111 protein-coding genes and 2 tRNA genes (1 of these 113 cut by a window edge) are annotated in these 109,789 nt (G+C 69.8%); 45 read left to right on the forward strand and 68 right to left on the reverse strand.

Annotated elements, in window-relative coordinates:
* Window positions 1–225: 225 nt before the first annotated feature.
* On the reverse strand, window positions 226–1,305 hold the full coding sequence (locus ACWC1K_RS30240) for an ROK family transcriptional regulator (protein WP_450836239.1): 1,080 nt from the start codon (window positions 1,303–1,305) through the stop codon (window positions 226–228).
* A gap of 108 nt (window positions 1,306–1,413) precedes the next feature.
* On the opposite strand from ACWC1K_RS30240, the gene ACWC1K_RS30245 reads away from it, so the two are divergent.
* Together ACWC1K_RS30245 and ACWC1K_RS30250 are read left to right on the forward strand one after the other, a co-directional pair.
* Window positions 1,414–2,487 (forward strand): Gfo/Idh/MocA family protein, encoded by a 1,074-nt coding sequence (locus ACWC1K_RS30245; RefSeq protein ID WP_450836041.1) that lies wholly within the window; start codon window positions 1,414–1,416, stop codon window positions 2,485–2,487.
* Window positions 2,484–2,990 (forward strand): heme-degrading domain-containing protein, encoded by a 507-nt coding sequence (locus tag ACWC1K_RS30250; protein WP_450836043.1) that lies wholly within the window; start codon window positions 2,484–2,486, stop codon window positions 2,988–2,990. Before ACWC1K_RS30245 ends, ACWC1K_RS30250 begins: the two co-directional genes overlap by 4 nt.
* 128 nt (window positions 2,991–3,118) lie before the next feature.
* Here the strand turns inward: ACWC1K_RS30250 and ACWC1K_RS30255 are convergent, their stop codons facing one another.
* From ACWC1K_RS30255 to ACWC1K_RS30270, 4 genes are all read right to left on the reverse strand, one after another.
* A complete protein-coding gene (locus ACWC1K_RS30255; protein WP_450836045.1) occupies window positions 3,119–3,976 on the reverse strand; it encodes a fumarylacetoacetate hydrolase family protein in 858 nt (285 codons plus the stop codon).
* 128 nt (window positions 3,977–4,104) lie between these two features.
* On the reverse strand, window positions 4,105–4,827 hold the full coding sequence (locus ACWC1K_RS30260; RefSeq protein WP_450836047.1) for a YidC/Oxa1 family membrane protein insertase: 723 nt from the start codon (window positions 4,825–4,827) through the stop codon (window positions 4,105–4,107).
* A gap of 87 nt (window positions 4,828–4,914) precedes the next feature.
* Complete coding sequence (locus ACWC1K_RS30265; protein ID WP_450836049.1) at window positions 4,915–5,232, reverse strand: DUF6412 domain-containing protein; 318 nt, start codon at window positions 5,230–5,232, stop codon at window positions 4,915–4,917.
* A gap of 82 nt (window positions 5,233–5,314) precedes the next feature.
* Window positions 5,315–5,854: a winged helix-turn-helix transcriptional regulator gene (locus ACWC1K_RS30270; RefSeq protein WP_450836051.1), complete on the reverse strand. Its 540-nt coding sequence runs from the start codon at window positions 5,852–5,854 to the stop codon at window positions 5,315–5,317.
* A 69-nt stretch (window positions 5,855–5,923) separates the two neighbouring features.
* Between ACWC1K_RS30270 and ACWC1K_RS30275 the strand changes: the two genes are divergently transcribed.
* From ACWC1K_RS30275 to ACWC1K_RS30285, 3 genes are all read left to right on the forward strand, one after another.
* The gene (locus tag ACWC1K_RS30275; protein ID WP_450836053.1) at window positions 5,924–7,393 is read left to right on the forward strand and encodes an MFS transporter; all 1,470 of its coding nucleotides are present in this window, start codon (window positions 5,924–5,926) and stop codon (window positions 7,391–7,393) included.
* A gap of 176 nt (window positions 7,394–7,569) precedes the next feature.
* The gene (locus ACWC1K_RS30280; protein WP_450836055.1) at window positions 7,570–7,992 is read left to right on the forward strand and encodes a hypothetical protein; all 423 of its coding nucleotides are present in this window, start codon (window positions 7,570–7,572) and stop codon (window positions 7,990–7,992) included.
* A gap of 53 nt (window positions 7,993–8,045) precedes the next feature.
* The gene (locus tag ACWC1K_RS30285) at window positions 8,046–8,447 is read left to right on the forward strand and encodes a hypothetical protein (protein WP_450836057.1); all 402 of its coding nucleotides are present in this window, start codon (window positions 8,046–8,048) and stop codon (window positions 8,445–8,447) included.
* 97 nt (window positions 8,448–8,544) lie between these two features.
* On the opposite strand, the gene ACWC1K_RS30290 is transcribed toward ACWC1K_RS30285, so the two are convergent.
* Complete coding sequence (locus tag ACWC1K_RS30290; RefSeq protein WP_450836059.1) at window positions 8,545–9,327, reverse strand: class E sortase; 783 nt, start codon at window positions 9,325–9,327, stop codon at window positions 8,545–8,547.
* A 213-nt stretch (window positions 9,328–9,540) separates the two neighbouring features.
* Here ACWC1K_RS30290 and ACWC1K_RS30295 point away from each other — a divergent pair, with 213 nt between their 5' ends.
* The 5 genes from ACWC1K_RS30295 (at window position 9,541) to ACWC1K_RS30315 (ending at window position 16,897) form a co-directional block, all read left to right on the forward strand.
* On the forward strand, window positions 9,541–11,013 hold the full coding sequence (locus tag ACWC1K_RS30295) for a beta-1,6-galactanase (RefSeq protein WP_450836061.1): 1,473 nt from the start codon (window positions 9,541–9,543) through the stop codon (window positions 11,011–11,013).
* A gap of 29 nt (window positions 11,014–11,042) precedes the next feature.
* Complete coding sequence (locus ACWC1K_RS30300; protein WP_450836063.1) at window positions 11,043–12,200, forward strand: MFS transporter; 1,158 nt, start codon at window positions 11,043–11,045, stop codon at window positions 12,198–12,200.
* 62 nt (window positions 12,201–12,262) lie between these two features.
* Window positions 12,263–13,273 (forward strand): hypothetical protein, encoded by a 1,011-nt coding sequence (locus ACWC1K_RS30305; protein WP_450836065.1) that lies wholly within the window; start codon window positions 12,263–12,265, stop codon window positions 13,271–13,273.
* A gap of 83 nt (window positions 13,274–13,356) precedes the next feature.
* Window positions 13,357–13,632, forward strand: coding sequence for a hypothetical protein (locus ACWC1K_RS30310; protein ID WP_450836067.1), 276 nt, complete (start codon window positions 13,357–13,359; stop codon window positions 13,630–13,632).
* Between the two features lie 115 nt (window positions 13,633–13,747).
* Window positions 13,748–16,897, forward strand: a complete 3,150-nt coding sequence (locus ACWC1K_RS30315; protein WP_450836069.1) for a DUF3427 domain-containing protein — start codon at window positions 13,748–13,750, stop codon at window positions 16,895–16,897.
* Between the two features lie 15 nt (window positions 16,898–16,912).
* On the opposite strand, the gene ACWC1K_RS30320 is transcribed toward ACWC1K_RS30315, so the two are convergent.
* Window positions 16,913–17,584 carry an ATP-binding protein gene (locus ACWC1K_RS30320; RefSeq protein WP_450836071.1) on the reverse strand — a complete coding sequence of 224 codons (672 nt, stop codon included), beginning with the start codon at window positions 17,582–17,584 and terminating at the stop codon, window positions 16,913–16,915.
* Between the two features lie 180 nt (window positions 17,585–17,764).
* Here ACWC1K_RS30320 and ACWC1K_RS30325 point away from each other — a divergent pair, with 180 nt between their 5' ends.
* From ACWC1K_RS30325 to ACWC1K_RS30360, 8 genes are all read left to right on the forward strand, one after another.
* On the forward strand, window positions 17,765–18,613 hold the full coding sequence (locus ACWC1K_RS30325; protein ID WP_450836073.1) for a helix-turn-helix domain-containing protein: 849 nt from the start codon (window positions 17,765–17,767) through the stop codon (window positions 18,611–18,613).
* Window positions 18,613–18,813 (forward strand): DUF397 domain-containing protein, encoded by a 201-nt coding sequence (locus ACWC1K_RS30330; RefSeq protein ID WP_450750246.1) that lies wholly within the window; start codon window positions 18,613–18,615, stop codon window positions 18,811–18,813. The genes ACWC1K_RS30325 and ACWC1K_RS30330 overlap by 1 nt, the downstream gene beginning before the upstream one ends.
* A gap of 200 nt (window positions 18,814–19,013) precedes the next feature.
* On the forward strand, window positions 19,014–19,691 hold the full coding sequence (locus ACWC1K_RS30335; protein WP_450836075.1) for a class I SAM-dependent methyltransferase: 678 nt from the start codon (window positions 19,014–19,016) through the stop codon (window positions 19,689–19,691).
* Between the two features lie 154 nt (window positions 19,692–19,845).
* Entirely contained in the window at window positions 19,846–20,055 is a 210-nt protein-coding gene (locus ACWC1K_RS30340) for a hypothetical protein (RefSeq protein WP_450836077.1), read from the forward strand.
* Entirely contained in the window at window positions 20,039–20,572 is a 534-nt protein-coding gene (locus tag ACWC1K_RS30345) for a DUF6879 family protein (protein WP_450836079.1), read from the forward strand. The genes ACWC1K_RS30340 and ACWC1K_RS30345 overlap by 17 nt, the downstream gene beginning before the upstream one ends.
* Complete coding sequence (locus tag ACWC1K_RS30350; RefSeq protein WP_450836081.1) at window positions 20,556–21,386, forward strand: helix-turn-helix domain-containing protein; 831 nt, start codon at window positions 20,556–20,558, stop codon at window positions 21,384–21,386. Before ACWC1K_RS30345 ends, ACWC1K_RS30350 begins: the two co-directional genes overlap by 17 nt.
* 555 nt (window positions 21,387–21,941) lie before the next feature.
* The gene (locus ACWC1K_RS30355; protein ID WP_450836083.1) at window positions 21,942–22,166 is read left to right on the forward strand and encodes a DUF397 domain-containing protein; all 225 of its coding nucleotides are present in this window, start codon (window positions 21,942–21,944) and stop codon (window positions 22,164–22,166) included.
* 87 nt (window positions 22,167–22,253) lie between these two features.
* Window positions 22,254–22,721 (forward strand): hypothetical protein, encoded by a 468-nt coding sequence (locus ACWC1K_RS30360; RefSeq protein WP_450836085.1) that lies wholly within the window; start codon window positions 22,254–22,256, stop codon window positions 22,719–22,721.
* Between the two features lie 84 nt (window positions 22,722–22,805).
* Here ACWC1K_RS30360 and ACWC1K_RS30365 read toward each other — a convergent pair whose 3' ends face one another.
* Complete coding sequence (locus tag ACWC1K_RS30365) at window positions 22,806–23,444, reverse strand: dihydrofolate reductase family protein (protein WP_450836087.1); 639 nt, start codon at window positions 23,442–23,444, stop codon at window positions 22,806–22,808.
* A 163-nt stretch (window positions 23,445–23,607) separates the two neighbouring features.
* Window positions 23,608–24,387, reverse strand: coding sequence for an NAD(P)H-dependent oxidoreductase (locus tag ACWC1K_RS30370; protein WP_450836089.1), 780 nt, complete (start codon window positions 24,385–24,387; stop codon window positions 23,608–23,610).
* Window positions 24,388–24,525: 138 nt separating this feature from the next.
* Between ACWC1K_RS30370 and ACWC1K_RS30375 the strand changes: the two genes are divergently transcribed.
* Together ACWC1K_RS30375 and ACWC1K_RS30380 are read left to right on the forward strand one after the other, a co-directional pair.
* A complete protein-coding gene (locus tag ACWC1K_RS30375) occupies window positions 24,526–25,392 on the forward strand; it encodes a helix-turn-helix transcriptional regulator (protein ID WP_450836091.1) in 867 nt (288 codons plus the stop codon).
* Between the two features lie 284 nt (window positions 25,393–25,676).
* The gene (locus ACWC1K_RS30380) at window positions 25,677–27,176 is read left to right on the forward strand and encodes an amidohydrolase family protein (protein ID WP_450836093.1); all 1,500 of its coding nucleotides are present in this window, start codon (window positions 25,677–25,679) and stop codon (window positions 27,174–27,176) included.
* Window positions 27,177–27,286: 110 nt separating this feature from the next.
* Here ACWC1K_RS30380 and ACWC1K_RS30385 read toward each other — a convergent pair whose 3' ends face one another.
* Both ACWC1K_RS30385 and ACWC1K_RS30390 read right to left on the reverse strand, forming a co-directional pair.
* A complete protein-coding gene (locus tag ACWC1K_RS30385) occupies window positions 27,287–27,889 on the reverse strand; it encodes a nitroreductase family protein (protein ID WP_450836095.1) in 603 nt (200 codons plus the stop codon).
* A 95-nt stretch (window positions 27,890–27,984) separates the two neighbouring features.
* Window positions 27,985–28,743 carry an alpha/beta fold hydrolase gene (locus tag ACWC1K_RS30390; protein WP_450836097.1) on the reverse strand — a complete coding sequence of 253 codons (759 nt, stop codon included), beginning with the start codon at window positions 28,741–28,743 and terminating at the stop codon, window positions 27,985–27,987.
* A gap of 62 nt (window positions 28,744–28,805) precedes the next feature.
* On the opposite strand from ACWC1K_RS30390, the gene ACWC1K_RS30395 reads away from it, so the two are divergent.
* Both ACWC1K_RS30395 and ACWC1K_RS30400 read left to right on the forward strand, forming a co-directional pair.
* Window positions 28,806–29,228 (forward strand): MarR family winged helix-turn-helix transcriptional regulator, encoded by a 423-nt coding sequence (locus tag ACWC1K_RS30395; RefSeq protein ID WP_450836099.1) that lies wholly within the window; start codon window positions 28,806–28,808, stop codon window positions 29,226–29,228.
* 113 nt (window positions 29,229–29,341) lie between these two features.
* Window positions 29,342–30,865 (forward strand): serine/threonine-protein kinase, encoded by a 1,524-nt coding sequence (locus tag ACWC1K_RS30400; RefSeq protein ID WP_450836101.1) that lies wholly within the window; start codon window positions 29,342–29,344, stop codon window positions 30,863–30,865.
* A gap of 376 nt (window positions 30,866–31,241) precedes the next feature.
* On the opposite strand, the gene ACWC1K_RS30405 is transcribed toward ACWC1K_RS30400, so the two are convergent.
* Window positions 31,242–32,780: an MFS transporter gene (locus ACWC1K_RS30405; RefSeq protein WP_450836103.1), complete on the reverse strand. Its 1,539-nt coding sequence runs from the start codon at window positions 32,778–32,780 to the stop codon at window positions 31,242–31,244.
* Window positions 32,781–32,877: 97 nt separating this feature from the next.
* Window positions 32,878–34,185, reverse strand: a complete 1,308-nt coding sequence (locus tag ACWC1K_RS30410; protein WP_450836105.1) for a DUF445 domain-containing protein — start codon at window positions 34,183–34,185, stop codon at window positions 32,878–32,880.
* A gap of 219 nt (window positions 34,186–34,404) precedes the next feature.
* On the opposite strand from ACWC1K_RS30410, the gene ACWC1K_RS30415 reads away from it, so the two are divergent.
* Window positions 34,405–35,739 (forward strand): SGNH/GDSL hydrolase family protein, encoded by a 1,335-nt coding sequence (locus ACWC1K_RS30415; RefSeq protein WP_450836107.1) that lies wholly within the window; start codon window positions 34,405–34,407, stop codon window positions 35,737–35,739.
* A 118-nt stretch (window positions 35,740–35,857) separates the two neighbouring features.
* Here ACWC1K_RS30415 and ACWC1K_RS30420 read toward each other — a convergent pair whose 3' ends face one another.
* The 4 genes from ACWC1K_RS30420 to ACWC1K_RS30435 are packed head-to-tail and all read right to left on the reverse strand — an operon-like array spanning window position 35,858 to window position 39,336.
* Window positions 35,858–36,694, reverse strand: a complete 837-nt coding sequence (locus ACWC1K_RS30420; protein ID WP_450836109.1) for a DUF1707 SHOCT-like domain-containing protein — start codon at window positions 36,692–36,694, stop codon at window positions 35,858–35,860.
* Between the two features lie 33 nt (window positions 36,695–36,727).
* Window positions 36,728–37,711: an ABC transporter ATP-binding protein gene (locus tag ACWC1K_RS30425; RefSeq protein WP_450836241.1), complete on the reverse strand. Its 984-nt coding sequence runs from the start codon at window positions 37,709–37,711 to the stop codon at window positions 36,728–36,730.
* Window positions 37,712–37,721: 10 nt separating this feature from the next.
* On the reverse strand, window positions 37,722–38,486 hold the full coding sequence (locus tag ACWC1K_RS30430; RefSeq protein WP_450836243.1) for an ABC transporter permease: 765 nt from the start codon (window positions 38,484–38,486) through the stop codon (window positions 37,722–37,724).
* 49 nt (window positions 38,487–38,535) lie between these two features.
* Window positions 38,536–39,336 (reverse strand): ABC transporter permease, encoded by an 801-nt coding sequence (locus ACWC1K_RS30435; RefSeq protein ID WP_450836111.1) that lies wholly within the window; start codon window positions 39,334–39,336, stop codon window positions 38,536–38,538.
* A 203-nt stretch (window positions 39,337–39,539) separates the two neighbouring features.
* Here ACWC1K_RS30435 and ACWC1K_RS30440 point away from each other — a divergent pair, with 203 nt between their 5' ends.
* A complete protein-coding gene (locus tag ACWC1K_RS30440; RefSeq protein ID WP_450836113.1) occupies window positions 39,540–41,948 on the forward strand; it encodes a transglycosylase domain-containing protein in 2,409 nt (802 codons plus the stop codon).
* A 99-nt stretch (window positions 41,949–42,047) separates the two neighbouring features.
* Here ACWC1K_RS30440 and ACWC1K_RS30445 read toward each other — a convergent pair whose 3' ends face one another.
* Complete coding sequence (locus tag ACWC1K_RS30445) at window positions 42,048–42,404, reverse strand: GroES family chaperonin (protein ID WP_030943670.1); 357 nt, start codon at window positions 42,402–42,404, stop codon at window positions 42,048–42,050.
* A 54-nt stretch (window positions 42,405–42,458) separates the two neighbouring features.
* A complete protein-coding gene (locus tag ACWC1K_RS30450; RefSeq protein ID WP_450698251.1) occupies window positions 42,459–42,788 on the reverse strand; it encodes a DUF3618 domain-containing protein in 330 nt (109 codons plus the stop codon).
* A 108-nt stretch (window positions 42,789–42,896) separates the two neighbouring features.
* On the opposite strand from ACWC1K_RS30450, the gene bcp reads away from it, so the two are divergent.
* From bcp to ACWC1K_RS30470, 4 genes are all read left to right on the forward strand, one after another.
* Window positions 42,897–43,364, forward strand: a complete 468-nt coding sequence (gene bcp / locus ACWC1K_RS30455) for a thioredoxin-dependent thiol peroxidase (protein ID WP_115907926.1) — start codon at window positions 42,897–42,899, stop codon at window positions 43,362–43,364.
* Window positions 43,365–43,502: 138 nt separating this feature from the next.
* A complete protein-coding gene (locus tag ACWC1K_RS30460; RefSeq protein WP_450836115.1) occupies window positions 43,503–44,165 on the forward strand; it encodes an HNH endonuclease signature motif containing protein in 663 nt (220 codons plus the stop codon).
* On the forward strand, window positions 44,162–44,836 hold the full coding sequence (locus ACWC1K_RS30465; protein WP_450836117.1) for an HNH endonuclease signature motif containing protein: 675 nt from the start codon (window positions 44,162–44,164) through the stop codon (window positions 44,834–44,836). Before ACWC1K_RS30460 ends, ACWC1K_RS30465 begins: the two co-directional genes overlap by 4 nt.
* Window positions 44,836–44,919 (forward strand) — tRNA-Leu (locus ACWC1K_RS30470). Before ACWC1K_RS30465 ends, ACWC1K_RS30470 begins: the two co-directional genes overlap by 1 nt.
* A gap of 53 nt (window positions 44,920–44,972) precedes the next feature.
* Here the strand turns inward: ACWC1K_RS30470 and rdgB are convergent.
* The 4 genes from rdgB to ACWC1K_RS30490 all read right to left on the reverse strand — a co-directional run bounded on the left by rdgB (window position 44,973) and on the right by ACWC1K_RS30490 (window position 47,230).
* Window positions 44,973–45,578 carry an RdgB/HAM1 family non-canonical purine NTP pyrophosphatase gene (gene rdgB, locus ACWC1K_RS30475; protein WP_450836118.1) on the reverse strand — a complete coding sequence of 202 codons (606 nt, stop codon included), beginning with the start codon at window positions 45,576–45,578 and terminating at the stop codon, window positions 44,973–44,975.
* Between the two features lie 35 nt (window positions 45,579–45,613).
* Window positions 45,614–46,012: a hypothetical protein gene (locus ACWC1K_RS30480; protein WP_450836120.1), complete on the reverse strand. Its 399-nt coding sequence runs from the start codon at window positions 46,010–46,012 to the stop codon at window positions 45,614–45,616.
* 141 nt (window positions 46,013–46,153) lie between these two features.
* Complete coding sequence (gene rph, locus ACWC1K_RS30485) at window positions 46,154–46,891, reverse strand: ribonuclease PH (protein ID WP_351476001.1); 738 nt, start codon at window positions 46,889–46,891, stop codon at window positions 46,154–46,156.
* A gap of 105 nt (window positions 46,892–46,996) precedes the next feature.
* Window positions 46,997–47,230, reverse strand: coding sequence for a glucose PTS transporter subunit EIIB (locus ACWC1K_RS30490; RefSeq protein ID WP_450836122.1), 234 nt, complete (start codon window positions 47,228–47,230; stop codon window positions 46,997–46,999).
* A gap of 127 nt (window positions 47,231–47,357) precedes the next feature.
* On the opposite strand from ACWC1K_RS30490, the gene ACWC1K_RS30495 reads away from it, so the two are divergent.
* Window positions 47,358–48,647 carry a PTS transporter subunit EIIC gene (locus ACWC1K_RS30495; RefSeq protein ID WP_450836124.1) on the forward strand — a complete coding sequence of 430 codons (1,290 nt, stop codon included), beginning with the start codon at window positions 47,358–47,360 and terminating at the stop codon, window positions 48,645–48,647.
* 223 nt (window positions 48,648–48,870) lie between these two features.
* Window positions 48,871–50,178 carry a PTS transporter subunit EIIC gene (locus ACWC1K_RS30500; RefSeq protein WP_450836126.1) on the forward strand — a complete coding sequence of 436 codons (1,308 nt, stop codon included), beginning with the start codon at window positions 48,871–48,873 and terminating at the stop codon, window positions 50,176–50,178.
* A 71-nt stretch (window positions 50,179–50,249) separates the two neighbouring features.
* On the opposite strand, the gene ACWC1K_RS30505 is transcribed toward ACWC1K_RS30500, so the two are convergent.
* The gene (locus tag ACWC1K_RS30505; RefSeq protein WP_450836128.1) at window positions 50,250–51,002 is read right to left on the reverse strand and encodes an MBL fold metallo-hydrolase; all 753 of its coding nucleotides are present in this window, start codon (window positions 51,000–51,002) and stop codon (window positions 50,250–50,252) included.
* A 234-nt stretch (window positions 51,003–51,236) separates the two neighbouring features.
* Between ACWC1K_RS30505 and ACWC1K_RS30510 the strand changes: the two genes are divergently transcribed.
* On the forward strand, window positions 51,237–51,689 hold the full coding sequence (locus tag ACWC1K_RS30510; protein WP_266955760.1) for a type II toxin-antitoxin system PemK/MazF family toxin: 453 nt from the start codon (window positions 51,237–51,239) through the stop codon (window positions 51,687–51,689).
* 25 nt (window positions 51,690–51,714) lie between these two features.
* Here ACWC1K_RS30510 and ACWC1K_RS30515 read toward each other — a convergent pair whose 3' ends face one another.
* From ACWC1K_RS30515 to clpS, 7 genes are all read right to left on the reverse strand, one after another.
* Window positions 51,715–52,665, reverse strand: a complete 951-nt coding sequence (locus ACWC1K_RS30515; protein ID WP_351476009.1) for a PLP-dependent cysteine synthase family protein — start codon at window positions 52,663–52,665, stop codon at window positions 51,715–51,717.
* 5 nt (window positions 52,666–52,670) lie between these two features.
* Window positions 52,671–52,949, reverse strand: coding sequence for a MoaD/ThiS family protein (locus ACWC1K_RS30520; protein ID WP_115907918.1), 279 nt, complete (start codon window positions 52,947–52,949; stop codon window positions 52,671–52,673).
* A gap of 105 nt (window positions 52,950–53,054) precedes the next feature.
* A complete protein-coding gene (locus ACWC1K_RS30525) occupies window positions 53,055–53,156 on the reverse strand; it encodes a putative leader peptide (RefSeq protein WP_450750175.1) in 102 nt (33 codons plus the stop codon).
* Window positions 53,157–53,235: 79 nt separating this feature from the next.
* Window positions 53,236–53,658 (reverse strand): Mov34/MPN/PAD-1 family protein, encoded by a 423-nt coding sequence (locus ACWC1K_RS30530; RefSeq protein ID WP_450836130.1) that lies wholly within the window; start codon window positions 53,656–53,658, stop codon window positions 53,236–53,238.
* A gap of 103 nt (window positions 53,659–53,761) precedes the next feature.
* Window positions 53,762–55,195 carry an amino acid permease gene (locus tag ACWC1K_RS30535; RefSeq protein ID WP_351476019.1) on the reverse strand — a complete coding sequence of 478 codons (1,434 nt, stop codon included), beginning with the start codon at window positions 55,193–55,195 and terminating at the stop codon, window positions 53,762–53,764.
* Window positions 55,196–55,538: 343 nt separating this feature from the next.
* Window positions 55,539–56,141 (reverse strand): DUF2017 domain-containing protein, encoded by a 603-nt coding sequence (locus ACWC1K_RS30540; RefSeq protein WP_450836133.1) that lies wholly within the window; start codon window positions 56,139–56,141, stop codon window positions 55,539–55,541.
* A gap of 12 nt (window positions 56,142–56,153) precedes the next feature.
* The gene (gene clpS, locus ACWC1K_RS30545; RefSeq protein WP_450836135.1) at window positions 56,154–56,471 is read right to left on the reverse strand and encodes an ATP-dependent Clp protease adapter ClpS; all 318 of its coding nucleotides are present in this window, start codon (window positions 56,469–56,471) and stop codon (window positions 56,154–56,156) included.
* Window positions 56,472–56,529: 58 nt separating this feature from the next.
* On the opposite strand from clpS, the gene ACWC1K_RS30550 reads away from it, so the two are divergent.
* Both ACWC1K_RS30550 and ACWC1K_RS30555 read left to right on the forward strand, forming a co-directional pair.
* Window positions 56,530–57,876 (forward strand): nicotinate phosphoribosyltransferase, encoded by a 1,347-nt coding sequence (locus ACWC1K_RS30550; RefSeq protein ID WP_450836136.1) that lies wholly within the window; start codon window positions 56,530–56,532, stop codon window positions 57,874–57,876.
* Window positions 57,877–58,003: 127 nt separating this feature from the next.
* Complete coding sequence (locus tag ACWC1K_RS30555) at window positions 58,004–58,594, forward strand: isochorismatase family protein (RefSeq protein WP_450836138.1); 591 nt, start codon at window positions 58,004–58,006, stop codon at window positions 58,592–58,594.
* A gap of 40 nt (window positions 58,595–58,634) precedes the next feature.
* On the opposite strand, the gene ACWC1K_RS30560 is transcribed toward ACWC1K_RS30555, so the two are convergent.
* Window positions 58,635–59,012, reverse strand: a complete 378-nt coding sequence (locus tag ACWC1K_RS30560; protein ID WP_450836140.1) for a hypothetical protein — start codon at window positions 59,010–59,012, stop codon at window positions 58,635–58,637.
* 133 nt (window positions 59,013–59,145) lie between these two features.
* The gene (locus ACWC1K_RS30565) at window positions 59,146–61,497 is read right to left on the reverse strand and encodes an immune inhibitor A domain-containing protein (RefSeq protein ID WP_450836142.1); all 2,352 of its coding nucleotides are present in this window, start codon (window positions 61,495–61,497) and stop codon (window positions 59,146–59,148) included.
* Window positions 61,498–61,830: 333 nt separating this feature from the next.
* Here ACWC1K_RS30565 and ACWC1K_RS30570 point away from each other — a divergent pair, with 333 nt between their 5' ends.
* A complete protein-coding gene (locus ACWC1K_RS30570) occupies window positions 61,831–62,118 on the forward strand; it encodes a hypothetical protein (protein ID WP_450836144.1) in 288 nt (95 codons plus the stop codon).
* A gap of 9 nt (window positions 62,119–62,127) precedes the next feature.
* On the opposite strand, the gene ACWC1K_RS30575 is transcribed toward ACWC1K_RS30570, so the two are convergent.
* Both ACWC1K_RS30575 and ACWC1K_RS30580 read right to left on the reverse strand, forming a co-directional pair.
* On the reverse strand, window positions 62,128–62,757 hold the full coding sequence (locus ACWC1K_RS30575; RefSeq protein ID WP_450836146.1) for an RDD family protein: 630 nt from the start codon (window positions 62,755–62,757) through the stop codon (window positions 62,128–62,130).
* An 89-nt stretch (window positions 62,758–62,846) separates the two neighbouring features.
* Window positions 62,847–64,298 carry an RDD family protein gene (locus ACWC1K_RS30580; RefSeq protein WP_450836148.1) on the reverse strand — a complete coding sequence of 484 codons (1,452 nt, stop codon included), beginning with the start codon at window positions 64,296–64,298 and terminating at the stop codon, window positions 62,847–62,849.
* Window positions 64,299–64,686: 388 nt separating this feature from the next.
* Between ACWC1K_RS30580 and ACWC1K_RS30585 the strand changes: the two genes are divergently transcribed.
* On the forward strand, window positions 64,687–65,100 hold the full coding sequence (locus ACWC1K_RS30585; RefSeq protein WP_450836150.1) for an SsgA family sporulation/cell division regulator: 414 nt from the start codon (window positions 64,687–64,689) through the stop codon (window positions 65,098–65,100).
* Between the two features lie 19 nt (window positions 65,101–65,119).
* On the opposite strand, the gene ACWC1K_RS30590 is transcribed toward ACWC1K_RS30585, so the two are convergent.
* The gene (locus tag ACWC1K_RS30590) at window positions 65,120–66,526 is read right to left on the reverse strand and encodes an FAD-binding oxidoreductase (RefSeq protein WP_450698271.1); all 1,407 of its coding nucleotides are present in this window, start codon (window positions 66,524–66,526) and stop codon (window positions 65,120–65,122) included.
* Window positions 66,527–66,618: 92 nt separating this feature from the next.
* On the opposite strand from ACWC1K_RS30590, the gene ACWC1K_RS30595 reads away from it, so the two are divergent.
* Window positions 66,619–68,052 carry a tetratricopeptide repeat protein gene (locus ACWC1K_RS30595; protein ID WP_450836152.1) on the forward strand — a complete coding sequence of 478 codons (1,434 nt, stop codon included), beginning with the start codon at window positions 66,619–66,621 and terminating at the stop codon, window positions 68,050–68,052.
* Between the two features lie 168 nt (window positions 68,053–68,220).
* On the opposite strand, the gene nthA is transcribed toward ACWC1K_RS30595, so the two are convergent.
* From nthA to hppD, 5 genes are all read right to left on the reverse strand, one after another.
* Window positions 68,221–68,802, reverse strand: coding sequence for a nitrile hydratase subunit alpha (nthA, locus tag ACWC1K_RS30600; RefSeq protein WP_450836154.1), 582 nt, complete (start codon window positions 68,800–68,802; stop codon window positions 68,221–68,223).
* Window positions 68,799–69,095, reverse strand: a complete 297-nt coding sequence (locus ACWC1K_RS30605; RefSeq protein WP_450836156.1) for an SH3-like domain-containing protein — start codon at window positions 69,093–69,095, stop codon at window positions 68,799–68,801. The genes nthA and ACWC1K_RS30605 overlap by 4 nt, the downstream gene beginning before the upstream one ends.
* The gene (locus ACWC1K_RS30610; RefSeq protein ID WP_450836158.1) at window positions 69,088–69,378 is read right to left on the reverse strand and encodes a hypothetical protein; all 291 of its coding nucleotides are present in this window, start codon (window positions 69,376–69,378) and stop codon (window positions 69,088–69,090) included. The genes ACWC1K_RS30605 and ACWC1K_RS30610 overlap by 8 nt, the downstream gene beginning before the upstream one ends.
* A gap of 21 nt (window positions 69,379–69,399) precedes the next feature.
* The gene (locus ACWC1K_RS30615; RefSeq protein WP_450836160.1) at window positions 69,400–70,269 is read right to left on the reverse strand and encodes a phage baseplate protein; all 870 of its coding nucleotides are present in this window, start codon (window positions 70,267–70,269) and stop codon (window positions 69,400–69,402) included.
* 109 nt (window positions 70,270–70,378) lie between these two features.
* Window positions 70,379–71,524 (reverse strand): 4-hydroxyphenylpyruvate dioxygenase, encoded by a 1,146-nt coding sequence (gene hppD, locus ACWC1K_RS30620; RefSeq protein ID WP_450836162.1) that lies wholly within the window; start codon window positions 71,522–71,524, stop codon window positions 70,379–70,381.
* Between the two features lie 128 nt (window positions 71,525–71,652).
* On the opposite strand from hppD, the gene ACWC1K_RS30625 reads away from it, so the two are divergent.
* The gene (locus ACWC1K_RS30625; RefSeq protein ID WP_351476065.1) at window positions 71,653–72,132 is read left to right on the forward strand and encodes an Lrp/AsnC family transcriptional regulator; all 480 of its coding nucleotides are present in this window, start codon (window positions 71,653–71,655) and stop codon (window positions 72,130–72,132) included.
* 337 nt (window positions 72,133–72,469) lie between these two features.
* Here ACWC1K_RS30625 and ACWC1K_RS30630 read toward each other — a convergent pair whose 3' ends face one another.
* Genes ACWC1K_RS30630 through ACWC1K_RS30640 form a run of 3 tightly spaced genes read right to left on the reverse strand, consistent with a single transcriptional unit; the run spans window position 72,470 to window position 75,180 of the window.
* On the reverse strand, window positions 72,470–73,261 hold the full coding sequence (locus ACWC1K_RS30630; RefSeq protein ID WP_450836164.1) for a YlbL family protein: 792 nt from the start codon (window positions 73,259–73,261) through the stop codon (window positions 72,470–72,472).
* 9 nt (window positions 73,262–73,270) lie between these two features.
* Window positions 73,271–74,413 (reverse strand): o-succinylbenzoate synthase, encoded by a 1,143-nt coding sequence (gene menC / locus ACWC1K_RS30635; protein WP_450836166.1) that lies wholly within the window; start codon window positions 74,411–74,413, stop codon window positions 73,271–73,273.
* Window positions 74,410–75,180: a chorismate synthase gene (locus ACWC1K_RS30640; protein WP_450836168.1), complete on the reverse strand. Its 771-nt coding sequence runs from the start codon at window positions 75,178–75,180 to the stop codon at window positions 74,410–74,412. Before ACWC1K_RS30640 ends, menC begins: the two co-directional genes overlap by 4 nt.
* A 115-nt stretch (window positions 75,181–75,295) precedes the next feature.
* Between ACWC1K_RS30640 and ACWC1K_RS30645 the strand changes: the two genes are divergently transcribed.
* Complete coding sequence (locus tag ACWC1K_RS30645; RefSeq protein WP_450836170.1) at window positions 75,296–76,831, forward strand: PucR family transcriptional regulator; 1,536 nt, start codon at window positions 75,296–75,298, stop codon at window positions 76,829–76,831.
* Here the strand turns inward: ACWC1K_RS30645 and dapE are convergent.
* The 5 genes from dapE to ACWC1K_RS30670 all read right to left on the reverse strand — a co-directional run bounded on the left by dapE (window position 76,795) and on the right by ACWC1K_RS30670 (window position 81,479).
* Complete coding sequence (gene dapE / locus ACWC1K_RS30650) at window positions 76,795–77,919, reverse strand: succinyl-diaminopimelate desuccinylase (RefSeq protein WP_450836171.1); 1,125 nt, start codon at window positions 77,917–77,919, stop codon at window positions 76,795–76,797. The genes ACWC1K_RS30645 and dapE overlap by 37 nt on opposite strands.
* Window positions 77,920–78,044: 125 nt before the next feature.
* Window positions 78,045–78,686, reverse strand: a complete 642-nt coding sequence (locus tag ACWC1K_RS30655; protein WP_344402896.1) for an IclR family transcriptional regulator — start codon at window positions 78,684–78,686, stop codon at window positions 78,045–78,047.
* Window positions 78,687–78,985: 299 nt separating this feature from the next.
* Window positions 78,986–80,791, reverse strand: a complete 1,806-nt coding sequence (locus ACWC1K_RS30660; RefSeq protein WP_450836174.1) for a DEAD/DEAH box helicase — start codon at window positions 80,789–80,791, stop codon at window positions 78,986–78,988.
* Between the two features lie 122 nt (window positions 80,792–80,913).
* Window positions 80,914–81,282, reverse strand: coding sequence for a type II toxin-antitoxin system death-on-curing family toxin (locus ACWC1K_RS30665; protein ID WP_450836176.1), 369 nt, complete (start codon window positions 81,280–81,282; stop codon window positions 80,914–80,916).
* Window positions 81,282–81,479, reverse strand: coding sequence for a hypothetical protein (locus tag ACWC1K_RS30670; RefSeq protein WP_124441851.1), 198 nt, complete (start codon window positions 81,477–81,479; stop codon window positions 81,282–81,284). Before ACWC1K_RS30670 ends, ACWC1K_RS30665 begins: the two co-directional genes overlap by 1 nt.
* Window positions 81,480–81,717: 238 nt before the next feature.
* Here ACWC1K_RS30670 and ACWC1K_RS30675 point away from each other — a divergent pair.
* Window positions 81,718–81,789: transfer RNA gene (locus tag ACWC1K_RS30675), tRNA-Cys, on the forward strand.
* A 93-nt stretch (window positions 81,790–81,882) separates the two neighbouring features.
* Here ACWC1K_RS30675 and ACWC1K_RS30680 read toward each other — a convergent pair.
* The 8 genes from ACWC1K_RS30680 to ACWC1K_RS30715 all read right to left on the reverse strand — a co-directional run bounded on the left by ACWC1K_RS30680 (window position 81,883) and on the right by ACWC1K_RS30715 (window position 91,686).
* Window positions 81,883–83,058: an SUKH-4 family immunity protein gene (locus ACWC1K_RS30680; RefSeq protein WP_450836177.1), complete on the reverse strand. Its 1,176-nt coding sequence runs from the start codon at window positions 83,056–83,058 to the stop codon at window positions 81,883–81,885.
* Window positions 83,059–83,228: 170 nt separating this feature from the next.
* Window positions 83,229–83,756, reverse strand: coding sequence for an AAA family ATPase (locus ACWC1K_RS30685; RefSeq protein WP_450836179.1), 528 nt, complete (start codon window positions 83,754–83,756; stop codon window positions 83,229–83,231).
* Window positions 83,757–83,781: 25 nt separating this feature from the next.
* A complete protein-coding gene (locus ACWC1K_RS30690) occupies window positions 83,782–86,091 on the reverse strand; it encodes a xanthine dehydrogenase family protein molybdopterin-binding subunit (RefSeq protein ID WP_450836181.1) in 2,310 nt (769 codons plus the stop codon).
* Entirely contained in the window at window positions 86,088–87,827 is a 1,740-nt protein-coding gene (locus ACWC1K_RS30695; protein WP_450836183.1) for a 2Fe-2S iron-sulfur cluster-binding protein, read from the reverse strand. The genes ACWC1K_RS30690 and ACWC1K_RS30695 overlap by 4 nt, the downstream gene beginning before the upstream one ends.
* Window positions 87,824–88,717 (reverse strand): FAD binding domain-containing protein, encoded by an 894-nt coding sequence (locus ACWC1K_RS30700; protein ID WP_115907883.1) that lies wholly within the window; start codon window positions 88,715–88,717, stop codon window positions 87,824–87,826. The genes ACWC1K_RS30695 and ACWC1K_RS30700 overlap by 4 nt, the downstream gene beginning before the upstream one ends.
* Before the next feature lie 245 nt (window positions 88,718–88,962).
* Window positions 88,963–90,597 (reverse strand): beta-N-acetylhexosaminidase, encoded by a 1,635-nt coding sequence (locus ACWC1K_RS30705; RefSeq protein ID WP_450836185.1) that lies wholly within the window; start codon window positions 90,595–90,597, stop codon window positions 88,963–88,965.
* A 204-nt stretch (window positions 90,598–90,801) separates the two neighbouring features.
* Window positions 90,802–91,083 (reverse strand): DUF3039 domain-containing protein, encoded by a 282-nt coding sequence (locus ACWC1K_RS30710; protein WP_078912757.1) that lies wholly within the window; start codon window positions 91,081–91,083, stop codon window positions 90,802–90,804.
* Window positions 91,084–91,113: 30 nt separating this feature from the next.
* A complete protein-coding gene (locus tag ACWC1K_RS30715; protein WP_099929216.1) occupies window positions 91,114–91,686 on the reverse strand; it encodes a YqgE/AlgH family protein in 573 nt (190 codons plus the stop codon).
* Window positions 91,687–91,938: 252 nt separating this feature from the next.
* Here ACWC1K_RS30715 and murA point away from each other — a divergent pair, with 252 nt between their 5' ends.
* Window positions 91,939–93,279 (forward strand): UDP-N-acetylglucosamine 1-carboxyvinyltransferase, encoded by a 1,341-nt coding sequence (murA, locus tag ACWC1K_RS30720; protein ID WP_450836187.1) that lies wholly within the window; start codon window positions 91,939–91,941, stop codon window positions 93,277–93,279.
* A gap of 355 nt (window positions 93,280–93,634) precedes the next feature.
* Here the strand turns inward: murA and ACWC1K_RS30725 are convergent, their stop codons facing one another.
* The 6 genes from ACWC1K_RS30725 to ACWC1K_RS30750 all read right to left on the reverse strand — a co-directional run bounded on the left by ACWC1K_RS30725 (window position 93,635) and on the right by ACWC1K_RS30750 (window position 100,728).
* Window positions 93,635–93,916, reverse strand: a complete 282-nt coding sequence (locus tag ACWC1K_RS30725) for an HU family DNA-binding protein (RefSeq protein WP_007382399.1) — start codon at window positions 93,914–93,916, stop codon at window positions 93,635–93,637.
* A gap of 344 nt (window positions 93,917–94,260) precedes the next feature.
* The gene (locus ACWC1K_RS30730; protein WP_450836189.1) at window positions 94,261–95,673 is read right to left on the reverse strand and encodes a malic enzyme-like NAD(P)-binding protein; all 1,413 of its coding nucleotides are present in this window, start codon (window positions 95,671–95,673) and stop codon (window positions 94,261–94,263) included.
* A 324-nt stretch (window positions 95,674–95,997) separates the two neighbouring features.
* Window positions 95,998–98,376: a HelD family protein gene (locus ACWC1K_RS30735; protein WP_450836191.1), complete on the reverse strand. Its 2,379-nt coding sequence runs from the start codon at window positions 98,374–98,376 to the stop codon at window positions 95,998–96,000.
* Between the two features lie 92 nt (window positions 98,377–98,468).
* Window positions 98,469–99,290: an anti-sigma factor family protein gene (locus ACWC1K_RS30740; RefSeq protein ID WP_450836193.1), complete on the reverse strand. Its 822-nt coding sequence runs from the start codon at window positions 99,288–99,290 to the stop codon at window positions 98,469–98,471.
* Window positions 99,290–99,811, reverse strand: coding sequence for a sigma-70 family RNA polymerase sigma factor (locus tag ACWC1K_RS30745; RefSeq protein WP_010039908.1), 522 nt, complete (start codon window positions 99,809–99,811; stop codon window positions 99,290–99,292). Before ACWC1K_RS30745 ends, ACWC1K_RS30740 begins: the two co-directional genes overlap by 1 nt.
* A gap of 317 nt (window positions 99,812–100,128) precedes the next feature.
* Entirely contained in the window at window positions 100,129–100,728 is a 600-nt protein-coding gene (locus tag ACWC1K_RS30750; RefSeq protein WP_450836195.1) for a CGNR zinc finger domain-containing protein, read from the reverse strand.
* Window positions 100,729–100,915: 187 nt separating this feature from the next.
* Here ACWC1K_RS30750 and ACWC1K_RS30755 point away from each other — a divergent pair, with 187 nt between their 5' ends.
* The gene (locus tag ACWC1K_RS30755; RefSeq protein ID WP_450836197.1) at window positions 100,916–101,446 is read left to right on the forward strand and encodes an anthrone oxygenase family protein; all 531 of its coding nucleotides are present in this window, start codon (window positions 100,916–100,918) and stop codon (window positions 101,444–101,446) included.
* Window positions 101,447–101,507: 61 nt separating this feature from the next.
* Here ACWC1K_RS30755 and ACWC1K_RS30760 read toward each other — a convergent pair whose 3' ends face one another.
* The 4 genes from ACWC1K_RS30760 to ACWC1K_RS30775 all read right to left on the reverse strand — a co-directional run bounded on the left by ACWC1K_RS30760 (window position 101,508) and on the right by ACWC1K_RS30775 (window position 105,857).
* A complete protein-coding gene (locus tag ACWC1K_RS30760; protein WP_450836199.1) occupies window positions 101,508–102,668 on the reverse strand; it encodes a uroporphyrinogen-III synthase in 1,161 nt (386 codons plus the stop codon).
* A gap of 118 nt (window positions 102,669–102,786) precedes the next feature.
* The gene (locus tag ACWC1K_RS30765) at window positions 102,787–104,166 is read right to left on the reverse strand and encodes a nitrate/nitrite transporter (protein WP_450836201.1); all 1,380 of its coding nucleotides are present in this window, start codon (window positions 104,164–104,166) and stop codon (window positions 102,787–102,789) included.
* A gap of 229 nt (window positions 104,167–104,395) precedes the next feature.
* A complete protein-coding gene (locus tag ACWC1K_RS30770) occupies window positions 104,396–105,010 on the reverse strand; it encodes a Uma2 family endonuclease (RefSeq protein WP_450836203.1) in 615 nt (204 codons plus the stop codon).
* A 94-nt stretch (window positions 105,011–105,104) separates the two neighbouring features.
* Window positions 105,105–105,857 (reverse strand): helix-turn-helix domain-containing protein, encoded by a 753-nt coding sequence (locus ACWC1K_RS30775; RefSeq protein ID WP_450836205.1) that lies wholly within the window; start codon window positions 105,855–105,857, stop codon window positions 105,105–105,107.
* Window positions 105,858–106,103: 246 nt separating this feature from the next.
* Here ACWC1K_RS30775 and ACWC1K_RS30780 point away from each other — a divergent pair, with 246 nt between their 5' ends.
* From ACWC1K_RS30780 to ACWC1K_RS30790, 3 genes are read left to right on the forward strand one after another with little or no spacing between them, the layout of a single operon-like run.
* Window positions 106,104–106,769, forward strand: coding sequence for a DUF4097 family beta strand repeat-containing protein (locus tag ACWC1K_RS30780; RefSeq protein WP_450836207.1), 666 nt, complete (start codon window positions 106,104–106,106; stop codon window positions 106,767–106,769).
* Between the two features lie 38 nt (window positions 106,770–106,807).
* Entirely contained in the window at window positions 106,808–107,755 is a 948-nt protein-coding gene (locus tag ACWC1K_RS30785) for an ABC transporter ATP-binding protein (RefSeq protein ID WP_450836209.1), read from the forward strand.
* The gene (locus ACWC1K_RS30790; protein WP_351476143.1) at window positions 107,752–108,567 is read left to right on the forward strand and encodes an ABC transporter permease; all 816 of its coding nucleotides are present in this window, start codon (window positions 107,752–107,754) and stop codon (window positions 108,565–108,567) included. Before ACWC1K_RS30785 ends, ACWC1K_RS30790 begins: the two co-directional genes overlap by 4 nt.
* Before the next feature lie 101 nt (window positions 108,568–108,668).
* On the opposite strand, the gene ACWC1K_RS30795 is transcribed toward ACWC1K_RS30790, so the two are convergent.
* Entirely contained in the window at window positions 108,669–109,652 is a 984-nt protein-coding gene (locus ACWC1K_RS30795) for a LysR family transcriptional regulator (protein ID WP_450836211.1), read from the reverse strand.
* Between the two features lie 96 nt (window positions 109,653–109,748).
* On the opposite strand from ACWC1K_RS30795, the gene ACWC1K_RS30800 reads away from it, so the two are divergent.
* Window positions 109,749–109,789 carry the beginning of an MFS transporter gene (locus tag ACWC1K_RS30800; RefSeq protein WP_450836213.1) on the forward strand. 1,303 nt of this gene lie beyond the right edge of the window, so the window shows 41 of its 1,344 coding nt (coding positions 1–41); the start codon lies at window positions 109,749–109,751; its stop codon lies off the right edge, out of view.

Genomic DNA, 109,789 nt, shown 5'->3' on the forward strand with positions numbered 1-109,789 from the left:
AGATCATGCCGTTGGTGACGAGGTCGTTGACCAGCACCCGCTGCCCGCCGCCCCCAGACCCCCGCTTCGGCCTGAACGGCCTCGTCCTCAAACGCCGGACGGGCTGAGAGGCCAAGCCCGGGCGGGTGAAGGGTCAGGGCCCGGACGGGCTGAAGGATCAAGGCCCGGACGGACTGAAGGCAAGCCCAGGCGGATGAAGGATCCGGGCCCGGACGGGCTGAGAGGTCAAGCCCCGGCGGGGCTGAAAAGTCCTGCCAGTATCAGTTGTGCCGCTCCCTCGGCCACGCCGCCGGAGGCGAGTCGGACCGGTACGGGGGCCTCGCCCAGGCGGCCGGCGCGTTCGACGAGGACGGTGCGCACCCCTCGCAGGAAGGCGTCCGGGGCGGCGGTGACGGTGCGGCCGCCGAGGAGTACGAGGTCGATGTCGAGCAGTGCGACCAGGTTGCCGGCGCCGATGCCGAGGACGTGCGCCGCCTCGTCGACCGCGCCGCGTGCCATCGCGGCCAGGCACAGCGCCTCGATGCAGCCGCGGTTGCCGCAGCCGCATGGCGGTCCGTCCAGCTGGATGACCTGGTGCCCGAACTCCCCGGCCCCGGTACGGGCCCCCCGGTGCACGGCGCCGCCGATGACGAGCCCGGCGCCGAGCCCCGTAGCGAGATGCAGATAGGCGAAGGACCCTCTCTCGCCCCCGACGGCGAGTGCCAGCGCAGCCGCGTTGGTGTCCTTGTCGACGACGACCGGCCCCCCGAGCCGCCGCGCGAGAGCGTCCCGCAGGGGGAAGCCGTTCCACTCGGGGAATCCCGTCACGCGGTGCAGGACACCCCGGTGGTGGTCGAGCGGACCGGGGAGCGCGACACCGACGCCGAGGACGGAACCGGCGCCCGAGGCCCCCATCATCAGCGCGCCCGCCTCCTCCGCCACCGCGGCGACGACGGCCTCGGCCCCCGCCCCCAGGTCCAGCGAGGTGTGCCGCTCCCCCAGCACGGTCCCCGTGAGGTCGACCAGTACCGCCCGCAGTTCGTCGCGGTCCAGGTGCAGCCCGACGGCGTGGCCCGCCTCGGGCACCAGCCGCAGCACCGTAGGAGGCTTGCCTCCTGTCGACGCCCTGCGGCCCGCCTCCGTCGCCAGCCCCTCGTCCCGCAGCCGTCCGGTGATCTTGCTGACGGCCTGCGGGGTCAGCCCGGTCCGCTCCGCGAGCTCCAGCCGGCTGATGCCCTCCTCCCCCGCCGTGCGCAGCAGATCGAGCACGAGCGCCGTGTTGTGGCTGCGCAGCCCCGGCAGATTGACGCCGGCGGAGCCCGCCATGCCCGCCCGTCCGGCTCCTGCTCCTGCCGTCGTCCCTGCGTTCGTCCTGTCCACGCTTCCATTCTCCCCCGCTTGCACTTTGGCAACAGCGTTGCGAAAGTGGGATGCATGACTCGTACCTCTCTGCGCGTGGGCCTCGTCGGCTACGGCCTCGCGGGCTCCGTCTTCCACGCCCCGCTGATCACCGCCACCGAGGGCCTCGCCCTCGACACCGTGGTCACCTCGAACCCCGAGCGGCAGCAGCAGGCCCGCGCCGAGTTCCCGGACGTAGGGATCGCGGCGACCCCCGGCGAGCTGTTCGACCGCGCCGCCGAGCTGGACCTGATCGTCATCGCGTCCCCGAACAAGACGCATGTCCCGCTGGCGACCACCGCCCTGAAGGCCGGCCTCCCGGTGGTCGTGGACAAGCCCGTCGCGGGCACGGCGGCCGAGGCACGCGAGCTGGCCGCCCTCGCCGAGGACCGCGGCCTGCTGCTCTCCGTCTACCAGAACCGCCGCTGGGACAACGACTTCCTGACCCTCCGCAAGCTGCTGGACGAGGGGGAGTTGGGCGACGTATGGCGCTTCGAGTCCCGCTTCGAGCGCTGGCGTCCGCAGCCGAAGGGCGGCTGGCGCGAGTCGGGCGATCCCGCAGAGATCGGAGGTCTGCTCTACGACCTCGGCAGCCATGTCGTCGACCAGGCACTGGTGCTCTTCGGCCCGGCGGCACAGGTCTACGCCGAGTCGGACATCCGCCGCCCGGGCGCCGAGACGGACGACGACACGTTCATCGCCGTCACGCACACCAGCGGGGTCCGCTCCCACCTGTACGTCTCCGCGACGACCGCCCAACTCGGCCCGCGCTTCCGGGTGCTGGGTTCGAAGGCGGGTTACGTCAAGTACGGCCTCGATCCGCAGGAGGCGGCCCTGCGGGAGGGCGGGCGTCCGCACACGACCCCCGGCTGGGGCACGGAACCCGAGTCGCTGTGGGGCCGCGTCGGATCCGGCGAGTCCCCGCTGACCGGAGGCGGCCGCGTCGAACCCACCCTCCCCGGCGACTATCCGGCCTACTATGCGGCCGTGACCAGGGCCCTCAACGACGACGGTCCCAACCCGGTGACCGCTCTGGAGGCGGCCGCCGCCCTCGACGTGCTCGAGGCGGCCCGCCGTTCGGCCCGCGACGGAGTGGCGGTGGCGCTGTGACGCACAACCAGGAGATCACCCCGAAGTTCCATCCGGAGCTCACCCCGCCCCTGGAGGAACTGGAGGCGCAGGAACGGCACCTGGTCTTCAGCCAGTTCACCTACGAGGACGCCTGGGCGCTGGGCTGCCTGCTCGTGGAGATGGCCCGCGAGCGCCAGGCCCCGGTCGCGATCGACATCCACCGCGCGGGCCAGCAGCTCTTCCACGCGGCCCTGCCCGGCTCAACCCCGGACAACGACGCCTGGATCGCCCGCAAGCGCCGCGTGGTCGAACGCTACGGCTCCGCCTCCTACCTGGTGGGCGCCCGCTTCCGCGCCAAGGGCACCACCTTCGAGGACTCCTCCCGCCTGGACCCGGACGCGTACGCGGCCCATGGCGGCTCCTTCCCGATCAACGTCCTGGGCGTGGGCGTCGTCGGCGCGGTCACGGTGTCGGGCCTGCCCCAACTGGCGGACCACCGTTTCGTGGTGGAGGCGCTGGAGGAGTTCCTGCACAAGAGCTGACGCTTTCAGGGCCGCGGGTAACTGCACGTTTTCAGGGGCGCGGGGCTGTATCGATGTGCGGCTCCGCCGCGTGGGCGCGAGCAACCACAACGCACCGCAGTCGCCAACAAAGCGCAGCCCCCACCCCTCTAGGCGTCCTTGAACTCCTGCCTCTGCCGCCCGAGCCCCGAAATCTCCAGCTCCACCACATCTCCGCCCCGCAGGAACGGCTTCGGCTCAGGCGCCCCCATGGCAACCCCGGCCGGAGTCCCGGTATTGATCACATCCCCCGGGTACAAGGTCATGAACTGGCTGACGTACCGCACGACCTCGCCCACGGAAAAGATCTGCTCAGCGGTCGTCCCGTCCTGCTTCAACTCCCCGTTGACCCACAGCTTCAACGACAGATCCTGCGGATCACCCACCTCGTCCGCCGTCACCAGCCACGGCCCCAGCGGATTGAACGTCTCGCAGTTCTTCCCCTTGTCCCAGGTCCCGCCCCGCTCGATCTGGAACTCCCGCTCGGACACGTCGTGCGCCACCGCGTACCCGGCGACGTAGGCCAGCGGATCCTCGTCGTCCGACAGATACCGGGCCGTGCGCCCGATGACGACGGCCAGCTCGACCTCCCAGTCGGTCTTCACCGACCGCCGCGGCACGAGCACGGTGTCATAGGGCCCGACCACCGTGTCCGCGGCCTTGAAGAAGATCACCGGCTCGGCGGGCGGCTCGGCCCCGGTCTCGCGGGCGTGGTCGTGGTAGTTCAGCCCGATGCACACGATCTTGCCGATCCGCCCCACCGGCGGCCCGACCCGCAGCCCGGTGGCGTCCAGCGCGGGCAGCTCGCCGGCCTCGGCGGCGGCGCGGATCCGCCCGAGCGCCTCGTCGTCGGCGAGCAATGTCCCGTCGATGTCGGTCACGACACCGGACAGGTCCCGCAGGACCCCCTCGGCATCGAGCAGCGCAGGCGTCTCCGCTCCCGCCGTACCGACTCGCAGCAGCTTCATGATCACTTTCTCCCTCGATCGCGGGGCGCCCGACCGATGGGTGCAGCCATCGGAGGACTGGTCGATCCTCCAAGGTCATGGTCCAGTCCGCAATACCCGGTTCACGGACTGGACCGTAACCACCGGGGTCAGGAGTACAGGGCCGCCCGCTCCACAGCGCTCCACGCCGTACTGGTGACCACGTACAGCGCGGCGGCGAGCGGCACCACCGCCACCGTGAACAAGGTGAAGAAGGACATGAACGGCATCACCTTGTTGACGGCACCGAGCCCCGGCACGGCCTCGCCGTCCTGCACGGGGAGGGGATTGCCGGCGGCCATCATCCGCTTGGTACGCCGGTAGTTGAAGACAGCGACAACAGTGACCACGGCGAACAGTCCCAGATAGACCAGCCCCGCGCCCCCGAGCACCCCTCCGCCCCCGAGGGCATCCGCCCACCGCCCGCCCAGCGGAGCGGCCAGCAGCTGGTGTGTGAGCAGTTCGTTCGCCTGTCCGCCGATGTTCGTGCTGGAGAACAGGTGGTACAGCAGGAAGAACGCCGGCAGCTGCAGCAGGGACGGCAGGCACCCGGAGACCGGCGACACCTTCTCCTCGGCATGCAGCTCCAGCACCGCCTTCTGGAGCTTCTCGGGTTCCTTCCTGTGCCGCTTCCGCAGCTCGGCGATCTTCGGTTGCAGTGCGGTCCGGGCCTTCTGACCCCGGGCCGCGGCCCGGGACAGGGGATGCACGAGCAGTCGTACGAGAGCGGTGAACAGGACGATGGCGGCGGCCGCCGCCGAGGCGCCGAACAGCGGCTGGAGCAGGTCGGCGAAGCGGCCGACCAGGTCGGCGAAGACAGCGAAAACGGACATGGGTGAGCCCTCCGGGGGTCTCGTCGTGCCGGTAGTGGGACAGGGCGGCATGACGACCCGCGCGGGGTCAGCTACGTGTGGTGAGCCCTACGCGACGGTCGCCGGAAGGGCGGATCCGGGGGCCCGGGGCCGGGTGCGCCCCTTGGCGTCGGGGTCGCGTTGCGGCAGGAATGCCGTACGGCGGGCACGGTCGCGGATGGCCGTACGGACGCGCGTGGGCGGCACCGCGGGCGCGCAGCGCGCGGTGAGCAGGGCACAGGCGGCGAGCGCGGAGCCGGCCGCGGCCGTCGCGGCGAGCGCGACGGTGGCGGTGAGGCTGCCGGTGTCGAGCAGCGCGACCTGGAGGACGAGGAGCGGGAGCAGCAGAACGGCGACGGGGCGCAGCGCCATCCGGCTGCGGATCATGACGCCCCCCTCATACGCGTACGTACTGCTACTCGTCTGTTGCGACGCGGCTGCTGCTGCTCGCCTGTTCGTCCTGCCTCGGTTATACCTCACCGCTCTCGGCGGGCAGTTCCAGGGGCTGCAACAGCCTGCGCGGCCTGAGTAGCGCCCGGCTGACCGGATCCGCCGGGTCCGGATCGAGTCCGGGTCCCGGCACCATGAGGACGTCCTCGACGGGTACGACGGCCCCGCAGGCCGGGCATTCGCCGTACGGCCCGAGTTCGGTGCCGCAGTCCGCGTGCCGGAAGTAGCGCAGCTGGGTCTCGGCGTACTGCTCGCGGCGCCAGAGGCCGAGGGAGCGGAGGGCCGGCCACAGGGCGATGCCGCGCTCGGTGATGACGTACTCGTCCCGCGGCGGCGACTCCTGGTAGCGCCGCTTCTCCAGGATCCCCTCCGCCGTCAGCGACTGGAGCCGGGCGGCGAGGACCGCACGCGGGATGCCGAGGTGGACGAGGAAGTCGTTGTAGCGGCGCACGCCGTAGAGCGCGTCGCGGATGACGAGCAGCGTCCAGCGCTCGCCGACGATCTCCAGCGCGCGGGCGATGGAGCACTCCTGTGTCACGTAGTCCTTGCCGAGTGCCATGCCGTCCACTGTAACCATTTTTCGCGAGCTTGGTTCAATGACCGAACCTACCGTGTTACGGTTCAGGACATGACTAGGTTCAATGAACGAACCCTCACCGGAACCGAAGGGCCCGAGGTACGGGAGGCGGCGGTCGGCGGTACCCCGCATGCCGAGCAGCCCGTATCGCACCCGAAGCAGCCCGCACCGCCCGAGGAGGCGTCCCCGCACCCCCGCGCCACCCTCGCCCTGACCAGCGCGGCAACGGCCGTGACCCTCATGACGTACACCGCCCCGGTGGTCACCCTCCGGGACACGGCGATCGCGCTGCACACCCCGCTCTCCGCGCAGGCCTGGCTGATCAACGGCACCCCGCTGGGCCTCGCCGCGCTCCTCCTGGTCGCCGGCAGCCTGGCCGACGACTACGGCCGGCGCCGGATCTTCCTCGTCGGCACCCTCGCCCTCGGCATCACCACGGCCCTCGGGGCCCTGGCCTCCTCCACCCTGCAGTTCACGCTGGCGCGCATAGCGCAGGGCGCGGCGAGCGCGGCGATCCTGGCGAGCAGCCTGGGCCTGCTGGTGCACGCCTTCCCGACCCCACGAGGCCGACTGCACGCGACCGGCGTGTGGGGAGCCTTCGTGAGCGGTGGCATCGCGGCGGGGCCACTCGTCGCGGGCGCGATGCCGAACTGGCGAATGGCGTACGGCGTGCTGGGCGCGGCGGCGGTGATCGTGGCGGCCCTGGGGACACGTACGTTGACCGAATCCCGCTCCCCGAGGGGCGGCCGCCCGGACATCCTGGGCGCGCTCACCTTCGGCCTGGCCCTGGTCTCCTTGGTCGCCGCCCTCACCCTCGGCCGGGACGGCTGGCTGCGCACCGAGGTGGGCCTGCTGTTCCTGGCGGCGGTGGTGCTGGTGGCCGTGTTCGCGCTGGTGGAGCACCGCACCGCGACGCCGATGATCGACCTGAGCCTGCTGCGCCGCCCCGGCTTCCTGGCCTCGTCCGCGGGCGGCCTGTTCACGGGCCTCGCGGTGATCGGCCTGTTCAGCTTCCTGCCGGTCCTGTTCCAGCAGGCGCTCGGCATGTCCCCCATGGACACGGCGTGGCTGTTCCTGCTCTGGTCCGGCCTCTCCTTCACGGTGGCGCTCCAGGCGAAGCGCCTCGCGGGCCGCGTCCCGCCCCGCCACCAGCTGGCCGTCGGCTTCACCCTGCACGCGGCGGGCGTCCTGGCGATGCTCGGTGCGATCGACTCGGGTTCCTGGCAGCGCCTCCTGCCCGGCCTGATCCTGGGCGGCATCGGCAGCGGCCTGCTGAACGCCGCCCTGCCCCTGCTGTCGGTGGAGTCGGTCCCGGCGGCCCGCGCGGCCATGGGCTCGGGCGCCCAGCAGACCTTCCGCTACATCGGCTCCTGCGCGGGCGTCGCCCTGACGATCGCGATCGTGACGTCCTCGGGCGGAGGCCTGGGCCACGGAGCGAACATCGCACTGCTGGTGTCGGCGGGGCTGGCGCTGTCGGCCGCGGTGGCCGTGCTGGTGCTGCGCGAGCGGGGCCGGGCGTAGAGCCCGCCCCTCAAGTCACCCTGAGAAGTCTCAGGTTCCGGTTCATCGGCCTGCGTTCCACGATGTGGCGAAGCCGGTCGCTCCGGCACCTTTCGACGGCCTTCGAAGTCTTTGCGGCTGCCTCTGGGCCGCACCTACGTTGAGGCGCCGCGGAATCGACGATCGGGGGAACCACCATGAAGAGTCACGTACGCCAGGCAGGACCCGTACGCCGCCGCGCCGCCGCGTTGGCCGGCACGCTGGCGCTGGCCGCGGTCGCGGTGGGCACGGCCGCCTCGCCGGCCTCGGCCGCAGGCTGGGCCTGTGACCACGACGGGCACACGGTGTGGTGTGCGTCGGTGACCGGGATATCGGCCGGCTCGTACCTGGCCTCCCACAACGGGCCGTCCTACGCCTCGGGCACGACCGGGCACCGCTACAACAACGGCCAGACCATGATGCTGGCCTGCTGGACCACGGGCGACGGCGACGCGGACGGCCACGGCGACCGCTACTGGTTCGCGCTCGACTTCGACAGCGACGGCGGTTACATCAACGACTGGTACGTGACGACCGGTTCGCCGTCGCAATGGAAGCCGCACGTACCGGAGTGCCGGTGACGACAGCGCGGCAGGCCCCCCACCCGCCCAGGCAATCCCGTCAGGAGATCACCATGCGTCGCGTCCTCGTCGTGCTACTGGCCTGTCTGGGGTCGGCCGTCCCCGCGGTCGTCACCGCCTCCACGGCCGCGTCCGCCGCACCGGCCCTGTCACCCCGTACCGCGCAGACCGCCGGCTGCAACGCCGGTCATGTCTGCATCTACCAGGGCGACATCTGGGACGACAGCCCCAACCACCCCAAGGTGTACGACTTCTACCGCTACGGCACCTACAACGTGCGCAATCTCATCGGCGACTACACCGTGCTGAACTGCCAGACGGGCGGCGCCGGCGTCAAGGGATTCACGGGATACAACGGCACGGGAAGCGTGGCGTGGGACCTCGGCATCAACAACTGTGCGGGCGGTCTCTGGACGGACCTCACACCGACGAACTCCGTCAGGCTGTACGCCTGACCCCGCTCTTGCGGAAGAGGGTCCGTCAGCATGCCGACGGACCCTCTTCCGCTGTCCGGCGGACCCTTTCCGCTGCCCGGCGGCCCCCTTCCGCCGGCTAGGACCGGGGCCGCATCGACACCAGCTTCCCCCACACCACCAGCCGGTACCTCGACGTGTACTCGGGGGTGCAGGTCGTCAGGGTGATGTAGTAGCCGGGCTCGGAGTACCCGTAGCGGGGCTCGACGATCGAGCGTGGAACCGGGCGTACGACACCCGAGTCACGGGCCGAGGTCTGCGGGAGCGTCCGGTCGACGGCATAGGTGTAGGTCGCGGTCTTCGTCTCGACCTCCACGAGGTCCTTCGCCCGCAGCCGGTTGATGTACCGGAACGGCTCGCCGTGCGTGTTCCGGTGCCCCGCGAGCGCGAAGTTGCCCGCCTGGCCGGGCTGCCCGGTGCCGCGGTAGTGGCCGACGTACCCCTTGTTGAGGACGTCCTGCTTGCTGACGCCCTCGGCGACGGGGACGCGCAGCCCCAGGCGGGGGATGATGAGGATGGCGTAGGCCTGGGACCAGGAGGGGCGGGGCTGCCCGGCGGTGACCGCCCGGTGGCTGTCACGGGTGCGCGTGCGCGGCTGGGGCGTCGCGGCCGGGACGGACATACCGGAGTCGCCGGACTCGCCGCCTTTACCGGCGGCTCCGCCGCCCCACTCCCGCTCCAGCGCCTCCACCTTGCGCTCGGCGCCGCGCCTGGCCTCCCGGTTGGTCCACCACAGCTGGTGGACGACGAGCAGCAGGAGCACCAGGCCCGCGGTGACGAGGAGTTCGCCGCCGGTCCACAGCGCACGTCGGCGGCACGCGCGACGCCGCCGGGTGGTGTGCTGCACGACCGGAACGCGCATCCGTACGCCTCCTTCACCGGGCCGCCCGCACGATAAGGGCCGGACGTCGAAGTCACCAGACCCGCACGGCGGCAGCCGTGGGACAGGGGCTGTCCGGACTTCGTACACAGGTTTTAGAAAGGGCTGGCACAACCCTCGACAACCCCACCCGTCACACCCGATGCTTCCCTCCAGTGACCTGACGGGCCAGGTCCCAGCGAAGGCGGAGAAGCCATGATCCGACGCAGAACCCTGCTGACCGCAGCGGGCGGCACCCTCCTCGGCAGCGCTCTCGCGACCGGTACCGCACGCGCGGACGCCACGATCGCCGTCAACCCCGGGACCTCGTACGGCACCTGGGAGGGCTGGGGCACCTCCCTGGCCTGGTGGGCCAATGTGTTCGGTGCGCGGGACGACTTCGCCGACATCTTCTTCACCACCAAGTCGACGACGTACAACGGCACTTCGCTTCCCGGCCTGGGCCTGAACATCGCCCGTTACAACCTGGGCGCGTGCAGCTGGAACACCGTGAGCGGCGAGAGCATGGTCGCCTCCGCCAACATCCCCGCCTTCAAGCAGATCGAGGGCTACTGGCAGGACTGGAACAACGAGGACCCCACCTCCTCGGCCTGGAAGTGGACGGCGGACGCCACCCAGCGCGCGATGCTGACGAAGGCCGTGGCCCGCGGGGCGACCACCGAGCTGTTCGCCAACTCCCCCATGTGGTGGATGTGCCTGAACCACAACCCGTCCGGCGCCTCCGACGGCGGCAACAACCTCCAGTCCTGGAACTACCGCCAGCACGCCTCCCACCTGGCGGCGGTGGCCCTCTACGCGAAGAACAACTGGGGCGTGAACTTCGCGACGGTCGAGGCCTTCAACGAGCCCAGCTCCAGCTGGTGGACGGCGACCGGCACCCAGGAGGGCTGCCACATCGACTCGACCGTCCAGTCCGCCGTACTGCCGTACGTCCGCAGCGAGTTGGACAAGCGCGGTCTGACGTCGACGAAGATCTCGGCCTCGGACGAGACGAGCTACGACCTGGCCCGCACGACCTGGAACTCCTTCTCCTCGACGACGAAGGGCTATGTGAACCGGGTCAACGTCCACGGCTACCAGGGCTCGGGCGGCCGCAGGGACCTCCTCTACACGGACGTCGTGACCACGGCCGGCAAGGCCCTGTGGAACTCCGAGACCGGCGACAACGACGGCACCGGCTACACGCTCGCCTTCAACCTCCTCTACGACTTCCGCTGGCTGCACCCCACCGCCTGGGTCTACTGGCAGGTCATGGACCCCTCGACGAACTGGGCGATGATCGCGTACGACGCGAGCACGCTGCAGGCGGGCGCGGTGCAGACGAAGTACTACACGATGGCGCAGTTCAGCCGGCACATCCGCCCCGGCATGAAGATCCTCGACACGGGTGTGAGCAACGCGGTCGCGGCCTACGACTCGAGCGCGAGGCGCCTGGTGATCGTGGCGCTGAACACCTCGACGTCGGCCCAGACCTTCACCTTCAACCTCTCCAACTTCACCACCGTGACCGGCGGTTCGGGCGGTCTCGTCCCCCGCTGGAACACGGTGACGACGGGCGGGGACCTGTACAGGTCGTACTCGGACACGTTCCTGAGCGGGAAGTCGGTCTCGGTGTCGCTGGCGGGGAAGGCGGTGCAGACCTTGCAGATAGACGGGGTGACGATCTGACGTCCTCGCCGTCCGCTCCCTCTGGTGGGATGCCGGCCGGGCTGGTCGCGCTGGCGCTCGGCGGTTTCGGTATCGGCCTGACGGAGTTCGTGATCGCGGGGCTGCTGCCACAGGTGGCCCGGAGCCTCGCCGTGTCGGAGGCCGCGGCGGGCCGGCTGATATCCGGTTACGCCCTGACCGTCGCGGTGGGCGCGATAGCGCTGACGGCCGCGACGGCGGGGCTGCCCCGCAAGCCGGTCCTGATCGGCCTGGTGGTGCTGTTCGTCCTCGGCAACCTCATCTCGGCCCTCGCGCCGAACTATCCCGTGATGATGCTGGGACGGGTGATCGCTGCCCTGTGCCACGGCTCGTTCTTCGGCATCGGCTCCCTCGTCGCCCGCCGCCTGGTCCCACCGGAGCGCGCGTCGCGGGCGGTGGCGGTGATGTTCGCGGGCCTGACGGTCGCGAACGTGCTCGGAGTCCCCTTCGGCGCGTTGGTCGGCGACCGCTGGGGCTGGCGGGCGACGTTCTGGGCGATCACGGGGATCGGGGTGGCGGCGGTGGTCGCGATCGCGGTGCTGGTGCCGGGCTGGGCGGGGAAGGCCGCCGGGTCGGGGAGCGCCCTGCGAGGACAGCTACGGGCGATGCGCTCCCGCCAGGTCTGGCTGACCCTCACCGCGACCGCCCTCGGCTACGGCGGCATGTTCGGCGCCTTCACCTACCTCGCCTACACCTTCACCGAGGTCACCGGCTTCTCGGACACGGACGTGGCCTGGCTGCTTGTCGTCTACGGCAGCGGGCTGGTCCTCGGCAACCTGGCGGGCGGCCGCGCCGCGGACCACCACCGCGACCTCACGTTGATCATCTCCCTGGCGGCGCTGGCGGCCACCCTCGCGCTGTTCGGCCTGCTGGCAAAGAGCCCGGCCGCCTCCGTGGTCCTGGTCTTCCTCACCGGCGTGTTCGGCTTCGCCCAGGTCCCCGGCATGATCACCCGCGTCACGGACCACGCGCGGGGCGTCCCGCTGGCGGCGAGCGCGAACGTCTCGGCGTCCAACGTGGGCAATGCACTGGGGGCGTGGCTGGGCGGGCTCGCGATCAGCAGGGGGCTGGGCTACACCGCTCCGCTGTACGTGGGGGCGGGCATCGTGGCGGCGGCGCTGGCGACGATGGTGTGGGCGGCGAGCGGGCGTCCCGGCCGGATCACGTGATCCCCGCCCTTTGACCAGCACATACCTCTTCTTCGCCACGGATGGGCAGTACGGTTTCCCTCATGCGCCCCGACACGCCTGCCGAGAACGTCGACCACACCGCCGAAGCGGCCCGCCTGGAGCGAACCGCCGGCCTGTACCCGGAGGACGCCGAGGCCCTGCTCCTCCAGGCCGCGGCCCACCTGGAACTGGCCGGCGACCGCCCCGCCGCGTCCACGCTCTACGACCGCCTGCTGTCGTCCCAGACCGGCCTGGAGAACCCCTACCTGGTACGCGCCCTCAAGGCCTCCAACCTGTGGGAGTACGGCCACGAGGCCGAGGCCCGAGCGATCATCGACGGCGTCCGGGCAGCAGCCCCGCGCGACCCGGCCCCCTGGGTCATCGTGGCGGAGTCCCTGGAGGCCCACGACGAGCTGGAAGCGGCTGAGGAGACCTTCACGGAGGGGGCGCGTGTGCTCCTGACGGATGTGGAGGAGCCCCCGTACTCGACGCACCCACTGCTGTTCGGCCGCCACCGGGTGCGCAGGATGCTGGGCGTCGCCCACGACGAGTGGGACACCATCGCGGACCTCCTCCACTCGTCCCCGGTCCCCCTGGACGAGCTGCACGACCCGAAGCGGGTGTGGTCGCTGGGCTCGGACAACCCGGCGGAACTGGCAGCGGAGATCTCGCGCCTGCGGGCGGAGTTGGGGACATATCGGGAGGCTTTGTCCCGGCCGTTCCCGGTGGCTGTGCTGCACTGGCCGGCGGGGGAATTGGCAGAGCTGGTGGAGGCGTATCCGACGCTGGCGGCGGAGTACCCCTCGCATGAGGAGCATCTGGCGACGATAGAGGGGTCCCTGCGGGAGCTGGCCGCCTCCGGCACCCCGAACCTGGGGATCGTCACGGGGACGGTGCCTTCTTACGAGGCCTTCGCGGCTTCCGAGATGGCTTCACCGGGCGAGGCGGAGTTGCTGCCGCAGTATGCGACGACATTGGCGGCTCGGGGGCGGGCTGTGGAGTGGCCGCCTCAGCGGGGGGCTGGGTGTTGGTGTGGGTCGGGGCGGGTTTATGAGGGGTGTCACGGGGCGTGATCGTTTCGGGGCGGTAGCAGTGAGCTGATCGCGGTTGAGCGGTACGCCGAGCCCGCGGCCACCAAGCATCACGGGAGGAAGCAATGATCGCGCGAGTAGCCGTATGGGAGCCGATGCCCGACGACGATCGGGACTGGGTACTCGAAGCAGCAGCAGGCGTTCCGGGAGTCCATGGGGCGTACCACCTCGTCGACCCGGCCACAGGCAACGGACTGTCCATCGCGTTCTTCGAAGACGAAACAGCCGCCGCAGCCGCCCGCGAAGCCATCGTGGAGCGGGCGAAGGAGATCGGCTGGCACGACGTCCCTCACCCGGCGCCTATGTCCGAGACGATCTATCAGGTCATGCGGCATACGTAGTCGCGTCCACACCTCCCCTGTCTGAAAACGATCACTTTTCAGCGGGAGAGCTTCGATTGTCAGTGACTGCTGTTAGAACAGATCCATATCGGCGCGAAGGATCTAGGGAGCGGTCGTGGCGGAATCGGGGGACTCGGCGCAGCCGGTCGCAGGTGTCTACGAGCAACTCATCACGCGGACTCTGCATGACCGGATGGAGCGGCTCGAAGCCGCGGGCTGGAAGGCAATCGACGAAGAGGTCAGCGAAGAGTCCGCGCCCCACGTGCTGGCACGCCACATCAGCGAGGCCGTGGGGCGCAGGCTCAGTCAACTGCCCCCGAACAAGCAGGTGACGGTTGCCAACCAGATTCTCCAGTCACTGGCCACGCACGCGCCGGACCCGGATACGGACGAGGTCATAGGCACCATCGCCGATGGCCCCCGGCAGTTGCTGGCGCTTGCTGAGCGGGAGGCCCCCGGTGTCTACGCGGTACGGCCGCTCACGCCACTGTCGGAGACCGCACTCATCACCAATTCCCCCGAGGATCCAAGCCTCGGCAGCGAGCTGCGCGCTGAGCTGGCAACAGCAGACCGAATTGATCTGCTCTGCGCTTTCGTGAAGTGGTACGGCCTGCGCGTACTCGAAGACTCTCTCCGTGCCGCCGCAGAACGCGGCGTCCCCATCCGAGTCATCACAACCACCTACATCGGCGCAACCGACCGCCACGCACTCGACCGACTCGTCCGCGACTTCGGAGCCGAGGTAAAGGTCAACTACGAGACCCGCTCGACCCGCCTCCATGCGAAGGCCTGGCTGTTCCGACGCAAGAGCGGTTTCGACACCGCGTACGTAGGCAGCTCCAACCTCTCGAAGGCCGCACTGCTCGACGGCCTGGAGTGGAACGTACGCCTGTCATCCGTGGCCACTCCAGTCGTGCTCAATAAATTCGAGGCCACCTTCGACGCGTACTGGAATGACATCGCGTTTGAGTCGTACGACCCCGATCGCGACGCCCGCAAGTTGGACGAGGCTCTGATCGTGGCGGGCGGTTCGCCGTCCGGCCAAGACGCCAAGATCAGCCTCTCGGGCCTTGAGGTTCGCCCACACCCGCACCAGGCCGACATGCTGGAGCGACTGCGAGTCGAGCGTGAGGTACGCGGTCACCACCACAACTTGCTTGTGGCTGCGACCGGTACGGGCAAGACAGTCATGGCCGCCCTCGATTACCGCAACCTGCACAAGGAGTGGGGCGCCAAGGAATACCCGCGGCTTCTCTTCGTGGCACACCGCAAGGAGATCCTGCGGCAGTCGCTCCGTATGTACCGCGAAGTGCTCGACGACGCGTCCTTCGGCGAAGTGCTCTACAGCGGCGAGCTACCCCGGGACTGGAAGCACGTCTTCGCCAGCGTCCAGTCACTCACCGATCAACGACTCGACCAGTTTGCCCCGGAGCACTTCGACATCATCGTCATCGACGAGTTCCATCACGCTACCGCTGCGACATATCGCCGCGTTCTCAATCACTTCAAGCCAAAACAACTCCTTGGCCTGACCGCCACTCCCGAGCGTGCAGACGGCCTGAATGTGCAGGACGAGTTCTTCGAAGGCCGAATCGCCGCCGAGATGCGACTGTGGGAGGCCCTCGACAACGACCTCCTGTGCCCATTCCACTACTTCGGCGTGCCCGACGGCACGGACCTCACCCGCCTCAACTGGCGCTCGGGTACGTACGACCAGAGTCAGCTCGGCAACTTGTTCTCCGGGGACCTTGCGCGTGCTCGCATCGTCATCAAGCAGGTGCGGGACAAGGTGTCCGACCCGATGAACATGCGGGCGCTCGGGTTCTGCGTCAGCAGGAAGCATGCTCACTTCATGGCCAAGTGCTTCCAAGACGCAGGCATCAAGGCTGAAGCCTTGGACAGCTCGTCCAAGCCCGAGGTCCGTGACCACGTTCTGTCGCAGCTCAAGGCGGGAGAGATCCAAGTCATCTTCTCCGTGGACCTCTTCAACGAGGGCTTGGATATCCCCGACGTCGACACGATCCTCCTCCTGCGCCCAACTAACAGCGCCACCGTCTTCCTCCAGCAACTTGGTCGAGGTCTGCGGCGGACCCCGGACAAGCCCGTGCTCACTGTGCTCGACTTCATCGGCCAACATCGTGCCGAGTTCCGGTTCGAGGAGCAGTTCCGCGCGATGACCAACCTGTCGCGCAACCGACTCCTTGAGCACGCCGAGCACGACTTCCCTCTGCTGCCATCCGGCTGCCAGATCATCCTTGAGGGCAAGTCCAAGCAGCTGGTGCTGGACAACATTCGCACCCAGATCAAGGCGACCGTTCAGACCCTCGCCAAGGAAGTGCGGGCCTTCGACACACCGGTTCTCGCCGACTACCTCAAGGAGAGTCGCCGTGAAATCCGAGAGCTGTATAAGTCGAGCAACTCATGGACGACGGTCCTACGCCGCGCTGGCCTGGCCGACCTTCCTGAACAGGCCGGCGAAGAGGACCTGCTGAAGCGCGTGCATGCGTTCTTGCACGTCGACGACGGCGAACGCGCTGATGCCTACATGCGCTTGTTGAGCGATGATGCGCCGCCGTACGACTCCCTGAGCCCGAAGTACCAAACGTACGCGCGCATGCTGTTCTTCAACCTCTGGGACAAAGCTGGCGGGTTCAACTCCTACGCGGAAGGGCTTGAATCGCTCCGCGAACAACGAGCCTTCCGTAGCGAACTGCGGCAGGTACTCGACCATGTGATGGGGCAAGCCGACCACTTCCCCCTCCCTCTGGAGGGCCCGCACTCCCACATTCCCCTGAAGATCCACAGCGCATACAACCGCTCGGAGATCCTGGCAGCGCTTGGTGTCGCCCGCCTGGGCGGCCAGATGCCGGGATCGTTTGCACAGGGTGTCCTGTGGGACGAGCAAAACCAGACGGACGCACTACTGATCACCCTCGAGAAGAACGAGAAGGACTTCTCCCCCACGGTCCGGTACAAGGACTACGCGTTGAGCCCTTCCCTCTTCCACTGGGAGTCACAGAGCACGACCGCAGCCACCTCTCCCACTGGTCTGCGCTACCAGCAGCACAAGCAGCGCGGAAGCCACGTCCTGCTGTTCATGCGGCGCTACAAAGACACCGACATCGGCAAGGCCCAACCTTGGATGCTGCTAGGCCCGGCCACGTATGTCCGACACGAGGGCAGCAAGCCCATGGCCATCACCTGGCAACTGCATGAGGAGTTGCCTGCGGATGTGTGGTCGTACTCGGGTATCACCGCGAGCTGACAGGCTCGCCGGCCTTCATACGGCCTCACCGAGTTCAGCCTCAAAGTGAGTCTGAGCTCGGTCGAGTACGTCATCGGGGTCATAGCCGTGCGCACTCAGCCAGTGCAGCACGTCAGTCATGACCCCGATGGCAGCCTCCTCCGTCGCTGCGGCGCTCAGCAGACTGCCACCCTCTACCGTCGACCTACCGTGCGGGAGTGGCCAGGAGCCATACAGATCAAGGATCGCCTCAGCCCGGGTGACCCGGGGGCCATTTGCCTGACTGCCGGCGACGAAGGCACCGGTAGCGAGCTCACACCAAACCACCTTGGAGTCGCTGCGAAGAATCACACCCCATCGGTGGTCGGTCACGGTATCGACGAGTGCCATCCCTCGCCCTGACTCCAGAGCGGTACCGGCGGCAAGCAAGGTGGGCAACGCCCGCGCATCGGGATCCTCGACTTCCAGGCGTAGATATGACTCACTCAGCGTCATGCGGAGCGTCGCGGGAGTTCCCTCGCCGACATGTCGAATGACGTTGGTTACGAGCTCGGACACACAGATCTGTGCGGCATCTACGTGCTCCGACAGTCCCCACAGAATGAGCCGGAGCCTCAACGTCCGCCTCAGCTGGGCGACTTCACTCGGCTGGGCAATGAACGGGTGCAGCCAGGGCTCCCGTCCGACGCGACCACTCACGTAAATCATCTTCGACCACCTTTCGCACACGCCGTTGCGCACTGTGCATCAGTTGATGACTCCGAGTGACAGAGTCGCAGCGACTATCCCTTCGTGCAACATGCACGAGGGGATTCCCCCTTTAGGGTGATTGGCCTTTCGCGCCCCTTCCGGTGGGATGGGCCTTCCGCTAATCCACGAGGAGTTGACATGGCCGGATCTCCCACGGCTCGCCGTCGCCGACTTGCGATCGAGCTCAAACGGCTACGCGAGGAGAGCAGCCTTACCTGTAGCCAGGTAGGCAAGGAGTTGGACTGGAGCAGCTCCAAGGTGAGCCGCATGGAGACGGGACAGGGACGGGTCCAGCCCTCAGACGTCGACGCCCTGTGCCGCCTCTACGGGACCGCCGAAGAGCTACGCGATCTCCTGAAGTCGTTGGCCAAGGAGTCCAAGACGAAGGGATGGTGGCACGCTCACGGCGAAGCGATCCCCGCCTGGTTCTCTGTGTACGTCGGCCTCGAACAGGCAGCTTCCAGCTTGCGCAGCTACCAAGCCGAGTTCATCCCCGGTCTGTTGCAAACGGCCGAGTACGCAACCGAGCAGTGCCGCGCGTGGGTCGATCACACCGCTGAGGACATTCAGGGCATGGTCGACGTCCGCATGCGTCGCCAGGAGCTACTCACCAGCGAGAGCGCACCCGACCTGTGGGCCGTTGTGCACCAGAGTGCACTGCAGCACGTGGTCGGCAGCCGCCAGGTCCTGACCCGTCAACTCGAACGTATGCTGGAAATCGGTAAGTTGAAGAACGTGACCGTCCAGGTCCTGCCGTTCGACGCAGGCGCCTACCCCACCACGGGGTCCTACACGATCCTCGGCTTCCCGGAGCAAGAGGACCCCGACCTGGTCTACCGAGAGGGACTTACCGATTCGGTCTACCTCGAAGAGCCCAAGGACGTAGCCCTGTACACGAAGGCCTTCGACCACCTCAGGGCCTTGGCTCTGAGCCCTCAACGTTCGACCTTGCTGATCTCGAGACTCCTGGAGGAGCACTCCCAATGATGCCGTCGTCCAGCATCCAGTGGCGTAAGAGCAGCTACAGCAACGGTATGGGGGGTGAGTGCTTGGAGGTGGCCGTACTCGTTGGGGGCATCGCCGTGCGCGATTCGAAGGTCACCTCAGGTCCTCAACTCACTCTCAGCAGGGCCACATGGAAGAACTTCATAGGCACCATTGCCCAGACGGCGAGCTGCGTCAGCTGACGGCCTGCATCGGATCTCGAATTATCTCTCCGGTCATCTGAATGATGTACAACGTCCTGTCCTTGAAACCGCGGTGCACAATCACTGCTGGCTGATGGATCACGAATCGCGCCAGGTGCCCCTCCGTGCTCGTTGCCCGAGATAAGGCGCGCCACCATGCGCCCACCGGTCGGGGATCTGGTCACGGAAGAGGAGAGAGCGTGACGCAACACGCCACCGAGGAGGATGCCTGGGACGCCTACGGCGACGGCAGCCAAGCCAGACTGTGGGATCGTGACCCGACCCGCTTCCACTGGACGCAGTGGACTGGGCACCCCAACCACGGCCCGCAACTGGAGTTGCTGCCGACAGGCCCCGGCACAAGTGTCCTCGACTTGGGCTGTGGAAAGGGCAGGAATCTCTCCCACGTCGCTGCCCGCGGCGGTCGCGCGGTCGGTGTCGACCTGTCCGGGAATCAGATCACGGCGGCGCGTGCGCTTTCCGGTGTCCCGATGGAGTTGCACCAGGCAGACGCAACCGCGTTCCTGGACACCTGCCGAGAGGAGTTCGACGCGGTCTACAGCGTCTTCGGGGCGGTCTGGTTCACCGACCCGGAAGTGCTGTTGCCCAAGATCTGGCGGAGGCTCAAGCCCGGCGGCGTCCTGGTGTTCTCGCACCGACCGCCCGAGAACGGCGAATGCGGACCCGTTCTGCACGGCGAGGAGGCGCCGGCTATGCGGTGGTGCTATCCAGACACCGTATGGGAGAGCCGCCTGCGCGCCGTCGGTTTCGTGGACGTGGCCAGCTGGATCATCGCGCCGCCGCCCGGCAAGGAAGGCATGGTGCAGACCGTGCTCGTCAGAGGCACAAGGCCCACCACACCCCAAGGACCGTCGTAGGGACGGCGAAGCCAGTCCCGCCTCCTGACCACCCTCTTCGAGATCATTTATGCCAGGTCGGGAATATTTCGGAGTCTGCGTGGACGGGGCACGATGCCCTCCGTAGCGTCATCCACAGGGGCTATCCAGACGGGATGGCGCAGAAGGGGGCGCCATGGCGCGCGAGGATCTGACTCGGCTCACTGGGACTGTCAACGGACCCAACTGCGATGACGACGACTGCCCGAACGTCTATCGCACGACCAACGGCTCCATCGTGGTCCAAGGGAACGTGACAGATGCCTTCCGGACTCCGGAGGGTGAGGCCCTGGTGGAGATCCCCGAGTCGGTACTCAAGGAGGCCGTACGTGCTCTTGGATGGTGACGAGTGGCGGAGGGCGTTCGACGCGTACGAGCGTGACGCGTGGCGATTCGAAGCCCAGCCCACCTACACCATGCCCAGGGAGACTGAGAACGTCGCACGCTTCCTTCGCGGTGAGTCCAAGCCCGATGGCCACAACGCACGCTGGCATGAGCGCGTGCGCGGATACGTGACGTCGGGCCGCACCATTGGACGAGTACGGGTCGTGCGACAGCCGCTGACGGACTATCAGCGGTACCAGTTCGCTTGGGGAATCCCCGGAAACATAGCTGCCGGTGAGGACATCCGAATCCTGGACGTGACGCAGGATGACTACGGACTCCCCTTGTCGGGAACCGACTGGTGGATGTTCGACGAGACTCGCATAGTGCACCTGAACTTTCGAGCGGACGGAACGCAGATCAGCCGAGAGGCGTTCAACGGCGATATTGCCCCGTACTTGGAATGGAAGCGCATTGCGATAGCTCACTCGGTGCCGTTCCCCGAGTACGTGAAAGAATGCGGTGACCTTCGAACCTGAGCAGCTGGGGCAGTCGATAAACGATCTCGCACAAACGCTCCGCGAGTTGCGTAAGCGAGCCGGCCTCACAGGAGACCGGCTCGCTCGGCGTTGCAACATGCCTCAGAGCCAGATCAGTAAGTTCGAAACCGGCAAGAAGACACCGAAGCTCGTAGATGTCGAACGCATCCTGCGAGCTCTCGACGCTCCTGCCGACATCATGGCGGACGTTACGGCTCTCGCGCGCATCGCGAATACCGAGTGGCAGGACAAACGCTCGTCCTGGCGCCGCGGGATGGAGAAGCGACAGACAGAGCTGGCATCGCTGGAAAGCGAAGCCACGGAACTGAGATACTTCCTCCCTGCCATGATCACTGGCCTGCTGGCCACGCCTGAATATATTCGTGCCAGCCTGACCCACACACCGGGCGACTCTTCAAAGACGATGGCCCGCAAGCTGGAGCGCCAGGCTGTTCTCTACGACACCTCGAAGGCCTTCACCTTCGTCCTGACCGAGCAGGCTGTGCGGTGGGCGATCGTTCCGGCACCTGCCATGGCGGTGCAGATCGACCGTCTGATATCACTTTCCCGCCTTCCGAATCTTCGCATCGGCGTCATTCCAGTTGGAACCGTCATGACGCGCGGGCCGATGAACACCTTCACGGTCTACGACAACCGGCTTGCCACAGTCGAGAACCTCACCGGTCGCATGGTTTTTCGAGATTCCCGTGACGTCTCCGAGTATCTTGCGGTGTTCTCCTCCTTCGAGCAGCGCGCTTGCTTCAGAGATGAAGCAAGGGTCCTGTTGCAGCAGTGGGCCAACGACTATCGATGATCTTTAGTCCGCAACGGGAATATTGCTCGAATTCCCCGCGATGGCGATGGATCATAGATTCGCCATGAAGTCGGGGAGGAACAATGCCGGGTCCACAGAAGCCACAAGGTTACGACCTTACAGAACTTCCTGCTGAACCAAGCGCAGTGCAGGCATGTGGCACATGTCTCGGCATTTGCGTTCGGAGGAAGAATGCCCGTTCCAGAGGCGACTACAGCGCCGTATCCGACGCGAATGTGGATCTGGCTCGGCACCAGGCAGAGGCCCACGGGGAATGAACCCTGGAAGAGAAGACAGTCTCTTTGCCAACCGCCCATTGATGACGATACGCGTCTCTCGTGATTCCGGGCATACCTGGGAACCTGAGCGGGCCATCTTCAGTGCAGATGGTCTGGCCCCATTGGTCACCATGGAATGGCCCCCGTGCAAGTGCCCGCGCTGTGCGCAGCGCCAGGTGTCCTTCAACGGCTGAGGCGCTCCCCCACCCATGAACTCCCGCCCGCGTGGGCGGCGGCGGTCTGCATGGCCGCGACAGCGAAGCAGGAAGGTGCAGCAATGCTGGACGGAACCGATCTGTACGAGCTGGACATCGACGGGGCCTCCTTCGTGAAGGCATGCGGAGGGCCCTGCACCGAAGGATGCGTGACTCTGGCTCGTATCGGCGACAACGCCTGGGCCTTGGGTGACAGCAAGCGGCCGGACATGGAGCCGCTCCGGTTCACCACGGAGGAGCTGGACTCGGCCGGCATCGACCCGGCGAAGTTCGGACTGCCTGTCTGACCAACCCTCACCCCTCCCAACCGGTCCCGTTTCCAGAGGAATCGGGACCGGTTTCCCCCGATCTTCGACACCAGATGGGGACGACTGGTGCACCATCACGGATATCTGTGGGCAGGACCGAAGCAACACTTCGACAATGAAGCCCTACGGCGTCCGCCCCATCCGGAGCCGCCCCCGGCCGGAAGCAAGCCGGAGTTGATCCAGCGTTATCGCGGAGTGATGGCCGATTTCCCGACCTCGGATCTCCCGCCGCTGGAAACGGCGTACTGGCTCGTCAAACCGCGTTCCTTGGTTCGTGGCACGTGGGACGACGCCAAGGAAGCAGCGGCCTGGCTCGGTGAACGCTTGGCCGAGTACGCGCCTCGATTCGACTCGGCGAGAGACCGCGACGTGACCCGTCTCGCCTCGGTGATCAACTCCACGGCAACGTGGCTGGGTTCGGGAACTGACGTATCGCTCGGTTTCTACCTTGAGCGCCCCTCGTATCTATCACTCGCAGTAGTGACATGCTCTCCGAACCGGTCGAAGCCCCAACTAACGTGTCCTGTCCGGTGACCCACGCACCGAAGCGAACCAGGTACCAATCGCAGGCGGTCGTCGAGGACGCTGCGGCACACCCCCGGCGAACTCTGCCCCGCGTCAGCGGCGCACCAGCACCGCATGCGTGACGGTCGGCGAGCCGACCAGTTCGGACACCCGGTAGCCGTCGATCCCGTCGCCCAGATTGTCGAGCAGCCGCTCCCCGCGCCCGATGAGCATCGGCGCGATCACCAGGTGGAGCTCGTCGATCAGCTTGGCGCGCAGATACTGCTGGATGACCGCCGCGCCGCCGCCGATCCGGACGTCTTTGCCGCCCGCGGCGTCGAACGCGCGCTGGAGCACCGTCTCCAGCGGCTCGTCGGTGAAGTGGAAGGTCGTTCCGCCGGCCATCTCCAGCGTCGGGCGCAGATGGTGGGTGTGTACGAAAACGTCGTGGTGGTAGGGCGGGTTGTCGCCCCACCAGCCCTTCCAGGACTCGTCCTCCCACGGCCCGCGCTGCGGCCCGAACATGTTCCGCCCCATGATCGTGGCGCCGATGTTCTGATCGCCGCGGGTGAAGTAGTCGACATCGATTCCGGTCTTGCCCGCGGCGGCATCCTCCATCGCGGAGACGAACCAGCCGTGCAGTTCGTCACCCCAGCCGACGCCGTCACCGAAGGGGGCGTCCAGTCGCTGGTTCGCGCCGGCCACGAAGCCGTCGAGGGAGATCGTCACGTTGTGTACGCGGACCTTGGGCATGGCCTTCACCTCTCGTGTTGATGGCCTTCTCTCACCCCCTGCGTCGAACAGAGCCTGCCTGGATCGACATCCCCGCGCAGATTTTTTCGACGGGCCATACCCGTACTCAGGAGGTACAGGGTCGGTGAGCGGCGGGATCGGCCGTGACAGGTCGGGGTGGCGGTCAACCCCGCAGGTGCAGCCCGAACCCCGTACGGCCCGCGGGCTCCAGTCCCTCCTTCAGGTGCAGCGAGGGGATCTCGTAGTCGCCGAAGTTCTGCCGCCGGAAGGCGATCGGTTCGGTCGACTCCAGGGTGAGCAGGCGCTGCTCCCAGGCCTTGGCGACGTCCGGGTAGTCCTCGCCGGTCATCCGGTCGGCGCCGTACAGCACGAACGGCGGGAGCACCTCGATGCCCGGGTAGTAGAGGATGCCGTGGTGGATCGGGAAGAGGAGGTCGTCGATGGGGCCGTTGATGCCGCGGGCGGAGTAATGCGACTCCGGGCCGCCGGCGGTCACCGACAGCAGAGCCCTCCTGCCGGCGAGGGTGCCCTCGCCGAAGCGCTCGCCGTACCTGGTGTCGCCGTGCTCGCCGACCCCGTACGCGAAGTGGTAGGTGAACACCCGGTCCACCCAGCCCTTGAGGATCGCGGGCATCGTGTACCACCACAGCGGGAACTGGAAGATGATCGTGTCGGCCCACAGCAGCTTCTCCTGCTCGGCGCGTACGTCCGGGGTGAGCGTTCCCGCGTCGAAGGCCCGGCCCGAGTCGAGCGCGACCTTCAGCGGACTTGAGGCGTGGGGGCCGTAGTCCGCGGCGTCCACGACCGCCTTCCAGTTCATCGCGTACAGATCGCTCACCCGTACCTCGTGCCCGGCGCTCTCCAATGTGGACACCGCGAGGTTCTTCAGCGAGCCGTTGAGCGACTTCGGCTCCGGGTGGGCGTAGACGATCAGCGTCTTCATCGGAACTCCTTCGGATCGGGTGCCTTCGATCCTGGGCGCCGCGGCGCCCGGCGTTCAGGGGCTCCTCTTCCGTCGGACGGGACTTCCTGGTATTGGCAGGACCACCCTCACGGGCAACTCCGAGGCCATACTGGGGACATGGACGATCTTGCGGGCTTCCTGCGGACCCGGCGTTCCCGGGTCGACCCGGCGGCCGCCGGTATCCCCACCGACAGCCGCCGCCGGGTCGAAGGGCTGCGCCGCGAGGAGGTCGCGCACCTGTCCGGAGTCAGCGTCGACTACTACGTACGCCTGGAGCAGGGCCGCGCTACCCAGCCCTCCGAGCAGGTTCTCGACGCGCTCGCCCGCGTCCTCGGCCTCGACGAGACCGAACGCGGGCATCTCTACCGGCTTGCCCGGCAGCGCCGCCGCCGCGCCAAGGCACCGGGCGGGCGGATCCGGCCGGAGCTGCTACGGGTCCTCGACCTGGTCGCCGACGCGCCTGCACTGATCATGAACCACCGCCTGGACGTACTCGCGGGGAACCGCCTCGCCGGGCTCCTCTACGGCCGGCCGATGCCGGGCCTGAACACCGCGCGGCACATCTTCCTCGAGGAGGCCGAGCGCGGCCTGTACGCGGACTGGGAGCAGTGCACCCTCGACGTGGTCGGGCATCTGCGCCTGGCCGCCGGCAAATATCCGGAGGACTCCCGACTGGCCTCGCTCATCGGCGAGTTGGCGATGGGCAGCGAGCGCTTCCGCCGCCTGTGGGCCCGCGCGGACGTGCGCGCCCGCACACATGGGCGCAAGGCGTACCGGCACCCGCTGGTCGGAGTGCTGGAACTGCACCAGGAGAACTTCGCGCTGCCGGACGAGTCGGGTGTGGAGCTGCTGGTGCTCTCCGCGGACCCCGGCAGCCCCGCCGCGGACGGGCTGCGCCTGCTCGCGGGCCTGGGTGCGGACAGCGGTGACGCACACAGCAGTGACGCGCACAGCAGTGACGCGCATCTACAGGTGACCGACTGACGCGCGAGGCGTCCGCCTCCTTGGGACCCTCGCCACCTCGGGAGATCCGGCTCCAGGGGAGCGACATCCCCTCGGTGGACCCAGCAACACCCCCACATCCACCGCCTGGCCGCACTGCCCAATCACCCCGTGTCCGCCATTGTCGTGGGGGTCGGCGGACGCAGCCGACGGGTTCGTCAGCAGCAGGGGGAAACAGCATGTCCGAAGAGGCAGTTGGGGCACGACGTGGGATAGGGCGACGCGGCTTACTGGCCGGGGCCGCCGCCGTTACGGGTACGGCTCTGGTGGGCACGGCGGCCGGCGGAACGGCACGCGCGGCCGGAACGAGGGCCGGAGGCGGCGCCGGTACCGGCCCGGTGGCGTTCACCCACGCCACCGTGATCGACGGATCGGGAGCACCTCCGGCCTCCGACATGACGGTCGTCGTCGAGGGCGGCCGTATCACCGCACTCGCCCCGAGCGCACGGACCCGGCTCCGCCCAGGCACCCGCACGGTCGACCTGACCGGCAAGTACCTGATCCCGGGACTGATCGAGGCGCACACCCACAGCGACGGCCCGGAGACGGTGGTCCCGGCGCTGTACGCCCTCACCGGCGTCACCACGGTCCGGGAGATGCGGGGCCAGCCGGTCCACCACGAGTGGCGCGAGAAGATCCGCAGCGGTGCACTGCTCGGCCCCCGCTGGGTCATCGGCAGTCCCATCGTGGACGGCGCGCCCTCGCTCTGGGCGGCCGACGTGGGCCCGACCATCGAGGTGCGCGACGCGGCCGGGGCCCGGCGCGCCGTTCGGCGGGTCAAGCGCGAGGGCGCGGACTTCGTCAAGGCGTACTCCCGGCTGTCCCGCGAGGCCTACTTCGCCCTCGCGGACGAGGCCCGGCGCCAGGGCATCCCGCACCTGGGGCACTGCCCCGACACCGTACGGATCGCGGAGGCGAGCGCGGCCGGCCATCGCACCATCGAGCATCTGCACGCCCTGCTCCTGGCGACCTCACGGCACGAGAAGGAGATACGGCGCCGGCTGGCCGCCGTACGGATCGACCCGCGCGACCCCAGCAGCCTGTCCCGCTACCACAGCTGGTTCCAGCAGGTGCATCCCCTCGAATGGCGCGCGGTGCAGGGCTACGACCGGGACCGGGCGGACGCCCTCTTCCGGAGCCTTGCGGTCCACGGGACCGCGGTGGTCCCCACGCTGAGCGTGCACCGCACGCTGGAGCTGCCCGACGACGTTCCGTCCCGGGCCGAGGAGTGGAAGTACCTGCCCGCCTGGCAGGTGGAGAGCTGGCCGGACCAGCTGACGGCCCTGACCGGTGGGCGCACCGCCGAGCAGGCCCGGCAGATCCGGGGGATCTTCGCGCACCGGCTCAGGCTGGTGAGCGAGCTGCACGGCGCGGGCGTACGGCTGGCGGCGGGCACCGACACCGGCACGGGATACCTCGTCCCGGGCTTCGCCCTCCACGACGAGCTGGCGCTGCTCGTGGCGGCCGGGCTCACTCCGGCTGAGGCGCTGCGCTCGGCCACGCGGGACGCGGCCCGCACCCTCGGCCTGTCCGACGTCGGCACCGTGGCGCGCGGACAGGCCGCCGATCTGCTCGTCCTCGACGCCGACCCGACGCGCGACATCCGCAACACCCGCCGTATCCACGGCGTGGTCGTCGACGGCAGGTGGATCCCGCCCGAGGAACGCCGCCGGCTGCTTGCGGCGGTGGAACAGGCCGCCGCGCAGACCCCGCCGCCCCAGGAGGGGGCGAGCATGACGGGCTGCGGCTGCGGCGGACACCCCTGACAGCCCGCCGGCAGCGGCCTCCTGGCGGAAACGGGGCAGCTTCGTCCAGCCGCCCCCTCCTGTCGATGCCCGGCGCTGGGCCCTTCGGGGCAACTGGCGCGTCACCCTGTCTAGGCGTGCCGCCCCCACTGCCCCCGGTGCACGACGTCGTCCGCGCCCCGTCGGCGTTCCTTGACGCGACTGCTCTGCGGGGGCACGTCGTCGGCGCGGTGGCCGACCGTGATCCCTCCGATGGGGGCGTACTCCTCGGGGATCCCGAACTCCTCGCGGAACGGCTGCAGATGTTCCGGCATGATGCCGAAGAAGCAGGCGCCGAGGCCTTCGTCGACCGCGGTCAGCAGCATCAGGAGGGCCGCCATGCCCGTGTCGATGTGCCAGTACGGGGCGGGCCAGCGGGCTTCGGCGCGGTCCTCCCAGCCCTTGTCGGGTTCGGCGTAACGCTCCAGGTAGGCGGCCTTGTGGGCGAGGGGTACGACGACCAGCGGGGCGTCCTGCATGGTCGGCGTCTTCTCGACGCGGCTCGGCACGAAGGGCCAGAAGCGGGCGCGGTCGGCGGGGTCGGTCAGGGCGAGGAAGGCCCAGCCCTGGGAGAAGCCGGCCGAGGGTGCGCGGAGTGCGGAGGCGAGGATGCGCTCGATCACCTCCGGCGTCAGGGGTTTGTCGGAGTAGTGCCGGATCATACGGCGACGACGGACCACTTCGGAGAATTCCATGGGGGCGGATCCTGCCATGAACTCCCCGGCTGCCAAGGGAGGTTGAGCGGATCTTGCCGCCTCCTTCACCTCCTGCGTGGGACGGCCCCTCGGCGTCATGCCGCCGTCCGCCGGAGATGCTCGTCGATGAGGGCGAGGGTGGCCTCCGGCTGCTCGATCTGCGGCAGGTGCCCGGCCTTGGGGATGACTTCGAGCCGCCCGTCGCCGAAGGCGGCGGCGTAGGCGGCCCCGTAGGCGGGCGTCACGATGCGGTCGCTCTCGCCCCATACGAGAAGTGCGGGCGTCCGTACACGCCCCAGCCGGTGCAGCAGCTTCGGGTCGTGCATGTTCGGGTCGCCGGCGAGCGTGCGCATGGTGGCCATGTTGGCCTGGCGGACGGCGAGTTGGTCCGCGGGCAGCGAGGCCGGGTCGATGTAGTAGCGGTCCGGGTCGTGCCAGGAGAGTTCCGCCGCGGTGCGGGGGTCGAGGGCGAAGTAGTCGGCGATCGGCTCCGACTCGACCCGCACACCGACGGCGTCGATCAGCACCAGGCCGCTGATGCGCTGCCCGCTGTCCCGTACGGCCATCTCGGCCGCGACCCAGCCGCCGAGGGAGGAGCCGACGACCAGGACGTCGTGCAGGTCGCGGTCCTGGAGGAGGTGGAGGTAGGAGAGGGCGAGGTCGTCGACGCCGGTGCACCAGTCGGGGCGCGGGGTGCCGTCCCAGCCGGGGTGGACGGGGGCGAGGACGCGGGCGGCCGGGGACAGGTGCCGGGCGATCCCGGCGACGGTGGCGGGGCCTCCGCCACCGTGGAGGACGAGGACGGGACGGTCGGAGCTGCGATCCGTAGGCACGGAGCTGTGGTCTGTAGGCATGCCCGAGAGCATAACTAAAGATGTTTATATAAGCTAGCTTAGTTTTCGGGTAGACTTCCTCCATGCACGCTGACCTGCAACTTCTCGGCCGGGCGGTCAAACAGGCCCAGTACCGCCAGCACCGCACCCTGGACAGCGCCCTGGCTGCGGTCGGCACGACCCTCGCCCAGTGGGACGCGCTCCGCGCGATCAGCCGTACGCCCGGGGCATCGGCACGCGAACTGGCCGCGGCCACCTTCCAGACCGAGCAGGCCTTCGGCACGCTGGTGGGCCGGCTGACCGCACAGGACCTGGTCGAGCGCCGTCCGGGTCGCGGCCGCCGCATGGAGCACCACCTCACACCGGCGGGCGAACGGGTCCTGAAGGCCGGCCACAAGGTGGCCGACGAGGTGCTGACGGAGTGCTTCGCACCGCTCTCCGAGCCGGACCGGGCGACGCTGCTGGAACTGCTGGAGCGCCTGAACGGAACGGCCCCAAGTCCCTGACCGAGCGGCCGCTCCGCCCGTTCGACCGGATGCGTTATCGTGCCTGTTCGATCTCCCTCATTCGCGAACGGAAACCGCGGAAGGAGTTCGGACGGGGATCAGAAGGAGACACGGTGTCGGATCTTGGGCGGCTCGTCGCCGGCCGGTATCTGCTGGTCGAGCGGGTGGGCAGCGGCGGCATGGGCACCGTGTGGCGCGCCGAGGACAAGGTGCTCGGCCGCCATGTCGCCGTGAAGAAGCTGCACGTCCCGCCGCACCTGCACGAGGACGAGGTCCGCACGCTCCACGAGCGCACCCGGCGCGAGGCCCGCAGTGCCGCCCGGATCACCCACCCCCATGTCATCGTGGTGCACGACGTCGTCGACGACGAGGGCCTGCCGTGCATCGTCATGGAGTACATCCCCTCCGCCACGCTGAGCGACGTCCTCAAGCGCCGGGGTGCGCTGCCGCCCCACGAGGCCGCCCGGATCGGCCGCGCCATGGCCGCCGCACTGCGCGCCGCCCACAACGCCGGGGTCCTGCACCGGGACGTCAAGCCCGCCAACGTCCTGCTCGCCGAGGACGGCCGGATCGTCCTCACCGACTTCGGGATCGCCATGGAGTCGGGCACCTCCTCGCTCACCAAGTCCGGCGAGCTGATCGGCTCCATCCGCTATCTGGCCCCCGAGCGTCTCAGGGCCTCGAGCACCGGGCCCGGACCCGCCGGCGACCTGTGGGCCCTGGGGGCGACGCTGTACCAGGCGGTCGAGGGCCGGCACCCGTTCCAGCGCGCCACCCCCATCGAGACCGCGTACGCCATCGCAACCGATCCCTACGAGCCCCTGCGCAACGCAGGCGACCTGGCCCCGGTGATCGAGGGCCTGCTCCTCAAGGAGCCGGAGCAGCGCATGGACGTGCACGAGGTCGAACGCCGCCTCGACGACGTGACGGCCACCCGGACCGCACCCCTCGACCCGCCCACGCGCCCGGAACCCGTCAGCGCCGTCAGGCCCCCCGCCCGAAAGGGAGGCGGCAACCGCCGTCGTACGGCGCTGCTGACGGTCTCCGCGGTGGCGCTCGCCGCCTGTGCGGCGGGCGGCGCGCTGTGGTGGTTCAAGGGCGGCGCGGACACACAGGGCGGCCACACCTCCCGGGCGACCGCCTCGACGCCGTCTCCTTCTCCGAGCACGGGCCCCACGGTCCCCGCCGTGCCCACCGGCTACCACCTGGTGAAGGCGGACACCGGTATCTCCGTTCCCGTGCGGGACGGCTGGACCCGTAAGACGCTGCCCGGCGGCGAGGTCGGCTACATAGACCAGTCCGGCCGGGTGGGCCTGCGGGTCAACGTCGTCCAGTTCGCGGGCACCGATCCCGTGCGGCACTGGCGCGACACGGAAGAGGACCAGACCCGCCGGGACAACCCCGGCTACGAACGCGTCCGGATGACCGAGACCACCTTCCGCGGCCGGCCCGCCGGCTACTGGGAATTCACCTTCGACGGCAGGGCCCGCAAGTACCGCGCGGCCGAACTGGCCTTCGCCGGCACCGACGGCACGCAGTACGTGATCTACCTCTCCGCTCCCAATGCCCAATGGGGCGAGTACCGGCCGGTGTTCGACGCGGCCGTCAACGGGGCCCGCCCGAGTCCGGCTTCGTAGTCCCGCGGCGCGGGCTCCACTGCGGCCGCCCGGCCGGTTTTCGTACGGAGCCGGGCGCCGGATCCGGCGTCGGAGGCCGAGGCCGAGGCCGACGGCGTGGGCGTGGCGGCGGTGGTCACCACACGACCGCCCGCGGATTCGCCACCCATCCGCTCTGCGCATGCCGGTGGGCGGCCGGCTTGGCACCCCGGCGGTGCAGGACGCGGCACCCGCCTTCGCCTTCGCGGCCGTACGGGCCAGGTCGGCCCCGGAGTGCAGCAGCCCGGGATGCGCGTAGGCCGCCACGGGGGTCACCGCCGTCGCCGACGGGCTGCTGTTCCTGCGGCGCCGTGACCGGGCCCGGCAGGGCGGCGCCCGGTGACACGTCGTAGTAGCCCTACGCGGTGGCCGGTCGCGACCTGCCCTGGCCCTCCTTCGCCGACCGGGCCTTCCCGGTCACCGCCGATGCCGCCGCCGTGAGCGGCTTCGCGATGTCCTCCAGGGAGCGGCGTTCCGCCCGTACCGCCAGGAACGCCGCGACCAGGCCCGCCGCGCACATCAGGGCCGCGCCGATCTGGAAGGCGAGGACCGTGTCGGCGACCTTGCCCGTGCCCGTGAGGTCGGCGAACAGCAGCGGGCCGCTGATCCCGCCGGCCGCGGTGCCGAGGGCGTAGAAGAAGGCGATGGACATCGCGCGGGTCTCCATCGGGAAGACCTCGGAGACCGTCAGGTAGGCGCTGGACGCGCCGGCCGACGCGAAGAACAGGACCGCGCACCAGCAGGCCGTCAGCGTGCCCGCGCTCAGCGAGCCCCGGTCGAACAGCCATGCCGTGCCGAACAGCAGCAGACCCGAGATCAGATACGTCGACGAGATCATCACCCGGCGGCCGACCGTGTCGAAGAGCTTGCCGAGCAGCAGCGGACCGCAGAAGTTGCCGATCGCGATCACCGCGAAGTAGTAGCCGGTGTCGCCGGTCGGGACGTCGAAGAACTTCGTCAGGATCGCGCCGAAGCCGAAGGTGATCGCGTTGTAGAGGAAGGCCTGGCCGATGAAGAGCGAGAAGCCGAGGACCGAGCGCCGGCGGTAGTCGGAGAACAGCGTCCGGGCGATCTCCACGAAGCTCACGCTGCGGCGCTGGTGGATCGTGATCTCACCCTCGGGGCGCTCCAGCGGCTGTCCCTTCTCCGCCTCCACCCGTTCCTCGATCGACGTCACGATCTCTTCCGCCTCACGGTCCCTGCCGTGGATCAGCAGCCACCGTGGACTCTCCGGGACATGGCGTCGTACGAGAAGGATCACGAACGCCAGGAGCGCGCCGAGGGCGAACGTCAGTCGCCAGCCCACGTCCTTCGGGAGGATGGCGGTGTTCAGGGCGACGATCGACAGCAGCGAGCCGCCCACCGCGCCGAGCCAGAAGCTGCCGTTGATGATCAGGTCGACGCGGCCGCGGTAGAAGGCCGGGATGAGCTCGTCGATCGCCGAGTTGATCGCCGCGTACTCGCCGCCGATGCCGAAGCCGGTCAGGAAGCGGAAGGCGAAGAACCACCAGCTCGAGAAGGAGACGGCGGTCAGGGCGGTGGCCGCGAGATACACGGCCAGGGTGATCATGAAGAGCTTCTTCCGGCCCCAGATGTCGGTCAGCCGGCCCCAGAACAGGGCACCGGCACACGCTCCCGCCACATACAGGGCGGCCGCGATGCCGGTGACCTGGCCCGAGGAGATCGGCAGGCCGCTGCCGGACTCGGAGAGCCGGCTGGCGATGTTGCCGACGACCGTGACCTCCAGACCGTCGAGGATCCAGACGGTGCCGAGGCCGATGACGATCGTCCAGTGCCAGCGCGACCATGGCAGACGGTCGAGACGGGCGGGGATGTCGGTGGTCACGGTGTGGCCGGTTGCGGCGGTGGCGCTGCCGCTGGGCTGTGCGCTGGGCATGGGCTCCCTCCTCACTGAGCGGAACCCCGGTCGAGTGCCCTGGCGCTGCCGCTCTACGCCCGGGCCGGATTGCCCCGCCCGTGCCCAGAGGCCTGCCCTACGCCCCCAGCGCCCGCGACACCGTATAGATCAACAACCCGGCCAGCGAGCCGACCACCGTGCCGTTGATCCGGATGAACTGCAGGTCGCGGCCGATATGAGCCTCGATCTTGCGGGTGGTGTGCTCGGCGTCCCAGCCGGCCACGGTGTCGGTGATCAGGGAGGTGATCTCCTTGCGGTAGGTGGTGACCACGTAGACCGCCGCGCCCTCCACCCAGCCGTCGACCTTCGCCTGCAGCTTGGGTTCCACGGCCATCCGCGCTCCCAGCGACAGCAGCGAGGCCCGCACGCGCAGCCGCAGCTCACTGCGCTCGTCCTCCGCCGCCGACACGATCATCGACCGTACGGCGGTCCAGGCGGACGCGATCAGGTCCTGCACCTCGCCGCGGCCCAGCACCTCGCCCTTGAGGCGTTCCACACGCGTGCGGGTGTCCGTGTCGGACTGAAGGTCGGACGCGAAGTCGGCGAGGAAGCGGTCGAGGGCGCCGCGGGCCGGGTGGGTGGGCATGTCCCGCATCTCGGTGACGAAGCGCAGGAGTTCCTTGTAGACCCGCTCGCCGACCCTCTTGTCGACGAAACGGGGCGTCCAGCCGGGGGCGCCGCCCTGGACGGCCTCCATGATCTCGGTGTCGTGCCAGACCAGCCAGTCGTGCGCGCGCGTGACGATCAGGTCGACGACCCGTTTGTGGCCGCCGTCCGCGACGATCTTCTCCAGCATCTTTCCGATGCCGGGTGCGATCTCCTGGGCGTCCGCGCGCCGCGTGATCGCCTCGCCGACCACCGCCTGGACGTCCGAGTCGCGCAGCACGGTCAACGCTCCCCTGAGCGCGGCCGACAGCTCGGCCGTCACCCGGTCCGCGTGCTCGGGGTCGGCGAGCCAGGCGCCGAGCCGGCTGCCGATGCCGACGGCGCGCAGCCGCTGTCGTACGACGTCCTCGGAGAGGAAGTTCTCGCCGACGAACTCGCCCAGGGAGACCCCCAGCTGGTCCTTCTTGGTCGGGATGATCGCCGTGTGCGGGATCGGCAGGCCCAGCGGGTGCCGGAAGAGGGCGGTGACCGCGAACCAGTCGGCGAGCGCACCCACCATGCCCGCCTCGGAGGCGGCGGCGACATAGCCCGCCCAGGGGCCCGCCCCGGAGTTCTCCGCCCACGTGGCGAGGGCGTACACCAGCGCCACGAAGAGCAGCAGTCCGACCGCCGTGAGCTTCATACGGCGCACCCCGCGCTGCTTCTCCTCGTCGGCGGCGCTGAACGTCGTCATCGTGCGGGCGGTGACGCCCTTCTCCACCGGATTCGTGCGCTCCATACACTCCACCCGTTCGTGATCCCCTGCACACATTGTCCCTTCCTGACCGACTACTGGAACGGAACGAGAGTTCCCTGCGTCTGTCAGGAGGGGGAGGCTCTTCGTGAACTCCGGTGGCCCAAAGGGGGGTCCTGTTCGGCCACCCCTCACCCCATGCCGCATCATGGGGTGATCACTTCGGAGCCTCGGGCTCCACTTGCCCGAGGAGAACCGCACCGCATGACCAAGCGTCACGGTTATGCCCTGCTTGCCGCGCTCATCGCCGTGATCGTGGGCCTTTCCACCGCCATATACGTCGGGGTCGCAGCCGACGACGGCAGCACCGGCACGACCGCCCTCGGCAGGGGAAGCGCCCCGCACAACCCCGCCGCTCCCGCCTCCACGGGCATCTGGGTCGGCTCCTGGTCGGCCTCCCCGGCCGCCGCCGAGCCCGGCACCGAGACGTTCGGCATGGCGGGCCGCTCGGTGCGCAACGTCGTGCACACGAGCGTGGGCGGTACGAGTGCCCGTATCACCCTCTCCAATCTCTACGGCCAGACGGCGCTGACCATCACGCACGCCTCGATCGCCGTGGCCGTCGCCTCCGACACCGCGGCGGCCTCCGCGGACACCATGCGGCGGCTGACCTTCGGCGGCAGCACCACGGTCGTCGTCCCGGCCGGACAGCAGGTCCTCAGCGACGCCGTCCGCATCGTGATCCCGGAGGGCGGTGACGTACTGGTCACCACGTACTCCCCGACCCCCTCCGGCCCGGTCACCTACCATCCGCACGCACGCCAGGTCTCCTACGTCGCCGAGGGCGACCTCACCGAGGACGTGACCGGCACCGGCTACACCGAGCAGACGCCGTTCTGGCGCTACCTCACCGCGCTGGACGTGCTGAGCAACGACTCGGACGGCACCGTCGTCGCGTTCGGCGACTCCCTCACCGACGGCATAACGTCCACGCAGAACGCCAACCACCGCTGGACGGACGTCCTTTCGGAGCGGCTGCGCACGGCGATCCGCTCCGGCGAGGACCTGCCCCGCTACAGCGTCGTCAACGAGGGCATCAGCGGCAACCAGGTCCTCGCGAGCGGTCTGGGCCGCCCCGCCGACAACCAGAGCGGCCTCAGCCGCTTCTCCCGTGACGCCCTCGCCCGTACGAACGTCAAGGTCCTCGTCATCGACCTCGGCGTCAACGACATCCTGCGCAACCCCCGCCTCGCCGACCCGGACAAGGTCCTCGACGGCCTGCGCACCCTGGTCCGCGAGGCGCACTCCCACGGCATCAAGGTCATCGGCGCCACCCTGATGCCCTTCCAGGGCCACCGGGGCTACACCGCGGCCCGCGAGGCGGTCCGGCAGGAGATCAACGCCGAAATCCGCTCGGGCCGCATCTACGACGCGGTGGTCGACTTCGACAAGGCCCTACGGGACCCGTACAACCCCCGCCACCTCCGCTCCGACTACGACTCGGGCGACCACCTCCACCCCACGGACAAGGGCTTCGCCAGGATGGCCGAGGCCTTCGACCTCGATGAACTGAGGGGCTCGGCACCGGCGGAGCTTTAGCCGACCGCCGTAGCCTGCGGGCAATCGTGCCGCCTGGGGCGGCTCCCGACCCAAAGAGAGGCGGCACCCGGCAAGCGCCGGTGAGCGATCCCGCCGTCACCCCAGCCGCACCGCCGGGTCAGTACTCACCGCCCCGCCGCCGATCCCGCCGCTCCCGCTGCCGCTCCCGCCGCTCCTCATGCCGCTCACGGCGCTCCTCATGCAGGTCCCGCCGCCACTCCCGATGCTCCTCCAGCATCCGACGATGATCGGCGAACCCCTCATCCAGCGAGTGCGAGCGCCCACGCTCCAGCTTCCCCTGCCGCCGCTCCTCCTTGAGCCGCCGCCGCTCCTCCCGAGTCGGCTTCCGCTCGATCCCGACCCCACCCCAGAAGGCAAACCCGTTCACGATCACCCGCGGCGCCCCGGGCGCCCCCGGCACGCCCTCCTCGCTGTGGTCGAACCCACCCATGATCCCGATGCCACGCACCACGACCTCGACACCGGGCGGCACGATGATGTTCATCCCGCCCATGATGGCAACGCAGTTGATCTCGACCTCGCGGTCCGCGAAGTTCGCCTCGCGCAGATCGATCTCCCCGCCGCCCCAGAAGGCGAAGCAGTTGAACACCTTCGGCACGGTCCAGCGCCCCTTGCGCTGAAACCCCGACATCACGGCGACCGCCCACGAGGAGGACCCCTCGCCGCCGACGACCCGCCCGGCCCAACTCCCGCTCGGCACAGGCTCCTTGACCAGCGACACGGGAGGCGGCGGGGTGACCCCTGCGGCCGGCAGATCACGGGTGATCGGCGTGAGTTCGCCGTACGTCCGCGCCTTGTAGGTGGCTTCCAGCCGCTCCTCGAACTCCTCCATGTCGAGACGCCCCTCCGCGAGGGCGTCCCGCAGGACCTCGGCGACTCGTTCACGATCGGCGTCGGATGCGCGGAGCTCCGGGACTGCGGCGTCGTCGGTCATACAAATCAGCCTACGAGTTCGCCCGCCCCGCGGCTACGAGACCGCTTTCTCGGCCTGTCCCGGGGCCGAGCCGGCATACATCTTGGCGATCACGTCCTCGATGTCCGGCTCCCGCACCGAGAGATCCGCCAGCGGATACTCCGCCGCGATCCGTGCCACCAGCGCCGCCGCGGACTCCCCCGCCGGGAACGCCAGCCACTGCCGCGGCCCCTCCACCTTGACCACCCGGGCGGGCGCCGCCTCGATCGGCGCCGTCTCCCGCTCCAGGTCCACCACCAGGGTGCGTTCGCTCTCCCCCACCTCGTGCAGCCCGGCGAGCGCTCCGTCGTACATGAGCCGTCCGTGGTCGATGACCATCACCCGGGAGCACAGCTGCTCGATGTCCTGGAGGTCGTGCGTCGTCAGCAGCACGGTGGTGCCCCGCTCGGCGTTCAACTCCCGCAGGAACCCCCGCACCTTGGCCTTGGAGATGACGTCAAGGCCGATCGTCGGCTCGTCCAGGTACAGCACCTCGGGGTCGTGCAGCAGCGCCGCCGCGATGTCCCCGCGCATCCGCTGCCCGAGCGACAGCTGCCGTACCGGGACGTCCAACAGGTCGGCCAGTTCCAGGAGTTCGACACAGCGGTCGAGGTTCTCGCGGTAGCGGGCGTCCGGGATCCGGTACATGCGGTGCATCAGCTTGTACGAGTCGATCAGCGGCAGGTCCCACCACAGCGTCGTACGCTGCCCGAACACCACCCCGATACGGTGCGCGAGGCGCGTCCGCTCGCGGGACGGGTCGATGCCGGCGACCCGCAGCCGGCCGCCGGACGGGGTGAGGATCCCCGTCAGCATCTTGATCGTCGTCGACTTCCCGGCGCCGTTCGGCCCGATGTAGCCGACCATCTCACCGCGCGCCACGGTGAAGGAGATGCCGTCGACGGCCCGCACCTGCCGCCGCTCACGCCTGAGGAACCCGGTCTTCCTGCGTACGTCGAAGACCTTCTCCAGGCCGTCCAGTTCAATGAAGGCGTCCATCGTCACCCCGCTAACTCCCCGTACTCCGATAGGACCTGAGCCCCGCCCGCCACGCCAGACCGGACAGCGCAAGGCACGCCACCGCCACCAGGGGCGGCGCGAAGGCCACCCACTGCGGCAGCCCGAGCGGCATCGGCCGCCCCAGCACATAGGCCGCGGGCAGCCAGGTGACGAAGGCCAGCGGCAGCAGGAACGTCACCCCGCGCACCAGCTCCCGGCCGAACACCGTCGGCGGATACTGCAGCAACGTCGCGCCGCCGTACGTGAACGCGTTCTGCACCTCGGACGCGTCCTGCGCCACGAACTGGAAGGCCGCGCCCGCCACGAACACCGCGCAGAAGATCCCCGCGCCGCTCAGCACCATCACCGGCATCAACAGCACCCGCAGCGGCGTCCAGTCGATGTCGACGGCGGCCAGCGCATACCCGAGCACCAGCGCACCCTGCATGATCCGCCCCAGCCTGCGCAGCGCGAACCGGTCGGCCGCGACCTGCGCCAGCACCGGCGCCGGACGCACCAGCAGCGTGTCCAGCGTCCCGTCGCGCACCCGCTGCCCCAGCCGTTCCATCGAGCCGATCGCCAGGTCCGCGAACCCGAAGGCGACGCTCGACAGGCCGTACAGGAAGGCGACTTCGGGCAGCGGCCAGCCGCCCAGCACCTTCACCCGCGAGAACATCAGCAGGATCCCCACGAAGTCCAGGGCGGTCACCGCGAAGTTGGCGAACGTGGTCATCGCGAAGGACGCCCGGTACGCCATCGTGGACCGGACCCACATCCCGCCGATCAGGCGGTACGCCCGCAGCCCCTCCACCACCCGGCTCACCTCAGCCACCCTGAACGACCACCCTCCGCGTCGCCACCGACTGCAGCAGCTGCCCCGCCCCCAGCAGCACCACCGCCCACGCCCCCTGGAAGGCGAACGTCCCCCACGGATCGGCCTCGCCGAGCAGCACGTCCGCCGGCTTCTGCAGCAGCGCCGACCACGGCAACTCCCGTACGACATCGCCGAGCGCGCCCGGGAACACATTGAGCGGCAGCATCATCCCCGAGCAGAAGAACCCCGCGAGCATGGTCATGTGCGTCACGCCGGTGCCGTCCATCAGCCAGAACGTCAACAGCGCGACCAGGTACCGGATACCGAATCCGACCACCATGGCCAGCACCAGGGTGACCAGGAACGCGCCCCAGGCCGCCACATCCCCCGGCAGCGCCACCGGAAAGACCAGCGCACCGAACGCGAACGGGATCACGCCCCGTCCGAGCAGTTGGAACAGCGCGCGCCCCACGTCGGCCGCCAGCCACCACAGTTGGAGATCGGCGGGCCGGTACAGGTCGATCGCGACGTCACCCGTCCGGATCCGTTCGATCAACTCGCCCTCGACGCCGCCGCCCCCGATCGCCAGCGCCGCGAAGATCGCCTGGCCCAGCCACACATAGGTCACGGCCTGCGCCTGGTCGTACCCTCCGAGGTGCGGCTTCTCGTCCCACAGCGCCAGATACGTGTAGACGAGGATCACTCCGAAGACGGTATTGGTGAACACGCCGGCCGCAGTGGCCGCCCGATACGTCGCGTAACGTCTGAAACCGCCCGCTACGACGGCCGCGTACAACCGTCCCGAGCCCACGTCAGTCAACCTCCCGGACCGCCCGACACCGAAGCGCAGGAGCCTAGTCCGCCGGTAGTGACGTACGCCACGCATTTTCCCGAGGGGACGCGTGCCGTGATCCGGGAACGGAACGCATGGTGCGAGAGTCTTCAAGAGGGGGCGCAGATGGCGTACGAGGGCGTACGGGAACGTACGACGCGAAACAGGAGTCCGTGCACGAGATGAGCGACCAGCCGCAGCCGCAGCAGCCGAACCAGGGCTGGGCACAGAGAGAGCCGCAAGGCGCTGCCGAGCCGGGCGCTCCCCTGCCGGGCGGCGGGAAGCCGAAGCGGCCCAGGCGCACCGGCTGGCGCCGGCTCATCCCGACCTGGCGGATGGTGCTCGGCACCATCGTCATCGGGACACTGCTGCTGATCGGCCTGTTCTTCCTGGGCTACTCACTGGTCAAGATCCCGCCGGCCAACGCCCTCGCCACCAAGCAGGCCAACGTCTACCTCTACGCGGACGGCTCCCAGATCGCCCGCGACGGTGACATCAACCGGGAGAACGTGACGCTCGCCCAGGTCTCCAAGGACGCCCAGCACGCCGTCCTGGCCGCCGAGGACCGCGACTTCTACTCCGAGTCCGCCATCGACCCCAAGGCGATGCTGCGCGCGGCCTGGAACACCGCCACCGGCAAGGGCAAGCAGTCCGGCTCGACGATCACCCAGCAGTACGTGAAGAACTACTACCTCGCGCAGGAGCAGACGCTCACCCGCAAGGCCAGGGAGTTCTTCATCTCGATCAAGCTGGACCGGGAGCAGCCCAAGGACAAGATCCTCGAGGGCTACCTCAACACCAGCTACTTCGGCCGCAACGCCTACGGCATCCAGGCCGCCGCCCAGGCCTACTACGGCCAGAACGCCACCCGCCTCGACCCGGCCCACGCCGCCTACCTCGCCGCGCTCGTCAACGCCCCCAGCGAGTACGACGTGATCGCGCACCCCGAGAACAAGACGGCCGCCGTGGCCCGCTGGAACTACGTCCTGGACGGCATGGTCAAGAAGGGCTGGCTGAGCGAGGCCGAGCGGTCCGGCCTGAAGTTCCCGATGCCGAAGGAACAGACCGCCTCCACCGGTATGTCCGGGCAGCGCGGCTACATCGTCACCGCGATCAGGGACTACCTCACCAAGAACAAGATCGTCACCGCGGACGACCTCGAGGCCGGCGGCTACCGCATCACCACCACCTTGCAGAAGAGCAAGCAGAACGCCTTCGTGAAGGCCGTCGACGACAAGGTGATGTCCAAGCTGAACAAGAAGCACAACAAGGTCGACAACTACGTCCGCGCGGGCGGCGCCTCCGTCGACCCGAAGACCGGCAAGGTCGTCGCGATGTACGGCGGCATCGACTACGTCAAGCAGTACACCAACGGCGCGACCCGCGGCGACTTCCAGGTCGGCTCCACCTTCAAGCCCTTCGTCTTCACCTCGGCCGTCCAGAACCACTCCACCACGCAGGACGGCGAGACCATCACGCCGAACACCTACTACGACGGCACCAACAAACGTCCCGTGCAGGGCTGGTCCGGCGGCAGCTACTCCCCCGCGAACGAGGACGACCGCTCGTACGGCGACATCACCGTGCGCACCGCCACCGACAAGTCCGTCAACTCGGTGTACGCGCAGATGGCCGTGGACGTGGGCCCCGACAAGGTGAAGGACACGGCGGTCGCCCTCGGCATCCCGTCCCACACCCCCGACCTGACCGGAACCCCCTCCATCGCACTCGGCGTGAACACGGCCAGCGTCCTCGACATGGCGGAGGCCTACGCGACACTCGCCAACCACGGCGAGCACAGCGCGTACACGATGATCGACTCGATCACCAAGGACGGCAAGGACGTCGTGAACCTGCCGAAGGACACCACCACGAAGGCCGTCAGCCGCGAGGCCGCCGACACCACCACGTCCATCCTGCAGAGCGTCGTCGAGAACGGCACCGCCACCGCCGCCCAGGGCGCGGACCGCCCCGCCGCCGGCAAGACGGGCACCGCGGAGGAGGACACCGCCGCCTGGTTCGCCGGCTACACACCCGACCTCGCCACCGTCGTCTCCGTGATGGGCCAGGACCCGGTCACAGCCGCCCACAAGTCGCTCTACGGCGCGATGGGCCTGCCGCGCGTCAACGGCGGCGGCCCGCCCGCCGAGATCTGGGCGCAGTACACGAAGGACGCCCTGAAGGGGAAGCCGGCGACGGACTTCGACCTCCAGCTCCAGCCGGGCGCCGAGGAGACGGAGCCGCCCGCCACCACCGAGCCCTCGCAGCAGCCGGGCACGGGCGGCACCACCGGCCCCACGCCCACCACGAACGGCCAGAACAACCAGGGCCAGACCCAGGGCCAGAACAACGGCGGCGCCACCAACGGCGGGACGAACACCACGGGCAACACCACGAACGGCGGCACGACCGGCGGCAACACGAACGGCGGAAACACGGACGGCGGAAACACCACGACGGGCGGGACGACCGGCGACACGACCGACGGCGGGACGACGGCCGGCACGGACACCGGCGGCACCAGCGACGGCGGCACCACGGCCGGCACGGACGTGGGCACGTCGGCGGGCACGGGCGGCCCGCCGACCTGAAGCGACGAAGAGGGCTGGTGACGATGGTCACCAGCCCTCTTCGCCGCCGTCCAGCAGGTACGGCGTCCTACCAGTACGGGGCCCTACAGGTACGGGGCCCTACAGGTACAAGCCCGTGGTGTCCTCGGAGCCCTCGAAGCGGTCCGCGGCCACGGCATGCAGGTCACGCTCACGCATGAGCACGTAGGCGACGCCCCGGACCTCCACCTCGGCCCGGTCCTCCGGGTCGTACAGGACCCGGTCACCCGGCTCCACGGTCCGTACGTTCTGGCCCACCGCTACGACCTCGGCCCAGGCCAGCCGACGCCCGACCGCCGCCGTGGCGGGGATCAGGATGCCCCCGCCCGACCGCCGCTCGCCCTCGCCGCTCTCCTGCTTGACCAGAACCCGGTCGTGCAGCATCCGGATGGGCAGCTTGTCGTGCTGGGTGCTGTGCTCGTTTCTCTTGGCGCTCACGCCTTGAACCTACCTGCCTTTGCCCAGTCCGTACGCCGCCGGGTCGGCGCTCGCTCAGCCCCTGCGCCGCCGGGTCCCGAGCGCGAGCAGGCCCACCAGTCCCACGGCGACGACCGCGACCGGCACGATCCGCTCCAGCCGGGGCGCGCCCTCCTCGTCCACGAACTGCGCCTTCACATCGCTCACGACCTTGTTGACCCCGACGTAGGCCCGGCCCAGGGTCTGATCGATGTTCGACACGACCTTGGCCTTGGCATCGCCGACGATCGTCTTCGGATGCACCCGCACCCCGATCTCGTCGAGCGTCTCGGCCAGCACGTCGCGGCGGCGCCTGATGTCCGCCTCGATCTGCGCCGGGGTTCTGGTGTCCGACGTGTCCGCCACCGTGGGGCCTCCGAAGTCGCCTGATGCCTGCCTGCTGCTACTTGTTCTGGACAGTCTGTCAGTTCCGCCCGCCCCTGCACCGTCAGGACCCCCGGTTACGCTGGTTCGATGAGCGAGCGACTCCAGCCGGGGGACGTGGCCCCCGACTTCACCCTCCCCGACGCCGACGGCAACGACGTGTCCCTCTCGGCCCACAAGGGCCGCAAGGTCATCGTCTACTTCTACCCGGCGGCCCTGACGCCCGGCTGCACCAAGCAGGCCTGCGACTTCACCGACAACCTGGAACTGCTGGCAGGCGCCGGCTACGACGTCATCGGCATCTCCCCGGACAAGCCGGAGAAGCTGGCGAAGTTCCGCGAGAAGGAGTCCCTGAAGATCACGCTGGCGGCCGACCCGGAGAAGACGGTCACCGAGGCCTACGGCGCGTACGGCGAGAAGAAGAACTACGGCAAGACGTACATGGGCGTCATCCGCTCCACGGTGATCGTGGACGAGGAGGGCAAGGTCGAGCGGGCGCTGTACAACGTCCGGGCGACGGGGCATGTGGCAAAGATCATCAAGGATCTGGGGATCTGAGGGTCCGTCTCTGCTGCTTCAGCGGCCCGCACCGGGATGCCCTGGTGCGGGCCGCTTTACATTTCGGGCGTGACTGTCGGATGAGCTGTTCGTTACTCCGTACGGGCTGCGAACGTGCGGCCGGAACGGAGGGGGCTCATGGGGGCCAGTGCGTACACCAGGGAGCGGCTGGAAGAGGCGGCTCGAGGGGCGCGGACGTTGTCGGAGGCGTTGGTGTCGTTGGGGGTGGATCCGAAGAGCTGGAAGCGGCGATACGTCCGTGAGCGGATGAAGAAGCTCGGGGTGGACGTTTCGCACTTCGAGCGCGAGGGGGCCAAGTGGACGAGGGAGATCCTTGAGCCTGTGGTAGCGGCGTCGACGAGCGTGAACGAGGTCCTACGGCGGCTCGGGCTCGACGTGGTCGGCGGGCACCACACGCACATTTCCCGGCGCATCAAGGCCTACGGCCTGGACACCTCTCACTTCACGGCGGTGGTTCGCACGGAGCGGCAGCGATACAACCAGCGCCGCCGGACCGCAGAAGAGATCCTCATCGAGGAGACGTCCACACACGCAAGGCGCATCCCCAGCAGTCGGCTCAAGAGAGCGATGGGCGAAGTCGGCATGGAGGAGCGTTGCGCAATCTGCGGAATCGAGCCGGTCTGGCTCGGGGAGCCGCTTCCCCTCGAAGTCGACCACATCGACGGCAACTGGCGGAACAATCGGCTCGATAACCTGCGACTGCTCTGCCCGAACTGCCACTCCACAACGGACAGTTACCGGGGGCGCAGCAAAGGCCGCGCCAGGGACTGCGCCTCATGACCAGTAGCGTGCAGTACACCCGCGAGCGACTGGCCGAGGCCGCCGAAACGTGCGCCGACATCGACGAGGTCATCGCCTCGTTCGGCACCCGACCATACGAGAACCTCCGCCGGTACCTCGCAAGCCGATTCGCTCACTACGGCATCGACATCTCGCACTTCCGCCCCTGCGGCAGGCTCCCTCCCCCCACGGAGAGCGCCCTGCGAGTGGCAGTCGCCGAGTCGACTTCCATGGCGGAAGTGCTGCGTCGCTTGGACCGTCCGGACAACGGCGCACAGCGCACCCAACTACGTAAGTGGATCGCCGAGTACCAGATCAAGACCTCACACTTCCTGGGGCAGGCCCATCAACGGGGCAAACCGCCCGCGAACAGCAAGGCCCCGGAGGAGGTTCTGGTACAGCACAACGGCACCCACCGGACAGAGACCAAACGCTTACGCCGCGCGCTTCTCGCAGTGGGTGTCGCCGAGGTGTGCGCCCGCTGCGGGAACGGCCCCGAGTGGCTCGGGAAGCCCATGACGCTGGAGGTGGATCACACCAACGGGGACTGGCGCGACAACCGGCGCGAGAACCTCCGGTTGCTGTGTCCCAACTGCCACGCGATCACCAGCACCTGGTGCAGGGGAGGCAACAGGCCGCGAGCGACTGCCGGTACGATGGCAGACGGCTAGCGGCGGTGGCGCAACGGCGACGCAGCAGGTTTAGGTCCTGTGGCCCCTGACCGGGCTTGAGGGTTCGAATCCCTTCCGCCGCACCGAACGGCCTGCGAATCGAAGGATTGATACGCAGGCCGTTTCCGTATAAGCCTCAGCCCAACAACTCCCGCACCACCGGCACAAGTGCCCGAAACGCCTTCCCCCGATGACTGATCGCGTTCTTCTCCTCCGCGGTCAGCTCCGCGCACGTCCGCGACTCCCCCTCCGGCTGCAGGATCGGGTCGTACCCGAAGCCGTTCATGCCCACCGGAGCGTGCCGCAGCACCCCCCGCAGCTGCCCCTCGACCACGCGCTCCCGGCCGTCCGGCAGTGCCAGTGCCGCCGCGCAGGCGAAGTGCGCGCCCCGGTGTTCGTCCGCGATGTCCGACAGCTGGGCCAGCAGCAGCTCCAGGTTGGCCCGGTCGTCGCCGTGCTTGCCCGCCCAGCGGGCGGAGAAGATGCCCGGCGCGCCGTGGAGCACGTCCACGCACAGACCCGAGTCGTCGGCCACGGCCGGCAGGCCCGTCGCCTGTGCCAGGGCGTGGGCCTTGAGCAGGGCGTTCTCGGCGAACGTCACGCCTGTTTCCTTGACGTCGGGGACATCCGGATACTCCTCCGCCCCGACCAGTTCATGGGCGAGTCCTGCTTCGGCGAGGATCGCCCTGAGCTCGGTGATCTTTCCGGCGTTGCGGGTGGCGAGGATCAAGCGCGTCGTCATGGGGCAACAGTACGGCGCGGCCCGTAGGGGGGTCCTTATGAGGTGCAGACCTTCGTGAGTTCGCCCGCCGCGTCCGTGACGGGGCTGACGTCCGGGGTCTTGTCGCCGTTCTTGATCGCCGTACGGACGTTGCCCACGGCCTTGTTCAGGTCGTCGACGGCCTTGTTGACGTCGGCGTTGTCGGTCTTGTCGCCGATCTTGTCGAGGTTCTTGTCGATGGAGGCGAGTGACTCGTCGAGCTGGGTCGGGTCGTTCGAGGCGTTTTCCACGGCCTGCTGGAGGTCGGTGACGCTGTCGGCGATGGTGTCGGCGGTCTGGACGCAGTCCAGGGCCTTGTCGACGGCGTCGCAGCCGGTGGTGAGGCCCGCGGTCAGCCCTATGGCTGCCAGTGCTGCGATGGTGACGGTGATGCGGCGGCCTCGGCTCGCGGCCATGACTGTGGTCCCTCCGTGTCCAGGCCCGTGGGCCCCCCGTACTGGTCGGGCGCACGGTGGTGTGCCGTGCGCCCGCATTCGTAGGGACGCTGGGAGGGGCGTCCGGGTTGCCTCGGGCCGCCGTTCCGCTTGGCGCGTCCTTTACTTTTCGAGGACGGTATCAAGCGCCTTGCGCTGGAGGACAGCGAGTTCCGAGCAGCCGGAAACCGCCAGGTCCAGAAGGGAGTTGAGCTCCTCGCGGGCGAAGGGCTCGGCCTCCGCGGTGCCCTGGACCTCGACGAAGCGGCCGTCGCCGGTGCAGACGACGTTCATGTCGGTGTCGGCCCGTACGTCCTCCTCATAGCAGAGGTCGAGGAGGGGGACGCCGCCGACGATGCCGACCGAGACCGCCGAGACGGTGCCGGTGAGCGGCTGGCGGCCGGCCTTGATCAGCTTCTTGCCCTGGGCCCAGGCGACGGCGTCGGCGAGGGCCACGTAGGCGCCGGTGATCGCGGCCGTGCGGGTGCCGCCGTCGGCCTGGAGGACGTCGCAGTCGAGGACGATGGTGTTCTCGCCGAGCGCCTTGTAGTCGATGACCGCGCGCAGTGAGCGGCCGATGAGGCGGCTGATCTCGTGGGTGCGGCCGCCGATCTTGCCGCGTACGGATTCGCGGTCGCCGCGGGTGTTGGTGGCGCGGGGGAGCATGGAGTACTCGGCGGTGACCCAGCCCTCGCCGCTGCCCTTGCGCCAGCGGGGGACGCCTTCGGTGACGGAGGCGGTGCAGAAGACCTTGGTGTCGCCGAAGGCGATGAGGACGGAGCCCTCGGCGTGCTTGCTCCAGCCGCGTTCGATGGTGATCGGGCGGAGTTGTTCGGGGGTGCGGCCGTCGATTCGAGACATGGCGCTGAGCCTAGCCGTACAGGCGGAAAGGGCCCCTCCCGCGGTGGGAAGGGGCCCCAACGAGTGAGTGCGGGCCGGGGTGGCCGTGGCTCATCTCACGTCGGTTCACATCATGTCTTCGATTTCCGCGGCGATGGGGTCGGCGTCGGTGCCGATGACGACCTGGATCGCGGTGCCCATCTTGACGACGCCGTGGGCGCCTGCGGCCTTCAGGGCGGTGTCGTCGACCAGCGAGGCGTCGCTGACCTCGGTGCGCAGCCGAGTGATGCAGCCCTCGATCTCCTCGATGTTGTCGATGCCGCCGAGCCCGGCAACGATCTTCTCTGCCTTGCTGGCCATGTCAGTCTCCTCACGCACGGTTGGCTCAACTTCTCGAGCGATTGCGTCGTGCGTACCGAAGGATGACGTCACAGCAGCCATATCGCCCGTGACTGGTCTACACCACCTGACAGGCGGTCGCCAACCCATGAGTGAGACTACGGAGATCTCCATTGCCCGGCGGCGGTGGAACACATTGTTCCAGGGTTTGCAGAAGATGGGCCGCAGTCTCCAGCTCCCGATCGCGGTGCTGCCGGCCGCGGGCATCCTCAACCGGCTCGGTCAGCCGGATGTCTTCGGGGACGACGGGCTGGGGTGGACGAACGTCTCGAAGGTGATGGGCGGTGCGGGCGGCGCCCTGCTCGACGGTTCTCTCGGGCTTCCCCTTCTCTTCTGCGTCGGTGTCGCGATCGGCATGGCGAAGAAGGCGGACGGTTCGACGGCGCTCGCGGCGGTCGCGGGCTTTCTCGTCTACTACAACGTGCTGCGCCAGTTCCCGAAGGACTGCCCGGGCGGGTCGAAGGCGGTCGCCGGGGTCGGCTGCCAGGTGTCCGACGGCACGGTGACGGCGTTCACGTACCAGAATCCGGGTGTCTTCGGCGGCATCGTGATGGGTCTGCTGGCCGCGTTCTTCTGGGCGCGCTATCACCGTACGAAGCTGGTGGACTGGCTCGGTTTCTTCAACGGGCGGCGGCTGGTGCCGATCATCATGGCGTTCGTTGCGATCGCGTTCGCCGCGCTGTGCCTGTGGATCTGGCCGCCCATCGGTGACGGCCTGGAGAGCTTCAGCGACTGGCTCGACGGACTCGACGCCTGGGGTGCGGGCATCTTCGGCGTCGCGAACCGGGCGCTGCTGGTGGTGGGGCTGCACCAGTTCCTGAACGTGCCCATCTGGTTCCAGTTCGGCAGCTTCACCAAGCCCGACGGCACGGTCGTGCACGGTGACATCAACATGTTCCTGGCGGGCGATCCGAATGCGGGGCAGTTCACCTCCGGGTTCTTCCCGATCATGATGTTCGCGCTGCCGGCGGCGGCCCTCGCGATCACGCACTGCGCGAAGCCGGCCCGCCGGAAGGAGATCGGCGGGCTGATGCTGTCCGTCGCGCTGACGTCGTTCGTCACGGGCATCACCGAGCCGATCGAGTACTCGTTCCTGTTCGTCGCGCCGTTGCTGTACGCGATCCACGCGCTGCTGACGGGGGTGTCGATGGCGGTGACGTGGGGGCTCGGGGTGCACGACGGCTTCAGCTTCTCGGCCGGGTTGATCGACTACGTCATCAACTGGAATCTGGCCACGAGACCGTGGGCGATCGTCCCGATCGGGCTGTGCTTCGCCGCGGTCTACTACGTGATCTTCCGTTTCGCGATCACGAGGTTCGACCTGAAGACTCCGGGGCGGGAGCCGGAGGAGGAGCACGAGGACGTCACGCAGCCCTGACCAGGGCCTTGTGTCACAAGTGAGTTGGGCCCCCGGACCGCCGGTTCGGGGGCCGTTCCCATGCGCGCGGAAGGCCTGCGGAGGGACTGGGGAAGATCACTCGCGGTGAACGGTGCGTAGCGTTCCGGTTGCAGATTTCGCGGGTTCCTTTATGCGGACTTCATCTGCTACAACAGGTCTACACCACTGAGTGGTGTAGACCACCACCCGATGGAGGAAGTCTATGACCACCGCCACCGCGCCAACGGCGGCCCCCACGAAGAAGTGGGGATCCGGCCTGCTCAAGGGCCTGCAGAAGATCGGCCGCAGTCTCCAGCTCCCGATCGCCGTGCTTCCGGCGGCGGGCCTGCTGATGCGACTCGGCCAGCCCGACGTCCAGGCGAAGCTGCATCTGCCCACCGATGTCGCCAAGGTGTTCGCCGGGGCCGGCGGCGTGCTGTTCGACGGCTCGTTCGGACTGCCGCTGCTGTTCTGCATAGGCGTGGCCATCGGCTTCGCGAAGAAGGCCGACGGTTCCACGGCACTCGCCGCAGTGGTCAGCTTCCTGACCTACTACGCGGTGATCCACCAGTTCCCGATCAAGGACGGGCACGAGGGCGCCACCTATACGTCCGTCGCCCCCTTCGGCGGCTTCTGGCAGAAGGGCCACGGGGTCGCGGAGGCCGCGACCTTCCAGAACCCGGGCGTGCTCGGCGGCATCATCATCGGCCTGCTGACCGCCGTGCTGTGGCAGCGCTACCACCGCAAGAAGCTCGTGGACTGGCTCGGCTTCTTCAACGGCCGCCGGCTGGTGCCGATCATCACGGCCGTCGTCGGCGCCGCCCTCGGTGTACTGGTCGTCCTGGGCTGGCAGCCCATCGGTGACGTCATCACGAACTTCGGCGAGTGGATGACCGGGCTCGGTTCCTTCGGTGCGGCGCTCTTCGGTCTGATCAACCGCGCGCTGATCCCGATCGGCATGCACCAGTTCGTGAACTCGGTGGCCTGGTTCCAGATCGGCGACTACACCAACTCCGCCGGCACCGTCTTCCACGGCGACCTGCCCCGCTTCTTCGCGGGCGACCCGCACGCAGGCATGTTCATGACCGGATTCTTCCCGATCATGATGTTCGGCCTGCCCGCCGCCGCCCTGGCCATCGCGCACTCGGCCCGCCCCGAGCGCCGCAAGGCCGTGACGGGCATGATGGTGTCGCTCGCCCTGACCTCGTTCGTCACGGGCGTCACCGAGCCGATCGAGTTCTCGTTCATGTTCATCGCTCCGCTGCTGTACGCGATCCACGCGGTGCTCACCGCCGTGTCGATGGCCGTGACGTGGGCGCTGGGCATGCACATGGGCTTCAGCTTCTCGGCCGGTCTGACCGATGTCTTCATCAACTGGGGCATCTCCACCAAGCCCTGGCTGCTGATCCCGGTCGGCCTGGCGTTCGGCGCCATCTACTACGTCGTCTTCCGCTTCGCCATCGTCAGGTTCAACCTCCCCACCCCGGGCCGCGAGCCCGAGGAGGAGCTCGAGGACCTCACCAAGGCGTGAGCCCCGCCCTCACGGCATGAGAAAGGCCCCGGCACCGCAACAGGTGCCGGGGCCTTCCCCTACGTGCGGAGTCAGATCTCGTACGACTGCCTCGGCGCCGCCAACTCCACCGGGCCGTCGAACACCGCGCGGGCGTCGGCCAGGTTGACCTGCGGGTCGGTCCACGGCGGGATGTGCGTGAGGACCAGGCGCCGGGCGCCGGCCCGGGCCGCCGTCTCGCCCGCCTCGCGGCCGTTGAGGTGCAGGTCGGGGATGCTCTCCTTGCCGTGCGTGAAGGCGGCCTCGCACAGGAACAGGTCGGTGTCGCGGGCGAGTTCGTCCAGGACGGAGGTCGTGCCCGTGTCGCCGGAGTAGGTCAGGGACTTCCCGCCGTGCTCGATGCGGATGCCGTACGCCTCCACGGGATGGGCCACGCGTTCCGTGTGCACCGTGAACGGGCCGATCTCGAACGTGGACGGCTTGACCGTGTGGAAGTCGAAGACCTCGCTCATGGAGGAGGCGGTGGGGGTGTCGGCGTAGGCGGTGGTCAGCCGGTGTTCCGTTCCCTCGGGTCCGTAGACGGGAATCGGATCGCAGCGGCCGCCGTCGTGCCGGTAGTAGCGCGCCACGAAGTAGGCGCACATGTCGATGCAGTGGTCGGCGTGCAGATGGCTGAGAAAGATCGCGTCGAGGTCGTAGAGACCGCAGTGGCGCTGCAGCTCGCCAAGGGCACCGTTGCCCATGTCGAGAAGCAGCCGGAAGCCGTCGGCCTCTACGAGGTAGCTCGAGCAGGCCGATTCCGCGGACGGGAACGACCCCGAGCAACCGACGACGGTGAGCTTCATGAAGCAGAAACCTCCGCTGGCGGGAACTTTTCTGGGAAGGGGAACGGGGGTCGTGCGGTCCGTCGAGCGTAAGGCGCAAAACGTCCGGTCGCTCCTCAGGCAGGGGCTGTTGTGGGCGAACTCACCTGTGGTGTCACCGGTTCGGCTGGAAGCGGGGCGGGTGAGGCGTGAGAGGGCGAGCCCGGGTTGCGCAGAGGGCGCGCGGCGCTGATCGTGCGCCGGTAACGTCTTCGTATGGACACGTCATGGTGGCTCGCGCTCGCGGCGGTGATACTGCTCGCGCTGGTCGCCACGCTCGTCGACGGCTGGGGGCGGGGGCGGCGGCCCGCGGGGCGCCGGACACGGCCGCCGGGCCGGCCGGGCGTGCGGGGTGGCGGACGGCCCAAGCCCGCGGAGATCTGGTGGGCGAACGTTCCGTACGAGGACCGGCCGGGCAACAAGGACCGGCCCTGTCTGGTGCTGGTGGTGCACGGGGAGCGGGCGGTGGTCGCGAAGATCACCAGCAAGTACCACGACGAGCGGGCCGGGGTGATCCCGTTGCCCCCGGGGGCCGTGGGCGATGCGCAGGGGCGCGCCAGCTTCCTGGAGACGGATGAGCTGCGTGAGGTTCCGGTGTGGGAGTTCCGGCGGAGGGTGGGTGTGGTGGACCCGGTCCTGTGGGACCAGGTCCGTCACCTGGCGACATGAGCCCTTCGAGCAGGCCCACGAAGGGCTACGCCCAGAGTTGACCCTGCAGGGTCTCGATGGCTTCCTCCGTCGTGGCCGCCGTGTAGACGCCCGTCGACAGGTACTTCCAGCCGCCGTCGGCCACGACGAACACGATGTCCGCGCTCTCGCCGGCCTTGAGGGCCTTGGTGCCGACGCCGATCGCCGCGTGCAGGGCCGCTCCGGTGGAGACGCCCGCGAAGATGCCCTCCTGCTGGAGGAGTTCACGGGTGCGGGTGACGGCGTCCGCCGAGCCGACGGAGAAGCGGGTCGTCAGGACGGAGGCGTCGTACAGCTCCGGCACGAAGCCCTCGTCGAGGTTCCTGAGCCCGTACACCAGGTCGTCGTAGCGCGGTTCCGCCGCGACGATCTTGACGTCCGGCTTGTTCTCGCGCAGGAAGCGGCCGACGCCCATCAGCGTGCCCGTCGTCCCGAGGCCCGCCACGAAGTGGGTGACGGAGGGGAGGTCGGCGAGGATTTCGGGGCCGGTGGTCGCGTAGTGGGCGCCCGCGTTGTCCGGGTTGCCGTACTGGTAGAGCATCACCCAGTCCGGGTGCTCGGCCGAGAGTTCCTTGGCGACCCGGACCGCGGTGTTGGAACCGCCCGCCGCCGGGGAGGAGATGATCTCCGCGCCCCACATGCCGAGCAGGTCGCGGCGCTCCTGCGAGGTGTTCTCGGGCATCACGCACACCATGCGGTAGCCCTTGAGCTTCGCGGCCATGGCGAGCGAGATGCCGGTGTTGCCGCTCGTCGGCTCCAGGATGGTGCAGCCCGGGGTCAGACGGCCGTCCTTCTCCGCCTGTTCGATCATGTGCAGGGCCGGGCGGTCCTTGACCGAGCCGGTGGGGTTGCGGTCCTCCAGCTTGGCCCAGATGCGGACGTCCTCGGACGGCGACAACCGCGGCAGGCGCACCAGAGGGGTGTTGCCCACCGCGGCCAGCGGCGAGTCGTAGCGCATGCGGATCAGGCCATGCCGCCGGCCACGGCCGGCAGGATCGTGACGTTGTCGCCGTCGGCGACCTTGGTGTTGATGCCCTCGAGGAAGCGGACGTCCTCGTCGTTCAGGTAGACGTTGACGAAGCGGCGCAGCTCGCCGTTGTCCACGATGCGGGCCTGGATGCCCGCATGCCGGGTCTCGAGGTCGGCGAAGAGCTCGGCGAGGGTGTCCCCGTTGCCCTCCACCGCCTTCTCGCCGGCGGTGTAGGTGCGAAGGATGGTGGGGATGCGGACCTCGATGGCCATGGCTCAGGGCTCCTGTCGGGAGTAGTCAGTCGGTGGGCGCGCGGCAGCGCAGTGGAGCGTGTGGTGCACAAGGCGCCGCGGCTCACGGCCGTACGGCGGCAGGGGTCAGCGCGTACAGATGGCGCTCTGCAGCCTGCACAGGTCGACGTGCAGCCGCGCCACGAGCAGCATGCCCGGCGTCTTGTTGCTCACGTCGTGGAAAACCATGGGGTCATCGTATCGATTCCCAGCCCCGGTCCCGGAGTGTGATCTCGCATACTGGACGAATTCTGACCGAACCGCGAGATCAGTAGGCCTCTACGACCGTGACCTCCTCCTCCCTGACCTCGCCTTCCACGATCCGGTACGAGCGGAACTGGAACTCGCCGAGGCCGTCGGTGTCCGCGGTGGAGACCAGGACGTAGTGGGCGCCGGGCTCGTTGGCGTAGGAGATGTCGGTGCGGGACGGGTAGGCCTCGGTCGCGGTGTGGGAGTGGTAGATGACCACCGGCTCCTCGTCGCGGTCGTCCATCTCGCGGTAGAGCTTGAGCAGGTCGCCGGAGTCGAACTCGTAGAACGTGGGCGACATGGCCGCGTTCAGCATCGGGATGAACCGCTCGGGGCGGTCCGAACCGGCCGGGCCCGCGACGACGCCGCACGCCTCGTCGGGGTGGTCCTTGCGCGCGTGCGCGACGATCTGGTCGACGAGGGCCTGGGTGATGGTCAGCATGCTCGTCAGGATAAGCAGGGGGACTGCCAGGACAAGCAGATGGGCCGCCCCGTACCGATGGCTGGTACGGGGCGGCCCGGATGCCGAACAGAGGGGAGCAGGGTCAGCCGACCTTCTCCAGCTCCGGCTCGCGCCGCCGGGTGACCTCCGGGTTGCTCGCCTTGAGGATCGCCCAGCCGATGCCGAGGACGACCGCCCAGCCGGCCATCACATAGAGGCAGACGCGGGAGTCGGCGTCGTAGGCGATCAGGCCGGTGACGAAGAGCAGGAACACGATGGCGATGTACGAGCACACCGCGCCGCCCGGCGCCGGGAAGGACGAGGCGGGCAGCCGGCCCGCGACGACCGCGCGGCGGTAGAGGACATGGCTGATCAGGATCATCAGCCAGGTCCAGATGCCGGCCGCGGTGGCCACCGAGGTGACGTAGCCGAACGCCTTCTCCGGGACGATGTAGTTGAGGACCACGCCGATGCCCATGAAGGCGACGGAGACCGTGATGCCGAGGGCGGGCGTCTTGGAGGCCGACAGCTTGGCGAAGGCGCGCGGGGCCTCGCCGTTGTCGGCCAGTGTGCGCAGCATGCGGCCCGTGGAGTACATGCCCGAGTTGCAGGAGGACAGGGCCGCGGTCAGGACGACGAAGTTGACGATGCCGGCGCCGGCCGGGATGCCGATCAGCGCGAACGCCTTCACGAAGGGGCTGACGCCGTCGGCGAACTCGGTCCACTTGACGACGCAGAGGATGACGGTGAGCGCGCCGACGTAGAACAGCGCGATGCGCCAGGGCAGGGTGTTGATCGCCTTGGGGAGGGTCTTCTCCGGGTTCTCGGACTCGCCGGCCGTGACACCGACCAGCTCGACGGCGAGGTAGGCGAACATGACGCCCTGCAGGGTCATCAGGGACGAGCCGACGCCCTTGGGGAAGAAGCCGTCGAACTGCCAGAGGTTGGCGACGGAGGCGGTGTCACCGGCGGCGCTGAAGCCGAAGGTGAGGACGCCGAGCCCGATCACGATCATGCCGATCAGCGCGGTGACCTTGACCATCGAGAACCAGAACTCCAGCTCGCCAAAGAGCTTCACGGAGATCAGGTTGACCCCGAAGAGGATCACCAGGAAGACCAGGGCGGTCGTCCATTGCGGGACGTGCGGGAACCAGTAGTGGACGTAGATCGCGGCGGCCGTCAGCTCGGCCATGCCCGTCACGACCCACATCAGCCAGTAGGTCCAGGCGGTGAAGTAGCCGAAGAACGGGCCGAGGAACTCGCGGGAGTACTCCGCGAAGGAGCCCGAGACCGGGCGGTAGAGGAGCAGCTCGCCGAGTGCCCGCATGATGAAGAAGATGATCACGCCCGCGAGGGCGTACATGAAGATGAGGCTGGGGCCGGCCTTGGCGATGTTCGCCCCGGCGCCCAGGAAGAGGCCGACGCCGATGGCGCCGCCGATCGCGATCATCTGGACCTGACGGCTGCCGAGCCCGCGCTCGTACCCCTCTTCGGCCCCCTCGGGGGCGTTGTCCGTACCGACCTGAGCGGAGGTCATGTGGTGGTGCGCCTTTCTCCATTCCGACCCCGGGCCTCTCGTCGGCCCCGGATCGGGTCTCGATCCCCCCGGATTGATGGAGCTGGGCGGGTTTTGCGGACCCGCCCGTGCCTGGCCGGCGATCCGCCGGCTCGGTGGCGCACCCGGCTGAACATGGGTGGTGTTCGCCGGGCGGTCGTGAAGATTTATCACGGCCGCAATCTTGATCATCCGAGCGAGATGTGGCGCACGCCACAGGGAGAACCGGACAAAGGCCACCCCACGGGCGCATAGAAGGCGACTCTGGTGACCTCATCGTTATCCGGATTTGAGCGTCCTCTGAGCGAACGCCGAACGCCCCGGATCAGGGCATGAGGGTCGAGACGAGCGTCTCCTGGAGGCCGCCGAGCCACAGGTACGCCATCACCATCGGCTTGCGCGGGTCCTCGTCCGGGAGACGGTAGAGGAGGTCGGTGTCGTCCTCGTCGGTGATCTCCAGCCGGGAGCCGATCGCCAGGCGCAGGTCGTTGAGGGTGCCGAGCCACTGCCGGGACTCCTCGACGGACAGCTTGAGGATCGCGCCGCCGTCGCCGGCCGGCGTGAGCGCGTCCAGGGAGCGGATCACGGCGAGGGCGCTCTCGCGCTTGGCGGCGCGCAGGTCGTTCTCCGTGAAACGGCGGAACTCGGCGGAGTACGCCTGCTGTTCCTCGGCCTCCTTGGGCCCGGGGGTGCCCTCCGGGTCGCTGTAGGCGTCCGGGAAGAGCCGCTTGAGCACGGGGTCCTTCGGGGGCTCGCTGGGGCCCTCGGCGAAGAGCTCGGCCAGCGGGTCGTCGGGGGCGTCCTCGCCGGGGCCGGGTCCGACGAGCTCCAGGAGCTGGACGGCCAGCGACCGGATGATGGAGATCTCGACGTCGTCGAGCGCGACGGCCGCGCCGCCGCCGGGGAGCGGTTCGAAGGTTCCTGGCATCAGGTTGAGTCGCTACTTCCGGTCCTGCTGGAGGGTGGCCCACAGTCCGTAGCCGTGCATGGCCTGCACGTCGCGTTCCATCTCCTCGCGAGTGCCGCTGGAGACGACCGCCCGGCCCTTGTGGTGGACATCGAGCATGAGCTTGGTGGCCTTGTCCTTGGTGTAGCCGAAGTACGTCTGGAAGACGTACGTCACATAGCTCATGAGGTTGACCGGGTCGTTGTGGACGATCGTGACCCAGGGGACGTCCGGCTCGGGTACGGCGAAGACCTCTTCCGCGGATTCGGTCCGTTCGATCTCAAGGGGAGCGGGTGACGTCACACTGCCCATGCTGCCACGGGCCCCACAAATCGTCACACTGACGCGAAGGGGTGTTAGCATCATTGCCATGAACACAGCGGACCTTGGGCTGCCGGTGGACGTTCCCTCGACGGCGCTCTTCACGGACCAGTACGAGCTCACGATGCTGCAGGCCGCCCTCAAGGCCGGTACGGCCGAACGGCGAAGCGTCTTCGAGGTCTTCACCCGGCGGCTGCCGGAGGGGCGGCGCTACGGCGTGGTGGCCGGCACCGGGCGGGTCCTGGACGCCGTGGAGAACTTCCGCTTCGACGCGGATGTCCTCGGCTTCCTGCGCGAGCGGAACATCGTCGACGAGGCGACCCTCGAATGGCTCGGCTCCTACCGCTTCTCCGGCGATGTGTGGGGCTACCCCGAGGGCGAGGTGTACTTCCCGGGCTCGCCGATCATGCGGGTCGAGGGCTCGTTCGCCGAGTGCGTGCTGCTGGAGACGGTGATCCTCTCCATCCTCAACCACGACTCCGCGATCGCCGCGGCCGCCTCCCGGATGTCCTCGGCCGCCGGGCAGCGCCCGCTGATCGAGATGGGCGCCCGGCGCACCCACGAGCTCGCCGCGGTCGCCGCCTCACGTGCCGCGTACGTCGGCGGTTTCGCCTCCACCTCGGACCTCGCGGCCGGGTTCCGCTACAACATCCCGACCGTCGGGACCTCCGCCCATGCCTTCACCCTCCTGCACGACCGCGAGCGGGACGCCTTCCAGGCCCAGGTCAACTCGCTCGGCCGGAACACCACCCTGCTCGTGGACACCTACGACGTCGCCGAGGCCGTCCGGGCGGCCGTCGAGATCGCCGGGCCCGAGCTGGGTGCCGTGCGCATCGACTCCGGTGACCTGCTGCTGGTCGCGCACCGGGTGCGGCAGCAGCTGGACGAGCTGGGCGCCACGGCCACGAAGATCATCGTGACCTCGGACCTCGACGAGTACGCCATCGCCTCGCTGGCGGCGGCGCCCGTGGACGCGTACGGCGTCGGTACGCAGCTGGTCACCGGGTCGGGGCACCCGACCTGCTCGATGGTGTACAAGCTGGTCGCCCGCGCCGAGTCCGCGGACCCCAGGGCGCCGCTGGTGCCGGTGGCGAAGAAGTCCAGCGGCGGCAAGACGTCCATCGGCGGCCGCAAGTGGGCCGCGCGGCGCCTCGACGCGGACGGCGTCGCGGAGGCCGAGGTCGTCGGCACCGGCACCGTCCCGGCCGAGCTGGCGGACCGGCAGCTGCTGGTCGAGCTGGTCAAGGGCGGCGACGTGGTGGCGCGCGAGCCGCTGGACGTCGTACGCGACCGGCACACGGCCGCGCGCGCGAACCTGCCGCTGTCCGCGACCCAGCTCTCGCGCGGGGAACCGGTCATTCCGACGGAGTACGTACACGGGCGCTCGGGTAGCTAAAGCAGGTGCCGCCGGATACGCCCCGTGACGCCCCCTCCCCTACCGGACGGGAACTCAATACGCTCGGAAGTTCCATGGCCGGGCCCGCACCCCTCCCCCGACCCCATCGTCGAGAAGGACACCCACCATGCGCCGCGCCTTGATCGTCGTTGACGTGCAGAACGACTTCTGCGAGGGGGGCAGCCTCGCCGTGGCCGGGGGTGCCGATGTGGCCGCCGCCATCACCGAGCTGATCGGGCAGGCGGGCGGCTCCGGCTACCGGCACGTGGTGGCCACCCGCGACCACCACATCGCACCCGGCGGCCACTTCGCCGACAACCCCGATTTCCAGCACTCCTGGCCCGCGCACTGCGTCGCGGGCACCGAGGGCGTCGGCTTCCACCCGAACTTCGCGCCCGCCGTCGCCTCCGGGGCGGTCGACGCCGTCTTCGACAAGGGCGCGTACGCGGCGGCGTACAGCGGGTTCGAGGGGGCCGACGAGAACGGCGTGACGCTGGCCGACTGGCTGCGCGCCCGGGAGGTCGGCGAGGTCGACGTCGTCGGGATCGCCACCGACCACTGCGTGCGCGCCACCGCGCTGGACGCCGCCCGGGAGGGGTTCCGCACCCAGGTGCTGCTCGATCTGACCGCGGGGGTGGCCGAGGCGACCACCGAGCGTGCTCTGGAGGAGCTGCGCTCGGCGGGTGTGGAGTTGTCCGGGAAGCCGGTGGTTGCCTGAGCGTGCGCGCCCCGGGGTGCCGCGATGAGTGGTTGGGCCTCTACAGGTCCACTGTGGCTGGTCGCGCCGTTCCCCGCGCCCCTTCGGGGCGCTGCCTCAGCAGGGCCCTGACCGGGTGCCACAGCTCCTGGGGGAGCTCCGGGCCCGGAACGACACCGTTGTCAGGTGCAGTGCGCCATATGAGGCCGTCGGGGTGGTGCAGGACCGCGGTGATCTCGTCCGGGGTCGGCGGGGCGGCGTTGCCGCGCAGGTACACCGCCCGCATGCCCAGGTTGCGCAGCCTGGTCAGGGCCCGCGCCCGGTTCTGGGCGTGCACGAGGAAGCGTATGCAGCCCGTGCCGTCGGCGGTGGGGCTGGGCAGGTTCAGCGCCACCACCACGCTGCCTGTCGGCAGCTTGCAGAAACCTCCTGCGGCCATGCAGTCACACCCCCGTGCGAGTCGATGTCGTTACCGGTGTCAATAAGGGAAGCACAGGACGCACCTAAACACGATCGGCGGCAACCCGCCAGGGGGTCGCCGCCGATACGCTTCTGACCTGCGAAAATGTCGACTACTTCACCGCGGGGCCGACCTCGACCTTGATCGTCGAGCCGTCCTTGGCCTCCCTGACGATCTTGATCTTGGTATTGGTGTCAGTGATCTTGACACCGGCGAACGGGGTCGAGTCGTCGTAGTACGTGCTCGCGTGGTCGTCGAAGACCGGCACGCCCTTCGAGGACGGGATCCTCGTCTCGACGTCCGCGTTGTGCAGCGTGATGCCGTCCGTGCGGTACAGGCTGAACGGCGAGTCGTAGGACTGGATACGGCTGCGCATCGGCTTGCCGTCGGACCACTTCAGCGCCGTCGGGTGCGAGTCGACGGGCAGGATCAGGCCGACACCGGGGTGCTGGCTGGTGTTGTTGTCCTGCTGCGAGGTGTCCCACTTCCAGATCAACAGGCCGTTCTGGTACGGGTAGTGCTCCACCCAGTCCGGACGGGTCGTCGAGAAGCCGAAGTTGTACGGGCCGACCTTGAGGGTCCTGTCGTACGACACGTACTGGCGGTTCTCCGCGATGTAGTACTGCTTGTAGTCCTTGGTGAAGGACGCGCCGATGCGGGAGAAGCCGGTGGCGGTCCAACCCGGGTCCGCGCTCTCGGCGTTGTCGCTGAACAGCGCCGTGCCGTCCGCGGTCACCGTGATCTCGTCGGCCGCGAAGCCCTTCTGCGCCACACCGCCGTCGGTCTGGTAGCGGAAGCGCAGGCCGATCTTGCTGCCCGCGTAGGCGTCCAGCGAGTACGACAGCTTCTTGTAGCCGTCGACCGTGCCCGTCAGCGCCGGCTTGCCGCTGCCGTCGCGCGGGATGGCCTGGCCGTCCACCGTGCCGTCGAGCGGGGTCCAGTTGGCGCCGCCGTCGGTCGACACCTCGGCGTAGAGGTAGTCGAAGCCCGCCTCGATGTCGTAGTAGCCGTCCAGGGTGAGGGTGGCCTTGGACTTGCCGGTGAGGTCCACCGAGCGGGTCAGGGTGTTCTTGAGGTCGTTGCCGCTGCCGCTCCACCACTGGGACGAGCCCTGGGCGGGGGGCACGACCTCGGTGGTGACCGCCTTGTCGGGCAGTGAGACCACCAGCGCCTGCTTGTTCTTGGTGTTGTACTCGGCGACACCCAGCTTGTGCTTCGACTTCGTCGCGGCCTTCGCCGTGTCGTAGTTCAGCCAGCCCAGCTGCAGCTTGTCCCAGGCGTTGAAGTTGCCCGGCAGGTCACCGATGGTGTCCTCGCCGCGGCCGAGCCAGGAACCGTTGGACATCAGCGTCCAGAAACCGGTCGAGTTCTCACCGGCGTTGGTGGTGTCGTAGTGGTCCGGCAGACCCAGGTCGTGGCCGTACTCGTGGGCGAAGACGCCCAGTCCGCCGTTCTCCGGCTGGATGGTGTAGTCGCCCACCCAGATGCCGGTGTCGCCTATCTGCGCGCCGCCCAGTTTGTTGCCCGTGGGGCCGGTGCTGCCCGTGTCGCTGCCGAACGCGTACCAGCGGTGCGCCCAGATCGCGTCCGTGCCCTGGGCGCCGCCGCCCGCGGACTCGTCCTCTCCGGCGTGCACGATCTGGAAGTGGTCTATGTAGCCGTCGGGCTCGTTGAAGTTGCCGTCGCCGTCGTAGTCGTAGCGGTCCCACTGGTCGAACTTCGCCAGGTCCGTCTTGATGTCGGCGTCGGACTTGCCGGCCGCCTTCTGCTGGGCGACCCACGCGGTGACGCCGTCGCTGACGACGTTCCACACGCTGGGGCAGTTGGTGGAGCCGCAGGCGTTGTTGCCGTAGCGGGCCTCGTTGTAGGGGACCTTGACCCAGTCGGCCACCTCGCCGTCCACCGAGTAGCGGCCCGAGGACTGCTTCTCGTAGAAGGACTTCATGGAGTCGGTGCCGGTGCCGAAGTAGAGGTCCTGGAAGTGCTTCTGGTTGTAGTCCGCCTGCCAGGCCGTCGAGTTGTCCTTCGTGCGGTCGGGCTGGGCTATCTGGTTGTGCGCGGGGCCCGCCGTGCCGCCGTAGGCGCTGTCCGTCTTGTCGCCGAACTCGACCAGGATCGTGAAGATCTTGTCGGTCTTCTCCCGGCCCAGCTCCACGTACTTGGGGTCGCCCTTCTTGCTCTTCAGCTGGACGACCTGCGAACCGCCCCGGTCCTTGACCTGGGCCTGGCCGGATATGACCTGGCTCAGAGCCTCCTGGCGCTGGGCATCCTGGGTCTTGGAGAGCGGACCGTCGAGGTCGTCCTGCTCCACGCTCTTGACCGCCGCCGGGTCATGGCGGTCACGAGTGGCCGTCGCGGCCGGGTCGGCGGCCTGGGCCACGGCGAACGTCGAGAACGTGGCGGTGGCCGCAGCGAGCACGACGCCGACCGCGGTTGCTCTGAACGTCCAGGGTTTTGGGGTCACTTGAGTTCCTCTTGGTCAAGGTGGCAAGTCAAGTGACGCAATTTGACTAGAGGTCGGTAAGAAAAGACAGACCTTGACTTGGACACAACAATTGCACTATGCGGAGCCCAGGTTCGCTTTGCGGACACTCCGACCGGCGCGTTCGAACGTCCACTTGATGGACGCCATGACTCCGTGCGCCCCCTGTGCACCGGCACTGTTGGTTAGGTCACGCTTACCGTTCGTTCCACTCGGGCATGCACGCGATTAGAGTCGATTGGCGGACTGCCCGGAAATCGGCAGAAACCCAGGCCGACTCCCCCGTGGACCCCCACTTCCGAGGACACGATTGCCATGCCTCGTCCGACGCCCGCCCAGCTCGTCTACGGTTCGTGCACCGTGATCTTCTCGACGCTCGCCATGCTGCTACTGTCGCAGACGAGTTCGGGCGTGGGGATCGCGGTCATCGCCTTCGCGGCACTCGCCCTGGGGCTTCTGGTCGCCATGACGGTCCCACTGCCCAGGTCGAGGGTGGTCGCGGTCCGGCAGCCCGCGGCCGTGGAGGCGGAGCAGGAGGTCCCCGTACCGGCCACGGTCGCCGCAGCGGCCTCCGAGCCCGTGCACGAGCGCGCCGCCTCCTGACCTGCCGCCTCAATGGGTGCTGACCACCACGGTCTTGGCCGCCTTGTCGTGCAGGCCCTGTTTGTACGGGCGGTCGAAGTAGCTCCAGCCGCCCGCGATCGCGGTCCAGATGCACGCGCAGCAGAACGCGAACGGGATCCACAGCACCGCCGCGCGCGTCAGTGAGGTCTGCACGGAGGGCGTGGAGCCGTTGTCGAGGTTGGCGACGCGCATGCTCAGCCACTTCTTGCCGAGCGTCTGTCCCGTCCTGCTGATCAGATACGTGTCGTAGCCGATGTAGAGCACGGCGGCGATCAGCGACTGCGCGAAGGACTTGGTGTAGGAGAGGTTGTTGCCGTTCACGTCGTACTCGTGGACGTTGAACGCCCAGGTGAGCAGCCAGACGACGATGCCCACGAGGATCAGGTCGATGATCCGGGCGAGCGTGCGCCTGCCGCTGTCGGCGAGCGGGGGCATCCCGGCGAGGGGGTCGGTGGGGTACTGGCCGCCGCCGTAGGGGTCACCGCCGTACGGCGGTGGCTGCCCGCCACCGCCGGGGGCGTCGTACGGTGAGCCCGATCCCTGGCCAGGAGGGGGCTGCTTCCTGAACGGGTCGTCCTCCGGCGGTCCGCCGGATCCGGGGGGCGGTTCGCTGCTCATGGCCCGAGTGGACCGCGAACCTCCCGGCTCCGCATCCGGCGAACGGCCGTCCGGAGTACCGAATCGGCTGGTGCATACGTCGGACGCGGTCAGCCCGCGACAAACGTACCCGCCGCCTTGTCGTGCCAGCACTGGTGCCACGGGCGGTCGAACACGCACCACACGACGCCCACGACACCGACACCGAGCAGGCCCGGCACGCTGTACACGAGCCAGCGGCGCAGCGCCCCGCCGAACGACGGCGGCTCGTGTGCCTCGATGTCCCGCACCTCGAGACCCAGCAGCTTCTTGCCGAGCGTGCGGCCCCACTTGGCCGTGGGCAGCACCTCGTAGAGGACGCCGAAGCCGAGCAGTACCGCCAGGATGATGCCCAGATACACCGACGTCGTGCCGTCCAGCAGCCAGACGGTCACGGCCTGGCCGGAGAGCCTGGCCTCGTCGATCTTCTCGTTGACGTGGTCGACGGCCTTGCTGCCGAGCGGTACGGCGGCCACGGCCGTGACGGCCGCGAGAACGACGGTGTCCAGCAGCCGGGCGGCCAGCCGCTTGCCGAGACCGGCGGGGCGGGCCGCCGCCTGGCGCCTGGCGGCCGCCTGGAAGATGTCCTCGACCGGCGGCTTCCAGGGGGCCACGGGCTGGTCCTCGTCGGCGCCCGCGAGCCGGTGGACCTGCTGCGCCCAGGAGTGCTGGCCGCCGCCGGCGCCGCTGGTCATGGGGGTGGCGACGGGGGCGGGGGCCTGTGCGGCGGGGGGCTGGACGGCCGCCGCGGGCCGGGTGCCGCCGCCCTGCGGCGGGATCACCGGGGTGGCCTGCTGGGGGCCCGAGGGGGCGGGCTGCGCCTGCGCCGCAGCGGCGCGGTCGGCGGCCGCCTTGCCCGCACCGAAGCCGGGCGCCCCCGTGCTGCCGTTCTGCGCCCCGCCCTGCCTGCCCGTGCGCTGGGACAGCGCACGGAACGTCATGGTGCCCTCGTCGGCCGCGGGGCCACCGGGGCCGGGGATGCCTTGGCCGGCCGCCGCCGGGGGTTCCGTCTCCCCGGTCTGCGCCGTCGGCCTGCGGAACACGAACGTGCCGCCGGAGGCCGGGGCGTCCGCTTCCGGGTTCGCCGGCGGGATCGTCGCCGTGCCGTCGGTGCGGGACGCCTGACCGTCCGGCTGGGCCGGGGCGCCGTCGGCGAGGCGCGGGTCCGCGGAGGGCGGGTTGTTGCCCCACGACACCCGGCGGTCCTGGTCGCCGCCGAAGCCGGACTGCCGGGACCTGTCGGCACCCCAGGCGCTCGCGGGTTCGGGCCGGTTGCCGTGCTGGGCCGGGGCCGGCTGCGGCGCCGGGTCCTCGTCGAAGAAGTGCGGTCCCGTCTCCTCGACCGGAGCCGGGTCGCTGCCGGGCGGCGGGGCGAGCGACTCGCCGTCCGTCGGGGCCGGACGGCTGGTGCCCGGCACCCAGGACGCACCGTTCCAGTACCGGACATATCCGGGAATGGACGGGTCCGGGTAATACCCTTCGCGGGGCCTGTTGTCACCGGGTGCCGGGGTTGGGGCGCTCATGTCCGTCGTCCCGTATCTGCTCGGGGGTGAATATAGAGGCCTCCACATCTACCAGACGGGCGCAACCCCCACCGACAGTCCCGCCAGTCCCACCCCTTTCCGGGCAACCTCGTACATGTACTTCACACGAATAAAACCCGGGGAGCCACGAATCGTTCGGCCGGGGGTCCGGGGGTTGGCCCCCGGGAAAGCACAGTCAGACGGGCGCAACCCCCACCGACAGTCCCGCCAGTCCCACCCCTTTCGGGCAACGCCGTGCACCGTCCTCACACGTCCGGAAAAAAATTCTCCGAACCCGCGTAATGCCCGCGCCTCTCTCCCCTCTCCACGTGTACGGGCCCACCCGCAGGGCCCCCCGTACACCTGCCCGAGAGAGGAACCGCACGACATGCACTACACCGTGGTGGAGCGCGAGCTCGAGCTCAGACTGATCCTGTCGCCGGAGCGCAGCATTCCGGTCCCGGCCCGGCTGGGCTACCGCACCGACGACCCGTTTGCCGTCCACGTCACCTTCCACATCAACTCCGAGAACCCCGTGTACTGGACGTTCTCCCGCGACCTCCTGGTGGAGGGCGTGTTCCGGGCCTGCGGGCACGGGGACGTGCGGGTGTGGCCGACCAGGTCGGAGGGTCGCAGCGTCGTCCTGATGGCGCTCAATTCACCCGATGGTGACGCCCTGCTGGAGGCACCTGCCGCTCAGGTGTCGGCCTGGCTGGAGCGGACGCTGCGGGTGGTGCCTCCGGGGACTGAGGGCGAGCAGCTGGGGATCGACGCCGCGCTCGACCAGCTGCTCGCCCAGTGAGCCGTACCCCCGAAGGAGGTCAGAACAGCTTGCCCGGGTTCAGGATGCCCAGCGGGTCGAAGACCTGCTTGACCGCACGCTGCATCTCCACCCCCACCGGGCCGATCTCGCGCGCCAGCCACTCCTTCTTCAGGACGCCCACGCCGTGCTCGCCGGTGATCGTGCCGCCGAGTTCGAGCCCGAGGGCCATGATCTCGTCGAAGGACTCGCGGGCGCGCCGGGACTCGTCGGGGTCGGCGGCGTCGAAGCAGACCGTCGGATGGGTGTTGCCGTCGCCGGCGTGCGCGACGACCCCGATGGTGAGCTGGTACTTCTCGGCGATCCGCTCGGTGCCTTCGAGCATCTCGCCGAGCCTGGACCGGGGCACGCACACGTCGTCGATCATCGTCGTACCGCTGACGGCCTCGAGCGCGGTGAGCGACAACCGCCGCGCCTGGAGGAGGAGTTCGGACTCGGCGAAGTCGTCGGCGGGGACGACCTGGGTGGCGCCCGCCGCCTCGCACAGCGCGCCGACGGCGGCGAGGTCGGCGGCGGGGTCCGGCGTGTCGAAGGCCGCCAGGAGCAGGGCCTCCGTGGTCTCCGGGAGGCCCATGTGCGCGAGGTCGTTGACCGCCTTGACCGTCGTACGGTCCATCAGTTCGAGCAGGGACGGAACGTGGCCGCCCTCCATGATCTTGCACACGGCGTCGCAGGCGGCCGCGCCGGACGCGAACTCGGCAGCCAGCACCAGCTGCTGCGGCGGCTGCGGCCTGAGCGCCAGGATCGCCTTGACGACGATGCCGAGCGAGCCCTCGGAACCGACGAAGAGCCGGGTGAGGTCGTAACCGGCGACGCCCTTGGCCGTACGGCGGCCGGTGGACATGAGCCGCCCGTCGGCCAGCACCACCTCCAGACCCAGTACGTACTCGGCCGTGACCCCGTACTTCACACAGCACAGACCGCCCGAGGCCGTCCCGATGTTGCCGCCGATCGTGCACATCTCCCAGCTGGACGGGTCCGGCGGGTAGTACAGGCCGTGTTCGCCGACCGCGCGGGAGAGGGTCGCGTTGATGACGCCGGGTTCGACCACGGCGATGCGGTCGACGGGACTGATCTCCAGGATGCGGTCCATCTTGGTCAGGGACAGCACGATGCAGCCGTCGGAGGCGTTGGCGCCGCCCGACAGGCCCGTGCGGGCGCCCTGCGGGACGACCGGGACGCGCAGTTCGGTGGCGATGCGCATGACGTGCTGGACCTCTTCGACCGTACGGGGCAGCACGACCACAGCGGGGGTGCCGGCCGGGCAGAAGCTGGCCATGTCGTTGGCGTAGGAGGCCGTGACGTCCGGGTCGGTCAGGACGGCCTCGGCGGGCAGACCGCCCAGCAGACGGTCGACGAGGTTTCCGGTCGCTTCGTCACGAGGCGCTTCGATACGGCTCATGATCACAGCGTCGCACCCGGGGCCATCGGTGTGAACCCCGTCTACGGCACTGGACGTATGCCGGGATGTGCTCGTCGTATTGACGCACAGTGATCGCCATGGAGAAGCAAGCGGAGGGCCGCCGCCCGCGTCCGGTCCGGCGGGTGCTGCTCGCCGCCGTCGCGGGGTGTGCCGTGCTCGGCGGGGCGCTGGCGCTGTGGCCCTGGGAGCGGGCGGCTGCGCCCCGGCCGGTGGCGCCGGCGCCCGCGCCGGGCGCCCAGGCGCTGACGGCGGTGACCTCCGGGGTGCCGGCCGCGCTGCCGGACCTGGCGATGCTGATCGCGGGCCGTGAGGCCCGGGTGCGGGCGCACCCCGAGGACGCGCACGCGTGGGCGGTGCTCGGAACGGCCTATGTGGAGCAGGGACGGCGCACGGCGGACGCGTCGAACTATCCGCGGGCCGAGCGGGCGCTGCGGACCTCGCTGAAGGTCCGGGAGAAGGGGAACGTGGCGGCACTGGACGGCATGGCGGCGCTGGCGAACGCCCGCCGGGACTTCCGGTCGGCGCGGACCTGGGGCGTGGCGGCGCTGAAGCCTGCGCCGAGGCGGTGGACGACGTATCCGCTGCTGATCGACGCCTACACCGGCCTCGGCGACTACAAGGCGGCCAAGAAGACGCTCGACCGGCTCCTGGAACTGCACCCGGGGGCGGCCGCCGTGCGGGCGCGGGCCGCGGCCCTCTACCGCGACCGGGGCTGGCGGGAGGACGCCGCGGCCGCCCTGTCCGACGCGGCGGCGGCCGCGGGCACACCGGCCGAGCAGGCGGCCTGGCTGGAGCGGTCCGGGCAGCTGGCCTTCGAGCGCGGGGACCTGGCGGAGGCACTCAGGCACTTCCAGGCGGCGGTGCGGCTCGACCCCGACCAGCGGGCCGCGCAGGCCGGGCAGGGCAGGACGCTGGCGGCGCTGGGCCGCACGACGGAGGCGCTGAACGCGTACCGGGTGGCGCTCGACAAGCAGCCGTGCCCCCAGTACGCCCTGGAACTGGGTGAGTTGTACGAGTCGCTGGGGATGGCGGACGCCGCCCGCGCGGAGTACGACGTGCTGGGCACCCGGGTGCAGGGCGAGGTGGCGGGCGGTGTGGACGACGACCTGGTGCTCGGTGTGTTCGAGGCGGACCACGGGGATGCACAGGCGGCCGTGCGGCTGCTGCGCGCCGAGTGGCGGCGGCAGCCCGGGACCGAGGTGGCGGATGCCCTGGGGTGGGCGCTGCACATGGCGGGGGACGACAAGGGGGCGCTGAAGTTCGCCATGGTGGCGACGGACAGGGCGCACGGGGGCGCCGTACGCAGTGCGCTGTACGCGTACCACCGGGGCATGATCGAGCAGGAGCTGGAGCTGCCCTGGCCCGCGCGGCGGCATCTGCAGGAGGCGTTGCGGATCAATCCGGCCTTCTCGCCGCTGAGGGTGCCTTTGGCGAAGCAGGCGTTGGCGGCGCTGGGTGAGCCGCCGAACGAGCCGGTGCCGTCGGGGAACCCGGCTGCCGAGGACGAGTAAGCGCTCCGCAAGCTGTGCTGATTTGCGGCTCCGCCGGGGGGCGGATTGGCCGTCGATCGTCTGTAGGCCCGTCGTGGCTGGTCGCGCAGTTCCCCGCGCCCCTTAAGGGCGCTGCCGGACCGCAGCCTGCTTCGCCAGGGCAGCTTGGACCTCCGGACCACCGGCTCGTCAGAAGGCCGCCGTTCCGATCAGTGCGTTGCGGGTGACCAGGGCCGCGAGCTGTTCCTCGTCCAGGGCGTCCGTGCCCTCGGGGCGGCGCGGGAGCACCATGTAGCGCGTCTCCGCGCTGGAGTCCCACACCGTGATCTCCGTGCCGGCGGGCAGTTCGAGGCCGAACTCGGCCAGTACGGCCCGGGGTTCGCGGACCACGCGGGAGCGGTAGGCCTCGGACTTGTACCAGCTCGGGGACGGGCCGAGCAGGCGCAGCGGGTAGCAGGAGCAGAGGGTGCAGACGATGACGTTGTGGGTCGTGTCCGTGTTCTCGACGACCCGCAGGCGCTGGTACGAGCCCTCCATGTAGCCGAGTTCGCGGACGGCGGCGGTGCCGTCCGCCAGGAGCCGCACCCTGAAGTCCGTGTCGGTCCAGGCGCGGGCGACGACCCGCGCGCCGTTCGCGGGCGCGGCGCCGCTCAGGGACGCGTCGACGATCTCGTCCAGCCGGGCGCCCGACACGATCCCCTTCTCCTCCAGCAGGGTCTCCAGGCGCCGTACCCGCCGCGCGATCGTCGCGTCGGAGTGGTCACCGCTCATCGGGCCGCACCTTCTTCATCCGCTTCCAAGTAGCTTTCCCACAGGTCCAGTACGACGTGGTGGTCGCCCTCGCCCCACAGGTCGCGGGCCGCGAACCGGACGGCGTAGACCTGCTCGACCGGCGCGTCCCCACGCCCCTGCGCGCTGACGTCGGCCAGTTCCGCCCGCCCCTCCGGCTCGAGAACGACGCCCCGCTTGCCGCGTGCGTACCGCGGCAGGCGGGTGTGGTGCGGCGGGTCGTGGTGGAAGGTGCGGACCGCCGTGCCCGGTGGGAAACGGTCGCCGTCAGCCATCGAGATCGTCCAGCTCACCCGGCTCGATCACGCCCTTGCGTTCCAGCAGGGTGCAGATCGCCTCGAACCAGCGCTCGTAGTACGACGCCGCCAGGTACTCCCTGGGCGGCATCGACTCGATGGCGTCCCGGAACTCGTTCGTGTTGAAGATCCCCTGCGCGCGCAGGGCACCGAGGAGCCCCACAACACGGGCCTCCCAGTCCGCGTGGAAGGGCTCGGCGTCGTCGGTGATGTCGACGGCGCCGAAGCCCTCCGTACCGCCCACGTCGTTGATCCTGGCCATGCGGTCAGACTACGGCTCCCGCTACGGCTGTTCGTCGTCCTTGACGAAGATCGAGAAGCGGCGTGCCCCCCGCTCCCCCGAGGCGAAGCCGAGGTACACCTTCGCGTCCGCTGTGCCGCGCACGGCGACACCCTCCGGCTCGCGGTAGGTGAGCGTGTAGCCGGCCTCGGTGCGCTGCTGCTGGAGCAGCCTGCCGGTGGTGATGTCGAGGCTGGAGACGTATGCGTTGCCGTGCTTCGCGGCCGGGTTGGTCTTCGCGTCGTAGGCCGTGCCCGCGAGCTGGTAGATGACGTCGCGGTGCAGGGCGTAGCCCTGGAACGGGATCTTCGGGTCGGGGTGGGCGCCTGTCTGGGCGATGTCCGCGATCGGGTCGGCGTAGTCGTGGGCGGTGAAGGCGTCCAGGTCCCATATCCGGTAGCGGGGCTTGTTGGCCTTGTCCCGGTAGCGGACGGCGATGCGCCGGGAAGCCGTGCACACGGACGGCTGGTTGTTGGTGGAGCCGGGGACGGGCTTGCGGATCCTGACGTCCGCGCCGGTGCGCACGGCCCCGTCCTTGAAGTGGAAGCGGGTGACGCCCTGCCCGAAGCCGTTCTCGGCGGCGGCCTCGGTCCAGATCCAGGTGGAGCCGTCCTTGGCGTCGTGCTGGACACCCATGCTGACGCCGTGCCCGAAGCCCTTCAGATACATGGCGCCCAGCCGGTTGCCCCGGTAGTCCAGCCGGTTGAGGCACAGATCGCCGGCCGCGTGGCCGGTGGCGGTGACCTGGAGGACGTACAGGTGCTTGTGCGCCTCGTCGAACGCGAACGACTGCAGCACCGTCGGCTCCTTCAGCGTGGCCTTCTGCCACAGCCAGCGCACGGACGGTACGGCGAGGTCTGCCAGAGTGGTCACGCTCTCCCCCGAGTCCTGTGGATGCCCCCTTGGCACCCACAGGACATGAGAGCGTCAACCGGCGTTCTCCGGTTGCATGTTCTACGGATTCACAGGGTCCGCGCGGGCCTCAGAGGTTGCCGCGCTTCTCCTGCTCCCGCTCGATCGCCTCGAACAGGGCCTTGAAGTTGCCCTTGCCGAAGCCCATCGAGCCGTGCCGCTCGATGATCTCGAAGAAGACGGTCGGCCGGTCCTGGACCGGCTTGGTGAAGATCTGCAGCAGATAGCCGTCCTCGTCGCGGTCGGCGAGGATCTTCAGCTCGCGCAGGGTGTCGATCGGCACCCGGGTGTCGCCGACCCACTCGCCGAGGGTGTCGTAGTACGAGTCCGGGGTGTTCAGGAACTCCACGCCGGCCGCGCGCATCGTGCGGACCGTCTGCACGATGTCGTTCGTGTTGAGCGCGATGTGCTGGACGCCCGCGCCGCCGTAGAACTCCAGGTACTCGTCGATCTGGGACTTCTTCTTGGCGATGGCGGGCTCGTTGATCGGGAACTTGACCTTGAGGGTGCCGTCGGCGACGACCTTCGACATCAGCGCGCTGTACTCGGTGGCGATGTCGTCGCCCACGAACTCCTTCATGTTCGTGAAGCCCATGACCTTGTTGTAGAAGCCGACCCACTCGTTCATCCTGCCGAGCTCGACGTTGCCCACGCAGTGGTCGATGGCCTGGAAGGTGCGCCGGGCGGGCGGTTCGACCATGGGGGCGGCGGCGACGAAGCCCGGGAGGTAGGGGCCGTCGTAGCCGGAGCGGTCGACGAGGGTGTGACGGGTCTCGCCGTAGGTGGCGATCGCGGCGAGGACGACCGTGCCGTGCTCGTCCTTCAGCTCGTACGGCTCGGCGACGCTCTTCGCGCCGTGCTCGATCGCGTAGGCGTACGCGCGGCGGGCGTCCGGGACCTCGATGGAGAGGTCGACCACCCCGTCGCCGTGCTCGGCCACATGCCGGGCGAGGAAGTGGCCCCAGGTGGTGGCGGGCTTGATGACGGAGGTGAGGACGAAGCGGGCGGAGCCGTTCTCCAGGACGTAGCTCGCGGTCTCGCGGCTGCCGTTCTCCGGTCCGGAGTACGCGACCAGCTTCATGCCGAAGGCGGTGGAGTAGTAGTGCGCCGCCTGCTTGGCGTTGCCCACGGCGAAGACGACCGCGTCCATTCCCTTGACCGGGAAGGGGTCGGCCTGCCGGGCGGTGTCGGGAGTGTGGTGTGTGGTCTGCGTCATAGCGGCAGCCTCATCCCCATGCGGCAAGGTGCGCAATAGTTTCTTTTTTTGCTGGGCAATGTGTTCAGTCAGTGGCCGGGATTTCCCGGGCTTCTGTACAGGATGACCACCACACCAGGGAGGCGGCTGTGGCGATCGACCGTCTGGACGGCCGGATCATCGTGCTGCTGGCGCGGGAGCCCCGGATCGGGGTCCTTGAGATGTCCCGGCGGCTCGGGGTGGCGCGCGGGACGGTGCAGGCGCGGCTGGACCGGCTTCAGTCGAATGGCGTCATCCGCGGGTTCGGACCGCAGGTGGACCCGGCGGCTCTCGGGTACCCCGTCACCGCCTTCGCCACCCTCCAGATCCGGCAGGGCCAAGGGGCCGACGTCCGCGCGCACTTGGCGACCGTGCCCGAGGTCCTCGAACTGCACACCACCACCGGCAGCGGGGACATGCTGTGCCGGCTTGTGGCCCGCTCCAACGCCGATCTCCAGCGGGTCATCGACCTGGTTGTCGGTTTTGACGGCATTGTCCGGGCCGCCACCGCGATCGTGATGGAGAACCCCGTTCCGCTGCGGATCATCCCGCTGGTGGAACAGGCGGCCGAGGACGCCGAGAGGACCTAGCCGACAACTCCGCGCATCATCGCTTCACCTTGGCGCAACATGATGCAGTCTCGCGCGCAGACGCGTCACGGTCAGTGCGGTGACAGAGGATGCGCTGCGGGCGTCGTTCGCACGGGATGTGGCGGCGGCGCAGAACATCGTCAGCTAATAGGGCCTCGCCACTGGGAGATCTTCGAGCGCCTGTGTGTCGAGGCCGGGGCTCGCGGAAACCTCGTTCCGGATGCCTACCTCGCCGCCCTGGCCATGGAGCACGGGGCCACTCTGTACTCCGTCGACCGAGGTCTCGCCCGCTTCCCCGGCCTCCGCAGGCAGCACCCCTTGGAGGACACCGACTGAATCAGCAGCTGGGGACGGACCCCTTGCCCGACTCCAGCGCCACCAGCGAGTTCACCGCGCCCTTCAGCGTGGTCACCGGGATCAGCCGCAGGCCCTTCGGCAGCTCGGACTTGGCGTCGGAGCACTCGGCCTTCGGGACCAGGAAGACGGTCGCGCCGTCCCGGCGCGCGGCCTGCGTCTTGAGGGCCACGCCTCCCACGGCGCCGACCGTCCCGTCGCCGTCGATGGTCCCCGTACCGGCGATGGTGCGGCCGGCCGTGAGGTCGCCGCCGCTGCCGTTCCCGTCCAGCTTGTCGATGATGCCGAGGGTGAACAGGAGCCCGGCGCTGGGGCCGCCCACGTCGGCCAGCTTCAGCGTGACCTTGACCTTCTTGTCGCTGAGGTGCAGGTAGTCCAGGGCCGCCCGGGTCGCCGCGTTCTGGGACTGCTTCATCTGCGCGCTGTTGTGCTGCTCGATCTCCTTGGTGGACTGCCCGCTCGGATACACCGAGTCGTGCGGCATGACGGCCCGGTTCGTGGCGAACCAGGCACTGATCACATCGCCCAGCGAGACATGCGCGTCCGGGTTGGTCGCCTCGATCGTCGTCATCCGCAGCTGTCCGCTCGTCTGCCGGACCTTCGCCCCAGAGATGGTGATCACCGGGGTGCCCTTGTTGTCCCCGAGCACGTTCGCCGTCAGCCCGGGCTGCGCCAGCGAGAACGGCAGCGGCGCGAAGACCGCGGTGGCGATCAGCGCCACGACGGGCAGCGCGCAGACGGCGAGGGCCTGGGGACGTGTGAGGCGAGAGAGCACGGGATCAATCTAACGCGACGGCCACTTCCGGCCAGGTGCCGGTCGGCGCACGTACAGGTCTCGCTTCTCCCTGGTGAACCGCCTCAGGGCGTCCGGCAGCGGTTCGACACCGATCCCGGGAGTCGTGGGGACGGGCAGGTGGCCGTCCTTCAGGACGAACGGTTCGGTGATGTCCTCGGCGAAGTAGCGGCTGGAGGCGGAGGTGTCTCCGGGGAGGGTGAAGCCCGGGAGGGCGGCCAGGGCGAGGTTCGGGGCGCGGCCGATTCCCGTCTCCAGCATGCCGCCGCACCACACCGGCACCCCGTGCGCATGCGCCACGTCGTGGATACGGCGGGCCTCCAGATAGCCGCCCACGCGCGCGGGCTTCACATTGACGACCCGGCACGCCTCCATCGCGATCGCGGAGGCGGTGTCACGGGCGTTGTGGAGGGACTCGTCGAGGCAGACGGGCGTCTGCAGACGCCTCTGGAGCTGCGCATGGGCGTACAGGTTGTTCTCGTCCAGGGGCTCCTCGATCAGCAGCAGCCCGAAGGAGTCCAGTCGCCGCAGATGCTCGGCGTCCGCGAGGGTGTACGCCGTGTTGGCGTCGACCTGGAGGGGCAGCGTGTCCCCGAAGCGCTCGCGGACCGCCCGGACCGGCTCCACGTCCCAGCCCGGCTCGATCTTCAGCTTGATGCGGACATAGCCCTCGGCGAGGTAGCGCTCGACGTCGTCCAGCAGTTCGGGGACGGAGTCCTTGATGCCGACGGACACCCCCGCGGGGACCCGGTCGCGCACCGCGCCCAGGTAGGTGGCGAGCGGCATGCCGTACGACCGCAGCTCCGCGTCCAGGACCGCCGTCTCCAGTGCCGCCTTCGCCAGCTCATGGCCCTTGGTCTTCGCCAGGGCGGGGGCGAGCGCGGCCGCGGTGAGCCGCGCAAGGGCGGCGACGGACGGCAGCAGGAAGTCCCGCAGCACGATCTCCGCACCGGCCACGAACTCCGAGCAGTACCGCGGCTCCGGGTCGGCGGCGAACTCCGACCAGCCCTCCGCCGCGTCGGTCACGACATGGAGCAGGAAGGTGTCCTTCGTCGTCATCGTGCCGAAGGACGTACGGAACGGGGTGACCAGCGGGATCTCCACATGGACGATCTCCACGCGCTCCAGCTTCATGCCGCTGCCTCCCTCGAAAGGGTGTACCAGCCGTCACGGGACATCCCCGTTGCCCTGAACCCCTGCGCGAAGGCCTCCGTGAACACCTCACGGACGGCATACCGCCAGCGCAGGGCGAGTTCCGGGTCGGCGGCACGGAGCCGGACGATGTCGTCCGGGACCCGGCACCAGATGTGCCGGCCGGCCGGGTCCCGGCGGGCGAGCGTCGCGCCGTCGGGGGCGGTGCGGGTGCCGGGGGCGGTGTCCCGGTCGGTGGTCTCGTACGAGGGGGCCGGCGCCGCCAGCTCCCAGGTCACCGTCAGCCGGTCGCTCTCGTCGCCGTCGTTCACGCCGTCCGCCATGGGGCCGTAGAAGTCGACCAGGTACTCGGTGCCGGTGGCGCCCAGCTTGGCCAGGTTGAAGCAGGCGTTGCGGCCGACCAGCGGGTCGAAGGTCCACCGCATGGTGCCGGCGCCGAGGCCGAGGGCCCAGGCGCGCTGGGCCTGCTTGACGGCGTAGCCGAGCCCCCGGTCTGCGGCGGCGACCAGGGAGTACGCGTCCCCCTGCGGCCCGAACACCGCGACCGACGCTCCCGCGAGCCGCGTCCCGTCGTACGCGGCGTGCACGGCGCCGCCCGCGTGGACGAGGCTGTGCAGCACCTCGGCCGGGTAGGGCGGGGCACTGCGCGGGGTCTGCCAGACCTCGCTGAAGTAGTCGGCGACGGCGGCGAGACCGGCGACGTCGTGGACGGTGCGGATGCTCACTCGGGGCGGGCTGTCGAGGGTCATGAGTCGAGTTTCGAGCCCGGCCGACCGCTCCGGGTTGTACATCCGCACAACCGCTGCGTACGTTCATTTCGGAATCGGCCAACCGGTCGCCGTACGGCCGCACCCGAGGAGCCCCATGGACCCCTGCACCCTCGGCGAGCTGCTGGACGTCATCGGCGGGCCCTCGCTGCGCCTGCACACGGCCCCGGCCGGACTCGCCGCCCCGGTCACCGAGGCGCTGCTGTACGACGCCCATGCCCCGATGGCGCATGCGCCGGGCGCGCTGCTGCTGGCCGTGGGCGTGCGGGCGGCGGCCGCGGGTCCCCTCGTCCGGGTGGCCGCGGAGGCCGGGATGACCGGGCTCGTCGTACGCGGCCCGGACGGGCCGGTCGGCGAGGCGGAGACGCACGGCCTCGCGCTGCTGTCGGTCGACGAGGACGCGGCCTGGCACCACGTCCACCTGCTGCTGTCCTCGGCGATCGCGGCCCGGCCCGCACCCTCGGTGAACGGCCTCGGGGACCTGTTCGCGCTCGCGGACGCGGTCGCCGCGGCGACCGGCGGTGCCACGGCCGTGGAGGACCCGCGCCAGCGGATCCTCGCCTACTCCACGGTCCCGGGCCAGCCGGTCGACGAGGACCGGCGGCAGAGCATCCTCGGCCTCCAGGTGCCGGCCAGCACGCCCAACACCGAGCAGTACCGGGAGCTGTTCGCCGCCCGGGGGCCGGTACGGATGCCCGCGCTCCGGGACGGCGACCTGCCGCGCCTCGCGGTCGCCGTCCGCGCGGGCGGCGAGACGCTCGGCTCGGTCTGGGTGGTCGACGACGGCACGCTCGCCCCCGACGCCGAGGAGACCCTGACGCAGGGCGCGTCCACGGCGGCACTGCTCCTGCTGCGGGCCCGGGCGGCGCAGGAGCTGGCCCGCCACCAGAACAGCGACCTGCTGCGCCGGCTGCTCGACGGCACCGCGGACCCGGCAACCGCCTTCGACCGCCTGGGGCTTGAGGGCGCGGTCCGGGTGGCCGCCTTCGTACTGGACGCCGGGAGCCTCCCGGACGCCGAGCAGACCGCCCTGCGCCTGCTGGACGTCGTACGACTGCAGTGCGAGGCGCGTTACGGGCGGCACGCGTGCGTGCTGGTCGACGGGGTGGTGTACGCGGTCCTCCCCGGGCCGGGCGCGCGGCACAAGAAGCTGGCCGAGGACATCGTGGCGCGGGCCGGGCAGGCGCTGCGGGTGCCCGTGCGGGCGGCGCTGGGCGAGGTGGTGGCGGGCCCGGCGGAGGTCGTGGGGTCACGGGAGGACGCCGAGCTGGTGCTGCGGGTGCTCGGAGCCGACCTGCCGGTGGCGACGGTGGACGAGGTGCGCCCGCGGGTGACGCTGCTGCGGCTCGCGGAAGTGCTGGGCGAGCGGCGGGAGCTGAGCGCGGGGGCGTGGCGGCGGGTGCTGGCGTACGACGAGCGGCACGGCACCGACTATGCGCGCACCATGGTCAGCTGGTTCGACGCGGGCTGTGACATGGCGGGCGCGGCGAAGCTGCTCGCCGTGCATCCGAACACCTGTCGCTACCGTCTGAAGCAGGCACAGCAGCACGTCGGGATCGACCTCGACGACCCCGACGAACGGCTGGTGCTGTGGCTTCAGCTGCGGACGCTGGCGGGGCTCAAAGGTGCCTGAAGGAGCCACTTCCTGAGGCGTTCCTCGCAGGTGCGCAGGTGCTCGACCGGTACGTACTCCCCCGCCGTGTGCGCGAGCGTCGGATCTCCGGGGCCGTAGTTGAGGGCGGGTGTGCCGAGCGCGGCGAAGCGGGCCACGTCCGTCCAGCCCAGTTTGGGGCGGGGCGGGGCTCCGAGAGCGGACACGAGGCCGGCGAGGCGGTCCAGCCCCGGGAGGGCGCCCGGTACCACTTCGGTGACGCGGACCTCGTACCCGGGGAAGAGCCCGCGCAGGCGAGCCTCCGCCTCCTGTGGTGAACGATTGGGCGCGAAGCGGGAGTTGACCGTGATCACGCACTCGTCCGGTACGACGTTCCCGGCGACCCCGGCACGTACCGCGACCGCGCTGAGGCCCTCCCGGTACTCCAGCCCGTCGATCACGACACGCTCGGCTACGTGGTCGTGGAGCCGCTGGAGGACGGGGGCGGCGAGGTGCGCGGCGTTGGCACCCATCCAGGCGCGGGCGGTGTGGGCGCGTGCCCCGCGCACCACGATGTCGGCGGTGAGGACGCCCTGGCAGCCGGCCTCGACGCCCGCGTCGGAGGGTTCCATGAGGATCGCCAGGTCCGCTCGCAGGAGTTCGGGCCGCTCGGCGGCGATCCGGTGCAGCCCGTTGCGCTCGCCCTCGACCTCCTCGCACTCGTAGAAGACGTAGGTGAGGTCAAGGGCGGGGGCCGGGACGGTGGCCGCGAGGCGGAGGGCGACGGCGACGCCGCCCTTCATGTCGCAGGCGCCGAGGCCGTGGACGCGGTCGTCGTGGAGCCGGGAGGGCAGGTTCCCCGCGGCCGGGACCGTGTCCAGATGCCCGGCGAGGACGGCCCGTCGAGGGCGGCCGAGGCCGGTACGCGCCACGACCGAGTTGCCGATCCGCTCGACGGTGAGATGGGCGAGGGCCCGCAGGGCGGCCTCGACGGCGTCCGCGATCCGGCCCTCCTGTCCGCTCTCGGAGGGGAGGTCGACCAGGGCGCGGGTGAGCGCGACGACATCGGAGGTGAGGTCGAGCGGGCCCGTCTGCTGCCCGGCCTCGGCCCGAATGCTGACTGCGTCCACTGGTCGCCCTCTCCGCTGTTCCACTGCCTGGCCCCTGATGATGCGGGCGGACGGGCGGACAGCGGTGAGAGGATCGGCCAGAGGTTGCGGGAGCCGTTTGGCGCATCGGCCAACCCGGTGGCCGCTCAGCGCAGGGCTTCGGCCACCTCCCGGGCCGCATCGACCACCCGCGGCCCGACCCGCTCCGGCACCGCGTCGGCCAGCATCACCACACCGACGCTGCCCTCGACCCCGGTGACCCCGAGAAGCGGCGCCGCGGCCCCACTGGCCCCCGCCTCCAACTCCCCATGCGTCAGCGTGTACCCGCACTCCCCCGCCGGCTTGGCCCGCGCGGCAAGGATCGCCTTGCCCGCGGCGCCCCGGTCCAAGGGGTGCCTGAACCCGGCCCGATACGCCACGTGATAGTCCGTCCACGTCGGCTCGACGACCGCCACGGCCAGCGCGTCCGCCCCGTCCACCAGCGTCAGATGAGCCGTCGCGCCTATGTCCTCGGCCAGCGACCGGAGCGCCGGCAACGCGGCCTCCCGCACCAGGGGATGCACCTGCCGGCCGAGCCTGAGCACCCCGAGCCCGACTCGGGCGCGGCCGCCCAAGTCACGCCGTACGAGCGCATGTTGTTCCAGCGTGGCGAGCAACCGGTACACCACGGTCCGGTTCACGCCCAGTTTGTTGGACAGCTCGGTGACGGTCAGCCCGTGGTCCGTATCGGCCAGCAGCTTGAGGACTCGCAGTCCCCGGTCGAGCGTCTGAGAAGTTTCCGCGGTCACGACGCCCACTCCTCCAAGTGGTGAGGTCGGCGACCTCCGCGCGGCGGTGCGTCACCGAGTCCCGTCGTTGACGCGCAACAGAGGCCGCCGATCGGCCGGCGGCCCGGCCGCTGCCGGGCCGCGTCGCTTCACGGCTGCGCTCCGCGGCGGCGCTGCCACGGGGCGTGTGCGTAGCGGGACAGTAGCGAAGCGGGTTCGCTGAGCGGAAGCCTCCGTCCAGAATCCGGGCACATACGGGGAGGGAGTACCTCCGTATGTCCCGATACGTACAGCGCGACCGGTACGGCACGCGGCGGCCGTCACCGCATACGCGTGGCCCACTCCTGCACCTTGGCGATCCGCTGGCGCAGTTGCCCTGCCGTGGCCTCGGCGCTCGGCGGGCCGCCGCAGGTGCGGCGCAGCTCGGTGTGGATGACGCCGTGGGGCTTGCCGCTCTGGTGGACGTAGGCGCTGACCATGGTGTTGAGCTGCTTGCGCAGCTCCATCATCTCCTTGTGCGAGACGACCGGGCGCCGCTCGGCGGGCAGCTCCAGCAGGTCCGCCTCGGCGTCCGGCTTCTTGCGGCTGTGCGCGATCTGCCGCGCCTGCCGCTTCTGGAGCAGGAGCTGCACCTGATCGGGTTCGAGGAGCCCCGGAATGCCGAGGTAGTCCTGCTCCTCCTCGCTTCCCGGGTGGGCCTGCATGCCGAACTCGGCGCCGTCGTAGAGCACCCGGTCGAAGACGGCGTCGGACTCCAGCGCCTCGAAGGAGAACTCCTCCTGCTCACCGGTGTCCTCGTCCTGCTCCTTGTTCGCCTCCTCCATCTCCTTCTCGGATTCGGCGTACGGGTCCTCCTCGCCCTCCTTCTTCGGCTTGTCGAGGGCGTGGTCGCGCTCGACCTCCATCTCGTTGGCGAAGGTGAGGAGGTCGGGGACGGTGGGGAGGAAGACGGACGCCGTCTCGCCGCGCCGCCGGGAACGCACGAAGCGGCCGACGGCCTGGGCGAAGAAGAGGGGGGTGGAGATGGTGGTGGCGTACACGCCGACCGCGAGGCGTGGCACGTCGACGCCTTCCGACACCATCCTGACGGCGACCATCCAGCGGTCGTTGCCCTCGCTGAACTCGTCGATCCGCTTCGAGGCGCCGGCGTCGTCGGAGAGGACGAGGGTCGCCTTGTTGCCCGTGATCTCGCGGATCAGCTTGGCGTAGGCCCGGGCGGAGTCCTGGTCGGAGGCGATGACGAGGGCGCCGGCGTCCGGAATGGCCTTCCTGACCTCGGTCAGGCGCTGGTCGGCGGCGCGCAGCACGCTGGGCATCCACTCGCCGCGCGGATCGAGGGCGGTGCGCCAGGCCTGGCTGATCGCGTCCTTGGTCATGGGCTCGCCGAGCCGGGCGGCGATCTCGTCACCGGCCTTCGTACGCCAGCGCATGTTGCCGCTGTAGGAGAGGAAGATGACGGGCCGCACGACGTGGTCGGCGAGCGCGTTCCCGTAGCCGTAGGTGTAGTCGGCGGCGGACCGCCGGATCCCGTCGTTCCCCTCCTCGTACGTGACGAAGGGGATGGGGTTGGTGTCGGAGCGGAACGGCGTACCGGTGAGCGCGAGCCGCCGGGTGGCCGGCTCGAAGGCCTCAAGACAGGCCTCGCCCCAGGACTTGGAGTCACCGGCGTGATGGATCTCGTCGAGGATGACAAGGGTCTTGCGCTGCTCGACGCGGTTGCGGTGCAGCATGGGCCGCACGCCGACACCGGCGTACGTGACGGCCACGCCCTGGTAGTCCTTGCCGAGCGGGCCCGCGCTGTACTCGGGGTCCAGCTTGATGCCTATGCGCGCCGCCGCTTCGGCCCACTGCTTCTTCAGATGCTCGGTCGGCGCGACCACGGTCACCTGCTGCACGACGTGATGGTGCAGCAGCCAGGAGGCGAGCGTCAGCGCGAAGGTCGTCTTGCCGGCGCCGGGGGTGGCCACGGCGAGGAAGTCGCGGGGCTGCTCCTGGACATACTTCTCCATCGCCCCCTGCTGCCAGGCACGCAGCTTGCTGGCGGTGCCCCAGGGGGCACGGCCGGGGAAGGCGGGAGAGAGGTGGTGGGAGTGCGAGGCAGAGCTGGCTGCGGCGGTGGTAGTCACGGTCTCCGTGGAGTGGTCGGGCGGCTCGGCTGGGTATGACAACCGGGCCACCCTACCGGCGCCTCGGTTGGGGCAGCGCGCGGACGGGGCCACGTCGCCGACGGGTGGGACCGAGGTCACAGTCAGCGTGCGAAGCGGGGCAGCTGGGCCGCGATCTTGGGGACGTCCAGGGCGCCTTGGCAGACATCCAGCACGAACCGCTCCGCTTCGTCCACGTCGAAGTCGGCGTCCAACGGGTGCCCGTTCATATGGAGGAAGACCCAGGTCGCGTACCAAGCGATCCGCTTGTTGCCGTCCACGAGGGCATGGTTGCGGGCAAGGGACTCCATCAGCGCGGCAGCCTTCTGCCACACGTCCGGATAGGCGTCCTGCCCGAAGACACTCGACTGCGGACGCGCCAGGGCCGAGTCCAGCAGCCCGTAGTCACGCACCTCGTCCGCCCCGAGCCGCTGCGCGAGGCTCAGCAGCTCGGGCAGGGTGAGGTAGTGCATCAGGCGAGCCTCCGGTTCAGCTCGGCGCTCGCCTTCAGGACGTGCTCAGCGGCCTCGTTGAACAGCCGGGAGTGCTCGTTTATGGCCGCGATCACCGCGTCGTGCGCAAAGGCCTGCATGCTGCGCCCCTCGGCCGCCGCACGCTCACGCAGGGCGTCGAGCTCTTCGTCCGTAAACCGCAGGTTCAATCCAGCCATGCTTCGACGGTACTACGTGGTACCACTCGGTGTCACCCGACATCCGTCGGCGGTCGCCCTCAGCCCCCGCCACAGACAGAACCTGGTTGGTCGGGCCCCGCATGCTGGTCGGCTCCTTTCATGAACGCCGTATGGCAGTCCCGTTGCAGCCCCCGTGTTTCCCTTGAGCCCCCTCCCGGCCCCGCCGTACGGTCGTTTCACCGAGTTCGGAACGGAGCCAGGCGCTCCGCATCGACCCGGCCGTGTGCCCGAGTGGCTTAGGGACTCGCCTGCAAAGCGAGGTACGTGGGTTCAATTCCCGCCACGGCCTCTGGCTGCCTGACCAGGCAACGAAGGGCGGCATCCGCTGAGGGTGCCGCCCTCGGCGTGTTCCGGCCGCCTGTCCCGGACTCCCCTTCGCGGGTCACAGGACCCCGCCCGCCTCGTCCTGGAACGCCTCCGTCCAGTAGTGCCGGGCCGGCTCGGTTGTCAGAGCGGTCGGGTCGATGGTCGACAGGGTGTGGATCATCGTCGTGGCCAGCTGGTCGTAGGCGTCGGTCGTCAGCTCGCCCGCCAGGTCCTTGTCGATGGCCCTCTCGCGGTGCAGGAGCCAGAGGGTGAAGGCCAGGGTGGAGACGTCCGTGTTCAGCGGATACAGGGTGGCCTCGGGCTCGCTCCAGTTGAGGACCGCGCCCGTTTCGCCGTCGACCACCAGGCTGTTGTCCTCGATGAGGTTGCCCAGCCGTATCAAGTGGGAAGCCCGGTGCGGGAGTCGGGCGGGGTCGAAGCCGTCCGGGCCCTGGTAGGCGTAGTGCTCGGCCAGGGTCGGCAGAGGGACGTCCGTGTCGAGGTGGAAGAGCACGCCGTCCTCCGGCAGGCCCGTGTCGCGCAGGAAGCGGCGGGTCGGCTCGTGCGTGAGGGTCGAGGGGAAGTCGACGTCCTCGAAGCGCCACACCTTGCCGTGGCCGAACTCCCCGTCCAGGAGGCGGGGCGGGAGGTCGAGAGCAAGCCCGGAGGCCGTTCCAGGACCCGCCACCAGGGACAGGGGGCGGATCAGGGCCGCCATTTTCCAGAAGGGCGGCACCTCGCCGTCCGTGCCCTCCTCGAACACCGCCAGCAGGTGGCGTGACGCCTCCGCCGCCGCCTTCGGTCCGAAACGGCCGGCGTAGGACGCGAACTGGCCGCGCAGCCCCGCCAGTTCGTCCGCTGCCGCCGCGAACCGCACCAGTGTGCCGAGCGAGGGCGCCAGCGGGCGGCTGTCCATCAGGTCGGGGCGGTCGTGGAGGAAGTACGTCGTCGCGATCTCCCCCGTCGCGCCGTCCAGCAGCACCGACTCCGTCTCCAGGCCCCGGGGGTCGAGCAGCGCCCCGATGACCAGCTGGTCCCGCAGCTCCGCCGCCAGGCGGCCGTCGGGGTCGCCGGTGGAGTCCCCGACCGTCCGCAGGCCCTCCCGGCACAGCTCCTCGAAGGTGAACAGGCCGCTGTCGCCCGGCAGTCCGGGCCCCGTCAGCCAGCGGCGCGTCGCCCCGTGCGTGACGTACGGATCGAGTTGGTCCTCGGTCAGCGTGATCACCGCCGTGGCGGCACCGGTCGTGCTCATTGCATCCCCCGCATGTGCTTCGTCACATGTGCCTCGGCGCATGTGTCTGCTCACAGTCCCCGTGCGGGGCGCGGCCGGGCATGCGTCGTTGCGCCGTACGACTTCGGCAGTCGTCCCCACTGCTCGGAACACTACGCCCCGCCACTGACAACGCCCGGACCACAGGACGCTCAGCGCACCCTCGCCCGTTCCCGCCCCGCGAGGATCGCGTCCACCGTCTCCCCCACCGTCAGCTCCGAGCTGTCCAGCCACAGCCCCAGCCGTGGGGTGTCCGCGCGCAGCGCCCCGTCCAGGGCCTCGACCGTCCACGCGCCGTAACCCCTCTTCGCCCGGCCGGCCTCCCTCGCGGCCACGGCCTCGGGACTCGGAGCCAGTACGACGACGTACAGGGGCCGCGTGCGCACCAAGTCGACGTACGACGTCAGTTCCTGGCCCAGCACCACGTCCTGGACCACCGCCGTGAACCCGGCCTCCGCATACGTGTCCGCGGTCGCCGCCGACAGCCGGTACCGCAGCCGCAGCTGGGCCTCACTCTCGCCGTCGGCCCCGGGGACGTACTCCTCGCGCCCGGACACGATCATGCGCCGGAAGACATCACCACGCACATGTGCCGCCCGCGGCAGTCTCTCCGCCAGCGCCTGCGCCACCGTCGACTTGCCCGACGCCATCACGCCAGTGATGACGACAACGCCCCTCACGCGAAGTACACGCCACCCAGCACGGTCACCGGTCGGTCACCACGGCGGCCTGTGGTCTTATCGGCAGCCGGTTCACGGGGCGGCCCGTGGCGGCCCGTACGGCGGAGGCGATGGCCGCCGGGGACGTCACCACCGGGACCGCGCTGACCGCCTTCGCGCCGAAGGGGGCGACCACGTCGCGTTCCTCGACCAGCTTGACGATCCGGATGTCGGGTGCGTCCAGGGCGGTCGGCAGTGCGTAACCGGTCAGGTCCGGGTGGCGGATCAACCCGCGCGCGGTGCGCAGGTTCTCCGTCAGCGCGATGCCGACCCCCTGCGTCACGCCCGCCTCGATACGGGCGGCCAGCTGGGCCGGGTTGAGGACCCGGCCGACGTCCTGGGCGAGCGCCAGCTCCACGACCCGTACCGAACCGAGCTCGATGTCGACGTCGACGACCGCGCGGATCGCACAGAACGCCATGCCGACGAAGGCATCGCCCTGGCCGGCCTCGTTCAGCGGCTCCGTCGGGTGGGGTCTGCACTGGGCCGTGGCCCACAGTTCCTTGCCGTCCATCGCCTCGGTGACGGTGGTCGACAGGACACCGTCGTACGAGGTGATCTTGCCGTCGGTGATCTGGAGCAGCTCGGTCGACATGCCGAACTTGTGCGCCAGGGGCTGCAGGAGCTGCGTGCGGACCATCTTGGCCGCGCGCTCCACCGCACCGCCGGACACCCAGGTGTGGCGGCCGCGGCAGCCCGCGCCGGCCGGCGGCTGGTCCGTGTCGACGGGCGCCACGTGCACCTCGTCGATGCCGAGCGTCTCCTGGACGATCTGGCGGGCCAGCGTGGTGAATCCCTGGCCGGTCTCCACGGCCGCGCAGAGCACGGTCGCCACGCCGTCCTGGACCTTCACGGTCGCGGTGGAGACCTCGTCGGCACCCTCCGCACCGAGCATGTGGACCATGCCCAGGCCGTAGCCCACGCCCCGCCGCACCGCGCCCGGTTCGCCCGCGCCCTCGGGGCCGCCGGGCAGCAGCCACTCGTCCTCGGGGGTGTCCTTGGGCAGCGCGGGGAGCGGGAAGTCACGGACGGCCTGCAGCAGCTCCGCCACCGGGGCCGGGCAGGTCACCGTCTGGCCCGTCGGGAGTACGTCCCCGGTGGCCATCACATTGCGCAGGCGCAGTTCCGCCGGGTCCATGCCCAGCTTCTTCGCCAGCTTGTCCATCTGGGCCTCGTACGCGGCGCACACCTGCATCGCGCCCTCGCCGCGCACATGGCCGGAGGGCGGGTTGTTGGTGCGTACGGCCCAGCCCTCGATGAAGGCGTTCGGGACGACATAGGGGCCGCAGGCGAAGCCGACGGCGGCCGCGAGGGCCTCGGAGGACGTGTCGGCGTACGCGCCCGCGTCGAGGAGGATCTGCGCCTCGACCTTCACCAGCCTGCCCTCGGCGTCGGCGTGGTGGCGGTAGCGCAGGAGGGTCGGGTGCCGGTGCGTGTGCCCCAGGAAGGACTCTTCGCGCGTCGCGGTGAGTTTCACCGGGCAGCCGGTCTTCAACGCCAGCAGGCCCAGCGGGAGTTGGAAGCCCTGGTCCTCGCGGTCGGCCGTCGCGCCGGGGACCCCGGTGACGACGATCTTGACGCGTTCCGGTTCGAGGCCGTAGCAGGCGGCGGCGGTGTCGCGGTCCGCGTGCGGGTCGGTGGAAGCCAGGTACAGCTCGACGCCGCCGTCGGGGCGGGGCACGGCGAGGCCGGCCTCGGCGCCGATGGGGGCCGGGTCCTGGCGGCCGATGCGGTACTGGCCCTCGACGACGATCTCGCCGGCCGCCTCCGGGTCGCCGTGCCGCAGCGGGATGTGCCGGATCAGGTTGCCGTCGGGGTGCAGCGGCTCGGCCTCGAAGGCCTGCTCGGGGTCGGTCACCGGGTCGAGGACCTCGTACTCGACGATGACGGCCGCGGCGGCCATGCGCGCGGTGTCCGGGTGGTCGGCGGCGACGGCGGCGATGGGCTCGCCGTGGTGGCGCACCACCTCGGAGGCGAACACGGGCCGGTCGGCGCTGCGGCGGCCGTAGCGGGCGGTACCCGGCACGTCCTCGTGGGTGACGACGGCTCGTACTCCCGGCATCTCGCGCGCGTGGGACGTGTCGATGGACACAATGCGCGCGTGCGGGTGCGGGGAGCGCAGTACGGCGGCCCACAGCAGGCCCTCGGCCCACAGGTCCGCCGCGTACGGGAACGTGCCCTCGGTCTTGGCACGGGTGTCGGCGGCCGGCAGGGAGGCGCCGAGGCCGTGCGGCAGCTGCTCGGGGGCGGGTGCTGCCTCCGCGGCGGTGGTCGCGGTGGCGGCTTCGTTGCTCACGCCTGGCCTCCGTCCTGTCCGTACGCCTGGTCATGCGGTCCCGGCTGCGCGGGGAACCCGGGTGACTCGAACGCCGACGCGTTGACACCGCCGGCTCCGGGACCCGCCTGGTGAGGGATACGTGCCTCGTCGCCGTCCTGTTCGGAAGCGTCGCCCTCGGAGTGCGCCTCGCGTTCGGCGACCACCTCCTGGACGGCCTGAACGACGCCCCGGTAGCCGGAGCAGCGGCACAGGTTGCCGCACAGCGCCTGGCGGGTCTCCAGCTCGCTCGGCGCCGGGTTGCCCTCCAGCAGGTCGTGCACGGTCATCGCCATGCCCGGTACGCAGAACCCGCACTGCACGGCGCCGCACCGGGCGAGCGCGCGCTGCACGTCCGAGGGCTGCCCGTCGACGGCGAGGCCCTCGACGGTACGGACCTCGCTGCCCGCGGCGGTCACGGCGGGCACCAGGCAGGAGGCCACGAGGCGGCCGTCGACCTGGACGTTGCAGGCTCCGCACTCGCCCTGGGAGCAGCCGTCCTTGGCGCCCGCGAGACCGAGCCGCTCGCGCAGCACGTAGAGCAGCGACTCACCGATCCAGGCGTCGGACACGGGGCGCTCGACGCCGTTGACGCGCAGGACGTAGGAGGCGAGGGGGTGCTCCTCGCCTGGGGGCGGCGGGGCTTCTTCCGCGGCTTCGGTGCCGGAGCCGTCAGCCGCATCCGGTTCGACCAAAGTGTCCGAAGTGTCCGGAGAGTCGGGCGTGTTGGAGGCGGCGGGTTCGGCCGGCGTCGCCGTGGACGGTCGGGCGCCGCCCGGCCCGGCATCCGCCGCGGGCTCCGTGAGCGGCTCCACGGCCCCCTCACGCGCCCCTGCGGCCTCCCGGGCACTCTCCGCCGCCCCGTCGGCCCCACCGGACCCGTGCGGGGGCTGTGAGGCGGTCACGGCGGGTCCGGCGGACGTCTCCGCATAGGCGTCGGCGGGTGCGGCCCCGTACTCCTCGGCCTGGGACCGGGACTGCTCGGGAGCGTGCGCCCGCGCGTTCTCGGGCTGGTGCGCGGCCGGGTCCGGCTCCACGCGCGCGTGGCCGGTACCGGCGTGCTCGGCGGGCCGGCCGTCGGTGTGGGCCGGGGGCTGCTCGTACGCGTGCCCGGAGCCGTCCTCGGGCGCCGTCGGTTCCTCGGTCTGCGGCTGCCCCCAGGGCTGACCGGCCGCTTCCGTCGCCCAGGGGGCGGGGGCGCCGCCCGGGAGCGTGGCCGGCGGTGTGCCGCCCCACTGCTGGACCAGGGACGACGTGGTGAACTCACCCGATTCGTCCGGGAGCTCGCCGCCGGCCACGGGGATCGACCACTGCCCGGTCACGTCGTGACCCGGCGCGGGGGCGGACTCCCGGTTCGCCGTCTCGTCGAAGTTCCACTGCTGGGTGGCCGCGGGGTTGTACGCGAACCGGTCGCCCGTGGTGTCCTGCGGCACGGCGTTGGGGTCGGGCCACCGGGCACCGTCGGCGGGCACGGCCCAGGTGCCGGTCGCCGCCGGGTCGGTCCCCGCGCCCGCGCCGGGATCGGCCGTTATCGGCGGCGGCACATAGCCGTGGCCGGGCGCCGCGAGGGGACTGTCGGCGGAGGCCAGGAGGGCGTCGATGCCCCCTTCGGGGAGTTTCACGAAGGCGGTGGCGCCGTCGTCGTAGTCCCCCTGGGGCAACGGGTCCCAGCGGCCGCCGCCGTGGGGCGTGCCTTCTCCGTGCTGGTCGTCGGTCACGACAGCGCCCTCCCCAGTGCTCGTCGGGCCAGCGCGGCGACGGTGCGCCGCAGGTGCAGTACGGCGGGCGGAAGCTGTTGGACGGTGCCGTCCGGTTCGGGAACGGGGTCGGGGATGCAGGCCGCCGCGACGTACTCGCCGAAGGCGGTCAGCGCCTCCGGGACGATCGTCCGCCCGTTGTCCCAGTCGATGAGCCGGGCGACCCACTGCTCGGCGTCCAGGGGCCTGAGCGGCATCGGCGCTATGGCACCGACGGCGCACCTGACTCCGCGCCGGGCGGGGTCGAGGACCAGCGCGACGGACGCGACCGCGCGTCCGGGGCCGGTCCGGCCTGTCGCCTTCAGGAAGACCTGGGGCGCGTGCAGCAGCGGCACGCGCACGTACCCGATGAGTTCGCCGGCGCGCAGCATGTCGACCGCGGCCAGCAGGTGCGACACCGGGATCTCCCGGCGGGCTCCGCCCGGGCCCGCGATGATCAGTGTCGCCTCCAGGGCGGCCAGCACCGGCAGCGCGTCCCCGGTGGGGGACGCGGTGGCGATGTTGCCGCCCAGGGTGCCCGCGTTGCGGATCTGCGGCGGGCCCGCCGCGCGCGCGGCGGCGGCGAGCGCCGGGATCAGGGCCGCGAAGTCCGGGCGCCCCATGCGCGCGTGCGTGAGCCCGGCGCCGAGCAGAGCGTGTCCGTCCTGGTACTGCCAGCCGCGGATCTCGCTGATCCTGCCGAGACCGACCAGTGCGGCGGGCCTGAGCTGCCCGGAGTTGACGGCTGCCATGAGGTCGGTGCCGCCGGCCACCGGGACGGCGGCGGGCACGGCGGTGAGTGCCGCCACGGCCTCGTCCAGCGTCGTGGGCAGCGTGACGGCCTGCGCCGCCTGCGGTGCGTGCGTGGTCAAAACCGGCTGCCCCTTCCCGCTGCCCCACCTGGTCCCACCTGTGCTGCCGTACGGTACGTGCTGACAGGGCGGACGTGGCAACTCTGGCACATCTTCGCAAGCCCCGAAGACGGGGGTCCGCTAGGAGGCATTCGCCCACTTCACCAGGGAGATGGTCCGTTTTCGCACGGCATCACCGGTGCGCACGAATTGCCACTCTTCGGTGATGCTTACGACGTTTTTGCCTTACCTGTTCGGGAGCTCACTTACCTGTTCGGAGGCGCCCCGTCCAGCGGCCGCCCGAGCACGCCGGGACGTTTCTGCCAGGGCAGTGGCCCGGTCGGCGGCCGGTAGCCCACTCCCAGGGCGTCAAGACGCCGGTAGTGGACGGCCATCCGCCGTTCGAAGTCGGCGAAGTCCCGTTCCGCCGGGGCGGGAAGCGCACTCCAGGCCACCTCCGAGAAGGCCGAAAGCCGCGGGTACGTCTGGTAGTCCACCCGTGCGGGGTCCTCCATCACCTCGGTCCACACGTTGGCCTGAGTGCCGAGCACGTGCCCGGCCTGCGCGGAGGTCAACTCCGGTGGAACGGGTTCGAACCGGTAGACGTCCTCCAGGGTGCGCACATGGCCGATCGGCACCGGCTCGTCCTCGCCCGCCGCCTGGCGGTGGTCCAAGTACACGTACTGCTCGGGGCACATGACCACGTCGTGACCGGCCCGGGCCGCGGCGACCCCGCCCTCGTACCCGCGCCAGGAGGACACGGCCGCGCCCGGCGCGAGCCCGCCCTCCAGGATCTCGTCCCAGCCGATGAGCCGGCGCCCGCGCGCGGTCAGCCACGTGTCGAAGTGGCCGATGAACCACGCCTGCAACTCGTCCTCGTCCGCGAGCCCGAGTTCCTTGATGCGGGCCTGCGCGCTCGGGGACCGCCGCCACTGGTCCTTGAGGCATTCGTCACCGCCGACATGGATGAACTCCGACGGGAACAGAGCGAGGAGTTCCTCGAACACCCCCTCGTAGAAACGCAAAGTGTTGTCAGTGGGGGCGAGTACGTTGGCGGAGATACCCCAGTTGTCCCAGACGGAGAGGGTGGTTGTGTCGATGACGTCGGTGTTGCCGAGTTCCGGATATGCGGCGATGGCGGCCTGCGAGTGGCCGGGTACGTCGATTTCGGGGACGACGGTGATATGCCGCTCGGCGGCGTAGGCGACGATCTCGCGGATGTCCTCCCGGGTGTAGAAGCCACCGTGCGGCTTCTCGTCCCACAGCGGCGAGGCCCGGTGGCCGGATTTCGTGCGCGCCCGCCAGGAGCCGACCTCGGTCAGCCGGGGGTACCTCTTGATCTCGACGCGCCAGCCCTGGTCGTCCGTCAAGTGGAAGTGGAAGACGTTGAGTTTGTGCGCGGCCATCAGGTCGAGGTGGCGCAGAACGCCTTCCTTGGGCATGAAGTGCCGGGCGACGTCGAGCATGAGACCGCGCCATCGGAAACGGGGGCAGTCCTCGATCGTGAGGTGCGGCACGGCCCAGCTGCGGTCACGGCCGAGCGGCGCCCTGCGGTACGCGTCGGGGCCGAGGAGCTGCCGCAGCGTCTGGGCGCCCCAGAAGACACCGGCCGCGCTGCCGCCCTCGATGAGGACGCCGTTCTTGTCGCTGACGAGGCGGTACTCCTCGGGACCGAGCTCCGGGCCGAGCCGGAGCGCGATGCCGTCGCCGTGTGTGTCGTCGAGGTCGCGCCCCTCCGGCAGGGGCAGCCCGGTGGCCTGCCACAGGACCGTGCGCAGCCAGCGGCCGACGCCCTCGGTCGCCGTACCGGCATGGATCCGGGAGTGTTCCGTCAGCCGTACCTCGCCGGCACCGGCGACGAGGCTGCGGGGCGCGGGGATCAGTTCCGTCTCTGAAGTCACGTCGGTCCTTTGCCGCTCCGCCCGGCCCGGAGACCGGCCGTCGCTGTACGGGTCGAAGAAGCACGTCACGGTGGGGGCGGCGAACGGCTGGACGGCCGGGGCATCCGCACACGACCGAGGCCCCGAAGACGCGCCGAAACGCGCCCGGGGCCTCGCCAAGCTCAAGCCGGAGGCGGGATCACCTGCCTCGGGCCGCAGGCAGGACTACTTGTCGCCGTCCTTGCCCTTGTCGCCGCCGGCGCCCATGGACTCGTAGATCTCCTTGCACATGGGACACACGGGGTACTTCTTCGGGTCGCGGCCGGGCACCCACACCTTGCCGCACAGCGCCACGACGGGCGTCCCGTCGAGGGCGCTCGCCATGATCTTGTCCTTCTGGACGTAGTGGGCGAAGCGCTCGTGGTCGCCGTCGCCGTGGGACACCTGTGGCGTCGGCTCTACGAGGGTTCCCGTCCCAGTCCCGCGCTCGGGCTCAAGAGTGCTCATAAGTGCCAAGGGTACTGAAGGTCACACGGATCAGTTGAGCGATGGGTCGTCCGGATATGTGGCCACCATCGCCAGTTCGCTGCGCTGGCGGCGCAGCACCTCGCGCCAGAGTCTCTCCGGGGACGGCGAGGAGACGTCGCCGGGCTCGGACTCGACCACGTACCAGGCACCCTCGACCAGCTCGTCCTCCAGCTGGCCGGGGCCCCAGCCGGCGTATCCGGCGAAGATCCGCAGGGAGCCGAGGGCCGAGGCGAGCAGCTCGGGAGGTGCCTCCAGGTCGACCAGACCGATCGCGCCGTGCACTCTGCGCCAGCCCAGCGGCGCCCCGTCGACGGTCGCGCCGCCCGGGATGACGGCGACCCCGAGGGCCGAGTCCAGGGACACCGGGCCGCCCTGGAAGACGACGCCGGGTTCACCCGCGAGATCCGCCCAGCCCTCCAGGATGTCGCCGACGTCCACCGGGGTGGGACGGTTGAGGACGACACCGAGGGAGCCCTCCTCGTCGTGGTCGAGAAGGAGCACCACCGCACGGTCGAAGTTCGGGTCCGCCAGGGCGGGCGTTGCCACGAGCAACCGCCCTGTGAGCGAGGACACCTCGGTCATGGCAGACATGATCCCGCATCTTGCCTCCGCATGGGGAGGCAATGGCGGTTAGCGGGTGAATGCAGCTCAGGGAGGAATGAAGCACCCCGGGCGCACGGGAGAGCCGGTGACCCCATGTGCCCACCAGGGAACAGTTCGTGTTGTGACACAGCTATGACGTAGCTGGGCCGTCCTTGGGCTTACAGAAGGGGGGTGGGCGGCGATTACCCTTTCCCTTCTGGCCCCTGCCCCACTCATCGGAACGCGAGATACATGACCGTCAACGACGATGTCCTGCTTGTCCACGGCGGAACCCCGCTGGAGGGCGAGATCCGTGTCCGCGGTGCGAAGAACCTCGTACCGAAGGCAATGGTCGCCGCCCTGCTGGGCAGTGAACCGAGTCGACTGCGCAATGTTCCGGACATCCGGGACGTTCGTGTCGTACGCGGACTGCTGCAGCTGCACGGCGTGACGGTCCGTCCGGGTGAGGAGCCGGGCGAGCTGGTGATGGACCCCTCGCACGTCGAGAGCGCGAACGTCGCCGACATCGATGCCCACGCGGGCTCCAGCCGTATCCCGATCCTGTTCTGCGGTCCGCTGCTGCACCGCCTCGGGCACGCGTTCATCCCGGGTCTCGGCGGCTGCGACATCGGCGGCCGGCCGATCGACTTCCACTTCGAGGTGCTGCGGCAGTTCGGCGCGCGCATCGAGAAGCGGGCGGACGGACAGTACCTGGAGGCGCCGCAGCGGCTGCGCGGCACGAAGATCCGGCTGCCGTACCCGTCCGTGGGCGCGACCGAGCAGGTGCTGCTGACGGCCGTCCTCGCGGAGGGCGTCACGGAGCTCTCGAACGCGGCCGTGGAGCCGGAGATCGAGGACCTGATCTGCGTTCTGCAGAAGATGGGCGCCATCATCGCGATGGACACCGACCGCACCATCCGCGTCACGGGTGTGGACCGGCTCGGCGGCTACAACCACCGCGCGCTCCCGGACCGCCTGGAGGCCGCCTCCTGGGCGTCCGCGGCGCTGGCGACCGAGGGCAACATCTACGTCCGCGGCGCCCAGCAGCGCTCGATGATGACGTTCCTGAACACCTACCGGAAGGTGGGCGGTGCCTTCGAGATCGACGACGAGGGCATCCGTTTCTGGCACCCCGGCGGCCAGTTGAAGTCCATCGCGCTCGAAACGGACGTGCACCCGGGCTTCCAGACGGACTGGCAGCAGCCGCTCGTGGTCGCCCTCACGCAGGCCACCGGCCTCTCGATCATCCACGAGACGGTCTACGAGTCCCGCCTCGGCTTCACCTCCGCGCTGAACCAGATGGGCGCCCACATCCAGCTGTACCGCGAGTGCCTGGGCGGCTCCGACTGCCGCTTCGGCCAGCGCAACTTCCTGCACTCGGCCGTCGTCTCGGGCCCGACGAAGCTCCAGGGCGCCGACCTGGTCATCCCGGACCTCCGCGGCGGCTTCTCGTACCTCATCGCCGCGCTGGCGGCCCAGGGCACCTCCCGCGTCCACGGCATCGACCTCATCAACCGCGGCTACGAGAACTTCATGGAGAAGCTCGTGGAGCTGGGGGCGAAGGTGGAACTGCCGGGCAAAGCGCTCGGCTGACCTCAGCCTGCCGGCCGGCCCAGGGGCGACACCGCCTCCGGCTGGGGGTCCGGGGGCCCGCGGCGAAGCCGCTATGTCACACCCCCCGGACAGACACAGCATGGAGAAGCTCGTGGAGCTCGGCGTGAAGGTGGAACTGCCGGGCAGAGCGCTCGGCTGAACGGCAGTCGTACGAACGCCGATGGGGCGGTCACCCGAGTCCGGGTGACCGCCCCATTGGCGTTTGTGTTGAGCGCCCCCGAAAGGGGCGCGGGGCTGCCTCTGCATGCGGCTACCGCCGCGCGGGCGCGACCAGCCACGGACGTCCCGTCGGCCGACGGCGGTCCGCAGTTGCCCGGCGCTCGAAGCGGAGCGCTTACTTGCCCTTCGCGGCTTCCTTCAGCTTGCTGCCCGCGGAGACCTTGACGCTGTAGCCGGCCGGGATCTGGATCGGGTCGCCGGTCTGCGGGTTGCGCGCGGTGCGAGCGGCACGGTGGGTGCGCTCGAAGGTCAGGAAGCCGGGGATGGTGACCTTCTCGTCGCCCTTGGCGACGATCTCGCCGACGGTCTCGGCGAACGCGGCCAGCACGGCGTCGGCGTCCTTGCGGGTCACCTCGGCGCGGTCGGCCAGCGCGGCCACCAGCTCACTGCGGTTCATGTTGTTACTCCCGTGTTCTTCTTGCCGTTGAGGCGTGCCACGCGGCGGAGCCGCATATCGGGCACGGTGATGCCGATGCTGCCAGGGTCCTCGGAGAGGCCCCTGGCCCGGGTCCGTGGTCAGACCCCTCGCGCCCAGGGACGCATCCTGCCCCTACCTGCGGCGCGAAAGCCAATCCGGCACCCGCAGGAGTCGTGAGAACACCCTTGGGAGTCACACGAAAAGAGGGCCTGAGCCTGGCCGACACGATAAACGGCGACCAGGAGGGTCAGGTTCCACGACGCGCCGGTGCAAGGCCTTGCCGTGGCGATCCTCACAGCCTACGGAAAAGCCCTTGCCGGCCCTTACGAGGCTGCCGCGGCCTTCGCCGCTTCCCGCACCGCACCGGCCACCGCGCCCGCGACCTTGTCGTTGAAGACGCTCGGGATGATGTAGTTCGGGTTCAGCTCGTCCTCGGTCACCACGTCGGCGAGGGCCTTCGCGGCGGCGAGCATCATCTCGGTGTTGACCGTACGGGACTGGGCGTCCAGCAGACCGCGGAAGACGCCCGGGAAGACCAGCACGTTGTTGATCTGGTTCGGGAAGTCGGAGCGGCCGGTGGCCACAACGGCCGCCGTCTGACGGGCGATTGCCGGGTCGACCTCGGGGTCGGGGTTCGCGAGCGCGAACACGATGGCACCGTCGGCCATGGCGGCCACGTCGTCGCCGTCGAGGACGTTCGGGGCGGAGACGCCGATGAAGACGTCGGCGCCGCGCACGGCTTCCTTCAGCGTGCCGGTGAGGCCCTCGGGGTTGGTGTTGTCGGCGATCCAGCGCAGCGGGGAGTCGACCGCGGCCTCCCGCAGGTCCTCGCGGCCGCTGTGCACGACGCCGTGGATGTCGGCGACGACGGCGTTCTTGACGCCCGCGGCGAGCAGCAGCTTGAGGATGGCCGTACCGGCCGCGCCGGCGCCGGACATGACGACCCGGATGTTCTCAATTGCCTTGCCGGTGACGCGGAGTGCGTTCGTCAGGGCGGCGAGGACGACGATCGCGGTGCCGTGCTGGTCGTCGTGGAAGACGGGGATGTCGAGGGCCTCGCGCAGCCGCGCCTCGATCTCGAAGCAGCGGGGTGCGGAGATGTCCTCGAGGTTGATGCCGGCGAACCCGGGGGCGATCGCCTTCACGATCTCGACGATCGCGTCGGTGTCCTGGGTGTCGAGGCACAGCGGCCAGGCGTCGATGCCGGCGAACCGCTTGAAGAGGGCCGCCTTGCCCTCCATGACCGGGAGGGCGGCCTTCGGGCCGATGTTGCCGAGGCCCAGCACGGCCGAGCCGTCCGTCACGACCGCAACGGAGTTGCGCTTGATGGTGAGGCGGCGGGCGTCCTCGGGGTTCTCGGCGATCGCCATGCAGACGCGGGCCACGCCCGGCGTGTAGATCATGGAGAGGTCGTCACGGTTGCGGATGGGGTGCTTCGACGCCATCTCGATCTTGCCGCCGAGGTGCATCAGGAACGTACGGTCGGAGACCTTGCCGAGGGTGACGCCCTCGATGCCGCGCAGCTGCGTGACGATCTCGTCGGCGTGGGCCGTGGAACTCGCCGCGATGGTGACGTCGATGCGGAGTTTCTCGTGGCCGGAGGCCGTCACGTCGAGGCCGGTCACCGAGCCTCCGTGGGACTCTACGGCCGTGGTGATCTGGGAGACCGCGGTTCCGCTCGCGGGCACCTCCAACCGGACCGTAATGGAGTAGGAGACGCTGGGCGCCGTTGCCATGGCCGACTTCCTCTGCTTTCACCGTGACGCTGGGTATGCCGTCCGATGGTCGCACCTACTGCCGAGTAGGCGTTAGCCGCTCCGGATTGCGATCGTTTTGTTCACGGCAAAAGAGGCCCGCGTCACAGGGTGACGCGGGCCTCTCGCAGGTCAGTGGCACCGACCCGCCATGCTCGCCTCGCGGCAAGTGGTCGCTCGTAGCGACGAAGGTTGGGCCCGGGGGCTTGGATCGGGCCGGTGCCACACCCAGGCTAACAAACAGATCCCGTAAGGCCATTCCCGTGCCGAGAGTTCATCCGGTTCTTAACTTCGATGGAGCACGCGCTAGTCCCGGAGCAGGTCGGGGACGGCGTTCGCGTCCGGGTCGTCGCGGTCGGCCGAGACGATGGTCAGCTGCTGGGTCGCGCGGGTGAGGGCGACGTACAGGACCCGCAGGCCGGCCGGGGACTCGTCGGCGATCTCCGCGGGCGAGACGACGACCGTCGCGTCGTACTCCAGGCCCTTCGCCTCCAGGCTGCCGAGGGCCACCACCCGGTCGCCGAGCCCGGCGAGCCAGCGGGCGGCCTCCTCGCGGCGCTGCATGGCGACGACGACGCCGACCGTCCCGTCGACACGGTCGAGGAGGCGGGCGGCCTCCTCGCGGACGGACTGCGCGAGGGAGTCCCGTACAACCGTGAAGCGAGGCTCGACGCCTGTCGACCGTACGGCCGACGGGGACTTGGCGCCCGGCATGGCGAGGGCCAGGACCTTGGAGGCGAGCTCGGCGATCTCGGCCGGGTTGCGGTAGTTGACGGTGAGCTCGAAGCGGCGGCGGGGGCGGGTGCCGAGGGCCTCGTCCCGCGCCTCGGCCGCCTCGTCGACGTCGGACCAGGAGGACTGGGCCGGGTCGCCGACGACGGTCCAGGTGGCGTGCCGGCCGCGGCGGCCGACCATGCGCCACTGCATCGGGGTGAGGTCCTGGGCCTCGTCGACGATGACGTGGGCGTACTCGGTGCGCTCCTGCGCGAGCCGCTCGGCGCGCTCGCGCTGCGACTCCTCACGCACCGGCATCAGCTCCTCCAGGCCGGTGAGCTGGTCGAGCGGGTCGAGTTCGCGCTTCTTCCTGGGGCGGGCCGGGGTGCCGAGGATCGACTGGAGCTCGTCGAGCATGGCGATGTCGTGCACGGAGTGGCCGTCGCGGCGCAGCGAGCGGGCGACCCTGCGGACCTCGCCCGGGTTGAGGATCCGGCGGGCCCAGCGGCCGAGGCGCCGCTCGTCGGCCATGGCGGCGAGGACGGCCCTGGGCGTGAGCTCGGGCCACCAGCCGTCGAGGAAGGTGAGGAAGCTGTCCTCGCTCGACACGTCCTCGTCGAAGGAGGAGCGCAGTTCGGCGGCGAGCTCCGGGTCGGTGTGACGGCCGGCCGCGCCCGACTGTGCCCACAGGGCGTCCAGGAGCAGCTTGCGGGCGCGGGGGCGCAGCAGGTTCACGGGCGCGGTGCCGCCGAGCACGGCCTGGCGGATACGGCTCAGCTCGGCGGCCTCCAGCTCCAGACGGCGGCCGAAGGCGACGACCCGCAGACGGGTGGGCGGCCCGGCGGGGGCTGCGGACGTGTCCGTGTCGTCCTCGCCGAAGGCGAGCTGACCGGCGGCGGCGCGTCCGGCATCACCCGCAGGCCCCAGCTCCAGCGCCCCGCGCGCCGCCTTCCGCAGGACCTTGAGCATGCGGTACGAGCCCTTGGCGCGGGCCGTGGACGGGGAGTCGTAGAGCGTGGCCTCCGCGCCGTCGACGAGCGAGCCGATCGCGCGGATGGCGACCTGGCCCTCCTCGCCGAGGGAGGGGAGGACCCCCTCGGTGTAGGCGACGAGCAAGGGGGTCGGGGAGACGATCAGGATGCCGCCCGCGTACCTGCGCCGGTCCTGGTAGAGGAGGTAGGCGGCGCGGTGGAGTGCCACGGCCGTCTTGCCCGTGCCGGGGCCGCCCTCGACATAGGTCACCGAGGCGGCGGGCGCGCGGATGACCAGGTCCTGTTCGGCCTGGATGGAGGCGACGATGTCCCGCATGGTGTGGCTGCGGGCCTGGCCCAGGGCGGCCATCAGGGCGCCGTCGCCGATGACGGGCAGTTCGTTGCCGTCGAGGAAGGCCTTGAGCTCGGGGCGCATCAGGTCGTCCTCGACGCCGAGCACCTTGCGGCCCTTGGAACGGATGACACGGCGGCGCACCACCCGGCCGGGGTCGACGGGGGTGGAGCGGTAGAAGGGTGCGGCTGCGGGCGCCCGCCAGTCGATGACGAGCGGCGCGTACTCGGAGTCCAGGACACCGATCCGCCCGATGTGCAGGGTCTCGGCGATATCGGCGGTGTCGTCGTCCCGCACGGCACCCTCGGCGGGTTCTACGGCGGTGTAGGCGCCGTCGGGCCCCTTCTTGCCGTCCTTGCCGAGCAGCAGGTCGATCCGCCCGAAGAGGAAGTCCTCGAACTCGTTGTTGAGCCGGTTGAGATGGATTCCCGCCCGGAAGACCTGTGCGTCCCGCTCGGCGAGGGCGCCGGGCGTGCCGACCTGGCCGCGCTTGGCCGCGTCGTTCATCAGGAACTCGGCCTCGTGGATCTTCTCCTCAAGACGCCGGTACACCCGGTCGAGGTGTTCCTGTTCGACGCTGATCTCTCGGTCGCGTACGGAGTCGTGATCCGAGCCGACGGCGGTTTCGGGTTGAGCCTGAGCGGCCACCGGGCCCCCTTCTGACGTGCATGGCAGCCGTCAACCGTACGCGAAGGGGACCCGGCAAAGCTACGTAAGTTACGCGTGGATCTTCACGAGAACTACGCGTCGACCTCGACGAGCTTCTTGCCCTGGAAGGTCATGACCTCGAAGTGGTCGATCTCGTTGGGCTTGAGGGCCGCGCCGCCCTGGGCGTAGAGCGGTTGCTTCGCCTCCGGTGTCTTGCCGTTCGGGATGCCGTAGCCCCACTTCGGGACCGACCAGGAGGACATGGTCTCGCGCTCGCCGTTCTTGCCGACGGCGATGAGCGAGCACTTCAGCGGGCCCTTGACGTTGCTGAGCTCGACGACGCCCCAGGTGCCCCAGTCCTTCTGCTCCATCGCCACGGTCGCCTTGACCTTGGTGGACGCGTCCGTGTTGGAGACCTTGTCGGAGATGGTGCCGAAGGCGGCCTTGGCTCCGGCCGCCAGCGGTGTGGCGGTCGTACCCGAGTCACCGCCGCCGTTGACCGCCATGACACCCAGCGGACCGCCGATGATCAGCGCCGCCGCGGCCGCCACCAGGTAGAAGCCCTTGCGGCGCTTCTGCGCCCGGCGCTCGGCGACCTCGTCGACCAGCTTCTCCGCGAGCCGCGGGCTGGGCCTGGCGGACAGGGACTCCCCGATCGCGGGCGAACCGGTCCCCGGGAGGTCCGCGAGGGCGGCGAGCATCGGTTCCATCCCGGCCAGCTCGTCGAGCTGCTGGGCGCACCATTCGCAGGTCGCGAGGTGTGCCTCGAAAGCGGTTGCCTCGGCGTCGTCGAGGATGCCGAGAGCGTAGGCGCCGACCGTCTCGTGTTCGCTCGGGCCCGGAGATCCCATCATGGAGCCAGACATACCCGAACCACCTGTACCGAATCCCTGGTTTCCCCCGTAAACACTCATCACGCCGTCACCCCCCGCTCCTCCAGTGCCAGCTTCATCGACCGCAGGGCATAGAACACCCGGGACCGCACCGTGCCGCTGGGAATGCCCAGCGTCTCGGCGGCCTCGTTGACGGTACGCCCCTTGAAATAGGTCTCGACGAGCACCTCCCGGTGGGCCGGGGTCAGGTCGTCCAGCGCGTCCGACAGCGTCATCAACCACAGCGCCTTGTCGATCTCGTCCTCCGCGGGGATGACCTCCAGCGGCGACGGATCGACCTCCTGCGGCCGGGCCTGCCGGCTGCGGTGGCCGTCGATGACGATGCGGCGCGCGACCGTCACCAGCCAGGGGCGTACAGATCCGGTCGCCCGATTGAGCTGACCGGCGTTCTTCCAGGCACGGATCAATGTCTCCTGGACCACGTCCTCGGCGCGTTGCCGGTCTCCGGCGACCAGGCGCAGTACGTATGCAAGGAGAGGTCCGGCGTGCTCGCGATAGAGCGCACGCATCAGCTCCTCATCAGGTTCCGAGGGCTGGGACATGCGATGTCGGGCCCTCGATCCACGTTCATTGGCCACGACGGAATCCTTGCGCACGCCCACCTCCGATGTCCGGGGGTTCCCCCAGTCGGTCGCTCCTCCACGGGTACGGATGTGGGCCAGGTCATGTTCAACGTGAGATGACAGTTTTCTTCTGAGTGACGTGACGAGGTGGACATGGGAGCACATTCCCACCCCGCGATCTTTACATTTCCGCCACATTGGCGAGATCGCAACCGCTGCCCACGTCACGGATGAGGTAAACGGTGTGTAATCGAAATCACTTCGAAGACTCGTCCACAGAAGCCGCATACCGGACGTCAGGCGCGCGCCAGAGCCGCCCGCCGACGGTGCCGGGCCACCCTTTCGCGGTTCCCACAGACCTCACTGGAGCACCAGCGCCTCCTGCGCCCCCGGGACGAATCCACGTAAACGATCGGGCAGTTGTCCCCCTCGCACTGCCGCAGACCGGCCCGTGCGACGGGGTCGGTGAGGAGCTCCACGGCGTCCCGGGCGATCGCGCCGAGCAGCGCCGCGCACTCGGGCGGGCCGTCCAACTCGCGTACGAGCGAGCCGTCCTCGCTCCGCACGGCGCGTGGGGCGGGAGGTGAGACACGGGCGATCTCGTTCACGCGGGCGAGCGCGATGTCGTACGACGGCCTGAGCCGTGCCGGCGCGAGTCCCGCGTGCACCAACTGCCCGATCTGTCCGCGCAGTTCACAGAAGCTGGTCAGCCAGGACGGGTCGGCATGGCTCAGCGGGGTGGTCGCGGGCACCAGGCCTGCCCCGGTGATCCAGGCGCACAGCACCTCGAGGGAGTCGAACCGCTCCTCGGGATGGGTGGTGGCGAGGAGGTCGAGACAGATCCGCCCGGCGTCGAACCGCAGCTCGTACGCGACCGTGGCCGTACCCAGTGCCATGTGCCTGTCACCGCCTGGCTCGGGAACCTGAGGGCTGAAGCAACCGATCCCTCTTACAGTGCCTTCCCGCTGGCGCGGCCGGAACCCCTCGTACCGGCGGTGGACAGGGCGACGGCTGGACGCGCGCTTATGCGGCTGCGCTTCTCGGCGATGTTCCGGCCGCGCGGCCGTCCGTTGACTGGAGGGCATGACAACCCACAGCAGGAGCACGGGATTCGTACTGGGTGCGGCCACGGTCGCGATGGGCCTGATCGCAGGCGTCTACTACATCTTCGCGTGCTGTGTGATGCCGGCGCTGGCCCGCAGCGAGGACCGGGTCTACGTCGAGGTGATGCGGAACATCAACGACGTGATCCAGAACCCGGCGTTCTTCCTCAGCTTCATGGGGGCGCTGCTGCTCACGGCGGTCTCCTCGTGGCAGCTGCGCGGGCAGCCGTACCGCTGGTGGGTGTGGGCGGCCCTGGCGGCCTACGCGCTCGGCTTCCTCACCACGGTCGCCGTCAACATCCCGCTCAACAACGACCTGGCGAACATGAAGGATCCAACGGCGGCACGGGAGCACTTCGAGCACGTGTGGGTGGCGTGGAATGTGGTGCGGGCGCTGCTGTCGACGGTGGCGCTGGGGTGCTTGGCGCGGGCGCTGGTGCTCCACGGCAGGGTTACGCGCGGCACGTCTGAGCGCCGGGCGGACACTCTCAGCCCGTCGTGGGGAGTTTGAGGACGAGGCCGTTCAGGCCGAACGGGGGTCCGGGGGCAGAGCCCCCAGACACGCCCGCAGGTCACACATCCGCGTACTTCGCATCAGCGGCGGGATCCAACGCCAGCCGATACCCCCGCTTGACCACCGTCTGGATCAACTTCGGCGCACCGAGAGCCGTCCGCAGTCGAGCCATCGCGGTCTCCACCGCATGCTCGTCCCGTCCGGCACCGGGCAGCGCCCGCAGCAGTTCCGCCCGGGCCACCACCCAGCCCGGCCGCCGCGACAGCGCCCGCAACAGGGACATCCCGGCGGGCGGTACGGGCTTGAGGTCGCCGTCCACGAGCACCGCATGGCCGCGGATCTCCACCCTGTGCCCGGCGATGGGCAGGGACCGCGCCCGGTTCGGAAGCTCCTGGCACAGCAGCTGGACGAGGGGGCCGAGCCGGAAGCGTTCGGGCTGGATCGTGTCGATGCCGTGGGCCTGCAGCGGCAGCGCGGTGACGGGACCGACGCAGGTCGGCAGCGCGTCGTGGTGGAGGGCGGCGAGCAGCTCGGGCAGCATGCCGCGCTCCTCGGCCCGGTTCAGCAGCGATACGGCGGCGGGCGCGCTGGTGAAGGTGATCGCGTCAAGGCCCCGGGAGACCGCGGCGTCCAGCAGCCGGTCCAGCGGCGCCAGGTCCTCCGGCGGCATCCACCGGTACACCGGAACCCCGACGACCTCCCCTCCCGCGGCCCGCAGCGACTCCACGAAGCCGGGCAGCGGCTCGCCGTGCAGCTGTACGGCGATACGGCGCCCGTCGACGCCCTCCTCGAGGAGCCGGTCCAGCACCTCGGCCATGGACTCGCTCGACGGCGACCACTCCTCGGTCAGCCCGGCGGCCCGTATCGCGCCCTTGACCTTGGGGCCGCGGGCCAGCAGCTCCACGTGCCGCAGCCGTTCGATCAGCGGCTCGCCCAGTCCCCACCCCTCGGCGGCCTCGACCCACCCGCGGAACCCGATGGCGGTCGTGGCCACCACCACGTCCGGCGCCTGGTCGATCAGGTCCTTCGTCACCGCGAGCAGTTCGCTGTCGTCGGAGAGCGGCACGATGCGCAGGGCGGGTGCATGCAGGACGGCGGCTCCCCGTCGCTGCAGCAGTGCGCCCAGCTCGTCGGCCCGGCGGGCGGCGGTCACGCCCACGGTGAATCCCGCCAGGGGGCCGTGCCCGCCCAGGTCTGGTCGCTGCTGTTCCTCGTACATGGCTCTCGTCCCGAACTCGAGTCGTCGTACATGCGGTAGTGCGCGGTACCTACATGCCGAACGAGCCTGTCAACGGCGCGTGACAGGCTCGGTTCGGCTTCATGTCGCCGGTGTTACGTCACACCTCGGCGTAGCTGAGCTGCGGCTTCGCCTCCGCGGCAGCCTCGGACTGCACCGCCGCGGCCGGGCGTCGAAGGTATACGGCCCAGGTCACCGCGAAGCAGAGGGCGTAGAAGGCGAGGAAGGCGACGAACGCTCCGGTGCCGGATCCGTAGGAGAGGAAGGACTGGCGGAAGGCGAGGTTGATGCCGACGCCGCCGAGCGCTCCGACCGCGCCGATGAGGCCCATGGACGCTCCGGAGAGCCGACGCCCGTACTTGGCCGCCTCCTCCCCTTCCAGCCCCTTGGCGAGGGCCTTCGTCTGGAAGATGCCGGGGATCATCTTGTACGTCGAGCCGTTGCCGAGCCCGGTGAGCACGAACAGCACCACGAAGGCCACGGTGAACAGGGCCAGCGACTTCTGCATGGAGGCGACGATCAGAACCGCGGTCGCGGCGCCCATGCCGACGTAGTTCCAGAGGGTGATCTTCGCGCCGCCGTAACGGTCGGCGAGCCAGCCGCCGACGGGACGGATCAGCGAGCCGAGCAGCGGGCCGATGAAGGTGACGTACGCGGCCTGCAGCGGCGTACGGCCGAACTGGTTCGTCAGCACCTGGCCGAAGGCGAAGCTGTAGCCGATGAACGAGCCGAAGGTGCCGACATAGAGGAAGGACATGATCCAGGTGTGGGCGTCCTTCGCGGCGTCCTTGGCGGCACCGGTGTCGTTCTTCACATTCTCGATGTTGTCCATGAAGAGCGCGGCGAGGACGGCGGCGACGACGATCAGCGGGATGTAGATCCCGAGCAGCACACGCGGCCCACCGCTCGCGCCGATGATCGCGAGGGCGACCAGCTGGATGACCGGTACGCCGATGTTGCCGCCGCCCGCGTTGAGGCCGAGCGCCCACCCCTTCTTACGGAGCGGGAAGAAGGCGTTGATGTTGGTCATCGAGGAGGCGAAGTTGCCGCCGCCGATGCCGGCCAGCAGGCCGATCCCGAGGAAGGTGTCGAAGGACGTGCCCGGCTTCATCACCGCGAACGCGGCGATCGACGGGATGAGCAGCAGGCTGGCCGAGATGATCGTCCAGTTCCGGCCGCCGAAGAGAGCGACGGCGAAGGTGTAGGGGACGCGGACGACCGCGCCGACCAGCGTGACCATCGAGGTCAGCAGGAACTTGTCGGCCGGGGTGAGCCCGTACTCCGGGCCCATGAAGAGCACCAGCACCGACCACAGGGTCCAGATCGAGAACCCGATGTGCTCGGAGAGAACGGAGAAGAGCAGGTTCCGCTTGGCGATCTTCTCTCCGGTCTCGTTCCAGAAGGTCTCGTCCTCGGGATCCCACTGCTGAATCCAGCGGCCTCCCCTGCTGGGTGCGGGGGCTGTGCTAGGGGCTGTCATGACGCCTCCACGGTGCTACGGGGCTCGGTCGTGCTCGGGGGCAGATGAGCGGTGATGAGTCCCGAAGGTAGGGAGGCGGCGTTTCCGGCCTGTGGCACCGGGTGACCGGAAGGGAACTTTGCTCTCACCCCGCGCGGACGGGGGATGAGAGGTTCTGCGGCCGTACGTTACGAAGAGCTCCGCATCACGAAGAGGTCTCCGTGAAGGATCACGAACGGGCGGCGAGGTTTCATCGACCGCGGCGGTCGACGGCCGTCAGGTCGATCTCGATGTCGAAGGGCACGGAGACCTTGAGCATGTCGTGGAAGATGCCGGTGAGGCCGTAGGACTTGGTGGCGGGGTCCAGTTCGTAGACGTACACGACGGGGTATCCCTTGTCGTCGTCCTGCTCGACCCGCCAGAAGTGCGGAACGCCTGCGGCCGCGTACTTGCGGGGCTTGACCTCGCGGTCGCGTTCGCGGGAATCGGCGGAGACGACTTCGACGGCGAGGATGACGTCCTCGGGCTTGTACCAGGTCTGGTCGGGGCCGGTGTTCGCCTCCAGGGGGAAGACCAGGATGTCCGGCTCGGGCCGGTTCTTCGCATCCAGCTTGACCGTCATCTGCCGCATGACATCCAGGTGCTCCGGCACCTGTCCGAGAAGGGTGTTCTCGAGCAGGCGCATGCACCGAGAGTGGAATGCGGTCTGCGGACTCATGAAGACGAGACTCCCGTCGATCAACTCCGTGTGCGGCGGGAGGCCCGGAATCCGGTCGAGGTCGTCCGCGGTCCAGCCCCCGGGGGGCGGGATGGGCCAGCGGTACGCGGGCTCGTCGTCCAGCCCGTCGTCGGATGCGGCGCTCATCGGTGCTCCCATGGGACGGAGTCTCGACTGTCGGTTCAGCGTACCCAGGGGCAATGGTGGCCGGCTCACCTCAATGAGTGATCCAGCCTGTCCCTCAGCGATCCGAATGTGGCTCCGCGCCGCTGTCCGCCCCCGTTTCCGGCCGCGCATGGAGCACGTCCCGTGCCTGGTCCGCGGCGCGGGCGATGCTTTCCGAGACGAAGTCCAGGAAGCGGGCGATGTTCTCCAGGCGGACGGCGGCCGGGGTGCCGGCGCCGAGGACGGCGACGCCCTGCCGTGCGGTCTCGGCGACCTGGGCGGTGCCGCGGACGCTGGCCATCATCGACTGGTACCAGACGTCCGAGTCGACCACATACCGCTCCCGGCGGCGTGCGTCGCGTTCGCGCCTGATCATGCCCTGTTCCTCGAGGAACGCGACCGCTTTGGAGATGGACGCCGGGCTGACCTCGAGGCGCTGGACGAGTTCGGCGGCGGTGAGGCTGCCCGCGTCGCTGAGGCAGACGGCGGCCAGCACCCGGGCCATCATCTGCGGCGTGCCCGACTGCACGAACACGGTGGCGAGCGTCTCCTCGTACGCGCGCACCGCCTCGGCGTCGCGCCCGTAGGGCTGCGGGGACGCCTGCGAGCTCCGGGGTGCGGCCTGCTTGCGGCGGTGGGCGCGGTGGGCCGTCGCGCGGTGGGCGATCTCGGCGCGGTAGGCGGTGGGGCCGCCGTTGCGCAGCACCTCGCGCGTGATGGTCGAGGTCGGGCGGTCCAGGCGCCGGGCGATCTCCGCGTAGGCGAGGCCGTCGGCCAGCCCCAGCGCGATCTGCTGGCGGTCCTGCTGGGTGAGCCTGCCTCCCGGCATCGTCTTCTCCTTCGTACGCCCGCTTCGGTGCCGCCCACTCTAGCGTTCACCTTCAGCCCATTGCAACGATCGGAAAGCTGACGTTGCATTAAATTCTGAACCGTTGCAACGATTTACCTGCTCTCACCTGCATTGATTGCCTTTCTATGCAACAAGGCTGTTGCCGCATCCATGAACGCAACGTAGCTTTCCTTTATCAGAAACAGCGGGCCGACAGAGCGCCCGCTGCACACGAAGGAGAGCACCATGCAGAAGTTCAACACCCCCGCCGCCGTCTCCGCCGTCCTCGACATCCCCGCCGGACGCATCGAGTTCATCGCGGCCGACCGGGCCGACACCACCGTCGAGGTCCGGCCCGCCAACGCCTCCAAGAACCGCGATGTGAAGGCGGCGGAGCAGCTGGAGGTGGGCTACCGCGACGGTGTGCTGCGGATCGAGGCGAAGCCGGCGAAGAACCAGTACCTCGGCCCCTCCGGGTCCGTCGAGGTCACCGTCCAGCTGCCCGCCGGCTCCCGCATCGAGGCGAGGACGGCCGGCGCCGAGCTGCGGACCGTGGGCCGGCTCGGTGACGTCGTCTTCGAGGGCGCCTACCGCCAGATCAAGATCGACGAGGCCGCGAGCCTGCGCCTCACCGCGGTCGACGGCGACGTCGAGGTCGGCCGCCTGGGCGGCCCCGCCGAGATCAACACCGCACGGGGCGACATCCGGATCGCCGAGGCCGTGCGCGGCACGGTGACCCTGCGCACCCAGTCCGGCGACATCTCGGTCGGCGCCGCCGCCGGTGTCTCCGCCGTCCTGGACGCCGGCACCGGCCACGGGCGCGTCAGCAACGCGCTCAAGAACGACGGCAGCGCCGAGCTCGACATCCGCGCCACCACGTCCTCCGGTGACATCACCGCCCGCAGCCTCTGACCGCCCGCGGCCTCCCAGCCTTCGAAGGAGCACTTCCCATGACCGACCTGGCCATCGCGGCGAACGGGCTGCGCAAGTCCTACGGGGACAAGACCGTCCTCGACGGCATCGACCTGGCCGTCGCGGAAGGAACGATCTTCTCCCTGCTCGGCCCGAACGGCGCCGGCAAGACCACCGCCGTCAAGATCCTCTCCACCCTCGTCGGCGCCGACGCCGGCGACCTGTACGTCGGCGGTCACAGCCTCGCCACCGACGCGCAGGCCGTGCGCGCCGCGATCGGCGTCACCGGGCAGTTCTCCGCCGTCGACAACCTGATCACCGGCGAGGAGAACATGCTCCTGATGGCGGACCTGCACCACCTCTCCAGGCGGGAGGGGCGGCAGGTCACCGCCGAACTGCTGGAGCGCTTCGACCTCACCGAGGCCGCGAAGAAGCCCGCCTCCACCTACTCCGGCGGCATGAAACGCCGCCTCGACATCGCCATGACCCTGGTCGGCAGTCCGCGGATCATCTTCCTCGACGAGCCGACCACCGGCCTCGACCCGCGCTCGCGGCACACCATGTGGCAGATCATCCGCGACCTCGTCGCGGGCGACGGCGTCACCGTCTTCCTCACCACCCAGTACCTGGACGAGGCCGACGAGCTGGCCGACCGTATCGCCGTCCTCCACGACGGCGGGATCGCCGCCGAAGGCACCGCCGAGCAGCTCAAGCGGATCGTCCCCGGCGGCCATGTACGGCTCCGCTTCACCGACCCGGCCGCCTATCAGCGCGCCGCCTCCGCCCTGGCTGAGGCGGCGCGGGACGACGAAGCCCTCGCCCTGCGGATCCCCAGCGACGGCAGCCAGCGCGAACTGCGCTCCCTCCTCGACTGGCTGGACTCGGCCGGCGTCGAGGCCGACGAGCTGACCGTGCACACCCCCGACCTCGACGACGTCTTCTTCGCCCTGACCAGCAGCACCCACCCCAAGGAGGCCCTGCGATGAGCGCCCCTCTGGCTCCCGCCCGCCCGACCCGGATCTCCCTCGCCGTGCGCGACTCGTCCACGATGCTGCGCCGCAATCTGCTGCACGCCCGCCGCTACCCGTCGCTCACCCTGAATCTGCTGCTCACCCCGGTCATGCTGCTGCTGCTCTTCGTCTACATCTTCGGAGACGCGATGAGCGCGGGCCTCGGCGGCGGCGCCGACCGCTCCGACTACATCGCCTACCTCGTGCCGGGCCTGCTGCTGATGACCGTCGGCTCCACCACGATCGGCACCGCGGTGTCCGTCTCCACGGACATGACCGAGGGCATCATCGCCCGCTTCCGCACCATGGCCATCCACCGCGGATCCGTGCTGATCGGGCACGTCATCGGCAGCGTGCTGCAGTGTCTGATGAGCGTGGTCCTGGTCGGTGCGGTCGCCGTGGCCATCGGCTTCCGCTCCACCGACGCCACCGTCCTGGAGTGGGTCGCCGCCTTCGGGCTGGTCACGCTGTTCGCCCTGGCGCTCACCTGGATCGCGGTCGGGATGGGCCTGGTCAGCCCGAACGCCGAGGCCGCCGGAAACAACGCGATGCCGCTGATCTTCCTCCCGCTCATCTCCAGCACCTTCGTCCCCCTGCACACCATGCCGGGCTGGTTCCAGCCGATCGCCGAGTACCAGCCCTTCACTCCCGCCATCGAGACCCTGCGCGGCCTCCTCCTCGGCACCCCGATCGGCCACAACGGGTGGCTCGCCATCGCCTGGTGCGTCGGCCTCGCGGTCCTCGGCTACTTCTGGTCGGCATCGAAGTTCAACAGCGAGCCGAAGTAACCGCCATGGCAGCGCGGGCCCCGGCAGCCCGTCCGACCGTCCCGTCCCAGGGCGGCGTACACCGACAACACGTCGGAGTGCGCCGCCCCGTTCGTGTCCGCTCAGCCCTTCCGCCGGGCGGCTTCAGGCATGACCTCCGTATCGACGGCCGGAAACCATCCACCAGAAGGCACCCGCAGCCAGTCCTCCTCCGCCGAGAGTTCGAGCGCCGCCCGTCGAAGCGCGTCGAATGCGGGGTGCACCAGCCCCTTCCGCCACACGAGCGACACGGGCGACAAGGGCACTGGATCGATCAAGGGCCGCAGCACCGTGCGAGGCATGGCCGGGAAATCCACCACGGCGAGGATCGGGTGGCGCGTCTTGGCCATGATCCGCTCGAACTCCTCCTCCCCGACGGCCAGTGGAACGGGCGGTGCGACCTCGATGCCCCGTCCGTCGAACAGGCGGTGGGCCAGATCCGTCCACTCCGGTGTCCGCGGGTTTCCCGCTCCCGCGTACACCGTCTCCCCCGCCAGCGCGGCGAGCGGCACCGCGTCCAGCTCCGCCAGCCGGTGGTCCTCGGGCAGCACGACCGCCATCGGCTCGTACCGCACGGGCTGGTGCTCCAGCCGGGCCCGCAGCACCGGGTCCAGGCCTGCGAAGCGGCCGAACGACGCGTCGAGCCGCCCGGCGAGCAGTTCCTCCGCCGCGCCGGTCAGCCCGCTCTCGTAACGGGCCATCAGCTCGTGGTCGGGGGCGAGTTCGCGGGCGCGGTGCAGGACGCGGCGCGCGGTGGCCGCGCCCCGGTAGTTGAGGTCGACCAGCAGCGGTCTGGCCTGCCCGAAGGCGGCCAGCAGCTCGTCCTGCGCCTGAAGCGCGCGGCGCGCGTACGGCACCAGCCGCTCACCGTCGGCCGTGAGCGTCACCTGCCGGGTGCTGCGCACGAACAGCTCGGCCCCGAGCTCCCGCTCCAGGCGCCGCACATCCCGGCTGAGCGCCTGCTGGGCGACGTAGAGCCGGGCGGCGGCACGTGTGAAGTGCAGTTCCTCGGCGACGGAAAGGAAGGCACGCAGGAGGCGGGGGTCGAGATGGCTGGTCGCGGGCATCCGGCGAACGTACAACAGGACTTACCACACAGGTGCGTGAATCTGCGCGGAGAAGGTGTTGGACCCCTTGATCACCCACGGGCGACCGTAGTGCCCATGCCGCAACCGACTCCGCACCGGGCCCCGTTGTTCACCGT

The organism is Streptomyces sp. NPDC001492 (genome assembly GCF_053597275.1).

What these genes read in the sequence shown, in the direction of transcription:
- nthA (WP_450836154.1), bottom strand. Translation starts at nt 68,802, where the DNA reads ATGAGCGGTGACCACTCCGACGCGACGATCGCGCGGCGGGTACGGCGC.
- ACWC1K_RS30760 (WP_450836199.1), bottom strand. Translation starts at nt 102,668, where the DNA reads ATGTACGAGGAACAGCAGCGACCAGACCTGGGCGGGCACGGCCCCCTG.
- ACWC1K_RS30430 (WP_450836243.1), bottom strand. Translation starts at nt 38,486, where the DNA reads ATGTGGGTCCGGTCCACGATGGCGTACCGGGCGTCCTTCGCGATGACC.
- ACWC1K_RS30270 (WP_450836051.1), bottom strand. Translation starts at nt 5,854, where the DNA reads ATGGCACTCGGCAAGGACTACGTGACACAGGAGTGCTCCATCGCCCGC.
- ACWC1K_RS30560 (WP_450836140.1), bottom strand. Translation starts at nt 59,012, where the DNA reads ATGGCCGCAGGAGGTTTCTGCAAGCTGCCGACAGGCAGCGTGGTGGTG.
- ACWC1K_RS30645 (WP_450836170.1), top strand. Translation starts at nt 75,296, where the DNA reads ATGGACCCCTGCACCCTCGGCGAGCTGCTGGACGTCATCGGCGGGCCC.
- ACWC1K_RS30280 (WP_450836055.1), top strand. Translation starts at nt 7,570, where the DNA reads ATGAAGAGTCACGTACGCCAGGCAGGACCCGTACGCCGCCGCGCCGCC.
- ACWC1K_RS30610 (WP_450836158.1), bottom strand. Translation starts at nt 69,378, where the DNA reads ATGGCCAGGATCAACGACGTGGGCGGTACGGAGGGCTTCGGCGCCGTC.
- ACWC1K_RS30320 (WP_450836071.1), bottom strand. Translation starts at nt 17,584, where the DNA reads ATGATTTACGTGAGTGGTCGCGTCGGACGGGAGCCCTGGCTGCACCCG.
- rdgB (WP_450836118.1), bottom strand. Translation starts at nt 45,578, where the DNA reads ATGACGACGCGCTTGATCCTCGCCACCCGCAACGCCGGAAAGATCACC.
- ACWC1K_RS30305 (WP_450836065.1), top strand. Translation starts at nt 12,263, where the DNA reads ATGCGCCCCGACACGCCTGCCGAGAACGTCGACCACACCGCCGAAGCG.
- ACWC1K_RS30710 (WP_078912757.1), bottom strand. Translation starts at nt 91,083, where the DNA reads ATGAGCACTCTTGAGCCCGAGCGCGGGACTGGGACGGGAACCCTCGTA.
- ACWC1K_RS30505 (WP_450836128.1), bottom strand. Translation starts at nt 51,002, where the DNA reads ATGAAGCTCACCGTCGTCGGTTGCTCGGGGTCGTTCCCGTCCGCGGAA.
- ACWC1K_RS30550 (WP_450836136.1), top strand. Translation starts at nt 56,530, where the DNA reads ATGAACACAGCGGACCTTGGGCTGCCGGTGGACGTTCCCTCGACGGCG.
- ACWC1K_RS30240 (WP_450836239.1), bottom strand. Translation starts at nt 1,305, where the DNA reads ATGGCGGGCTCCGCCGGCGTCAATCTGCCGGGGCTGCGCAGCCACAAC.
- ACWC1K_RS30580 (WP_450836148.1), bottom strand. Translation starts at nt 64,298, where the DNA reads ATGAGCGCCCCAACCCCGGCACCCGGTGACAACAGGCCCCGCGAAGGG.
- ACWC1K_RS30310 (WP_450836067.1), top strand. Translation starts at nt 13,357, where the DNA reads ATGATCGCGCGAGTAGCCGTATGGGAGCCGATGCCCGACGACGATCGG.
- murA (WP_450836187.1), top strand. Translation starts at nt 91,939, where the DNA reads ATGACCGTCAACGACGATGTCCTGCTTGTCCACGGCGGAACCCCGCTG.
- ACWC1K_RS30715 (WP_099929216.1), bottom strand. Translation starts at nt 91,686, where the DNA reads ATGACCGAGGTGTCCTCGCTCACAGGGCGGTTGCTCGTGGCAACGCCC.
- ACWC1K_RS30425 (WP_450836241.1), bottom strand. Translation starts at nt 37,711, where the DNA reads ATGGACGCCTTCATTGAACTGGACGGCCTGGAGAAGGTCTTCGACGTA.
- ACWC1K_RS30465 (WP_450836117.1), top strand. Translation starts at nt 44,162, where the DNA reads ATGACCAGTAGCGTGCAGTACACCCGCGAGCGACTGGCCGAGGCCGCC.
- ACWC1K_RS30460 (WP_450836115.1), top strand. Translation starts at nt 43,503, where the DNA reads ATGGGGGCCAGTGCGTACACCAGGGAGCGGCTGGAAGAGGCGGCTCGA.
- ACWC1K_RS30730 (WP_450836189.1), bottom strand. Translation starts at nt 95,673, where the DNA reads ATGGCAACGGCGCCCAGCGTCTCCTACTCCATTACGGTCCGGTTGGAG.
- ACWC1K_RS30365 (WP_450836087.1), bottom strand. Translation starts at nt 23,444, where the DNA reads ATGCCCAAGGTCCGCGTACACAACGTGACGATCTCCCTCGACGGCTTC.
- ACWC1K_RS30330 (WP_450750246.1), top strand. Translation starts at nt 18,613, where the DNA reads ATGCCGTCGTCCAGCATCCAGTGGCGTAAGAGCAGCTACAGCAACGGT.
- ACWC1K_RS30480 (WP_450836120.1), bottom strand. Translation starts at nt 46,012, where the DNA reads ATGGCCGCGAGCCGAGGCCGCCGCATCACCGTCACCATCGCAGCACTG.
- ACWC1K_RS30275 (WP_450836053.1), top strand. Translation starts at nt 5,924, where the DNA reads ATGACTAGGTTCAATGAACGAACCCTCACCGGAACCGAAGGGCCCGAG.
- ACWC1K_RS30795 (WP_450836211.1), bottom strand. Translation starts at nt 109,652, where the DNA reads ATGCCCGCGACCAGCCATCTCGACCCCCGCCTCCTGCGTGCCTTCCTT.
- ACWC1K_RS30245 (WP_450836041.1), top strand. Translation starts at nt 1,414, where the DNA reads ATGACTCGTACCTCTCTGCGCGTGGGCCTCGTCGGCTACGGCCTCGCG.
- ACWC1K_RS30255 (WP_450836045.1), bottom strand. Translation starts at nt 3,976, where the DNA reads ATGAAGCTGCTGCGAGTCGGTACGGCGGGAGCGGAGACGCCTGCGCTG.
- ACWC1K_RS30775 (WP_450836205.1), bottom strand. Translation starts at nt 105,857, where the DNA reads ATGCCGGGAGGCAGGCTCACCCAGCAGGACCGCCAGCAGATCGCGCTG.
- ACWC1K_RS30745 (WP_010039908.1), bottom strand. Translation starts at nt 99,811, where the DNA reads ATGTCCCAGCCCTCGGAACCTGATGAGGAGCTGATGCGTGCGCTCTAT.
- ACWC1K_RS30725 (WP_007382399.1), bottom strand. Translation starts at nt 93,916, where the DNA reads ATGAACCGCAGTGAGCTGGTGGCCGCGCTGGCCGACCGCGCCGAGGTG.
- ACWC1K_RS30300 (WP_450836063.1), top strand. Translation starts at nt 11,043, where the DNA reads ATGCCGGCCGGGCTGGTCGCGCTGGCGCTCGGCGGTTTCGGTATCGGC.
- ACWC1K_RS30265 (WP_450836049.1), bottom strand. Translation starts at nt 5,232, where the DNA reads ATGATCCGCAGCCGGATGGCGCTGCGCCCCGTCGCCGTTCTGCTGCTC.
- ACWC1K_RS30420 (WP_450836109.1), bottom strand. Translation starts at nt 36,694, where the DNA reads ATGACCGACGACGCCGCAGTCCCGGAGCTCCGCGCATCCGACGCCGAT.
- ACWC1K_RS30670 (WP_124441851.1), bottom strand. Translation starts at nt 81,479, where the DNA reads ATGGCTGGATTGAACCTGCGGTTTACGGACGAAGAGCTCGACGCCCTG.
- ACWC1K_RS30440 (WP_450836113.1), top strand. Translation starts at nt 39,540, where the DNA reads ATGAGCGACCAGCCGCAGCCGCAGCAGCCGAACCAGGGCTGGGCACAG.
- ACWC1K_RS30285 (WP_450836057.1), top strand. Translation starts at nt 8,046, where the DNA reads ATGCGTCGCGTCCTCGTCGTGCTACTGGCCTGTCTGGGGTCGGCCGTC.
- menC (WP_450836166.1), bottom strand. Translation starts at nt 74,413, where the DNA reads ATGAAGCTGGAGCGCGTGGAGATCGTCCATGTGGAGATCCCGCTGGTC.
- ACWC1K_RS30605 (WP_450836156.1), bottom strand. Translation starts at nt 69,095, where the DNA reads ATGGCTGACGGCGACCGTTTCCCACCGGGCACGGCGGTCCGCACCTTC.
- ACWC1K_RS30555 (WP_450836138.1), top strand. Translation starts at nt 58,004, where the DNA reads ATGCGCCGCGCCTTGATCGTCGTTGACGTGCAGAACGACTTCTGCGAG.
- ACWC1K_RS30740 (WP_450836193.1), bottom strand. Translation starts at nt 99,290, where the DNA reads ATGAGTGTTTACGGGGGAAACCAGGGATTCGGTACAGGTGGTTCGGGT.
- ACWC1K_RS30575 (WP_450836146.1), bottom strand. Translation starts at nt 62,757, where the DNA reads ATGAGCAGCGAACCGCCCCCCGGATCCGGCGGACCGCCGGAGGACGAC.
- ACWC1K_RS30370 (WP_450836089.1), bottom strand. Translation starts at nt 24,387, where the DNA reads ATGAAGACGCTGATCGTCTACGCCCACCCGGAGCCGAAGTCGCTCAAC.
- ACWC1K_RS30290 (WP_450836059.1), bottom strand. Translation starts at nt 9,327, where the DNA reads ATGCGCGTTCCGGTCGTGCAGCACACCACCCGGCGGCGTCGCGCGTGC.
- ACWC1K_RS30530 (WP_450836130.1), bottom strand. Translation starts at nt 53,658, where the DNA reads ATGCTGACCATCACCCAGGCCCTCGTCGACCAGATCGTCGCGCACGCG.
- ACWC1K_RS30570 (WP_450836144.1), top strand. Translation starts at nt 61,831, where the DNA reads ATGCCTCGTCCGACGCCCGCCCAGCTCGTCTACGGTTCGTGCACCGTG.
- ACWC1K_RS30525 (WP_450750175.1), bottom strand. Translation starts at nt 53,156, where the DNA reads ATGGTTTTCCACGACGTGAGCAACAAGACGCCGGGCATGCTGCTCGTG.
- ACWC1K_RS30340 (WP_450836077.1), top strand. Translation starts at nt 19,846, where the DNA reads ATGGCGCGCGAGGATCTGACTCGGCTCACTGGGACTGTCAACGGACCC.
- ACWC1K_RS30765 (WP_450836201.1), bottom strand. Translation starts at nt 104,166, where the DNA reads ATGACAGCCCCTAGCACAGCCCCCGCACCCAGCAGGGGAGGCCGCTGG.
- ACWC1K_RS30385 (WP_450836095.1), bottom strand. Translation starts at nt 27,889, where the DNA reads ATGGAATTCTCCGAAGTGGTCCGTCGTCGCCGTATGATCCGGCACTAC.
- ACWC1K_RS30595 (WP_450836152.1), top strand. Translation starts at nt 66,619, where the DNA reads ATGGAGAAGCAAGCGGAGGGCCGCCGCCCGCGTCCGGTCCGGCGGGTG.
- ACWC1K_RS30390 (WP_450836097.1), bottom strand. Translation starts at nt 28,743, where the DNA reads ATGCCTACAGACCACAGCTCCGTGCCTACGGATCGCAGCTCCGACCGT.
- hppD (WP_450836162.1), bottom strand. Translation starts at nt 71,524, where the DNA reads ATGACGCAGACCACACACCACACTCCCGACACCGCCCGGCAGGCCGAC.
- ACWC1K_RS30510 (WP_266955760.1), top strand. Translation starts at nt 51,237, where the DNA reads ATGGACACGTCATGGTGGCTCGCGCTCGCGGCGGTGATACTGCTCGCG.
- bcp (WP_115907926.1), top strand. Translation starts at nt 42,897, where the DNA reads ATGAGCGAGCGACTCCAGCCGGGGGACGTGGCCCCCGACTTCACCCTC.
- ACWC1K_RS30665 (WP_450836176.1), bottom strand. Translation starts at nt 81,282, where the DNA reads ATGCACTACCTCACCCTGCCCGAGCTGCTGAGCCTCGCGCAGCGGCTC.
- rph (WP_351476001.1), bottom strand. Translation starts at nt 46,891, where the DNA reads ATGTCTCGAATCGACGGCCGCACCCCCGAACAACTCCGCCCGATCACC.
- ACWC1K_RS30535 (WP_351476019.1), bottom strand. Translation starts at nt 55,195, where the DNA reads ATGACCTCCGCTCAGGTCGGTACGGACAACGCCCCCGAGGGGGCCGAA.
- ACWC1K_RS30785 (WP_450836209.1), top strand. Translation starts at nt 106,808, where the DNA reads ATGACCGACCTGGCCATCGCGGCGAACGGGCTGCGCAAGTCCTACGGG.
- ACWC1K_RS30495 (WP_450836124.1), top strand. Translation starts at nt 47,358, where the DNA reads ATGAGTGAGACTACGGAGATCTCCATTGCCCGGCGGCGGTGGAACACA.
- ACWC1K_RS30410 (WP_450836105.1), bottom strand. Translation starts at nt 34,185, where the DNA reads ATGGAGCGCACGAATCCGGTGGAGAAGGGCGTCACCGCCCGCACGATG.
- ACWC1K_RS30355 (WP_450836083.1), top strand. Translation starts at nt 21,942, where the DNA reads ATGCTGGACGGAACCGATCTGTACGAGCTGGACATCGACGGGGCCTCC.
- ACWC1K_RS30405 (WP_450836103.1), bottom strand. Translation starts at nt 32,780, where the DNA reads ATGCCCAGCGCACAGCCCAGCGGCAGCGCCACCGCCGCAACCGGCCAC.
- ACWC1K_RS30780 (WP_450836207.1), top strand. Translation starts at nt 106,104, where the DNA reads ATGCAGAAGTTCAACACCCCCGCCGCCGTCTCCGCCGTCCTCGACATC.
- ACWC1K_RS30540 (WP_450836133.1), bottom strand. Translation starts at nt 56,141, where the DNA reads ATGCCAGGAACCTTCGAACCGCTCCCCGGCGGCGGCGCGGCCGTCGCG.
- ACWC1K_RS30260 (WP_450836047.1), bottom strand. Translation starts at nt 4,827, where the DNA reads ATGTCCGTTTTCGCTGTCTTCGCCGACCTGGTCGGCCGCTTCGCCGAC.
- ACWC1K_RS30415 (WP_450836107.1), top strand. Translation starts at nt 34,405, where the DNA reads ATGACCAAGCGTCACGGTTATGCCCTGCTTGCCGCGCTCATCGCCGTG.
- ACWC1K_RS30680 (WP_450836177.1), bottom strand. Translation starts at nt 83,058, where the DNA reads ATGAGCACGACCGGTGCCGCCACGGCGGTGATCACGCTGACCGAGGAC.
- ACWC1K_RS30375 (WP_450836091.1), top strand. Translation starts at nt 24,526, where the DNA reads ATGGACGATCTTGCGGGCTTCCTGCGGACCCGGCGTTCCCGGGTCGAC.
- clpS (WP_450836135.1), bottom strand. Translation starts at nt 56,471, where the DNA reads ATGGGCAGTGTGACGTCACCCGCTCCCCTTGAGATCGAACGGACCGAA.
- ACWC1K_RS30790 (WP_351476143.1), top strand. Translation starts at nt 107,752, where the DNA reads ATGAGCGCCCCTCTGGCTCCCGCCCGCCCGACCCGGATCTCCCTCGCC.
- ACWC1K_RS30325 (WP_450836073.1), top strand. Translation starts at nt 17,765, where the DNA reads ATGGCCGGATCTCCCACGGCTCGCCGTCGCCGACTTGCGATCGAGCTC.
- ACWC1K_RS30520 (WP_115907918.1), bottom strand. Translation starts at nt 52,949, where the DNA reads ATGGCCATCGAGGTCCGCATCCCCACCATCCTTCGCACCTACACCGCC.
- ACWC1K_RS30490 (WP_450836122.1), bottom strand. Translation starts at nt 47,230, where the DNA reads ATGGCCAGCAAGGCAGAGAAGATCGTTGCCGGGCTCGGCGGCATCGAC.
- ACWC1K_RS30585 (WP_450836150.1), top strand. Translation starts at nt 64,687, where the DNA reads ATGCACTACACCGTGGTGGAGCGCGAGCTCGAGCTCAGACTGATCCTG.
- ACWC1K_RS30395 (WP_450836099.1), top strand. Translation starts at nt 28,806, where the DNA reads ATGCACGCTGACCTGCAACTTCTCGGCCGGGCGGTCAAACAGGCCCAG.
- ACWC1K_RS30770 (WP_450836203.1), bottom strand. Translation starts at nt 105,010, where the DNA reads ATGAGCGCCGCATCCGACGACGGGCTGGACGACGAGCCCGCGTACCGC.
- ACWC1K_RS30515 (WP_351476009.1), bottom strand. Translation starts at nt 52,665, where the DNA reads ATGCGCTACGACTCGCCGCTGGCCGCGGTGGGCAACACCCCTCTGGTG.
- ACWC1K_RS30500 (WP_450836126.1), top strand. Translation starts at nt 48,871, where the DNA reads ATGACCACCGCCACCGCGCCAACGGCGGCCCCCACGAAGAAGTGGGGA.
- ACWC1K_RS30295 (WP_450836061.1), top strand. Translation starts at nt 9,541, where the DNA reads ATGATCCGACGCAGAACCCTGCTGACCGCAGCGGGCGGCACCCTCCTC.
- ACWC1K_RS30640 (WP_450836168.1), bottom strand. Translation starts at nt 75,180, where the DNA reads ATGACCCTCGACAGCCCGCCCCGAGTGAGCATCCGCACCGTCCACGAC.
- ACWC1K_RS30750 (WP_450836195.1), bottom strand. Translation starts at nt 100,728, where the DNA reads ATGGCACTGGGTACGGCCACGGTCGCGTACGAGCTGCGGTTCGACGCC.
- ACWC1K_RS30755 (WP_450836197.1), top strand. Translation starts at nt 100,916, where the DNA reads ATGACAACCCACAGCAGGAGCACGGGATTCGTACTGGGTGCGGCCACG.